At 71.3% G+C, this 115,343-nt stretch carries 97 protein-coding genes and 5 pseudogenes (1 of these 102 running past the window's edge); 48 read left to right on the top strand and 54 right to left on the bottom strand.

The window, feature by feature from the left end:
* From ABD371_RS27400 to ABD371_RS27420, 5 genes and pseudogenes are all read right to left on the bottom strand, one after another.
* A partial coding sequence (locus ABD371_RS27400; RefSeq protein WP_344482413.1) for a DNA polymerase Y family protein occupies window positions 1-736 on the bottom strand: 736 nt, incomplete at its 3' end.
* Window positions 733-4,191: a DNA polymerase III subunit alpha gene (locus ABD371_RS27405; protein WP_344482416.1), complete on the bottom strand. Its 3,459-nt coding sequence runs from the start codon at window positions 4,189-4,191 to the stop codon at window positions 733-735. The genes ABD371_RS27400 and ABD371_RS27405, both read right to left, overlap by 4 nt.
* Before the next feature lie 643 nt (window positions 4,192-4,834).
* A complete protein-coding gene (locus tag ABD371_RS27410; protein ID WP_344482419.1) occupies window positions 4,835-5,269 on the bottom strand; it encodes a spore germination protein GerW family protein in 435 nt (144 codons plus the stop codon).
* A gap of 101 nt (window positions 5,270-5,370) precedes the next feature.
* Window positions 5,371-7,254, bottom strand: a complete 1,884-nt coding sequence (locus ABD371_RS27415) for a serine hydrolase domain-containing protein (protein ID WP_344482422.1) — start codon at window positions 7,252-7,254, stop codon at window positions 5,371-5,373.
* A gap of 49 nt (window positions 7,255-7,303) precedes the next feature.
* Window positions 7,304-7,687, bottom strand: a pseudogene (locus tag ABD371_RS27420) (hypothetical protein); the annotation flags it as partial.
* Between the two features lie 384 nt (window positions 7,688-8,071).
* Between ABD371_RS27420 and ABD371_RS27425 the strand changes: the two are divergent.
* Window positions 8,072-8,581 (top strand): HAD domain-containing protein, encoded by a 510-nt coding sequence (locus ABD371_RS27425; protein WP_344482425.1) that lies wholly within the window; start codon window positions 8,072-8,074, stop codon window positions 8,579-8,581.
* Window positions 8,582-8,768: 187 nt separating this feature from the next.
* On the opposite strand, the gene ABD371_RS27430 is transcribed toward ABD371_RS27425, so the two are convergent.
* Window positions 8,769-9,230, bottom strand: coding sequence for a GNAT family N-acetyltransferase (locus ABD371_RS27430; RefSeq protein WP_344482428.1), 462 nt, complete (start codon window positions 9,228-9,230; stop codon window positions 8,769-8,771).
* Between the two features lie 62 nt (window positions 9,231-9,292).
* A complete protein-coding gene (locus ABD371_RS27435; RefSeq protein WP_344482431.1) occupies window positions 9,293-10,471 on the bottom strand; it encodes an agmatine deiminase family protein in 1,179 nt (392 codons plus the stop codon).
* A gap of 292 nt (window positions 10,472-10,763) precedes the next feature.
* On the opposite strand from ABD371_RS27435, the gene ABD371_RS27440 reads away from it, so the two are divergent.
* The 4 genes and pseudogenes from ABD371_RS27440 (at window position 10,764) to ABD371_RS27455 (ending at window position 15,092) form a co-directional block, all read left to right on the top strand.
* Complete coding sequence (locus ABD371_RS27440; protein WP_344482434.1) at window positions 10,764-11,354, top strand: TetR/AcrR family transcriptional regulator; 591 nt, start codon at window positions 10,764-10,766, stop codon at window positions 11,352-11,354.
* 335 nt (window positions 11,355-11,689) lie between these two features.
* Entirely contained in the window at window positions 11,690-13,102 is a 1,413-nt protein-coding gene (locus ABD371_RS27445) for a family 2B encapsulin nanocompartment shell protein (RefSeq protein ID WP_344482437.1), read from the top strand.
* Window positions 13,103-13,145: 43 nt separating this feature from the next.
* Window positions 13,146-14,207: pseudogene (locus tag ABD371_RS27450) on the top strand (family 2 encapsulin nanocompartment cargo protein terpene cyclase); the annotation flags it as partial.
* A gap of 15 nt (window positions 14,208-14,222) precedes the next feature.
* Complete coding sequence (locus tag ABD371_RS27455; RefSeq protein ID WP_344482440.1) at window positions 14,223-15,092, top strand: geranyl diphosphate 2-C-methyltransferase; 870 nt, start codon at window positions 14,223-14,225, stop codon at window positions 15,090-15,092.
* A gap of 117 nt (window positions 15,093-15,209) precedes the next feature.
* Here the strand turns inward: ABD371_RS27455 and ABD371_RS27460 are convergent, their stop codons facing one another.
* From ABD371_RS27460 to ABD371_RS27515, 12 genes are all read right to left on the bottom strand, one after another.
* Window positions 15,210-16,154 carry an aldo/keto reductase gene (locus ABD371_RS27460; RefSeq protein WP_344482443.1) on the bottom strand — a complete coding sequence of 315 codons (945 nt, stop codon included), beginning with the start codon at window positions 16,152-16,154 and terminating at the stop codon, window positions 15,210-15,212.
* 93 nt (window positions 16,155-16,247) lie between these two features.
* Window positions 16,248-17,711 carry an aldehyde dehydrogenase gene (locus ABD371_RS27465; RefSeq protein ID WP_344482446.1) on the bottom strand — a complete coding sequence of 488 codons (1,464 nt, stop codon included), beginning with the start codon at window positions 17,709-17,711 and terminating at the stop codon, window positions 16,248-16,250.
* Window positions 17,711-18,574, bottom strand: a complete 864-nt coding sequence (locus ABD371_RS27470) for an alpha/beta fold hydrolase (RefSeq protein WP_344482449.1) — start codon at window positions 18,572-18,574, stop codon at window positions 17,711-17,713. The genes ABD371_RS27465 and ABD371_RS27470 overlap by 1 nt, the downstream gene beginning before the upstream one ends.
* Before the next feature lie 165 nt (window positions 18,575-18,739).
* Window positions 18,740-20,398, bottom strand: coding sequence for a sigma-54-dependent Fis family transcriptional regulator (locus tag ABD371_RS27475; protein ID WP_344482452.1), 1,659 nt, complete (start codon window positions 20,396-20,398; stop codon window positions 18,740-18,742).
* 73 nt (window positions 20,399-20,471) lie between these two features.
* Window positions 20,472-21,272 (bottom strand): alpha/beta fold hydrolase, encoded by an 801-nt coding sequence (locus tag ABD371_RS27480; RefSeq protein WP_344482455.1) that lies wholly within the window; start codon window positions 21,270-21,272, stop codon window positions 20,472-20,474.
* A gap of 81 nt (window positions 21,273-21,353) precedes the next feature.
* Window positions 21,354-22,562: a thiolase family protein gene (locus ABD371_RS27485; RefSeq protein ID WP_344482457.1), complete on the bottom strand. Its 1,209-nt coding sequence runs from the start codon at window positions 22,560-22,562 to the stop codon at window positions 21,354-21,356.
* Window positions 22,559-23,212 (bottom strand): CoA transferase subunit B, encoded by a 654-nt coding sequence (locus ABD371_RS27490; RefSeq protein WP_344482460.1) that lies wholly within the window; start codon window positions 23,210-23,212, stop codon window positions 22,559-22,561. The genes ABD371_RS27485 and ABD371_RS27490 overlap by 4 nt, the downstream gene beginning before the upstream one ends.
* Complete coding sequence (locus ABD371_RS27495; RefSeq protein WP_344482463.1) at window positions 23,212-23,967, bottom strand: CoA transferase subunit A; 756 nt, start codon at window positions 23,965-23,967, stop codon at window positions 23,212-23,214. The genes ABD371_RS27490 and ABD371_RS27495 overlap by 1 nt, the downstream gene beginning before the upstream one ends.
* A gap of 5 nt (window positions 23,968-23,972) precedes the next feature.
* Window positions 23,973-24,257, bottom strand: coding sequence for a muconolactone Delta-isomerase (catC, locus tag ABD371_RS27500; protein WP_344482466.1), 285 nt, complete (start codon window positions 24,255-24,257; stop codon window positions 23,973-23,975).
* 38 nt (window positions 24,258-24,295) lie between these two features.
* Window positions 24,296-25,138: a catechol 1,2-dioxygenase gene (gene catA, locus ABD371_RS27505; protein WP_344482469.1), complete on the bottom strand. Its 843-nt coding sequence runs from the start codon at window positions 25,136-25,138 to the stop codon at window positions 24,296-24,298.
* A gap of 75 nt (window positions 25,139-25,213) precedes the next feature.
* On the bottom strand, window positions 25,214-26,317 hold the full coding sequence (locus ABD371_RS27510) for a mandelate racemase/muconate lactonizing enzyme family protein (RefSeq protein WP_344482472.1): 1,104 nt from the start codon (window positions 26,315-26,317) through the stop codon (window positions 25,214-25,216).
* Window positions 26,298-27,233: a LysR substrate-binding domain-containing protein gene (locus tag ABD371_RS27515; RefSeq protein ID WP_344482475.1), complete on the bottom strand. Its 936-nt coding sequence runs from the start codon at window positions 27,231-27,233 to the stop codon at window positions 26,298-26,300. Before ABD371_RS27515 ends, ABD371_RS27510 begins: the two co-directional genes overlap by 20 nt.
* Window positions 27,234-27,458: 225 nt before the next feature.
* On the opposite strand from ABD371_RS27515, the gene benA reads away from it, so the two are divergent.
* From benA to ABD371_RS27540, 5 genes are all read left to right on the top strand, one after another.
* The gene (gene benA / locus ABD371_RS27520) at window positions 27,459-28,799 is read left to right on the top strand and encodes a benzoate 1,2-dioxygenase large subunit (protein WP_344482478.1); all 1,341 of its coding nucleotides are present in this window, start codon (window positions 27,459-27,461) and stop codon (window positions 28,797-28,799) included.
* Between the two features lie 108 nt (window positions 28,800-28,907).
* The gene (gene benB / locus ABD371_RS27525) at window positions 28,908-29,438 is read left to right on the top strand and encodes a benzoate 1,2-dioxygenase small subunit (protein WP_344482481.1); all 531 of its coding nucleotides are present in this window, start codon (window positions 28,908-28,910) and stop codon (window positions 29,436-29,438) included.
* A gap of 22 nt (window positions 29,439-29,460) precedes the next feature.
* Complete coding sequence (gene benC, locus ABD371_RS27530) at window positions 29,461-30,516, top strand: benzoate 1,2-dioxygenase electron transfer component BenC (protein WP_344482484.1); 1,056 nt, start codon at window positions 29,461-29,463, stop codon at window positions 30,514-30,516.
* A complete protein-coding gene (locus tag ABD371_RS27535) occupies window positions 30,513-31,322 on the top strand; it encodes a 1,6-dihydroxycyclohexa-2,4-diene-1-carboxylate dehydrogenase (RefSeq protein ID WP_344482487.1) in 810 nt (269 codons plus the stop codon). Before benC ends, ABD371_RS27535 begins: the two co-directional genes overlap by 4 nt.
* 61 nt (window positions 31,323-31,383) lie before the next feature.
* Entirely contained in the window at window positions 31,384-34,152 is a 2,769-nt protein-coding gene (locus ABD371_RS27540) for a helix-turn-helix transcriptional regulator (protein WP_344482490.1), read from the top strand.
* A gap of 51 nt (window positions 34,153-34,203) precedes the next feature.
* Here the strand turns inward: ABD371_RS27540 and ABD371_RS27545 are convergent, their stop codons facing one another.
* Both ABD371_RS27545 and ABD371_RS27550 read right to left on the bottom strand, forming a co-directional pair.
* Window positions 34,204-34,464: a hypothetical protein gene (locus ABD371_RS27545; protein ID WP_344482493.1), complete on the bottom strand. Its 261-nt coding sequence runs from the start codon at window positions 34,462-34,464 to the stop codon at window positions 34,204-34,206.
* Between the two features lie 182 nt (window positions 34,465-34,646).
* The gene (locus tag ABD371_RS27550) at window positions 34,647-35,081 is read right to left on the bottom strand and encodes a hypothetical protein (RefSeq protein ID WP_344482496.1); all 435 of its coding nucleotides are present in this window, start codon (window positions 35,079-35,081) and stop codon (window positions 34,647-34,649) included.
* A 306-nt stretch (window positions 35,082-35,387) separates the two neighbouring features.
* Between ABD371_RS27550 and ABD371_RS27555 the strand changes: the two genes are divergently transcribed.
* The 4 genes from ABD371_RS27555 (at window position 35,388) to ABD371_RS27570 (ending at window position 39,160) form a co-directional block, all read left to right on the top strand.
* On the top strand, window positions 35,388-36,374 hold the full coding sequence (locus ABD371_RS27555) for a siderophore ABC transporter substrate-binding protein (protein WP_344482499.1): 987 nt from the start codon (window positions 35,388-35,390) through the stop codon (window positions 36,372-36,374).
* Between the two features lie 71 nt (window positions 36,375-36,445).
* Window positions 36,446-37,408, top strand: a complete 963-nt coding sequence (locus ABD371_RS27560; RefSeq protein WP_344482502.1) for an ABC transporter permease — start codon at window positions 36,446-36,448, stop codon at window positions 37,406-37,408.
* Window positions 37,401-38,405 (top strand): iron chelate uptake ABC transporter family permease subunit, encoded by a 1,005-nt coding sequence (locus ABD371_RS27565; RefSeq protein WP_344482505.1) that lies wholly within the window; start codon window positions 37,401-37,403, stop codon window positions 38,403-38,405. Before ABD371_RS27560 ends, ABD371_RS27565 begins: the two co-directional genes overlap by 8 nt.
* Window positions 38,402-39,160, top strand: a complete 759-nt coding sequence (locus ABD371_RS27570) for an iron ABC transporter ATP-binding protein (protein ID WP_344482508.1) — start codon at window positions 38,402-38,404, stop codon at window positions 39,158-39,160. The genes ABD371_RS27565 and ABD371_RS27570 overlap by 4 nt, the downstream gene beginning before the upstream one ends.
* Here the strand turns inward: ABD371_RS27570 and ABD371_RS27575 are convergent.
* Window positions 39,151-39,375 (bottom strand): annotated as a pseudogene (locus ABD371_RS27575) (hypothetical protein); the annotation flags it as partial. The gene ABD371_RS27570 and the pseudogene ABD371_RS27575 sit on opposite strands and share 10 nt — an antisense overlap.
* A gap of 230 nt (window positions 39,376-39,605) precedes the next feature.
* Window positions 39,606-40,463 (bottom strand): alpha/beta fold hydrolase, encoded by an 858-nt coding sequence (locus tag ABD371_RS27580; protein ID WP_344482514.1) that lies wholly within the window; start codon window positions 40,461-40,463, stop codon window positions 39,606-39,608.
* Between the two features lie 216 nt (window positions 40,464-40,679).
* On the opposite strand from ABD371_RS27580, the gene ABD371_RS27585 reads away from it, so the two are divergent.
* A complete protein-coding gene (locus ABD371_RS27585) occupies window positions 40,680-41,903 on the top strand; it encodes a cytochrome P450 (RefSeq protein WP_344482517.1) in 1,224 nt (407 codons plus the stop codon).
* A gap of 2 nt (window positions 41,904-41,905) precedes the next feature.
* Here ABD371_RS27585 and ABD371_RS27590 read toward each other — a convergent pair whose 3' ends face one another.
* From ABD371_RS27590 to ABD371_RS27605, 4 genes are all read right to left on the bottom strand, one after another.
* The gene (locus ABD371_RS27590; protein ID WP_344482520.1) at window positions 41,906-42,574 is read right to left on the bottom strand and encodes a lysophospholipid acyltransferase family protein; all 669 of its coding nucleotides are present in this window, start codon (window positions 42,572-42,574) and stop codon (window positions 41,906-41,908) included.
* 133 nt (window positions 42,575-42,707) lie between these two features.
* On the bottom strand, window positions 42,708-43,241 hold the full coding sequence (locus ABD371_RS27595; RefSeq protein WP_344482524.1) for an SMI1/KNR4 family protein: 534 nt from the start codon (window positions 43,239-43,241) through the stop codon (window positions 42,708-42,710).
* 20 nt (window positions 43,242-43,261) lie between these two features.
* Window positions 43,262-43,717: a ribosomal maturation YjgA family protein gene (locus tag ABD371_RS27600; protein WP_381734908.1), complete on the bottom strand. Its 456-nt coding sequence runs from the start codon at window positions 43,715-43,717 to the stop codon at window positions 43,262-43,264.
* A 33-nt stretch (window positions 43,718-43,750) separates the two neighbouring features.
* Window positions 43,751-44,497 (bottom strand): phosphotransferase family protein, encoded by a 747-nt coding sequence (locus ABD371_RS27605; protein WP_344482527.1) that lies wholly within the window; start codon window positions 44,495-44,497, stop codon window positions 43,751-43,753.
* 192 nt (window positions 44,498-44,689) lie between these two features.
* Here ABD371_RS27605 and yidD point away from each other — a divergent pair, with 192 nt between their 5' ends.
* On the top strand, window positions 44,690-45,133 hold the full coding sequence (gene yidD / locus ABD371_RS27610; protein ID WP_344482530.1) for a membrane protein insertion efficiency factor YidD: 444 nt from the start codon (window positions 44,690-44,692) through the stop codon (window positions 45,131-45,133).
* A gap of 101 nt (window positions 45,134-45,234) precedes the next feature.
* On the opposite strand, the gene ABD371_RS27615 is transcribed toward yidD, so the two are convergent.
* On the bottom strand, window positions 45,235-46,179 hold the full coding sequence (locus ABD371_RS27615) for an alpha/beta fold hydrolase (RefSeq protein WP_344482533.1): 945 nt from the start codon (window positions 46,177-46,179) through the stop codon (window positions 45,235-45,237).
* Between the two features lie 139 nt (window positions 46,180-46,318).
* Between ABD371_RS27615 and ABD371_RS27620 the strand changes: the two genes are divergently transcribed.
* Window positions 46,319-47,266: a helix-turn-helix transcriptional regulator gene (locus tag ABD371_RS27620; protein ID WP_344482535.1), complete on the top strand. Its 948-nt coding sequence runs from the start codon at window positions 46,319-46,321 to the stop codon at window positions 47,264-47,266.
* Window positions 47,267-47,341: 75 nt separating this feature from the next.
* Here ABD371_RS27620 and ABD371_RS35885 read toward each other — a convergent pair.
* Both ABD371_RS35885 and ABD371_RS27625 read right to left on the bottom strand, forming a co-directional pair.
* Window positions 47,342-47,792, bottom strand: a pseudogene (locus ABD371_RS35885) (phosphotransferase); the annotation flags it as partial.
* Window positions 47,793-47,967: 175 nt separating this feature from the next.
* Complete coding sequence (locus ABD371_RS27625) at window positions 47,968-49,431, bottom strand: aminotransferase-like domain-containing protein (protein WP_344482537.1); 1,464 nt, start codon at window positions 49,429-49,431, stop codon at window positions 47,968-47,970.
* Here ABD371_RS27625 and ABD371_RS27630 point away from each other — a divergent pair.
* The 3 genes from ABD371_RS27630 to ABD371_RS27640 all read left to right on the top strand — a co-directional run bounded on the left by ABD371_RS27630 (window position 49,430) and on the right by ABD371_RS27640 (window position 52,932).
* On the top strand, window positions 49,430-50,698 hold the full coding sequence (locus tag ABD371_RS27630) for an aminotransferase class V-fold PLP-dependent enzyme (protein WP_344482540.1): 1,269 nt from the start codon (window positions 49,430-49,432) through the stop codon (window positions 50,696-50,698). The genes ABD371_RS27625 and ABD371_RS27630 overlap by 2 nt on opposite strands.
* Entirely contained in the window at window positions 50,695-52,029 is a 1,335-nt protein-coding gene (locus ABD371_RS27635; RefSeq protein WP_344482543.1) for an MFS transporter, read from the top strand. The genes ABD371_RS27630 and ABD371_RS27635 overlap by 4 nt, the downstream gene beginning before the upstream one ends.
* 453 nt (window positions 52,030-52,482) lie before the next feature.
* The gene (locus tag ABD371_RS27640) at window positions 52,483-52,932 is read left to right on the top strand and encodes a hypothetical protein (RefSeq protein WP_344482546.1); all 450 of its coding nucleotides are present in this window, start codon (window positions 52,483-52,485) and stop codon (window positions 52,930-52,932) included.
* Between the two features lie 276 nt (window positions 52,933-53,208).
* On the opposite strand, the gene ABD371_RS27645 is transcribed toward ABD371_RS27640, so the two are convergent.
* The 7 genes from ABD371_RS27645 to ispH form a co-directional block, all read right to left on the bottom strand.
* Window positions 53,209-54,096 carry an SAM-dependent methyltransferase gene (locus tag ABD371_RS27645; RefSeq protein WP_344482549.1) on the bottom strand — a complete coding sequence of 296 codons (888 nt, stop codon included), beginning with the start codon at window positions 54,094-54,096 and terminating at the stop codon, window positions 53,209-53,211.
* Window positions 54,097-54,139: 43 nt separating this feature from the next.
* The gene (locus ABD371_RS27650) at window positions 54,140-55,177 is read right to left on the bottom strand and encodes a polyprenyl synthetase family protein (protein ID WP_344482551.1); all 1,038 of its coding nucleotides are present in this window, start codon (window positions 55,175-55,177) and stop codon (window positions 54,140-54,142) included.
* A gap of 7 nt (window positions 55,178-55,184) precedes the next feature.
* Window positions 55,185-56,219 carry a Rieske 2Fe-2S domain-containing protein gene (locus ABD371_RS27655; protein ID WP_344482554.1) on the bottom strand — a complete coding sequence of 345 codons (1,035 nt, stop codon included), beginning with the start codon at window positions 56,217-56,219 and terminating at the stop codon, window positions 55,185-55,187.
* Between the two features lie 75 nt (window positions 56,220-56,294).
* A complete protein-coding gene (locus ABD371_RS27660) occupies window positions 56,295-57,407 on the bottom strand; it encodes a polyprenyl synthetase family protein (protein ID WP_344482557.1) in 1,113 nt (370 codons plus the stop codon).
* Window positions 57,404-58,531: a flavodoxin-dependent (E)-4-hydroxy-3-methylbut-2-enyl-diphosphate synthase gene (gene ispG, locus ABD371_RS27665; protein ID WP_344482560.1), complete on the bottom strand. Its 1,128-nt coding sequence runs from the start codon at window positions 58,529-58,531 to the stop codon at window positions 57,404-57,406. Before ispG ends, ABD371_RS27660 begins: the two co-directional genes overlap by 4 nt.
* Window positions 58,528-60,405: a 1-deoxy-D-xylulose-5-phosphate synthase gene (locus ABD371_RS27670; RefSeq protein ID WP_344482563.1), complete on the bottom strand. Its 1,878-nt coding sequence runs from the start codon at window positions 60,403-60,405 to the stop codon at window positions 58,528-58,530. Before ABD371_RS27670 ends, ispG begins: the two co-directional genes overlap by 4 nt.
* Entirely contained in the window at window positions 60,402-61,736 is a 1,335-nt protein-coding gene (gene ispH, locus ABD371_RS27675) for a 4-hydroxy-3-methylbut-2-enyl diphosphate reductase (RefSeq protein WP_344482566.1), read from the bottom strand. Before ispH ends, ABD371_RS27670 begins: the two co-directional genes overlap by 4 nt.
* A gap of 450 nt (window positions 61,737-62,186) precedes the next feature.
* On the opposite strand from ispH, the gene uppS reads away from it, so the two are divergent.
* The 4 genes and pseudogenes from uppS to ABD371_RS27695 all read left to right on the top strand — a co-directional run.
* Window positions 62,187-62,945, top strand: coding sequence for a polyprenyl diphosphate synthase (gene uppS / locus ABD371_RS27680; RefSeq protein WP_344482571.1), 759 nt, complete (start codon window positions 62,187-62,189; stop codon window positions 62,943-62,945).
* Between the two features lie 85 nt (window positions 62,946-63,030).
* Entirely contained in the window at window positions 63,031-64,071 is a 1,041-nt protein-coding gene (locus ABD371_RS27685; RefSeq protein ID WP_344482574.1) for a terpene synthase family protein, read from the top strand.
* A 286-nt stretch (window positions 64,072-64,357) separates the two neighbouring features.
* On the top strand, window positions 64,358-65,863 hold the full coding sequence (locus ABD371_RS27690; RefSeq protein ID WP_344482577.1) for an NsdA family TPR-like regulatory protein: 1,506 nt from the start codon (window positions 64,358-64,360) through the stop codon (window positions 65,861-65,863).
* A 242-nt stretch (window positions 65,864-66,105) separates the two neighbouring features.
* A pseudogene (locus ABD371_RS27695) lies at window positions 66,106-67,185 on the top strand (NsdA family TPR-like regulatory protein); the annotation flags it as partial.
* 62 nt (window positions 67,186-67,247) lie between these two features.
* On the opposite strand, the gene ABD371_RS27700 reads toward ABD371_RS27695, so the two are convergent.
* The gene (locus ABD371_RS27700; protein ID WP_344482583.1) at window positions 67,248-69,155 is read right to left on the bottom strand and encodes a KedN5 family methylcobalamin-dependent radical SAM C-methyltransferase; all 1,908 of its coding nucleotides are present in this window, start codon (window positions 69,153-69,155) and stop codon (window positions 67,248-67,250) included.
* Between the two features lie 321 nt (window positions 69,156-69,476).
* Entirely contained in the window at window positions 69,477-69,608 is a 132-nt protein-coding gene (locus tag ABD371_RS27705; protein WP_344482586.1) for a hypothetical protein, read from the bottom strand.
* 76 nt (window positions 69,609-69,684) lie between these two features.
* On the opposite strand from ABD371_RS27705, the gene ABD371_RS27710 reads away from it, so the two are divergent.
* Window positions 69,685-70,107 (top strand): DUF6027 family protein, encoded by a 423-nt coding sequence (locus tag ABD371_RS27710; protein WP_344482590.1) that lies wholly within the window; start codon window positions 69,685-69,687, stop codon window positions 70,105-70,107.
* A 7-nt stretch (window positions 70,108-70,114) separates the two neighbouring features.
* On the opposite strand, the gene ABD371_RS27715 is transcribed toward ABD371_RS27710, so the two are convergent.
* Genes ABD371_RS27715 through ABD371_RS27745 form a run of 7 tightly spaced genes read right to left on the bottom strand, consistent with a single transcriptional unit; the run spans window position 70,115 to window position 78,098 of the window.
* A complete protein-coding gene (locus tag ABD371_RS27715; RefSeq protein ID WP_344482593.1) occupies window positions 70,115-70,993 on the bottom strand; it encodes a dimethylarginine dimethylaminohydrolase family protein in 879 nt (292 codons plus the stop codon).
* A gap of 49 nt (window positions 70,994-71,042) precedes the next feature.
* Window positions 71,043-72,296, bottom strand: coding sequence for a sulfotransferase (locus tag ABD371_RS27720; RefSeq protein WP_344482596.1), 1,254 nt, complete (start codon window positions 72,294-72,296; stop codon window positions 71,043-71,045).
* Window positions 72,289-74,220 (bottom strand): methyltransferase domain-containing protein, encoded by a 1,932-nt coding sequence (locus ABD371_RS27725; protein ID WP_344482599.1) that lies wholly within the window; start codon window positions 74,218-74,220, stop codon window positions 72,289-72,291. Before ABD371_RS27725 ends, ABD371_RS27720 begins: the two co-directional genes overlap by 8 nt.
* Window positions 74,217-74,669 carry a rubrerythrin family protein gene (locus ABD371_RS27730; protein ID WP_344482602.1) on the bottom strand — a complete coding sequence of 151 codons (453 nt, stop codon included), beginning with the start codon at window positions 74,667-74,669 and terminating at the stop codon, window positions 74,217-74,219. Before ABD371_RS27730 ends, ABD371_RS27725 begins: the two co-directional genes overlap by 4 nt.
* Before the next feature lies 1 nt (window position 74,670).
* Window positions 74,671-75,414, bottom strand: coding sequence for a class I SAM-dependent methyltransferase (locus tag ABD371_RS27735; RefSeq protein ID WP_344482605.1), 744 nt, complete (start codon window positions 75,412-75,414; stop codon window positions 74,671-74,673).
* Window positions 75,411-76,430 (bottom strand): sulfotransferase family protein, encoded by a 1,020-nt coding sequence (locus ABD371_RS27740; RefSeq protein WP_344482608.1) that lies wholly within the window; start codon window positions 76,428-76,430, stop codon window positions 75,411-75,413. Before ABD371_RS27740 ends, ABD371_RS27735 begins: the two co-directional genes overlap by 4 nt.
* A 3-nt stretch (window positions 76,431-76,433) precedes the next feature.
* Window positions 76,434-78,098 carry a B12-binding domain-containing radical SAM protein gene (locus ABD371_RS27745; RefSeq protein ID WP_344482611.1) on the bottom strand — a complete coding sequence of 555 codons (1,665 nt, stop codon included), beginning with the start codon at window positions 78,096-78,098 and terminating at the stop codon, window positions 76,434-76,436.
* A gap of 174 nt (window positions 78,099-78,272) precedes the next feature.
* Between ABD371_RS27745 and ABD371_RS27750 the strand changes: the two genes are divergently transcribed.
* Together ABD371_RS27750 and ABD371_RS27755 are read left to right on the top strand one after the other, a co-directional pair.
* Complete coding sequence (locus ABD371_RS27750; RefSeq protein ID WP_344482614.1) at window positions 78,273-79,427, top strand: sulfatase; 1,155 nt, start codon at window positions 78,273-78,275, stop codon at window positions 79,425-79,427.
* An 8-nt stretch (window positions 79,428-79,435) separates the two neighbouring features.
* Window positions 79,436-80,779 (top strand): MFS transporter, encoded by a 1,344-nt coding sequence (locus tag ABD371_RS27755; protein ID WP_344482758.1) that lies wholly within the window; start codon window positions 79,436-79,438, stop codon window positions 80,777-80,779.
* Here ABD371_RS27755 and ABD371_RS27760 read toward each other — a convergent pair.
* Entirely contained in the window at window positions 80,687-81,619 is a 933-nt protein-coding gene (locus tag ABD371_RS27760) for a ParB/RepB/Spo0J family partition protein (RefSeq protein WP_344482617.1), read from the bottom strand. The genes ABD371_RS27755 and ABD371_RS27760 overlap by 93 nt on opposite strands.
* A 398-nt stretch (window positions 81,620-82,017) precedes the next feature.
* On the opposite strand from ABD371_RS27760, the gene ABD371_RS27765 reads away from it, so the two are divergent.
* The 6 genes from ABD371_RS27765 to ABD371_RS27790 are packed head-to-tail and all read left to right on the top strand — an operon-like array spanning window position 82,018 to window position 94,984.
* The gene (locus ABD371_RS27765; protein WP_344482760.1) at window positions 82,018-83,706 is read left to right on the top strand and encodes a non-ribosomal peptide synthetase; all 1,689 of its coding nucleotides are present in this window, start codon (window positions 82,018-82,020) and stop codon (window positions 83,704-83,706) included.
* Window positions 83,703-84,971 carry an FAD-dependent oxidoreductase gene (locus ABD371_RS27770; RefSeq protein ID WP_344482620.1) on the top strand — a complete coding sequence of 423 codons (1,269 nt, stop codon included), beginning with the start codon at window positions 83,703-83,705 and terminating at the stop codon, window positions 84,969-84,971. The genes ABD371_RS27765 and ABD371_RS27770 overlap by 4 nt, the downstream gene beginning before the upstream one ends.
* On the top strand, window positions 84,965-85,537 hold the full coding sequence (locus ABD371_RS27775) for a DUF6875 domain-containing protein (RefSeq protein ID WP_344482623.1): 573 nt from the start codon (window positions 84,965-84,967) through the stop codon (window positions 85,535-85,537). The genes ABD371_RS27770 and ABD371_RS27775 overlap by 7 nt, the downstream gene beginning before the upstream one ends.
* On the top strand, window positions 85,534-92,871 hold the full coding sequence (locus ABD371_RS27780) for a non-ribosomal peptide synthetase (RefSeq protein WP_344482626.1): 7,338 nt from the start codon (window positions 85,534-85,536) through the stop codon (window positions 92,869-92,871). Before ABD371_RS27775 ends, ABD371_RS27780 begins: the two co-directional genes overlap by 4 nt.
* A 2-nt stretch (window positions 92,872-92,873) precedes the next feature.
* Window positions 92,874-93,851, top strand: coding sequence for a methyltransferase (locus ABD371_RS27785; RefSeq protein WP_344482629.1), 978 nt, complete (start codon window positions 92,874-92,876; stop codon window positions 93,849-93,851).
* Window positions 93,848-94,984, top strand: a complete 1,137-nt coding sequence (locus ABD371_RS27790) for a cytochrome P450 family protein (protein WP_344482632.1) — start codon at window positions 93,848-93,850, stop codon at window positions 94,982-94,984. The genes ABD371_RS27785 and ABD371_RS27790 overlap by 4 nt, the downstream gene beginning before the upstream one ends.
* On the opposite strand, the gene ABD371_RS27795 is transcribed toward ABD371_RS27790, so the two are convergent.
* Both ABD371_RS27795 and ABD371_RS27800 read right to left on the bottom strand, forming a co-directional pair.
* Window positions 94,956-95,297: a GNAT family N-acetyltransferase gene (locus ABD371_RS27795; protein WP_344482635.1), complete on the bottom strand. Its 342-nt coding sequence runs from the start codon at window positions 95,295-95,297 to the stop codon at window positions 94,956-94,958. The two genes, ABD371_RS27790 and ABD371_RS27795, sit on opposite strands and share 29 nt — an antisense overlap.
* Before the next feature lie 32 nt (window positions 95,298-95,329).
* Complete coding sequence (locus ABD371_RS27800) at window positions 95,330-96,265, bottom strand: pirin family protein (RefSeq protein WP_344482638.1); 936 nt, start codon at window positions 96,263-96,265, stop codon at window positions 95,330-95,332.
* 96 nt (window positions 96,266-96,361) lie between these two features.
* On the opposite strand from ABD371_RS27800, the gene ABD371_RS27805 reads away from it, so the two are divergent.
* A complete protein-coding gene (locus ABD371_RS27805) occupies window positions 96,362-96,862 on the top strand; it encodes a carboxymuconolactone decarboxylase family protein (RefSeq protein WP_344482641.1) in 501 nt (166 codons plus the stop codon).
* Window positions 96,863-96,929: 67 nt separating this feature from the next.
* On the opposite strand, the gene ABD371_RS27810 is transcribed toward ABD371_RS27805, so the two are convergent.
* The 4 genes from ABD371_RS27810 to ABD371_RS27825 all read right to left on the bottom strand — a co-directional run bounded on the left by ABD371_RS27810 (window position 96,930) and on the right by ABD371_RS27825 (window position 101,239).
* Window positions 96,930-98,090, bottom strand: coding sequence for an MFS transporter (locus tag ABD371_RS27810; RefSeq protein WP_344482644.1), 1,161 nt, complete (start codon window positions 98,088-98,090; stop codon window positions 96,930-96,932).
* Window positions 98,087-99,637, bottom strand: coding sequence for a tripartite tricarboxylate transporter permease (locus ABD371_RS27815; protein ID WP_344482647.1), 1,551 nt, complete (start codon window positions 99,635-99,637; stop codon window positions 98,087-98,089). Before ABD371_RS27815 ends, ABD371_RS27810 begins: the two co-directional genes overlap by 4 nt.
* On the bottom strand, window positions 99,637-100,092 hold the full coding sequence (locus tag ABD371_RS27820) for a tripartite tricarboxylate transporter TctB family protein (protein WP_344482650.1): 456 nt from the start codon (window positions 100,090-100,092) through the stop codon (window positions 99,637-99,639). The genes ABD371_RS27815 and ABD371_RS27820 overlap by 1 nt, the downstream gene beginning before the upstream one ends.
* Before the next feature lie 148 nt (window positions 100,093-100,240).
* Window positions 100,241-101,239: a Bug family tripartite tricarboxylate transporter substrate binding protein gene (locus tag ABD371_RS27825; protein ID WP_344482653.1), complete on the bottom strand. Its 999-nt coding sequence runs from the start codon at window positions 101,237-101,239 to the stop codon at window positions 100,241-100,243.
* A gap of 135 nt (window positions 101,240-101,374) precedes the next feature.
* Between ABD371_RS27825 and ABD371_RS27830 the strand changes: the two genes are divergently transcribed.
* From ABD371_RS27830 to prpB, 3 genes are read left to right on the top strand one after another with little or no spacing between them, the layout of a single operon-like run.
* A complete protein-coding gene (locus tag ABD371_RS27830; protein WP_344482656.1) occupies window positions 101,375-102,094 on the top strand; it encodes a GntR family transcriptional regulator in 720 nt (239 codons plus the stop codon).
* Window positions 102,091-103,608 (top strand): MmgE/PrpD family protein, encoded by a 1,518-nt coding sequence (locus tag ABD371_RS27835; RefSeq protein ID WP_344482659.1) that lies wholly within the window; start codon window positions 102,091-102,093, stop codon window positions 103,606-103,608. Before ABD371_RS27830 ends, ABD371_RS27835 begins: the two co-directional genes overlap by 4 nt.
* Before the next feature lie 10 nt (window positions 103,609-103,618).
* The gene (gene prpB, locus ABD371_RS27840) at window positions 103,619-104,521 is read left to right on the top strand and encodes a methylisocitrate lyase (RefSeq protein ID WP_344482662.1); all 903 of its coding nucleotides are present in this window, start codon (window positions 103,619-103,621) and stop codon (window positions 104,519-104,521) included.
* 77 nt (window positions 104,522-104,598) lie between these two features.
* Here the strand turns inward: prpB and ABD371_RS35890 are convergent, their stop codons facing one another.
* Window positions 104,599-104,748, bottom strand: coding sequence for an FAD-dependent oxidoreductase (locus tag ABD371_RS35890; RefSeq protein WP_381734894.1), 150 nt, complete (start codon window positions 104,746-104,748; stop codon window positions 104,599-104,601).
* A gap of 253 nt (window positions 104,749-105,001) precedes the next feature.
* Here ABD371_RS35890 and ABD371_RS27845 point away from each other — a divergent pair, with 253 nt between their 5' ends.
* From ABD371_RS27845 to ABD371_RS27895, 11 genes are all read left to right on the top strand, one after another.
* The gene (locus tag ABD371_RS27845; protein ID WP_381734892.1) at window positions 105,002-105,859 is read left to right on the top strand and encodes a class I SAM-dependent methyltransferase; all 858 of its coding nucleotides are present in this window, start codon (window positions 105,002-105,004) and stop codon (window positions 105,857-105,859) included.
* A gap of 130 nt (window positions 105,860-105,989) precedes the next feature.
* The gene (locus tag ABD371_RS27850) at window positions 105,990-106,835 is read left to right on the top strand and encodes an SAM-dependent methyltransferase (protein ID WP_344482668.1); all 846 of its coding nucleotides are present in this window, start codon (window positions 105,990-105,992) and stop codon (window positions 106,833-106,835) included.
* A gap of 199 nt (window positions 106,836-107,034) precedes the next feature.
* The gene (locus ABD371_RS27855; protein ID WP_344482671.1) at window positions 107,035-107,520 is read left to right on the top strand and encodes an NUDIX hydrolase; all 486 of its coding nucleotides are present in this window, start codon (window positions 107,035-107,037) and stop codon (window positions 107,518-107,520) included.
* Between the two features lie 95 nt (window positions 107,521-107,615).
* Window positions 107,616-108,638: a Gfo/Idh/MocA family protein gene (locus ABD371_RS27860; RefSeq protein ID WP_344482674.1), complete on the top strand. Its 1,023-nt coding sequence runs from the start codon at window positions 107,616-107,618 to the stop codon at window positions 108,636-108,638.
* 126 nt (window positions 108,639-108,764) lie between these two features.
* The gene (locus tag ABD371_RS27865; protein ID WP_344482677.1) at window positions 108,765-110,063 is read left to right on the top strand and encodes a DegT/DnrJ/EryC1/StrS aminotransferase family protein; all 1,299 of its coding nucleotides are present in this window, start codon (window positions 108,765-108,767) and stop codon (window positions 110,061-110,063) included.
* 30 nt (window positions 110,064-110,093) lie between these two features.
* Window positions 110,094-110,783 (top strand): methyltransferase, encoded by a 690-nt coding sequence (locus tag ABD371_RS27870; protein ID WP_344482680.1) that lies wholly within the window; start codon window positions 110,094-110,096, stop codon window positions 110,781-110,783.
* An 11-nt stretch (window positions 110,784-110,794) separates the two neighbouring features.
* A complete protein-coding gene (gene hisN, locus ABD371_RS27875; protein WP_344482683.1) occupies window positions 110,795-111,631 on the top strand; it encodes a histidinol-phosphatase in 837 nt (278 codons plus the stop codon).
* Between the two features lie 14 nt (window positions 111,632-111,645).
* Window positions 111,646-113,223 (top strand): carbamoyltransferase C-terminal domain-containing protein, encoded by a 1,578-nt coding sequence (locus ABD371_RS27880; RefSeq protein WP_344482686.1) that lies wholly within the window; start codon window positions 111,646-111,648, stop codon window positions 113,221-113,223.
* 232 nt (window positions 113,224-113,455) lie between these two features.
* A complete protein-coding gene (locus ABD371_RS27885) occupies window positions 113,456-113,869 on the top strand; it encodes a hypothetical protein (protein WP_344482689.1) in 414 nt (137 codons plus the stop codon).
* Between the two features lie 68 nt (window positions 113,870-113,937).
* Window positions 113,938-114,549, top strand: a complete 612-nt coding sequence (locus ABD371_RS27890; protein WP_344482692.1) for a hypothetical protein — start codon at window positions 113,938-113,940, stop codon at window positions 114,547-114,549.
* 173 nt (window positions 114,550-114,722) lie between these two features.
* Window positions 114,723-115,343, top strand: partial view of an endonuclease/exonuclease/phosphatase family protein gene (locus ABD371_RS27895; RefSeq protein WP_344482695.1) — the beginning only. 915 nt of this gene lie beyond the right edge of the window; 621 of the gene's 1,536 nt are visible here — the first part of the coding sequence; it begins with the start codon at window positions 114,723-114,725; its stop codon lies beyond the right edge, outside the window.

Consider the following 115,343-nt stretch of genomic DNA (forward strand, 5'->3'; position numbering starts at 1 on the left):
TGCGGGTCCTGGTGGTGGTGGTCCGGTCGGCGTAGCGGACGGTGAGGGTGAGGCCGTCGGCGGCCTGGCCGGCGTCGCGCAGCCGGCCGCCGAGGTCTGCGGCGAGTTCGAGGAGGGCGCGGCGGTGTTCGCCGGGGGTGAGGGTGTCGCGGTCGAAGCGGTGTTCGGCGCTGAGGGACTGGGCGGTCGGTTCGCTCTGTACGGGGCGTGGGTCCTGGCCGTGGGCGCGGGTGTGGAGGGCGCGGCCGGTTGTGGTGCCGAGGAGGCGGGTGAGGGTGGGCAGGGGAGTGTCGGCGAGGTCGCCGATGGTGTGGAGGCCGTGGCGGGTGAGGGCGCGGGCGGTTTTCGGTCCGACTCCGTGGAGGGCGGCGGTGGGGCGGGGCCGGAGCCAGGCGGTGACGGTGTGGGGTTCGACGACGGTCAGGGTGCCGGGCGGGGTGACGGCGGCGGCCATGCTCGCGATCATGCGGTTGGGTCCGGCACCGCAGGTGGTGGACACGCCGTGGAGGGCGGCGGCGCGGAGTTGCAGGATGGCGGCGAGACCTGCCGTGTCGCGGTTCCAGTAGCGGCCGGCGCCGGTGAGGTCGAGGTGCGCGGCGTCGGGCGGGATGGCCTGGACGCGGGGGGTGATGTCTGCGCAGAGGTCGAGAAGTCGCTGGTACAGGCCGGGGTCGGATCCGCTGGGGAGGTGGAAGTGGCAGTGCAGAATCACCCGGGTTCGGGGCCTCGTGGTCATCCGGCGCTCCCCGGGCTGGTGTGGCCGAGGGCTTTCAGGTCCGGGGTGCGGGTATCGCCTGGTGCTTTGGCGGGGGTGCTGGGCGCGGGGTGTGCGGGGGTCGGGGCGGGACGGGTGCGGCCGAGCATGGCGAGCGCTGCCTGGGGGCCGTGGTCGCGGCGGGTCGCGGCGAGTTCCTCCAGGTCCCAGACCGCGTGACCGACGACCGTACGGCGGGGGCCGCGTGCCTCGACGGTGCCGCGGACCAGCAGGAGCCCGGAGTGGAAGACGGTGTGGGCGATTGATGCGTGGCTGCTGTCGAAGAAGGCGAGGTCGATCAGGCCGGTGCCGTCGTCCAGCGTGACGAAGATGATCCTGCGGCCGGAGGCGGTCGGGGGTGTCTGGGTGGAGGCCCGGATGCCGGCGACGAGCACCGGCTGCCCGGGACGCAGGGCACGCAGGTGGGCGGCGTCGATCGCGCCGAGTTCACGGAGCAGCCGGTGATGATGGTCCATCAGATGGGCGGTGACGTCGATCTTGAGAACGTCCAGCTCGGCTGCGAGGCGTTCGCGGCTGGTCATCTCCGGCAGACCGGACGGTCCGGTGGCCATCGGGCCGGCGTCGAGGGGGAGTTGGCCGTCCGTGGGCCGGGCGCGGGTGTGGCGGTGGAGCTCGGCGGCCTGAAGGAGCAGATCGCGGCGGTTCGATTCCCCGCGGAGGGTGTCGAGGGCGCCGGTCTCGATGAGGTGCTCGGCGGTCGGCAGGGCCGGGCGGGCGCGTTGCCACAGGTCCTGGAGGGAGGCGTAGGGCTGGCCGGTGGCGATCCGGGCGACCTCGTCCGTGGAGATTCCCTTCACCGCGGCGAGGGAGATCCGTACGCCCCAGGCGGAGCAGCCGCGAAACTGTGCCTCCTCGACGGTGTACATCGGCTGCGATCGGTTGACGTCGATGTTCAGCACGGGCACACCGTGGCGTCGGGCGTCGGCGACGATGACCCGGCGCGGCCACATTCCCGGGTCGTGCTCCAGCAGCCCCGCGTACAGGGCGGCCGGGAAGTGAGCTTTCAAAAAGGCTGATTGCAGGGCAGGAACGGCAAAAGCTGTTGCGTGGGCGCGGCAGAAGCCGTACGCCCCGAACTCGCGGACGGTCTCCCAGACCTCGTCGAGGACAGGCCGGGCGTAGCCGCGGGCACCGGCCCGCTGCCGGAACCATGTCTCGATCCCCGGCAGCCGGTCCGGGTCGGCCAGCGCCCGGCGGGCCACCTCCGCGAAGGCGCGGTCGCAGCCGGTCAGGATCGCGAAGATGTCGATGATCTGCTCGTGCCAGATTGTCACCCCGTAGGTGTCGGCCAGCACCGGCTCCAGATCGGGATGGGCGTAGCGGGCGGGTTCGGTGCCGTGGCGGGCGGCGATGAACCGCGCGGGCATGCCTCCGGCGACCGGCCCGGGCCGGAACAGGCTGATGTCGGCGATGACGTCCTGGACCGTGCGCGGCTGGAGCCGGCCGACGAGATCCTGCTGGCCGGGGGACTCCAGCTGGAACATTCCCACCGTGTCGCTCTTCCTGATCAGGGCGAAGGCGTCAGGGTCGTCGAGGGGGACGTGATCGGGGTTGTCGAGATCGATGAGGCGGCCGGTGGTACGGCGGATCTCGGCGACGGCGTGGGCCATCGCCGACTGCATCCTCACCCCGAGGATGTCGAGCTTGACCAGCCCCAGGTCTTCGACGTCGTGTTTGTCGGCCTGGACCATCGGATAACCGCCGGGCGTCGGCTGCACGGGGATCCGGTCCAGCAGCGTCGCGTCGGAGAGGATCACCCCGCACGGATGCATGGCGTAGCCGCGCGGCAGACCGTCGAGACCCTCGGCGAGCTCCCACAACGGCCCGAACCGGGCCGCCTCCGCCGCGAGCGGGTGCAGCTCCGGGAGTTCGGCGAGCGCGCCGCGGATGTCCCGCGCCCGGATGTGCGGAAACGACTTCGCGATCCGGTCGATCTCGGCCGGGGCGATGCCGAGGGCGAGGCCGGTGTCCCTCAGGGAATGGCGCGCCCGGTATGTCTCGGGCATGCCGGTGACCGCGACCCTCTCCGGTCCGAACCGTTCGATGATCCGGTCGTAGACCTCCAGTCGCCGGGCGGACTCGACATCGAGGTCGATGTCCGGCAGCGAGCGCCGCCGCTCCGAGAGAAACCGCTCGAACAGCAGGCCATGCTGGAGCGGGTTCGCGGCGGCGACGAAGAGGACGTGGTTGACCATGCTCCCGGCACCCGAACCACGAGCCGTGACCCGGATGCCCATCGCGCGGATGTCGGTGACGACCTGGGCGACGGCCAGGAAATAGGGTGCGTGGCCGAGACGGCCGATGACACCGAGCTCGTACTCGAGCCGTTCGGCGGCCTGCCGGTCGCCGTCCAGGCTTCGCGCGGCCATGCCGGCCGCGCACCGCTGCCGCAGCATCGTCATGGCCCCGCCCCGGCCGGACTCCGCGCCGACCACGGCGGGCTCCGGAAAGTGAGGCGTGCCGAGCCCGAGGACGGCCACCGGATCGACCGTGCACAGCTGCCCCGTCCGTGCCGTCTCGGCGAGGAGCGCGCCCGCGCGGCCGGGGCCCGCGCCGGCGGCTTCGGCGATCCGCTCGGCGGCGGCGGCCATCGCGGCCGGGCCCTTCAGCCAGCGTTCGCCGCAGTCCAGGCTCCGGCGGTCGACCGGACGCAGCAGCCGTGCCGCGTCCAGGACGTCGGCGAGCCGGTGCTGTCCGGGATCGGCGTAGCGGACGGCATTGGTGAGCACCGCGGGAATGCCGAGCCGGTCGGCCAGGCCGATGGTGCGGGCGGCCAGGCGCAGAGATCCCGGCCCGGTCCCCGCGAGTCCGTACCAGAGGACCTCCAGCCGCAGACGGTCGCCGACGAGCTCGCGCCACGGGGCGAGAAGCCGCTCCGCGACATCGGGACGGCCCGCGGACAGCGCCCGGACCGGCTCCGACACCGGCCCGAGCAGGACCACCAGCCCCCGGCCCGTGTACCGGCGCAGCACCGGCCAGGAGACGACCGGCGGCCCGCCCCCGGCGTCCGTGTGCGCGGCGGACACCAGACGGCACAGCCGCGCCCATCCGTCCGTGTCCTCGGCGAGCAACGTGATCCGCAGCCCGGGCTCGACGACGTGGGAACCGCCACGTACCGGGGTTCTCGCGCGGGCCGGGTCCGGTACGGCGGAAACGACCGGGGCGACGGCGACGTCCGCCCCGAGAAGCGGCCGTACCCCTGCCGCCATGGCGGCCCGGGCGAAACGGACCGTACCGGCCACGGTGTCCCGGTCGGTGAGCGCCAGCGTGCCGATGCCCCGCTCGGCGGCTCGCTTGACCAGGTCAGAGGGATGTGAGGTGCCATAGCGAGCCGAGAACCCGGACGCGATATGCAGGTGCACGCCACCGGCCACCAGCCCACCTCCATCCCTCACCCACCCCTTTCCAGCCACCATGGCCAGATTTTCACTGTATCGAACAAAAATCGAACACGTCGACCGTGGATCCGCGCGACGCAGTGGCGGAGCGGCTGCCGCCGAGAGATCGCAGGCTGGTCCACGCGGTCAAGGGCAAGGCATCACCCTCGACAACGCCCAGGGTCGGCAGGACCAGGAGGAGACGGTCCTCGCCGGACTGCGGGACTGTCTGAAGGCGCCGGCCGAGGAAGGGATCCGCCCGGAGCCGGACCCGCTGGGCAGGTGAGAAGGACCAGTCGGTCCGTGTTTCGTAGTGTGGCGCTGAGGTGGTGCCGGCCACGGGCGGCTGGAGGGTCCTGGTTTCAGTCCGGCCGCCCGTGCCGCTTTAGGGGCCACCGTTCTCCGACGCAAGAGTCGTACGAGCACCTCCTCGTACGCCGCACCCGGCGCGGGACCTCCCCGAGCGGACCGACGCCGAAGCCGCCCTGGTCCCGCAGACCGGGGTCCCCCCCTCGCCCCGCGCACCGCCGCCTCGCGGATCCGCCCGTCGTGGTGGCAGAGGGCGAGCGCGAGCCGGCCCTCCGGACCGTCGGGGACCAGCGCGCTCTTCAGCGGCGCGCCTTCCGCGAGCTGTCCGGTGCCGCCGGGCAGACCGCTCCTGCGCCCGGCCGCTTCGGCCCGCTCACCCCGGGCGGCGGCCGGTGAGACGGCGCACGAGCCCCGGTACGGCGGCACCGGCCAGGAGGGCGGCGACCGGTACGACGACCTTCAGCCAGGGGCTCCGGATCGGACGGTAGGTGGCGGTGCCGTTCTTGATCTCGATGAATCCGCAGGGCCGGGCCCTGACTCCGCCGCCCCCGCCGCCGCCCTCACCGGTTTTGGCCGCTCCGGCGGTGTGCCCGGAACCGCCGCCGTAACCGAAGCCGTAGCCGATCTCGGCGACGGGGATGACGGTGACGCCCCCGGTGGTGACGGGCTCGCCGTAGACGATGGTGACCGAGGCCCGGCCGCTGATCTCGTCGGCCAGCCGCTCCAGTTGGCCGGCGGAGGCGTGGCCGGCCGTCGTTTTCGCCGGCAGGTCGGGTCGGGGCGTGTCGGTGTCGTCCGGGGCGGTCATCGGGGTTCCTCCTGAGGTCGGGTGTCAGGCGGGTGACACGGCCGTGCCCGCCATCCTGCCGACCTCCGGCGGCGCGGGCAACGGCCGACGGCGATCGAGGGTCAGCCCTTCGGTCCGTCGCCGCCGCCGCACAGGGCGTGGTCCAGATGGCGGAGGAGCGCGGTGTCGATGGGGTGGGGCTTAATCCACCCCTCCTCGTCGAGGGTCTGGTAGCCCAGCCGGTTGATGCCGACGGACGCCTGGCGTTCGCCGTCGGCACTGGCGTACGCCAGGGTGTACGCACCGGTGGTCCCGCCGTCGTGCCCCCAGAAAGCGCCGCAGCTGAGTCTTCTGGTCTGGACGCCGAGGCCGCTGCTCGGCAGATGCGGCGGCACATCCCCGATGGGGACGGCCGTCAGCATCTCGCCGAGTTCGGCGGGGGCCAGCAGCTCGCCGCCGAAGAGGGCGGCGTGAAAGCGCGTCAGGTCGTCCGTCGTGGAGATCAGCGCACCGGCGGTCCAGGCCCAGGACATGTCGTAGACGGAGTAGTCGCGGGGCGGGTCGATCAGGCCGAACAGCGAGTCGTACATCCGGGAGTGCGGCCCCTCGACGAACGGGGTGCGGGGGAAGTAGGTGTTCTCCAGACCGGCGCGGCGGATGACACGGTCGGTGATGTGCCGCTCCGCGTCGTTCCCCGTCACCCGCTCCAGCAGCAGACCGGCGAGGATGTAGTTGGTGTTCGAATAGCGGTAGCGCTCGCCGGGGGCCCCGGTCGCGGGGGCCGCCAGACCCCGTCCGGCCAGTTCCCCGGGGCGGAACTCGCGGAACCGGTTCTCGTCGAGAGCGGTCGGGGAGTCGCCGGGGAACACGATCCGGTAGTAGTCCGCGATGCCGCTGGTGTGATTGAGCAGCATGCGGACGGTGACCGCCGGATCGAGGCCGTCGGCCACCAGGCCGGGGAGGAAGTCCGCGACGGCCGCGTCGAGGCCGATACGGCCGTCGCCGACGAGCTGGAGGACGGCGACGGCGGTGAAGGTCTTGGTGACGCTGCCGACGCGATGGTGCATACCGGGGTGGACCGGCCGGCCGGTCCGGACGTCGGCGACACCGGCCGCGCCCTTCCAGAGAGCCGCGCGGTCGCGGACGGCGGAGTAGACACCGAACGCACCCGCCTCGTGGACGGCCCGGAGCGTCCCGTCCAGTTCGCCCCTCACCGACGGCGGCGGCAGCGGCGGGGCGGCGGCCCCGGCCGGCAGTCCGGAGACCAGCAGCGCGACGGTCGCGACGGCGGGAAGAATCGACATGCCGCCAGCTGTACCGTGAGCGCCCGACGACTGCCCGCCGATACGCCGGGACGGCCCCCCGGCCGCGTCCCGGTTCACTCGACCGACCGAGGCGGAACCCGGCCCGTAGCGGTCCGTGTGCCGGTACCACTCGTTGTCGCCGGCCATCCCGTCGCACAGGGCCCTGACACAGCCGGCGTGCTCGCCGTCCGGCTCCGGCTCCGGCCCCTGTTCCGCGATGCGCGTGAACTCCTCCACCCGCTGTTCGAAGAGCGCGTACGCCACATCGACCGCCTGCTGAAGACTCCCGCCGAGGAAACGCCGGAGGGCGAGCACCGCGTTGCCGACCCCGCGCTCCTCGTCGATCTCCTTGCGGTACGAGTAGATGCCGTTGCGCAGCCCCACCGTGTCGGCGAAGGCGCTCTCCAGCCGGGCCGGCGGCCGTCCGTACCGGCGCCGGTGCGGCGGAACTCCAGACAGTGAACGGGATCGGGGACCCGCTGCTCGAAACGATGGCGTCCAGCTCGTCCCGCTCGTCCAGGTTCGCCAGAGCCGGAGCCGGAGCCGGCTCGCCCCGCAGCGGCATGAAGAGCGGCACCCGGGCGGTGAAGGCACGCGCGCCCGCCAGATCGCGCGGGAGCTTGTAGGCCGGATTGACCCGGGCCCGCCAGGCTCGGGCAGCGCGGGCGCGTACTGCGCGGCCGGCCGGGTCACCCCTGACACACATTCGGATGAACCCGTGCGCCCCTTCCCCGGGCGAGGGCCAAAGCCCGGGGGCGGGCAGCCTGCGAGGCTCGATGCGCTCCTCCACGGTCCCGTCCCCGTCGCGTCTCACCGAATAGGCCGCTCGGCCCGGCACTTCCGCCACCGCCTCCACCAGCTCCGTTCCCCGGTAGACCAGACCGACTCCGTCATCCGTGCAGTGAGCCGTCGGCAGAGTGCCTTCCGCCACCAGCCGGTGAATCAGCGGACGCCGGCCCCGGTCCGAGTCGTAGTGCACACCGTTGCCGTACGGCAGAAACCCGAGCCCGTTCGTGACGGGGCGCAGCTCCGGTCCGAACGAGTCGATGGCGGTACCGACGTACATGACACGCGGGCGTCGGCCATGGACCCCGGAGAGGTCGACCGCGTGATGCACCAGAGCGTCGAACGCCACCCTGGTCGGGCAGGTGCTTCGGGGCACCGTCGTGCTCGTTCCCAGCCCGGGGAGGATCGGCGTGTTCGTGGACGTCGGGCTTGCGGTGCACGGCTTCGTCGACGCGATGCTCCTTCCCCGGTGGTGGAGTCCTGGCCGGTGGAGGGCACTGTCACCCCGTTCGAGGTCTGGTGGACGGACCGACCCCGGCAGATACGGCTGAAGCCTGTGGACCCGGACTTCCTGGGTGGGGACTGGGCCGCGTACCTGGCACAGTGGCGACCGGGCCGGCCTGCGGAAATCGGACAGCCGACCGGTCCGGCCGGGTGAGCTTCGAGGGAACGGACCGGTACGGCCGGTCGTTCGGGTGGTCGGAATCGGATCATCTGTCCAAGTGGGAGTCCTGTGTCGAAGCCGTTGCTCTTTCTCGATGTGGACGGAGTCCTCAACCCGGCCGACCCGCACCCCCGGGCGGACTTCGACGCCCACACCCTGCTCGGGTTCCGTGTCCTGCTGTCCCCCCGGCACGGTGACTGGCTGCATGAGCTGGCGCAGGTGTACGAGCTCTGCTGGGCCACGACCTGGGAAGAGGACGCCAACACCCACATCGCTCCGGCGCTCGGGCTTCCGCCGCTGCCGGTGGTCCGTTTCGCCGGGTACAGGCCGCAGCCCGGGGATCCCCGGGTGCCGCTGATGGAGCTGTTCTCCGGCGCGAAGTGGGCTCCGCTGCTGCGTCACGCCGACGGACGGCCGTTCGCCTGGCTCGACGACGTCATGCCGTTCCGGCTCGTCCGCAACTCTCTTGTCCGCCGTGACCGGCTGCTGCTGCGCGTCGACGGACGCCAGGGGCTGGAACGCCACCATGTCGACCGGCTTCTGGCCAAGCCGCCGCGCCCGGGCCTGCTGCGGCGCTGAGCGGCATCAGCACGGCCCGGCAGGAGCGGGAGGGCTCGGCATGCCGGCGGCGGACTCCGAACCGTCGTGCTCGACGCGGATCTCGACCGCTGGTGCGCCGGCCGGCCCGCCGGGGTCTGCTTCACCGCGCCCTCACCGCGATCACCGGCTCGACACCCTCCGTACCGCCGGACCGGCGGAACTCCGGTCAGGTCCGAGCCTGAAGCGGACGCTCGAAGCACCAGGAGCTCTCCACGCCGGCGTAGGCGCCGAAGTTGGGGATCCGCTCATAACCGGAACGTGTGTAGAAGCGGACGGCATCGGGCTGGGCATCGCCGGTCTCCAGCCGAAGCCCGACCCACCCCCGCTCGGCGGCCCAGCTCTCCAGTCCGCGCAGAATCCGCAGGGCGACGCCCGAGCCGCGCCGGGCCGGGACGACGTACATGCGCTTGACCTCGCCGATCCCGTCACCCAGATGGCGAAGCCCTCCGCACCCCACGGCGGTGCCGTCGTCCTCGTACGCCACGAAGAACGCGACCATGTCGGCCGCCGAAGGAGCCACCCCGGGCTCGCTGTCCGTGGTGCCGTATCTCTCCGCGATCTCGGCCCGCTGGCTGGCGCGCAGCGCGACGGCGTCCGGGTGGGCCCATTCGACCTGTTCCATCCTCATGTCGCGGGATTCTGTCGAATGTATGTTTCGGATGGGTGAACCGGTGTGCGGGACGGGCGGGCTCAGGCGGCGGGCTTGCCGGGCTGGTCGTGGGTCGCGCAGTGGATGCCGCCGCCGCCCGAGGCGATCGTGTCGATCTCGACCCACACGATGTCCCGGTCCGGGAAGTGCTCCTGGAGGATGGAGCGGGCGCGCTTGTCGGCCTTGCGGTCGCCGAACCGGGGCATGAAGACGGCGTCGTTGGCGATGTAGAAGTTGGCGTAGGTCGCCAGGAAGTCGTCCCCCTCGCCGGTGATTCTCCGCAGGTCGGGCTGCGGGAGGTCGATGACCTCGAAGCGCCGGCCCCGGGCGTCGGTCGCCTTCGACAGGACGGACTTCGCCTGGTCGGCGGAGCGCGACCAGGAGTCCGGCGGGGTGCCGGGGTACGCGCGGTCCAGCAGGACCACGCCGGGCTCGGTGAAGCGCACCAGGCTGTCCACATGGGCGTCGGTGATGTCCTCCCCGCGCACGCCCGCCAGCCAGATCACCTTCTCGACGCCCAGGGTCCGCTTCAGCTCCGCCTCGATGGTGTCCCGGCTCTTCCCCGGGTTGCGGTTGACGTTGACGATCGAGCTCTCGGTGATCAGCAGGGTGCCCTCCCCGTCCGGTTCGAAGGAGCCGCCCTCGGACACCAGCGGGGCCTTCTCCCGGGGGATCCGGTACTGCTCCAGCACCTTCCGGCCGACCAGGGCGTCGTTCTTGTGCTCCTGCTTGTCGCCCCAGCCGTTGAAATTGAAGTCGACGCCGATCACCTCGCCGGCCTCCTCGACGAACACCGGGACGGTGTCGCGCGCCCAGAGGTCGTCGACGGCCAGCGGGACGACCTCGACCTGGGAGCCGCAGGCCCGCTGGGCCGCGCTCACCTGGGAGGGCCGGGCCATCATGACGACCGCCTCGTACTCGCCGACGGCCCGCGCCACCCGCGCGATGTCCTCGCGCACATAGGGCAGGTCCTCCTCCCAGACCGAGGACAGGGCCGGCCAGGACATGAAGGTACGGGTGTGGCTCTCCCACTCGGCCCCGAGACGGCGGGCCGGGCCCGCCGAGGCCTGCCGGGGGGAGCCGACGGCGGTACTGGACCGCGCGGCGGCGCCGGACGAGGACGAGCCGCAGCCCGCGGCACCGAAGACCGCCGCGCCGAGCCCGGCGAGCCCGGCGAGCGCGCGGAGGGTGGTCCGGCGGGTGGGAGGGGGATTCGACACGGGGACTCCGATCGTGGAACTGGCGGAACGAGCGCATCCGCCCAAAACGAGCGCATCCGCCCGGAACGGGCGCGGGAGCCCGGCGGGAGCCGGCGGCCCGAGCGCCTGGGACAAGGGTGCGCGCTCACCCCCGCGAATGGGCGGTACGGAGGGCGGAGCGGCGCGGCCATGTGTCGCCACTCTGACACTGACTGAAAATTCAGTCAAACCGCGAGGAGGCCTGCCGACGGCCCGTACGCCCGGTGACGGGCCGCATGCGTCTGCTCCGATACGCCCCGGTAAGGTGCCGGTCATGGCGTCTCGCAGCACTCAGATCCTCGAAGCGGCCGCCCGGGTGATCGCCCGGCGCGGGGTCCGAGGGCTGCGCGTGGAGGAACTCGCCGCGGAGGCCGGCGTCTCCACCGCCCTGATCTACTACCACTTCAAGGACCGCACCGGCGTCCTGCGCCAGACCCTCGAGTTCATCAGCGACCGGGCCGAGCGCTACACCGCCGACCGCGACCCGGACGCCCCGCCGCTCACTCCCCGGGAGGAGCTGGAGGAGTCCCTCCTGCTGGAACTCCAGGACACCACGGAAGTGCGGGAGAACAGCTCGGCCTGGGGCGAGCTGCGCGCGAGCGCCGTCTTCGACGAAGTGCTGCGCGAAGATCTCGCCAGGTCCACCCTGGTGTGGGTGCAGGAGGTCGCCGCCCTGCTGGGCCAGGTCCGGCCGACGGCACCGGCCCCCTCGCTCGCGGCCGCCGCCGAACGCCTCACCGCCCTGCTGGAGGGGCTCAGCATGCGCTGGCTCAGCGGAGCCGTGGAGATCTCTCACGCGCGGGAGCTGATGCGCGGCGCCGTCGACGCCGAACTCGCCGGGCTCGCCGCACCTCGGAAGAACTGACCGGCCGACCGGACCGGATCGGCGGGCACGTCCGGCCCCGCCGTCGCCGTGGCCCCTGCCGCGCCGACGGCGGTGGGCCGAAGCATCCGCAAGAGCGGCTGAGAGCCCTATACCACCAGGTCAACAGGTAAATCCCGAGAAGTGGATCAAGTTCACCGCATCGGGGGATGATCGATGCGTTCCCATGGCTGAACGGGTGTGCCAGAGCCTACGGTTCTCCGGTACCCGCAGGGGACCCAAGGGATCTCCCAGGTGCCTCCTCCTCCCCCCTTTCCTCACCCCGGTCCGACGCGCGCCCGCGCCGAATGCCGCCCTTTTGAAGGAGAGCTCTGCCCATGACCGTGGACACCGGCCACACCAGCCCGGAGCCGCAGCACTCGCGGAGCAGCCTCAGCACAGCTGCCGCCCGCAACCTCGCCACCACGACCAAGTCCGCCCCTCAGATGCAGGAGATCACCTCCCGGTGGCTGCTCAGAATGCTGCCGTGGGTGGAGGTGTCCGGCGGCACCTACCGGGTCAACCGCCGGCTGAGCTTCACGGTCGGCGACGGCCGGATCGAGTTCGTCCAGGAGGGCGCCGAGGTCCGGGTGATCCCCGGGGAACTCGGTGAACTGTCGCTGCTGCGCGGCTTCGACGATCCCGAGGTGCTGACGGCCCTCGCCGGCCGGTGCGTCCAGCACGACTTCCGCGCGGGCGAGACGCTGGTGGAGCGCGGCACCCCCGCCGACCGGATCCATCTGATCGCACACGGCCGGATCAGCCAGATCTCCGCCGGCCAGTACGACAACGAGACCGTGACCGCCGTACTCGCCGACGGCGACCGGTTCGGCCAGAGCGCGCTGCTGGACCCCGACGCGACCTGGGACTACACGGCCGTCGCACAGACCGCCGGCACCCTGCTCACCCTCTCGCGGGCCGACTTCGCCGCCGTGGCGGCCGGTGCGCCCGGCCTCCAGGCGCATGTACGGGAGTTCGGCGCGCTCCCGGCGCAGCGTCAGAACCGGCTGGGCGAGGCCGAGATCGCCCTGTCGGCGGGCCACACCGGCGAGGCCGAGCTGCCCGGCGCCTTCGTCGACTACGAGCTGAAGCCCAGGGAGTACGAACTCTCCCTCGCGCAGACGGTGCTGCGGGTCCACACCCGCGTCGCCGACCTCTACAACAAGCCGATGAACCAGACCGAGCAGCAGCTGCGGCTCACCATCGAGGCGCTGCGCGAGCGCCAGGAGTACGAGCTGGTCAACAACCGCGAGTTCGGCCTGCTGCACAACGCCGCCTTCAACCAGCGGATCCAGACCCACTCGGGCCCGCCCACCCCGGACGACCTCGACGAGCTGCTCACCCGCCGCCGGGGCTCCAAGTTCTTCTTCGCCCACCCCAGGACCATCGCGGCGATCGGCCGCGAGTTCAACTCCCGCGGTCTCTACCCGGACCACGTCGACGTCGGCGGGCAGCAGGTACCCGCCTGGCGCGGTGTCCCGATCCTGCCATGCAACAAGATCCCGATCACCAAGGAGAACACCAGCTCCATCCTGGTGATGCGGACCGGTGAGGACAACCAGGGAGTGATCGGCCTCAACCAGACCGGCCTTCCGGACGAGTACGAGCCGGGCGTGTCGGTGCGCTTCATGGGCATCGACGAGACGGCGATCATCTCCTACCTGGTCACCACGTACTACTCCGCGGCCGTGCTGGTCCCCGACGCGCTCGGCGTGCTGGAGAACGTGCAGATCGCCCGTACCAGCGGCTGACCGGACTCACCCAAGGAGCAGTGGTGCGGTCATGAGTACCGAAGCCATCCAACGGATTCTGCGCGGCCCGAGCGGCCTGGGCACGGCAAGCCTGCACCTGGCCCGACGCGAGGAGCCGCCGCGGACCGGCAGCCCGGTCCCGGGCCTCTACCACCACCCGGTGGCGGAGCCCGACCCCGAGCGGGCGGCCGAGGTCGGTCGCAGGGCGAAGGCCTGGGCGATCGACGAGATCCAGCTGTATCCCCCCGAGTGGGAGGAGCAGTTCGACGGGTTCGGTGTGGGCCGCTACATGACCATCTGCCACCCCGACGCCCCCACCGTCGACCATGTCATGATCGCCGCCCGGCTGATGGTCGCCGAGAACGCGGTCGACGACTACTACTGCGAGGACCACGGCGGCTCGCCCATCGGCCTCGGCGGGCGGCTGCTGCTGGCCCACACGGCCATCGACCCGCTGCACACCGTACGGGAGTACGCGCGGCCGTGGACCGAGTCGCTCCAGTCGGACGCTCCCCGGCGGGCCTACAGCTCGGCCATGGACCACTTCCTCCAGGCGGCCACGGCCTCCCAGCGGGACCGGTTCCGGCACGACATCGCCCGGCTGCATCTGGGATATCTCGCCGAGGCGGCCTGGGACCAGACGGAGCACACCCCCGAGGTGTGGGAGTACCTGGCGATGCGTCAGCACAACAATTTCCGCCCCTGCCCCACGATCACCGACACCGTCGGAGGGTACGAACTCCCCGCCGACCTCCATGCCCAGCCGGCCATGCAGCGGGTCATCGCGCTCGCCTCCAACGCCACCACCATCGTCAACGACCTGTACTCGTACACGAAGGAGCTCGCCGGTCCCGACCGGCATCTCAACCTGCCCGTGGTGATCGCCGAACGGGAGGACCGCACCGAACGCGAGGCGTATCTCAAGGCGGTCGAGATCCACAACGACCTCATGCACTCCTTCGAGGCCGAGGCCGCCGCCCTGGTCGCGGCCTCTCCCCACCCGGCCGTGGCGCGCTTTCTGCGCGGGGTGGCCGTCTGGGTCGACGGCAATCACCACTGGCACCAGAACAACACCTACCGCTACAGCCTGCCAGACTTCTGGTAGGGGAAGGAATCACCCGTGTCCGTGCAAGACATCACCACCGTCCCCGTCCCAGCCCCCGCCACGCCCTACCAGGGCGACATAGCCCGCTACTGGGACCATGAGGCCAGGCCCGTCAATCTGCGTCTCGGCGATGTCGACGGCCTCTACCACCACCACTACGGCATCGGCGACGTCGACCACGCCGCCCTGGGCGCCCCCGACGCCGCCGACCGGGAGAAGAGGCTGGTCGCCGAATTGCACCGGCTGGAGTCCGCGCAGGCCGAACTCCTTCTCGACCACCTCGGCCCCAGACACTCCGAGGACCTGCTCGTCGACGCGGGCTGTGGCCGCGGCGGCTCCATGGTGATGGCTCATCAGCGCTTCGGCAGCGATGTCGAGGGCGTCACCCTCTCGGTCAAGCAGGCCGAATTCGCCAACCGCCGGGCCCGTGAACTCGGCATCGAGAAGTCCGTCCAGGCACATGTCCGCAACATGCTCGACATGCCCTTCACGACCGGGCGGGCGGCGGCCTCCTGGAACAACGAGTCGAGCATGTACGTCGATCTGCACGACCTCTTCGCCGAGCACTCCCGCATCCTCGCCCCCGGCGGCCGGTACGTCACGATCACGGGCTGCTGGAACCCTGTCTACGGCCAGCCCTCGAAGTGGGTCTCGCAGATCAACGCGCACTTCGAGTGCAACATCCACTCCCGCCGTGAGTATCTGCGGGCCATGTCGGACAACCGTCTCGTCCCGCAGGCCGTCATCGACCTCACCGCGGCGACCCTGCCCTACTGGGAGCTGCGGGCCACCTCGTCCCTGGTCACGGGGATCGAGGAAGCCTTCCTCAACTCCTACAAGGACGGCTCCTTCCAGTACCTGCTGATCGCGGCCGACCGCATCTGACCGAGCCGCGTACGGCTCTGCGGCGATTGCCCGGTGACCCCGTGCGGGGGGGCACCGGGCAATCGACCGTCACGCCACGGTTCACGGTCGCGGCGGAACGCGCACGATCCTCGCTGCTCAGCCGGAGGCCTCGGTGAGCAGGTCGAGGTGGGCCTCGGTCAGCTCCAGGTCGGCGATGGCGAGGAGCGCGGGGAGCTGTTCGGGGGTGCGGGCGCTGGCGAGCGGGGCGGTGACCGTGGGGCGGGAGGCGAGCCAGCCCAGGGCGACCGTCGCGATCTCGGCGTTCAGGTCCGCGGCCACCGTGTCGAGGGCGGCGAGAACCCGTCGGCCGCGCTCGGTCTCCAGATGAGCCGCGGCCGTGCCGGAGCGGCCGCTGTCGACGGTGGTCCCGGGCCGGTACTTGCCGGTGAGGAACCCCGAGGCGAGCCCGAAGTAGGGGACGGCGGCGATGCCGGCGCGGGCGGCGGTGTCCTGGAGGGCGCCCTCGTAGGTGTCCCGGGAGACCAGGTTGTAGTGGGGCTGGAGGACGGAGTAGCGGGCCAGTCCCTCACGTTCGGAGAAGTCGATGGACTCCTGGAGGCGCTCGGGGGTGAGGTTGGACGCGCCGACGGCCCGGACCTTGCCCGCGCGCACCAGTTCGTCGAGGGCGGTGACGATCTCCTCGACGGGGACGGACGGGTCGTCGAAGTGGGTGTAGTACAGGTCGATGCAGTCGGTGTTCAGCCGCTTCAGGGAGGCCTCGGCCGCCGCCTTGACGGTGGCCGCGGACAGCCCCTTGTACTCGGGGTGGGCGCCGACCTTGGTGGCGACGACGATCTCGGAGCGGTTGCCGCGCGCGGTGAGCCACTCGCCGATCAGGGTCTCCGACTCGCCGCCCCGATTGCCCTCCGCCCAGACGGAGTAGGAGTCGGCCGTGTCGATGAAGTTGCCGCCCCCGGCGGTGTAGGCGTCGAGGACGGCGAAGGTGTCGGACCGGTCGGTGGTCCAGCCGAAGACATTGCCCCCGAGGGCGAGCGGGGAGACTTCGAGACCGGAGGAGGCGAGGGAGCGCAGCGATGTCATGCGGTTATTCAACACCGTTCCGCGCACCCGCTCTTGGGAAACGCGGTGACGACACAAGGCCGCAACGCCCCGCCCGCCCCCCGCCCCGGCCGGTCAGCGGTAGACGGTCTGCGGCTGCTGGTACGCCATCAGCCCCTCCGGTCCCAGCTCCCGGCCGAGGCCGCTCGACTTGATGCCGCCGAAGGGGGCCGCCGGGTCCGGGACGTAGCGGTTCACGCCGATGGATCCGGTGGCTATGCGGCGTGCCACCGCCGCGCCGCGCTCGGGGTCGGAGGTCCATACGGTGCCGCCGAGGCCGAATGCGGAGTCGTTGGCGATGCGGACCGCTTCGTCGACGCCGTCGTAGGGGATCAGCGCCAGCACCGGGCCGAAGATCTCCTCCTGGGCGACGGCGGAGCCGTTGTCGACGTCGGCGAAGACGGTCGGCTCGACGAACCAGCCGCGGTCCTGGTGCTTCGGGCGGCGTCCGCCGGTGGTGAGTCTGGCGTCCGAGGCGATTCCCTGGGCGATGTAGGACTCGACGCGGTCGCGCTGCCGTGCGGTGGCCAGCGGGCCGATCCGGGTGGCGGGGTCGAGGGCGGGCCCCACGGGCAGCGACTCGGCGAGTGCGGTGAAGGCGTCGACGACCTCGGCGTAGCGATGGCGGGGAGCCAGTACCCGGGTGCCGAGGAAGCACGTCTGGCCGTTGTTGAGGAGGGTGCTGCTGAACAGGCCCTCGCCGATGGAGGCCAGATCCAGCTCGATGTCGTCCAGCACGATCGCGGCCGACTTGCCGCCGAGTTCGAGCGTCACCGGGCGCAGCAGCCGTCCGCAGGCCTCGGCGATGGACCGGCCGGCGGGGGTGGAGCCGGTGAAGGCGACCTTGTCGACCCCGGGGTGGGAGACGAGGTACGCGCCCACCTCGCGGCCGGCCGGGACGATGTTGATCACTCCGGCGGGTACGCCCGCCGCCTCCGCCGCCTCGGCGAGCAGATAGGAGTCCAGAACGGTCTCCGGCGAGGGCTTCACGACCAGGGCGCAGCCGGCCGCCATCGCAGGCGCGATCTTGAACATGGAGAGGGCCTGGGGGAAGTTCCACGGCACGATGGCCGCCACCACCCCGACCGGCAGTCTGCGGACCTCGACCGAGCCGCCGAGCAGCCCGGGGCGTACCTCCTCGAAGGCCGAGGTACGGGCGAGCCCCGCGTAGTAGCGCAGCACGGCGCTCGGATAACCGGTCTCCAGCTGTGCGGCGACCGCCACCGGCATACCGTTCTGGGAACTCACCCGTTCCACGAATCCATCGGCCCGGGCGTCGATCTCCACGGCGAACCGCTCCATCACCTCGGCACGCCGGGCGGGGTCCCAGCCCGACCATCCGGCGGGGTCCTCGAAGGCCCGTCGAGCGGCCAGTACCGCTCTGTCGATATCGGCCTCGGCACCCTCCGGGACCCCGCCGAGCGGCTGTTCCGTGCTGGGGTCGATCGGGACGATCACCCGGTCGGTGCTGGGAGCGACCCATGCTCCGCCGATGTAGAAGGTGTCATAGGCGGTACGGGTCTCCTGGCGGAGTTCCATCAGACGGCTCCCTGATCGTTCTGTGCGGGGTGGGGGTCGGTGCCCGGGCCGGGGACCGGGTCGGCCGCCGTCGCTCCGCGGACGGCGGCGACGAACGCGTCCGGTGCGTCGATGTGCACCAGATGACTCGCCCCGGGAATCACCTCGGAGCGGATCGTGGGCACCGCGCGCACCAGCCGCCGGTGCACCTTGTGGAAGAAGGGATTGCTCTCCGCGCCGAGCAGAAAGGTGACGGGGACGCGGATGTCCCGGATCCGGCTCAGCGGCAGATGCTCGAACATCACTCCGTACGGATGCGGATCGAGCTCCGCCAGGACATTGCGGGCATGGGACAGCAGCCGCTCCCGCTCCCGGCGCGGAGCCGTGTCGAAGGAGGGCCCGGCGGCCCAGCGGAAGAAGGCTCCGGCCGCCTCCTCGCGGCGTCCGCGCAGCCGTGCCAGGGTGACGCGGGCGAGCGCGCGGAGCATCGGGGGCGTCGCCAGCCGGGTGCCGTGGAACGGAGGCTCCACCACGATCAGCCGGCGGACCAGTTCGGGGTGGCCGGCGGTCAGCCCGAGGGCGATGTTGCCGCCCGCGCTCCAGCCGACGACCGTCGCCGGTCCTTTGGCCACCCGCTTCAGCAGGGCCGCCGCGTCGGCCACATGACGCCGGTGGTCGCGGACCGGCGGATGCGCGGACGCGCCGTAACCACGCCGGTCGTAGACGATCACCCGGTGTCCGGCGGCCACCAGGCCGTCCACGACCCCGTCCCAGGTGGCGGCCTGCGCGCCGCTGCCGTGGATCAGCAGGAGAGGTGCGCCGTGCCCCCGCGCCTCGTACGCGAGGTCGACTCCGTCGGTACGCAGGAGAAGTGGATCGCGCACATCAGCCGCCCGGCCGGGGCGTCGGGAAGCCCGGGGCGCTGCCCGGGGAGGTTCTCAGCACGGCGGTATGACGCACGGTACGGCTCCTTTGCCGAAGGGTCTCCTCGGAGGCTAGAGCCGGTCGCCGACCGCGAACTGTTCAATTTCTGGACACCGCTCAGGGGGTCAGGAGGTGATGTGCAGGGCCCGCATCCGGTTGTAGAGCGTGGTCCGGCTGATGCCGAGGCGTCGCGCGGTGCGGAGCTTATTGCCGCCGCAGGCCCGCAGCGCCGCCGCGATGGTGTCGTGCTCGGCCCGTTCCAGCGGAGTCATCCGGCGCAGCCGGGGGCTGACCCGGTATCCCTCGGGGAGATCGCCGGGTGTCACGTCCCCCGCGGAACGCCGTTCGAGCACGGCCCGGACCACGGCCCGCAGCTCGCGGAGATTGCCCGGCCAGGGATGGCCCGCCAGCACGGCCAGCGCGGCCGGGGTGAAACGCGGCCCGGGGTCGGCCCCCAGCTCGTCGAGCACGGCCCGCACCAGCCCCGGCAGCTCCTCCGTACGGTCCCGCAGGGGCGTCAGATCGATCCGCCCGGCGCACGCGGCGGCGAGCGCCGCGCCCGGGCCGTCGAGATCGCCGGCCGGGGCGCCGGTCAGGACGATCCGGGGCGAGTCCGGCCCCGCCGGCCGTTCGAGGAGGTGCCGCAGCCGGACGGCGCACGCCTCGGGCAGCAGCTGCACCTCCTCGAGCAGCAGCGGGCCGGGGCCCCCGGCCGCCCTGTCGAGGTCGCGGAGCCACGCGGCCTCGCCCCGCACGGCCGCCTCCGACGAGTCCAGGACGACCGCCGGTCCGTCCTCCGCCCCGGCCAGCGCCCGGGCCCTCGTCGTCCGGCCGGTCCCCGGAGCCCCGCCGATGTACACCGGGGTACCGGACCGCGAACGCGCGCCCGGACGTGCGGGGGCGGGGGCGGGCGCGGACCGCGTCTCGGCGGGGACGGTGAATTCGAAGAGGACCCCGCCGGTTCCGGGGCCGAGGGACCGCGGCCGTACCTCCACCGACCTTCCCGACACCAGCTCCACCCGCCGGGCCGGAACCGTGCCGTCCCGCGCGGGAAGCCCCGCCGCCAGCTCCCGGAGCAGGAGGTGATCCAGCGGATCGAGGAGTTCCACGGCCGCCGGATTCGCCAGCACCACCCCTTCGCCGAGCACCAGCAGCGGCAGGGTCCGGCCGGCCGCCGCGACCTGGAAGGCGGCCAGCAGGCGCTGCTCGGCGGCGCGCGTCGTGCGCAGCAGCCGTTCCTCGACGTCGTGCGCCGCCCGGGCGAGGAACGGACCGAGCAGGGGGGAGCCGTCCCCGGTGAGGCAGGTGATGTCGAGGACGCCCTCCAGCCTGCGGGTCACCGGATGGATGATCGGATGCCCGTAGCAGCTGAAGCGCTTGAACGGCTCCAGATAGTGCTCGTCGCCGTGCACCGCGAGACCGCGCCGCACCTCGTACACCGTGGCGATCGAGTTCGTCCCGGTCGTCTCCTCCAGGAACACCCCGCCCGCCACCACCCCCAGCTCTTCGAGCCGGTTGCGGAGCCCCCGGGGGCCGACCGTCGGGGCGACGATGCGCGAGGCCCGGTCGGCGAGCACGACGCAGAACGAGGCGTCGCCGAGCTGGTCCGCCAGCTCCGTGAGAACCGGCCCGGCGGCGGTGGCGAGCCGGCCGCGCCGGTCGACGGCGTCGGGGTCCACCCGTATCTCGGGGGCGGCGGGGGTGAGCCCGCTCAGCTCGGACCGCCGCCAGGACAGGGCGATCTCCGGACGCGGTGGGGTGTCAGTGGTGTCGCTGGGATGCACGGCGGCCTCCGGCGGGGGTGGTGCTGGCTGAGCCCGTACGTACGCGCTGACGGCGGGCGCTCCCCGCACTCAATCAGCAGCCCGGCACGGAGCGGGAGGCAGGGTGTCGGTTCCGTCCCAGATGGGCGCTGAGCAGGGCTTCCACCGCCGGGTGGTCCTCCGCGCCGAGATGGCCGGTGGGGACCGTCGCCAGCGTGGCCCCGGCGATGCCGGCCGCGAGTTCCCGGGCGTGGGACAGCGGGGTGGCGATGTCCAGCGTGCCACCGACGACCAGGGTGGGAGCGGTGATACGCGCCAGATCCCGCCGCAGGTCACAGTGGGCGAGGGCGTCGCAGCAGGCCGCGTAGGAAGAAGGGTCGGCAGTGGCGAGGTCCCTGAGCAGGGCGCGGCCGTAGGCCGTCGCGGCGATCGCCGGGTCGGCGAACCAGCGGCCCGCGCTGGTCGCCAGCAGCGGCCGGGTGCCCTGCTCCCGGACGAGCGCGGCCCGCTCCCGCCAGGGCCCGGCCGGGCCGAACCGGGCCGAGGTGCAGACCAGGGCGAGGGAGCCGACGCGGTGCGGGTGGCGGGCCGCCAGATGGGTTCCGACGGCCCCTCCCAGCGAGATGCCCGCGTAGTGGAAGCGGCGGTGGCCGAGCCTGTCGGCGAGCGCGAGGACCCGCGCGGCGAGATCGGCCACCGAGGTGGTGCCGGGAGCGGCGGGGGAGCCGCCGTGTCCCGGCAGATCGAACCGCGCCACCCGGAAGGTCCGGGCCAGCGCGGGCAGCAGCGGTTCCCAGACGGTCGTCGAGGTCCCCAGGGAGGGGCCGAGGACCAGCAGCGGCGCGTCGGGCGGGCCGGTGAGGTCGTGATGCGGCACGGGGGCGGGGACGGACATGGGCCGCCTTTCTCAGAGAGGGGAGGAGAGGACGAGGGGCGGGAGCGGCGGCAGGGCACGGGGACCGGCGCGCCGCGGCCGTCAGCGCTCCAGGACGAGAGCCAGCCCCTGCCCCACGCCGATGCAGAGCGCCGCCACCCCGACCCCGGACCCCGCCGCCGCCAGCTGATGCGCCACTGCGCCCGCGAGCCGCGCCCCGGACGCCCCCAGCGGGTGACCGATGGCGATGGCCCCTCCCCGCGGATTGAGGACCGCCGGATCCAGCTCCGGCCACTCGGCGACACAGCCCAGCGCCTGCGCCGCGAACGCCTCGTTCAGCTCCAGCGTGGTCAGCTCCGCGAACGTCCGCCCGGCCCTGGCCAGCGCCGTGCGCACGGCCTCCACCGGCCCCAGCCCGAACCAGTGCGGCTCGATGCCGGTGACCGCGCCGGCCCGCACCCGCGCCAGCGGCTCCCGGCCGACGGCGCGCAGCCCGGCCTCGTCGGTCAGCAGCAGCGCCGCCGCGCCGTCGTTCAGGGGCGAGGCGTTCCCCGGGGTGACCGTGCCGCCGTCCGGACGGAAGGACGGCTTCAGCCGGGCCATCGCCTCCGGGGACGCGTCTTCCCGTACGCACGCGTCGCGGGCGAAGAGCGCGTACTCCCCCCGGCGCGACTCGATCTCGACCGGCACGACCTCGGCGTCGTACAGCCCTTCGCGCCAGGCCCGGGCGGCCTTGCGGTGGCTGTCGAGGGCGAAGGCGTCCTGCCGCTCCCGGGTGATGCCGTGCTTCCCGGCGATGAGTTCGGCGCTCTCGCCCAGCGGAACCGTCCACTGGGGATCCATCCGCGGGTTGACCATGCGCCAGCCGAGAGTGGTCGAGTACAGCTCCTGGTGCCCGACCGGAAAGGCACGGTCCGGTTTGGGGAGGACCCAGGGGGCGCGGCTCATGGACTCCACCCCGCCGGCGACCGCGATGGAGGCGTCGCCGACGGCGATGGCCCGCGCCGCCTGGACGACCGCCTCCAGACCGGAGGCGCAGAGCCGGTTGACGGTGACGCCGGGCACGGTGACGGGGAGCCCGGCCAGCAGGGCGGCCATCCGGGCGGCATCGCGGTTCTCCTCGCCCGCGCCGTTGGCGTTGCCCAGGAAGACATCGCCGATGCGCGCCGGGTCCAGCTCCGGCGTACGGTCCAGCAGGGCGCGGACGGCCCGCGCCGCCAGATCGTCGGGGCGCACCCCGGCCAGCGCACCGCCGTACTTGCCGACCGGGGTGCGCACCGCGTCGACGATGTAGACCGAGCGCCCGTTCACCGGGCACCTCCCGCCGCCGCCGCGATCCGCACCGGGGCGGCGGTCCTGGCGCGGAGCTCGTCCGCGGTGACGCCGGGGGCCAGTTCGACCAGGACCAGGCCGTCGCCGCCGACGTCCAGCACACCGAGGTCGGTGACGATCCGGTTCACGCACGCACGTCCGGTGAGCGGCAGGGAGCACTCCTCCACGATCTTGGGGCTGCCGTCCCGCGCGGTGTGGGTCATCGTCACCACGACCCTGCGGGCCCCGTGCACCAGATCCATCGCCCCGCCGATACCGGTGATCAGCTTCCCGGGGACCGCCCAGTTGGCCAGGTCGCCCCGGGCGGAGACCTGCATCGCGCCGAGGACGGCGGTGTCGATGTGGCCGCCCCGGATCATCCCGAAGGAGAGCGCCGAGTCGAAGAACGAGGCCCCGGGAAGGACGGTGACGGTCTCCTTGCCCGCGTTGATCAGGTCCGGGTCGATCTCCTCCCGGTACGGGTAGGGGCCGGTGCCGAGGATGCCGTTCTCCGACTCCAGGACGACCCGGACCCCCTCGGGCAGCTGTCCGGGAATCAGGGTCGGCAGCCCGATGCCCAGATTGACGTACTCCCCGTCGCGCAGTTCCCGCGCCGCGCGGGCGGCGATCTCATCCCGTGTCCAGGGCATCAGACTCGTACCGTCCTCTGTTCGATCTTCTTGTCGGCGGCCTGTCCGGGCGTGAGCGCCACCACGCGCTGGACGAAGACCCCGGGCAGATGCACGGAGTCCGGGTCCAGTACGCCGGGTTCGACCAGCTCCTCGACCTCGGCGACGGTGATCCGGCCCGCCATCGCGGCCAGGGGGTTGAAGTTGCGGGCGGACTTGTTGAAGACCAGATTGCCGTGGCGGTCGCCGCGGGCCGCGCGCACCAGGGCGAAGTCGGTGCGGATCCCGTGCTCCAGGACATGGCCGACGCCGTCGAACTCCCGGATCTCCTTCGGCGGCGAGGCCAGGGCCACCCCGCCGTCGCCGTCGTACCGCCAGGGCAGTCCGCCGTCCGCCACCTGGGTGCCGACCCCGGCGGGAGTGTAGAAGGCGGGAATGCCGCACCCGCCCGCGCGCAGCCGCTCCGCCAGGGTGCCCTGGGGGATCAGCTCGACCTCCAGCTCACCGGCGAGATACTGGCGGGCGAACTCCTTGTTGGCCCCGATGTAGGAGCCGGTGACCCGGGAGATCCGCCCGGCGGAGAGCAGTACCGCCAGACCCGAGTCCATGGCCCCGCAGTTGTTGGAGACCACGCTGAGCCGGCCGGCCCCCTGCTCCAGAACGGCCGCGATCAGGGTGTTCGGCACACCGCTCAGCCCGAAGCCGCCGACGGCGAGCGAGGCCCCGTCGCGGAGGTCCGCCACGGCGTCCGCCGCCGACTCCCGTACCTTGTCCACGGCGCTCACCGGGCCGTCAGGGCCGAGGGATGGGCCGCCAGGGGAGTGACGGAGACGGTCATGTAGGGGAAGAGCGGCAGATTCCACAGGATGTGGTGGAGTTCGTCGTTGCCGGGGACGTCGAAGACGCTGAGATTGGCGTACTGCCCGGCGCACCGCCAGATGTGCCGCCAGACGCCGGTCTCCTGGAGTTCTTGGCAGTAGCTCTTCTCACGGGCGATCAGATCCTCGCGGACGCCGGGATCCAGGTCGGGGGGGATCGCGACGTCCATCGTCACTGCGAACAGCATGGTGGCTTCCTTCGCCGATGAATCGGGGGCAGGGCGGGTCAGGCGGGATCGAGGACGAAGTCGTACGTGACCTCACGGCCGGTGCCGTTCGCCGCAGAGACGGGGGAGAGGATCAGCTCGGGCTTCACGGCGGAGGCGATGTCGTCCTCGACATGGCTGGTGCCCCGGAAGTACAGCTGGGTGGTGATCGGCTGATGGCCCGGGGCGGAGACCTTCAGATGCAGATGGGCCGGTCGCCACGCGTGCCAGCCGGCCGCCGCGATCAGCCTGCCGCAGGAGCCGTCGGTGGGGATCTGGTACGGGGCCGGCTCCACGGTGCGCACGGCGAAGCCGCCCCGCTCGTCGGTGGCGACCGTGCCGCGCAGATTCCACTCGGGGAGCCCGGGGGCGAACTGCGAGTAGAAGCCCTCCGCGTCCGCGTGCCACATCTCGACCCTGGCACCGGTCAGCGGGGTGCCGTCCACGGCGGTCACCCGGCCCCGGAAGAGCAGTGGGACGCCCGGCTCGCCCTCCCGCATGGGCAAGGTGGCCTCCCCGGTGAAGAGCGGCGAACCGGGGACGTAGTACGGGCCCTCGATGGTGCCCTTGCTGCCCAGCCGGTGCTCGCTCGCCACCTCCTCGACGACATGCTCCAGCCACACATCGAGGAAGAGCGGCCACTCGCCGTCCAGCCCGACCTGGATCATCCAGGACTTGAGCGCGTCGTACTCCGCGTAACCGACCCGATGACGGCGTATGACGTCGTGCACGGCGGCCAGCACCTCGGTCACCAGCGTGTCGACGCGCTCGGTTCCCGCGTCGCCGCTCCCGGTCCGCTGCCTGCTGCGGAACCGCTCGGTGGCGGCGGCCCCGGACGCGGCCGCGGTGGCGGTCTCGGTCATCTGCTTCTCCTCTGTTGTTCGGTGTTCGGTGTTCGGTGGTGTGCGTGGCCGTGGTGGCCGTGGTGGTCGTGTCGCTCAGCGGTCCTGGCGGTAGCGGGCGAGCTTCTCGGGATCGACGCGGACCCCGAGGCCCGGACCCTCGGGCACCCGCAGGGTGCCGTTCTCGATCCGCAGCGGCTCGGCGAGCAGATCGTCGGTCATGTCGAGGAAGTTGGAGAGTTCACCGGCCCGCCGGGCGGAGGAGCGGTGCGCCGCGCCGAAGGCGACCGAGCAGGCCGTGCCCAGCTGGCCGTCGATCTGATTCCCCATCACGACCTCGACGCCCAGCCCCTCGCACTGGTGCAGCACCCGCTGGGAGGCGGTGAAGCCGGTACGGGCCGTCTTGACGCTGATCGCGGTGGCGGACCCGCCGAGCAGCTCCCGGGTCACCTCGGCGGCCCGGGTTGCGCTCTCGTCGGCGATGAAGGGGATGGGACTCCGGGCGACCAGCCAGCGCCGCCCCAGCACATCGTCGGCCGGGCAGAGCTCTTCGGCGAACGTCAGCCCCAGATCGTCCATCTCCCGCAGCGCGCGCGCCGATTCGGCCGCGCTCCAGCCCCGGTTGCCGTCGATGTACAGCTCCGCCCCGGGACCGAGCGCCTGCCGCAGCGCCCGGCAGGCCTCGACGTCATCGGTGTAGGGCAGCCGCCCGACCTTGACCTTGAACGTGGTGATGCCGTACGTGTCACGGATCCGCTCGGCCTCGGCGACCATCCGCGCGGCGGGCGCGAACCCCACCATGTGGCTGACCCGCATCCGGTCCGTGTATCCGCCGAGCAGCGCGGAGACCGGCCGCCCGGCCGCCCGGCCCAGGATGTCCCACAGGGCCATGTCCACGGCCGCCTTGGCGGTGGGATTGCCGACGGTCCGGTCCAGCCGCTCGTGGACCCTCTCCCGCTCCAGCGGCGACAGGCCCAGCAGCTGCGGAGCGAAGACGCGGTCGATCACCGCGACGATCGACTCCTGGGTCTCCCCGTAGGTGTAGGGCCTCGGCGGTGCCTCTGCGGTCCCGGTCAGACCCTCGTCGGTATGGACCCGTACGAGAACGTGCTCGGCGGTGCGCACTTCTCCGCTGGCGAACTTCAGCGGTTTTCGATAAGGGATGGCGAAAGGGATCGATTCAATTCCGGTGATTTTCATGGAATTCCGCGCTCCCGGTCGATTCGGATGAGATGAACATGCCGTCCTTTTCCACTGTCTCCAGCAGCCTCTTCAGCAGGGGAGATTCGTCGTCCTCCCGCCAGGCCATCACCAGACCGACCGAGGGCGCGTCCTCCAGCTCCTTGTGCACCACGCCCTCGCGGGGGGCCGAGCGGATCGAATCCGGCAGTACGGCGATGCCGAGGCCCGCCGCCACCAGGGCGAGCGCGGTGGAGGTCTCGGAGACCTCATGGGCGCGGCGCGGGGTGAATCCGGCCGCCAGGCAGGCGCGTACGACCGCGTCGTGGACGACCGAGCCCATGGCGGGCCCGTACATGATGAAGCTCTCGTGCCGCAGCCGCTCGATACGCACCCGCGGCGCGTCGGCCAGCCAGTGCTCCGCCGGCACCGCGAGGATCAGCGGTTCGTCGGCGAGGGCCCGATGGGCGAGCCCCGCCTCCCGGACCGGCGGCCGGAGCACCCCCACATCGAGACGCCCTCCTATCAGCCCCGACTCCTGGGCGGGGGTGAGCATCTCGGTGTGCACCTCCAGCCCCACCCCGGGCAGTTCGCGTTTGACCAGCCGTGCCAGGGCCGGCAGCCGGCGGTACGAGGCGGATCCCGTCAGCCCCACCCGGATCACCCCCTCCACCCCCGCCGCGAAACGCCCCGCCCGCGCCACCGCCTCGTCCACGGAGTCGAGGATGCGCCGCACATCGGTGTGGAACACCTCGCCCGCACCGGTCAGGGAGACCTGCCGGGTGGTGCGGGCGAACAGCTCCACCCCGAGTTCCGTCTCCAGCCGGCGTATCGCCTGGGAGAGCGGGGGCTGCGCCATGTGCAGCTGTTCCGCGGCCCGGCCGAAATGGCGGGTGGCGGCGACCGCGGCGAAATACCGGAGGTGTCTGAGTTCCATCGGAATCTCCCTCGATTGCGCCTCATCGTAGGGAGCCGATCCCATACGCAACAAATACTTGATCGCAGCGTATTGATATGCGGGAGATATCAATACCCCCCTGGGTCAACCCTGGGAAAACCCCTGGGGCCCGGAACTTCACCCCGATGACATGGTGCTGAAAAGCAGCCGTAACGAGCGGCTGCGACTGCGACAGGCAGCCGCAACGAGTCGGAGGCAAGAGCCGTGGCCGATACAGCGAGCAGTGCGCGGACCATCCTCGAAGACGCTCTGGTGGAAGACGAGCGGACGGGCGTCTACCGCGTCCGCCGGAGCGTCTTCACCGACGAGGAACTCTTTGAAATGGAGATGAAGCACATATTCGAGGGCAACTGGATCTATCTCGCCCACGAGAGCCAGATCCCCTCCGCCGGGGACTACTTCACCACCCACATCGGCCGGCAGCCCATCGTCATCTCCCGCGACAGACAGGGTGAGCTGCACGCCCTCATCAACGCGTGCAGCCACCGCGGGGCGATGCTCTGCCGCCGGAAGACCGACAACCGCACCACCTTCACCTGCCCGTTCCACGGCTGGACCTTCAACAACACCGGCAAGCTCCTCAAGGTCAAGGACCCGCGCGGCGCGGGCTATCCCGAGCAGTTCAACACCGACGGCTCGCACGACCTCACCAAGGTCGCCCGGTTCGAGAGCTACCGGGGCTTTCTCTTCGGCAGCCTGAACCCGGAGGTGCTGCCCCTGACCGAACACCTGGGTGACGCCGCCGTCCTCATCGACATGATCGTCGACCAGTCCCCGGAGGGACTGGAGGTGCTGCGCGGCTCGTCCACGTACACCTACGACGGCAACTGGAAGCTCCAGACGGAGAACGGCGCGGACGGCTACCACGTCTCGGCCACCCACTGGAACTACGCCGCGACCCAGGCGCGCCGCACCTCGGGCGAGTCGGCCAATGACACCAGGACCATGGACGCCGGCGGCTGGTCCAAGCAGCGCGGCGGCTTCTACTCCTTCGAGCACGGGCATCTGCTGCTGTGGACCACCTGGCTCGACCCCGCCAACCGGCCGCTGAGCGACCGGCGCGAGGAACTGGTCGCCACGTTCGGGGAGGCGAAGGCCGACTGGATGATCGGTGTCTCCCGCAATCTCTGCCTCTACCCGAATGTCTATCTGATGGACCAGTTCAGCTCCCAGATCAGGCACTTCCGTCCCCTCTCGGTCGACCGTACCGAGGTCACCATCTACTGCATCGCCCCCAAGGGGGAGAGCCCCGAGGCCAGGGCGCGGCGGATCCGGCAGTACGAGGACTTCTTCAACGCCACCGGCATGGCCACCCCGGACGATCTGGAGGAGTTCCGCTCCTGCCAGAAGACCTATCTGGCCGGAGCCTCCCCCTGGAACGACCTCAGCCGGGGCGCCGTGCACCGGATCGACGGGCCCGACGAGGACGCCAGGGCGATGGGCATCAACCCGATCGCCAGCGGAGTGCGCACCGAGGACGAGGGCCTCTACCCGATCCAGCACGGCTACTGGCAGCGGACCCTTCAGCGCGCGCTCGACGCCTGACGAGCCGGACGCCCGACGAGCGGACGTACCACGAGCCGGACGCCCGACGAGCGAACGCCCGACGAGCCGAACGCCCGAGTTCGGACAGCACCCCGAGGGAGCCACCCGATGACCACCGACGCGATCACCGCGCCCCCCGCCGCCGGCCACACCGTCACCCCCGAGACGGTCCGCCGGTTCCTCTACCGCGAGGCCCGCCACCTCGACGACCGCGAGTTCGAGAAGTGGCTGGAGTGCTACCACCCGGACGCCGAGTTCTGGATGCCCGCCTGGGCCGACGACGACGAGCCGACCCGGGACCCGCAGAGCGAGATCTCGCTGATCTACTACGCGAACCGGGGCGGTCTGGAGGACCGGGTCTTCCGCATCCGCACCGACCGCTCCAGCGCGACCAGCCTTCCGGAGCCGCGCACCAGCCACAACATCACCAATGTCGAGATCACCGCGGCGGACGGCGGCCTGGTGGAGGTCCGCTTCAACTGGTTCACGCTCTACTACCGCTACCAGAGCGTCGACACCTACTTCGGCACCTCGTTCTACCGCATCGACTTCACCGCCGCCGACCCGCTGATCACCAGCAAGAAGGTCGTGCTCAAGAACGACTACATCCACCACGTGGTCGACGTCTACCACGTCTGACCGGCCCGAAATGAGCGCACCCATGGCATTCCAGGTCGCCCTGAACTTCGAGGACGGCATCACCCGGTTCATCGACTGCCGGGCGGACGAGACCGTCGCCGACGCCTCGTACCGGGCACGCATCAACATCCCGCTCGACTGCCGCGACGGAGCGTGCGGCACCTGCAAGTCGCTCTGCGAATCAGGGACGTACGACGGCGGCGACTACATCGACGAGGCCCTCACCGAGGACGAGGCGGCCCTCGGCCACTGCCTGCCCTGTCAGATGACCCCGCGGAGCGATCTCGTACTGAGCATCCCCGCGACCTCCGCCTCGGCCCGGACCGCCGCGGCGGTCCACCGCGCCACCCTCACCGCCGTCGAGCGGCACTCCGCCACCACCGTCGGCTTCACCCTGGAGGTGGACGACCGCGAGGCGCTGGACTTCCTGCCCGGCCAGTACGTCAATGTCACCGTTCCGGGCACCGACCGGCACCGCTCGTACTCCTTCAGCTCCGGGCCCGGACAGCGCCGGACCGCGTTCCTCGTCCGCATCACCGAGGGCGGCCTGATGTCGGGCTATCTCACCGAACGGGCGAAGGCCGGGGACCGTATCGACTTCACCGGCCCGATGGGCGGCTTCTACCTCCGCGACCTGGTCCGGCCCGCGCTCCTCCTCGCGGGCGGCACCGGGCTGGCCCCCCTGCTCTCCATGCTGGAACAGCTCGCGCACAAGCCGCCCGCCCACCCCGTCCACCTCGTCTACGGGGTCACATCGGATCAGGACCTGGTCCATCTGGACACGCTCGCCCACTACGCCGCCACCGTCCCCGGATTCACCTTCGACCACACGGTCGCCGACCCGGCCAGCACCGCGCGGAACAAGGGGTACGTCACCGGACTGATCGACTCCGAGACCCTGCACCGGGGGGACGCCGACGTCTATCTCTGCGGGCCGCCTGCCATGGTCGAGGCGGTACGGGGCCACATCGCCGCGCTCGGCGTCACCCCGGCGGGCTTCCACTACGAGAAGTTCACGGCGACGGCGACGGCGACGGCGACGGCGGCAGCGACGGCGGGGGCGGGGGCGCTTCGATGAGGCCGCCGCGGGCGGCGGACCGCCCGGCTCCCCCCTCGGCGCACCCGGGGCGGTTCGCCGGGAAGAAGGCCGTGGTCACCGGCGCGGCACAGGGCATCGGCCTCGCCGTCGCCCGCCGTCTCGTCGCGGAGTCCGCCGATGTCGTCCTGGTCGACCGGGCCGAGACCGTCCGGGAGGCCGCCGAGGAGCTGGGCGGCCACGCCGTCATCGCCGATCTGGAGCGGTACGAGGGGGCCGAGGCAGCCATCGGCGAAGCCCATCGCCACCACGGCCGGATCGACTGCCTCGTCAACAATGTGGGCGGCACCATCTGGGCCAAGCCCTACGAGCACTACACCCCCGACCAGATCCGGGCCGAGATCGATCGCTCGCTCTTCCCCACCCTCTGGAGCTGCCGGGCGGTCCTTCCCCATCTCATCGCCCAGTGCTCGGGCACCATCGTCAATGTCTCCTCCGTCGCGACCCGGGGCATCAACCGGGTCCCCTACGCGGCGGCCAAGGGCGGGGTCAACGCCATCACCGCGGCGCTGGCGCTGGAGGCCGCCCCGTACGGAATCCGGGTCGTGGCCACCGCGCCCGGCGGCACGGACGCCCCGGCCCGGCGGGTCGCCCGGGGGCCCGCGGCCGAGGACGATCAGGAACGGGAGTGGTACCGGCAGATCGTGGCGCAGACCGTCGAATCGTCGCCGATGAAACGGTACGGCTCGCTGGCGGAGCAGGCCGCGGCCATCGTCTTCCTCGCCTCCGACGAGGCGTCCTACATCACCGGCACGGTCCTGCCCGTCGCGGGAGGCGACCTCGGCTGACCCGGCCGGACTCGACCCGACCCACTCCCATTCCCGGCGGGCGGTGCTACCGTGCCGGAGCATGGACACCCCTCCTGACCAGCGGCGAAGCCTGATCGGACGGGCGGGTGAGCGCATGGCCCTCAGCCGCGCGCTCAGTGCCGCTCACACCGGCCGTCCCTCGACAGTGCTGGTGGAAGGGCCCGCGGGCAGCGGGAAGACCACCCTCGTCGACCATGTCCTCACCGACCGCGCACCCCTGCGCGTCCTGCGCGCGACCGGGGTGCCCTGGGAGTCCGGACGCGCGCTCGGCGTGGCCGGCCAGCTGCTGCGGACCACCCCGCCGGACGACCCCGGCGACCGCACGATCCTCGGCACCGCCCGGCGGCTCCACCGGCTCTGGGCGGCCCCGCCGCACGGTGAACCGCTGGTGGTGGTCGTCGACGACGCCCACTGGGCCGACGCCGAGAGCCTGCGGGCGATCGAGTCCGCCGTACGCACCGTGACGACGGAACGGCTTCTGGTGATCCTGCTGGCCAGGGACGACACGACGGGACCGGGACCACGGCAGAACCCGCCGGTGGAGACCCTGGAGCACCTCGACGGCCGAGAGGACGAAACGATACGGCTCGGCCCGCTCGACCCCGAGGACATCAGGGAACTCGCCCGCCACCGCGACGGAGTCGACCTCTCCCTCCCCGCCGCCCGGCATCTGTGCCGGCACACCCGCGGCAACCCCCGGCACATCACCCGGCTGCTCCAGGAGCTGCCCCGCGACATCTGGCAGGACTGGCAGCCCGTGCTGCCCGCGCCCTCCCGCTATACGTCGGTGATCCGGGACTCCCTCGCGCGCTGCGGCGAAGCCGCCCGCGCCCTGGTCGAGGCCTGCTCGGTCATCGACGGCGACGCGCCCCTCGACGAGGCCGCCCGCCTCGCCGGTCTCCCCGACCCGCTGCCGGCGGCGGACGAGGCGGCCGAGGCGGGGCTGCTGATCGCGACCGTCGAACCCGGTCGCGCCCTGCTGGCCTTCCCCCACCCGCTGACCCGTGCCGCCGTCCTCACCACCCTCGGCCTGACCCGCCGCCGGCTGCTCCACCTCCGCGCAGCCGAGGCCGCCGACGACCCGGGACGGCGGCTGGCGCACCGGGCGGCGGCGGCCACCGCGGACGCCGGGCTCGCCGACGAGCTGGACCGGTACGCCGCCGAGCGCGCCGGCGCGGGGGAGTGGGCCACCGCCGCCGCCACCCTGGTCAGAGCGGGCCGGCTCAGCCCGGTCAGGGCCGTCCGCCAGGACCGGCTGCTGCGCGCCGTCGACGCGATGATCGGGGCCGGGGACATCCCCCAGGCCGTGGCGTTCGCCGCGGAGCTGGAGAGCTTCCCCACCGCCGCCCCGCGCGACGTCGTCCTCGGCTATCTGGCCATCATGCGGGGCCGCTCGGCCGAGGCGGAGACCTTCCTCACCCGCGCCTGGGCCCGCTGCGACGCCGCGAGCCGGCCCGACCTCACCGCGAAGATCTGCCAGCGCCGGGTGCTGCACGCACTCGGACGCTGGGACGCCCCGGGGCTGGTCACCTGGGCCCGCCGCGCCCTGGAGCTCGCCGATCCCGCCGACCCCGCCGCGATCGAGTCCGAGGCCGTGCTGGGGCTGGGCCTCGCCGCCATGGGCCGGGCCGAGGAGGCCGTGTCCGTGTACGAGTCGGCCGCGGCCAAGGTCTCCGGCGGAGCCCAGTCCCAGCGGTTCCAGCTCGGCCGAGGCTGGGTGGATCTCGCCCTGGACGCCCCCGAGGCCGCCCGCCGGGCGTTCGAGGAGGCCGTTCCCACCGGGTACCGGCTGGGCTCCACCCGGATCTCCCTCTGGGCCCAGGGCTGGCTGGCCCGCACCCAGTTCGCGCTGGGGGCCTGGCCGGAGGCGCTGGAAACGGTGGAGCGGGCCGCCGCGCGTCTCGCCGAGGTCGGAATCGAACTCGTCCGCCCCCTGGTGCACTGGACCGGGGCCCAGCTCCACGCGCTCCGGGGCGACTGGGAGAGCGCCGAGGACCATCTCGCCCGGGCCGCCGCCGGCGGACACCACTACGAGGTCATGATGGTCCCGGCCGCCCTGGCGCGGGCCCAGGTCGCCGAAGCGCGCGGCGACTACGCCCGGGCCGTCGACGCCCTCGCGCCCGTCGTCCGGCTGCCGTCCCGGGCGGGCGTCGACGAACCCGGCTTCTGGCCCTGGCCGGACGTCTACGCCAACGCCCTGGTGATGACCCATCGCGTCGAGGAGGCCGACGCCTTCCTCGCTCCCCACGAAGATCTCGCCGCCCGGCGCGGCCACCGCTCCACCCAGGCCAGACTCGGCCTGGTCCGAGGCCGGATCACCGCCGCCCACGGCGACATCGACGCCGCCCGGCACACCTTCGAGACCGCCCTCGCCCGGCTGGACCGGCTGCCGCTGCCGTACGACCTGGCCCGGGTGAACTTCGCGTACGGACAGACCCTGCGCCGCGCCGGGAAGCGCCGGGACGCCGACACCGTCCTGCGGAACGCCCGCGACGCCTACAGCGCGCTGGGGGCCCACACCTATGTCGAGCGGTGCGACCGGGAACTCAACGCGGGCGGTCTGAACGGCAGCCGGGCCGCCGCCGGGGCGGACCGGCTCACCGCGCAGGAGCGGGCGGTCGCCGGGCTGGTGGCGGCCGGGGCCAGCAATCAGCGGACGGCCTCGGAACTGTTCATCTCGGTGAAGACCGTGCAGTACCACCTGACGAGGATCTACGCCAAGCTCGGCATCCGCTCCCGGGGCGAACTGGCCGCGAGCTTCCAGGGGACCGCGCCCGGGACCGCGCCCGGGGCCGGGGCCGAGCGGTGACGGCGGCCCGGCGGGGAGCGCGCCGCCCGCCCCCGGCCGGGCCGCGTTCTCTCACCCTTGGCCGGTGGGGGAGGAGAGGACGGGCGCTCGACCGTCCCGGGCGTCCCGCCCGTGCGCGAGATGGCCGCCCCACCCGCCCGGCCACGGCTCCAGGGCCGGCCCGGCCGTCGACCCCGCGGTGCTGCCGGGCGGGCGGCCCGTCGACTCGACGTGACCGGCCTGGACGGTGGCGGTCAACGCGGCCCCGGACAGCACCGCGACGACGGCGAGCCCCGTCAGGCGATTCATCCCCCGGCCCTCTGCGCCCTTCATGGGCGACTCCCCTCCACGGTCCCCACGGTTCCGGTCCCCACCGGACCACTCTCCACCCGGGCCGCTCCCTCGCCTACGAGCGGGGCGGGAGTTGCCGAAGGATTGAGCGGTCCTTGGCCGGGAGTTGGGCTTCCGCTTGCCGGGCCGACGGGCGGAGAGGGTGTCGCCGCCCGTCGCCGGTGTCACCGCCTGCCGCGCCGTACCCAGTGCGCGCGGCGCTGATACCGGGCGACGGGCGGCGGCCCTCCTTCCCCGCGCGGACGGCCGGGGGCGGCGGCGCTCGGGGCGACGGCTTCCCCGGCAGGCGCGCCGGCGGGGCCGTCCGCCGGTGGCCGGAGCCCTTCGGCGGAGTAGACCGTCGTCGCGATGGCGTCCACCAGCTGCTGTTCCGTGAAGCTCTCGGAGCCGGGGACATGGGGGACGAAGCCGATGAGAACACCGTCGCTGACGATCTCCGCGTCGAGCCCTGCCGCTCCGTCGACGTCCCAGAGCGCCTCGATCCCCTCGTCGAGAACCACACGGACACCGAATTCGTAGACCCCCGCCTCCACGAGGTGGGCCATCACCTCGCGCGCGCGGAGCGCTGACACGATACGGCCGGCGCGTTCCGAATCCATGGCGGCGGACCTCCTTCGCGTACGGGTGCGGGTGGCGGCCGGGCCTGTCTCCGACGCCCGGTCCGGGGAGAGCTTCCAGGGTGGGAAGGGCCTCCCGCAAGCCGCCCCGCCGTGCCGGAGAGCGGGTGACGGACACCGTGACCGACGGCGCGCCGAAACCGCGCGTGCCAGGGCCGAAGCCGACCGAAGGAGACCCTCATGAAGGGTCGATTTGGAGTTAGGTTAGGCTAAGTTCAGTCGCAAGTTCTTCGCGGCCTCTTCACCATGCGGTGGAGGGCCGCCTGTCGGTCCTGGGAGTCATCCGCCGTGCGTTCCGCCCGTTTGCGTAAGTCCATCGTCGTCACCAGTGCCGCCCTGTGCGCGGGCATGGTGCTGAGCGCCTGCGGCGAGTCCGGCAAGGAGTCGGAATCGGGAAAGAGCCAGGGTGAGGTCACTGTCACGACCGCCAAGGGCAAGCTCGAAGTGCCCCTGAAGCCCGCCAGGGTCGCCGCGCTGGACAACACCTCGTTCGCGACGCTCAAGGCCTTCGGCATCAAGCCGGTCGCGGTCCCGAAGGGGCTGCTGCCCCCGCAGGGCTTCGAGGACTGGAAGAACGACTCGTCCATCAAGGACATCGGTACCCACCGTGAGCCCAAGTTCGAGGCGCTCAACGCGAGTGAGCCTGACCTCATCATCGGCGGCTACCGCTTCACCGACCACCACGACAAGCTGGCCAAGATCGCCAAGACGGTCGACGTCGCCCCGTCCGACGAGGCCAAGGGCGGTTACGTCAACGCGCTGAAGACGCAGACCCAGGAGCTCGGGAAGATCTTCGGCCAGGAGGCCAAGGCCAAGGAGATCGTCGCCGCCCTGGACAAGGCCGAGAAGTCGGCCACCGACGCCACCAAGGGCGAGAGCGTGTTCCTCGCGGTCGCCAGCGCCGGCAAGGTCGACAACGGCGCCAGCCGGATCGGCCGTCTCGCCGAGCCGCTGAACCTGAAGAACGTGCTCAGCTCGGAGGGCGAGGAGAGCACCTCGGTCCACGACAACTCCGGGCTCGCCCCCGAGACGATCGCCAAGCTCAACCCCGACTGGGTGATCATGCTGGACCGGGACGCGGCCGTGGGCGCCGAGTCCGGCGAGGCCATCGCGGCGAAGAAGGTCGTGGACGGCATGGAGGCGTGGGACAAGACCACCTTCCGCCAGAAGGACCAGGTCATCTACCTGGCGGGTGACTTCTACCTGACCGAGGGCATCCAGGCCTACACGGACGCCTTCGACTCGGTGGCGACCGCGTTCAACGCGGCCGGCTGAACACTCCCACGCTGATGCGGCCCTCCGGCTCGGCCGGGGGGCCGCACACCTTCACCCGCCCCGGAAGCCATATGCGCCGACTCCCGCTCCTGCTGGCCGCACTCTGTGTGCTGGCCCTGGTCACCGCCTCGCTGTTCATCGGCGGATACGACATCGACCTGCGCGCCCTGGTCACGGACCCCGAGGCCCGGCGCATGTTCCTCATCTCCCGGGTGCCGCGCACGCTCGCCCTGGTCCTCGCCGCCGCCGCGATGGCCGTCTCCGGCGTGATCATGCAGATGCTCGTACAGAATCGTTTCGTCGAGCCGACCACCACGGGTACCAGTGAGTGGGCGGCCCTGGGCGTGCTGCTGCTCACCCTCCTCATGCCGGCCGCGTCGCCCATGGTGAAGATGGGCGCGGCCAGCGCCTTCGCCTTCGTCGGCGCGCTCCTCTTCCTCTTCGTCCTCGGCCGGATCGCGCTCAAGTCACAGGTCATCGTGCCGATCGTGGGCATCATGCTGGGTGCGCTGGTGAGCGCGGTGACGCTGTACATCGCCTCGTCCACGAATCTGCTCCAGATGCTCGCCACCTGGCGCTCGGGCGGCTTCAGCTCGGTGGTGCGCGGAAACTACGAGCCGCTGTGGGTGGTGGGAGCCATCGTCGTCGGTCTGTATCTGGCGGCCGACCGCTTCACCATCGCCGGGCTCGGCCGCGACACCGCCACCAGCCTGGGGCTGCCCTACCGGCGCATCATGTTCACCGGGCTCGTCATGGTCGCCCTGGCCACGGGCGTGACCACCGTCGTCGTCGGATTCATCCCCTTCCTGGGACTGATCGTGCCGAACCTCGTCTCGATGGCACGCGGCGACGACATCCGCAGGAATCTGCCCTGGGTCGTGCTCAGCAGCGTGGCCCTGATGATTGCCTGCGACCTCGTCGGACGGCTCCTCGTCTTCCCGCTGGAGATTCCGGCGACGGTGGTCCTCGGGGCCGTCGGAGCGGTCGTGTTCGTCGCGATGATCCTGCGTCAGCGAGGTAAGGCCCATGTCTGAGAACCAGCCTCCGGCCGCCGCGACGGCGACCGCTCCCACCCGCACGGGACTCCCCGTCGCCGCGCGGCTCGCCCTCGCGGGCGGGCTCGCCGCCGCCTCCGTGCTCTCCTTCCTCTTCCTCTTCATCGAGGGGTCCTTCGAGTTCGCCTTCGAGCGACGGCTGACCATGCTGGGCACCATGGCCGTGGTCGCCTTCGCCCAGGCGGTCGGCACGGTGGTCTTCCAGACCATCACCCACAACCGGATCCTCACCCCGTCGATCATGGGGTTCGACTCCGTCTACATCCTGATGCAGACCCTCCTGGTGGCCGTCTTCGGCGGCGGTGTGCTCGCCGTGACCGACGGGATGCCGAAGCTCATCACCCAGACGCTGCTGATGGTCGGCTTCACGATGCTGCTGTTCGGCTGGCTGTTCTCCGGCCGCAAGGGCAGCATCCATGTGCTCCTCCTGGTCGGAGTGGTCCTGGGGCTCGCCTTCCGCAGCCTCTCCGACTTCCTCCAGCGGCTGCTCTCACCCTCCGAGTACGACGTCCTGTCGGCCCGGCTGTTCGGACGGCTCAGCAGCGCCGAGCCGGGATATCTGCCCCTGGCGGGCGCGGTGTGCCTGATCGTCGGCGTCGTCGTCTGGCAGCGCCGCTACCGGCTCGACACCCTGCTCCTGGGCCGTGACGCCGCCACGAACCTCGGCGTCGCCCACAAGCGCGAGCTGACGGTGATGCTCCTGCTGATCTCCCTGCTGATCGCGATGTCGACCGCGCTCGCGGGCCCCATGACCTTCTTCGGGTTCGTCACCGCGATGCTCGCCTACCAGATGTCGGGCACCCACCGGCACATCGTCGTACTGCCGATGGCGTTCCTCATCGGGCTGATCACCCTGGCGGGCGGGCAGTTCGTCATGGAGCACGTCTTCTACGCCTCCGGCATGCTCACCGTCGTCATCGAGTTTCTCGGCGGGGCGATCTTCCTCGCGCATCTCCTCCGGAAGGGCACCCTGTGATCGAGTTCACCGACATCCGCAAGGCGTACGGCGAGGACGTCGTGCTCGGCCCGGTGTCCGGGCGGATCCCGGCGGGCGGGGTCACCTCGCTCGTCGGCCCCAACGGCGCCGGGAAGTCCACCCTGCTGACCATCATCGGCCGGCTCGCCGAGCCCACCTCGGGCACCGTCACCGTCGACGGCCTCGACGTGCACCGGGCCAAGTCGCAGGACGTGGCGCGGACGCTGTCCATACTCCGCCAGGAGAACCACTTCACCGCCCGGGTGACCGTGCGGGAACTGGTCTCCTTCGGGCGCTTCCCGCACAGCCGGGGCCGGCTGACCAAGCAGGACATCGCCCACATCGACGACGCCCTCGACTTCCTCCACCTCGGCGACCTCCAGCACCGCTATCTCGACCAGCTCTCCGGCGGCCAGCGGCAGCGTGCCTACGTGGCGATGGTGCTCGCCCAGGACACCCGGTACGTCCTGCTCGACGAGCCCCTCAACAACCTCGACATGAAGCACTCCGTACGGATGATGAGCCAGCTGCGCCGGGCCGCCGACGAACTGGGCAAGACCGTCGTCCTGATCGTCCACGACATCAACTTCGCCGCCACCTACTCCGACCGGATCATCGCCCTCCGGGACGGCCGGATCGCGGCCTCCGACACCGTCGACGCGATGATGCGGGCCGAGGTGCTCAGCGAGGTGTTCGACACCCCCGTCCAGATCCACGAAGTCGACGGGAAGCGGACCGCCGTCTACTACCGGTGAGCCGGCTCCCTTCCCGATCCGTCTCCCGGTCCGCCTCTCGATCCGTCTCCTGATCCGTCGCGGCGGGAGCGGATGACGAGGACCGCGAGAGCGGCCGTCGTCCCACCGAGCACCATCACCGCCGAGGGGGCCGCGCGGTCGACGACCACCCCGCCGGCCGGCGCGCCCACCGCGATGGTGGCCTGGAACGACGCGGTGAAGAGCACCGAGGCCGCCGCGACGGACAGGACATTCGCCAGGGCCGGCAGCAGGACGAACCCCGCCAGTACCGGTCGGCGGTCCGCCCGCCCCACACCCGCCGTCAGCAGCGGCGCGGAGAGCGCCGCGAGGATCCCGGGCAGGACCAGCCGCGGAGGGCGGCTTCCGGCGGCTTTCCGACGTCAACGTACGAGGGTCCCGGCGGCCGAATACCCCGTATACCCCGCGTACCCCGCGCACCGCCGGTTCACCCGGAGTGCCGCGCCGGCTCCGCCCCGGTTTGCTTCAGGAAGTCGACGATCGCTTCGGCGAGCCGCTCGGGCTGGTCCTCCGGGACGAGGGTCGCCGAGTCGGCGATCTCGATCAACCGGCCCTGTGGGTACAGCTCGGCCAGCCGCCGGCCGTGCTCACGCGGCATCAGTCTGTCCTCGGCCGCCCAGACGACCAGTACCGGGCGGTCGAACTCACGCAGCCCCTCGCTCCAGGCCAGCAGGGTCTCCCGCCCCGGCGCCGAGGTGGCGAACTTCGCGAAGTCCCTGCGGATCGCCCTGCTCCGGGTGGCGGGGGCGAACCAGTCGGCCATGATCTCGTCCGGAACCCCGCGCAGGCTCATCCCGCCGTACCCCTTGCGGTTGTTCCGGAACGAGGGGATACGCATCAGCCGCGTCAGAAGCCAGACGCCACCGGGAACCCCGCACACCACCGCCGCCGCCTTGGCGGGCCCGGGAGGGAAATTGTCGAACGCCTCGCAGGCCACCAGCACCAGGCGCGCGACCCGCCGGTTCTCTTCCTCCAGCACCAGGAACTGGCCACCGCCCCAGTCATTGAGGATGACGGTCACCTCGTCGAGGCCGAGCCGTTCGATGAACTCGCCCAAGAGCCGCGCGACACCACGGTGGGACAGATCGGCGTCCGGGGCCATCGGCCGGCGGTGTCCGCCGAGGGGCAGTGTGGGCAGGACACAGCGGTACCCCTTCAGCAGCGGCACCACTTTGCGCCACTGCTTCTCATTCATCGGCAGACCGTGACAGAACACCAGTACCGGCCCGTCACCACCGGTGTCCTGATAGTCGATCGACCCGGAGGACAGCGAGATCTGCGGCATCACACCCCCATGCGACGGATCGCTCCAATGTAATCCAGCGCGTGCCGACGGACCATCCGAACCCGGTGATACCCGGTGCGGCACCCGGCCGGACACGGTGGGCGCACGGGCCGGCCCCGGCGCGCCTTCTCTGGCACGGCGGGCCAGGACCGGTGCACCATGGCCGGACGTAATCGATGATCCCGACCCCCGACCCCGACCCCACGGAGGCGTCGCGTGCAGAGCGCAGACCATGCTGTACTCGATGAGCTGTACCGCGATCCCTACCCCCTCTACGCCAGGGCGCGCCGCACACCGGGCCTGCTGTACGTCCCCGCCCTCGACGCCTGGCTGGTCGCACGGGACGCGGACGTACGGGAAGTCCTCCGCCGCGACCAGGACTTCTCCTCCCAGCGCGCCCTGCTGCCCGACGCGATGCCCGCGCCCTCCGTCCTCGGCGTCCTGGCCGGGGGACTCGGCGGCCGGCCCACCGTGCTCACCACCGACGGCGCCGCCCACCGGCGTCACCGCGCCCCGCTCAACAGCGGACTCTCCCCCGCCGAGGTCGCCGGGCTCATACCGTACGCGGCCGAACGCGCCGAGGCCCTCGTCGACGGATTCGCGGCCGACGGGCGCGCGGAGTTCATGGACGCCTACGCCCGACACCTCCCGGCCCAGGTCGTCGGGCGGCTCGTCGGCCTCGACCCCCACGACGTCCCCGCCGTGGTGCACGGCGGATACCGCGCCGAGGAACTGCTGTTCAGACCGCTGGCGGAGGAGGAACAGCTCGCCGCCGCCGAGGACGTCGTCGCCCTGCAACAGCTGCTCGACGGCTATGTCCGCGCCCGGCGCGAGAACCCGCGCGACGACCTCTGCACGAGGATGGTCACCGCCCTCGCGCCCGGCGACGATCCTCTGACCCTGGAACAGCGCCACGAACTGGTGGCGGGCCTCCAGAACTTCCTGCTCGCCGGACACCTGACCACCACGGCCCTCATCGGCACCACCCTGCTCCACCTCCTCACCGACCGGCGGCAGTGGGAACTGCTCCTCGCCGACCCCGGGCTGATCCCGGCCGCGGTGGAGGAGGCCGCCCGGTACGACACCGCCGTACAGGCCTTCCGGCGTACGGCCACCCGGCCGGTCACCCTGGGCGGAACCGCGCTGCCCGCCGGAGCGACGGTCCTGGTGGCCTACGGATCCGCCAACCGGGACGGACTCCGCCACGACCGCCCCGACGTCTTCGACATCACCCGCCCGCTCGCCCGGCGACACCTCGCCTTCGGCCACGGCGTCCACGGCTGCCCCGGCTCCCGGCTCGCCCGCGAACAGCTCCGGCTGACGCTCGGTCTCCTCGTCCGCAGACTGCCGGGCCTGCGGATCGACGGCGAGCGGCCGCCGCCCGCGATGCGCCCGAGCTTCATCCACCGCTCGCCCGAGGCGCTGCACCTGGTCTGGTGAGTTCAGACCCGCGCGGCGAGCGCGGCGGGCTCACCCAAGTGGCCGGCCGCCGTCCGCCACGCGGAGGTCACCGCCGTCCGGGCCCGCGCCGTGCGCACCTCGCTGTCGCCGGTCAGCAGCAGCGGCGCACCCACGTGAACATGCAGATCAGGACGGCGCAGCGGCGCGGTGGCCAGCCCCGCGAGCTGCTTGGCGATGCTTCCCGAGGTGACACGGCGGGCCCCGGCCTGGCCCACCGGGACGACGGGGGCACCGGTGCGCCCGGCGAGACGCGCGAGGCCGCTGCGGAAGAGGCCGGGCGCGGCCTCGGCGGCGTCCTCGCGGCGCGGCAGGCCGCCCTCGGCGTAGATGAGGACCAGCCGGCCCTGTTCAAGGGCCGTCGCCGCTCTGTCCAGCGCGGCCGCGGCCCGCCGGTCCCCGCGGAACACCGGTATGTGCCCCTCGCGGGCGAGCGCGCCGCCGAGGAAGGGCACCCGCCACAGCCCGGCGGCCGCCATGACGACCGGCTCGGCACCGAGGCGGCGCAGAGCGGCGAGCACGACGGCCGGGTCCGCGAGCGAGGTGTGGTTCGCGGCGATGATGCTGCCCGGCGTGAGCGCGGTGCCGGCGTCGGTGGTCACCGACAGACGGCCGACGGCGGGCACCAGGATCTCGGCGATGCGGCTGAGCATGAAGGGCTCCCGGTCTCGACGGTGAATGATCCCCATCGTCGGCCGCCGGTGCCGCCCGCGGCGTGAGTCGCCGTACTCATCTTCCCCGTCCCGCCGTACCCAGCGCCGGGGTACGGCGGGACGGGCGGTCGTGTCACTCGTAACGGCAGAGCCCCATGATCATCGCCTCGAAATCGGGGAACTCCCTCGCGGCCCGCTCCATCCCGGCAGCCGCCGGCGCGCGACGGTCCGGCGCGAATCGCTGCGCGACCGCCGTCAGTTCGGGGTGGGCGCGCGGCACCGGGTCCGGCTCGCGCCAAGCAGCCGCTTCCCCCGGACCGAAACCGTCGGCCAACAGCCACAGGAAGGCACCCAGGTCACACGCGATGACAGAGAGCTCTCCCTCGGAGCCGAGGAAGACAACAGGCTGCTCGACCAGCGTCCGTCCCGGCCGGGCCAGCCAGAACGCGGCGTACCCGCCGGTGCCGTCCTCGCCGAATACGCGGAACTCGTCGCCGCTCGAACCGCTGTTGCCGGTCCACGCCTGAAACCAGTCCGTTGTCTCCTCGGCGGGCAGGAAGGCCGTGAAGGGTTCAAAGTCGACGCCGTCCGCCCCGACGCAGTCGAGCCTGATCGCCATGGCGGCGGCGAGCGGAGCGGGAAACTGGCGGTCCTCGTTCGGTATCACGCCAACAGGCTAGCCACTCTTCACGACGTGGCGGAAAGCGACGATCCCTTTCCCCGGGACACCGTCCGCCGGCGCCGCACCGACGTGTGAACGACCCACCCCGCCGCCGCGCCGACCGCGTACCAGAACAGGTCGGGGGCGTTGAAGGTGGAACCGAGCACGAGACGGGCCACGGTGCTCTGCCGCGCCAGTTCCGCCGGCAGCGGGCTGAGCTGGAGGAACTCGATCGCCCAACTGGTGGCCAGCGCGATCGCGGCGGCCCTCGACGGCCTCGTCCGCGGCGCGATCACGACGACGAGCGTGAGCAGCAGAACCGTGTACAGCGCGTCCCCACCGTACTTGGCGACATCCCCGCCCGCCACGGCCCGCAGCCCCAGCCCCGCCCCCGCGGTCACCGCCGCCGCCACGGCCGCCACGAGACGGATCCGTACGGGGCTCGCGGCGGCGCGGTCACGGGTTCCGGGTACGAGGAGCACGGGACCATCCTGCCGTACCCCTCACCCACGGCCTCACCTGCGGGATTTCAGCACGTCGATCTCACAGCCCGGCGCGGACGGGTCGAAGCCGTGCTCGATCAGCCAGCGGACTGCCAGCAGGCTTCGCAACGACCACCACGCGTGAATCACCTCGAGGTCGACGTCGGTGCCATAGCCGGCGATGACGTCGTCGAGGTGCTCCTCGTGTCCGAGCGTGAAGGTCGCGAGGTCGTACAGGGCGTCACCCCGGCCCGCCTCGGACCAGTCGATGATGCCGGTGACCTCGCCACCGTCGACGAACACATGCGCGATCTGCAGATCGCCGTGCGTGAACGCCGGAGTCCACGGCCGGAGCGCGGCCTCGGCCACCTGACGATTACGCGTGACCAGGTCGGCGGGCAGGAGGCCGTTCGCCACAAGCAACCCGCACTCGTCGTCGAGCTCCGCCGCCAGCGCCCCACCGCTCCGCCCGGCCCGGCCCGGCCAGGGCGGCAACGGCGCTTGATGCAGCTTCCGCATGGCCGCGCCCGCCGCGGCCCACTCCTCCGGCGACCCGGTCGACGGCCCGCCGAGGCGTCCGAGCGTCGCCCCCGGGAGCGCGGCGATCGCGAGCACGGGCGGCCTGCGCCACAGGACTTCCGGGGTCGGGACCGGCGCGAGGGCCATCGCCTCGACCTCGACGTCGACGCGCGCCTGATCGGCGTCCACCTTCAGGAACACATCGCCGACGCGCAGGGTCGCGCGCTCGGAATGGGCGACGACGACTTTGACCTCATCCATGGGCGACCAGTATTCCGAGGACGGCAGCTTACGTCGCCGGGTTTATCGCGTGCGGTCGCGCGGCTGGCCGCGCTGGACGGCTGAGCCCCGACAGACGTACGGGGTGCGACCGGCGGTCCGTATCCCGTACGCCCCTGACGCGCCACCTCATCCGGATCTTCGTATGATCGTTTCAATATGACGGGGGGCCGCATGGCACTGAACAAGAAGCGCGACCGCGGGAAGAACGCGAACGGCGAGGAGGAGGAGGGCTGCTGCGCGGGCACCCTCGACACCCTTATGCACCCGTGCTGCTGCGGCGGCGGGATATCGGGACAGATCGCCGCGCTCCTCTTCGTCCTCCGCCCCTCGCTCACGGCCGTCGGCCACACCACCGACCCCGCCGCGCCTCCTCCTCCGGGCCGGGCGGCCGCCGCGATGTACCGCTCCGTCCGGCGCTACCGCGTCACCGTCAGCCCGACCCGCCCCGCATGCTGCCCCTACACCCCGAGCTGCTCCACCTACGCGGTGAAGGCCCTCCACCGCCACGGCGCCCTTCGCGGCGGCCGGCTGATCCTGGCACGCCTTCTGCGCTGTCGCCCCGGCGCGGCCCGCCGTCGGGGCTTCCGCGACCCGGTGCCTCCGGCCCGTCGCTGACGGCACATCGACGAGAAGCTCCATCGGGCGGCGGGGTATGCCCAGGCAGGCCGCCCGACGGCTCGAAGAGGTTCAGACGGCACGAACCGGATCACGAGACACTAGTCGGCATCCTGCTGTGCCAGCCATTCCGTAATCACCTGGTTTGTTTCTTCCGGCTTCTCCTGTTGGATCCAATGACCGCAATCCAGGCTGACCACTTCCACATGGGGCACGAACTCCGCGAGTTTCTCGGACCTCTGGACCGCGTCCCGGTCGCCGTAGATCATGAGCGTGGGCTGCTGGATGATCGGGTCCGCGTCCGCCAGCAAGTGCCAGTTGCGGTCAAGGTTCCTGTACCAGTTCACACTGCCCGTGAACCCTGTCGATTCGAAGGCGGTGACGAAAACGGCCAGTTCGCTGTCGCTCATGACGGGATCGCCCAGTGGCGTTTCCGCTCTGGCGAGATCGATCAGCGCCATACCCGGCCGAGGCTCTCTGGGGGGCTCGTTCTTCCGGTACATATTGCGAAGGAACCGGGAGGTGTTCTCTTCGAACACGGAGTCCGCGACGCCTGGACGCCGATTGAAGTGGACGAAGTAGAAGTCGCTGCCGAGCACATCCTCCATGGACTCGACCCAGGGCTTCTCTCCGCGCTCCTGGTAGGGCAGGCTCAGGTTGATCACTTTGTTCACACGCTTCGGATGCAGCAGGGTCAGCCCCCAGACGACCATCGCACCCCAGTCATGGCCGACAAAGGCGGCATCCTCGTATCCGTAGTGATCGAGCAGCGCGACGAGATCACCTGACAGGTGTTCAATGTCGTAGTCCGTCACTTCGGCCGGACGGGATGAGTTCCCATAACCCCGCTGGTTGGGGACGATGACGTGGTAGCCCGCTGCGGCAAGGGCAGGCACCTGATGACGCCAGGAGAAGGCGTGCTCCGGCCAGCCGTGACAGAGGACAATGGGTTTCCCCGCATTCTGTCGGCCTGCTTCGAAGACCTCAAGCTCCACGCCGTTCACTGAAATGATGGTGGGATCCGGGAAATCGGCTGGATCGAACATGGTATTCCCTCTCTTCCTTTCGGGGGATCAGGCGGTGAAGGCCCCGAAGGAGGCATCGGTGCACCCCTGGGGCATGCCGCCATCTTGCCGACTGAAACCGGTCACTCCATGACCGGTTTCATGTGAGAGTTTTATCGGTATGCGAACCGACAGGCTGGTGGCCGTCCTTCTCCTGCTGCAACGGCGTGAGCGGGTGACGGCGGCAGAGGTCGCCAAAGAGCTGGAGGTCTCCGAGCGCACCGCCCGTCGTGACCTCGACGCCCTGGCCATGGCAGGGGTGCCCGTGTACTCCGTGCAGGGCCGAGGCGGTGGCTGGCGTCTCGTGGGTGGTGCCCGCACCGATCTGTCCGGGTTGACCGCGAGTGAGGCCCGCGCTCTGTTCCTGGTCGCAGGCCCTGCCTCGGCCGCCACGCCGGCCGTGAAAGCAGCCCTGCGCAAGCTCGTTCATGCCCTGCCGGAGCCCTTCCGGACGCAGGCCGAGGCGGCGGCGTCGTCGTTGGTCGTGGACCCGCAGCGGTGGGGGACGAGCCGGGTCGAGCACCGACCGCCCCGCTTCCTCGACGAACTCCAGGACGCGGTGATCCGCGGCGTGCAGGTGCGGCTCGGCTACGTCGACCGCGAAGGTGCCGAGACCGAGAGAACTGTCCATCCGCTGGGCATCGTCGCCAAAGGTCCGTCGTGGTACCTCGTCTCCCACACCGGGGCCGGTCGGCGGATCTTCCGGATCGACCGTGTGTCGTCCGTCGGCCCGACCGGCGATCCGGTGCACCGGCCCGGGGACTTCGACCTTGCGGAGAGCTGGCGCGAGATCGCCGACGAGATCGACCGCAAGCGAACACCCCTTGAGATCCAGGCGGTATGCGTACCCCACGGGATGGGCCTGCTCCGGATGGCGCTCGGCGATCGGCTCGAGGTGGGAGGTTCCGCGACCGACGGCCGTGTCGAGGTCGTGATCCGCGGACACGACGAGTACATGCTCGCCGGCGAGCTGGCCGGGCTGATCGAATGGCTCGAGGTGACCGGCCCTCCGGGGGTGCGGGACCGCCTGGCCTCGATCGGCAAGGCGCTCGTCGAGCGATACGGCTGAGCCGTCCCGCGGTGTCGAAGGTGTCGAAGTGCGTACGGACCCTGAAGGCGCGCTCGCGGTTTTCTGCGGACTGTCCAATCGCCCGGTGACCGTGTCGAGCGTCGGCCAAGGAGGGCCCGCGCGCAGCGAGCGGAGGAATTCCTCTTCGGATCGCCTCCGGTTCGGAAGCTGGTCGTCACGCTCCCAACGCCAGGCCGGGACCATCGCCGGAACGAGCTGCCGGCACTTGTCCAGCAGCCCTCGGTCAACGTGCGGACAGTGCTCGCCGACCGCCTCGGGGCATGGTCGGGATCGAACTCGACAGGTCCGGGGCAGCATGTCTCAAGGCCGATGAAGAGCGGGCCGTTCTCCGTGCCGAGCACATTGCCCGGATGCGGCTCGCCGTGGAGCAGCTGCTCCACGGCACCGCGGTCCTCGACCGGTCGGCGACGACGCCTTCCGCCTGCGCGACGCGATCCGTGAACCGTGGGCTCGGCACGTCAACCTCGCGCATGCCGGTGTGCAGCTGCTCCAGTGCCTTGGCGTGGCAGACAGTGCCCCGTGTCAACGTTTCTGATCATGTAGGGGTTTTTCGCTGACGCCTGCGCCTGACCGGCAGGGCCACCAGCGAGGCCAGACAGGCGACCATGGCGGTGACGCAGGCGGCGGGCATCCGCCGCTCCGGCCCGGGCTGAACCGCTTCTCCGCTTTCGCTGGAAGCGCTATTGGGTTCTCTCGTGAAGGAAAGCGGCACTTTCGATCTTTGAGATGCCACCCTCCCCGGGCGGGACCTCGCCCCGTACCAGGGCACCCAGCCTCCGTGCCGCCTCGGTCAGTTCGGCGCGGTCGCCCGTGGCGGCGAAGCCGAGACGGAGATGGGGGGCGGGCGGCTCGGTGGCGAAGTAGCGGGTGCCCGGGCTGACGGCGACACCGTGCCGGCGGGCGGCGGCGGTGAAGGCGAGGTCGTCGGTGCCGGCAGGCAGGCGGTACCAGAGGTGCAGGCCGCCTGCGGGCGGGCGGGCGGGGCTCCACTCCGGGATCTGGTGGGCGATCGCGGTGGCCAGCAGGGAGCAGCGTCCGCGCAGTTCTTCGGCGAGGGTACGGATGTGCCGTTCCCAGGACGGGGAGCTGAGCAGTTCCAGGGCGGCCTCCTGGAGGGGGCGTGTGATGAAGAAGTCGTCGACCTGGCGGACCGCCCGCAGCCGTTCCATCACCGGGCCCCGGGCGATCAGGGCGCCGATCCGCAGGCTCGGGGCGGCCGGCTTGGTGAGGGAGGTGATGTGGACGACGGTGCCGTCGCCGTCGTCGGTCAGCAGGGGCCTCGGCACCGTACCGCCGTGTCCGAGATGGCGGGCGAAGTCGTCCTCGACGACGAAGGCGCCCGTCGCCCGCGCCACGTCGAGGACTTGGCGGCGGCGGTCCGGTGCCAGTACGGCACCGGTCGGATTCTGGAAGGTGGGCTGGCAGTATAACAGCCGTGCCCCGGTCATCGCGAAAGCGTCGGCGAGCAGATCGGGCCGGACGCCGTCCTCGTCGACCGGTACGGGCACCGGGCGGAGCCCGGCGGCGCGGGCGGCGGCGATGGCGCCCGGATAGCCGGGCGAGTCCACCAGCACCGGGGCTCCGGGCCCGGCGATCGCGCGGAACGCGATGGACAGGGCGCTCTGCCCGCCTGCGGTGATCAGGACGTCCTCGGGTGTCACCCCGCCGCCCGCGATGCGGGCGAACACGGCGCGCAGTGCCGCCAGGCCGCTCGCGGGAGCGCGGTCCCAGGCGTCCGGGCGGCGGGCGGCGCGGGCCAGCGCGGCACTCAGCGCCCGGCCGGGCTGGAGCGACCGGTGCACATAGCCGCCGTCCATCGTGATCGTCCCCGCCGGTGCCGGCGGGACATCGGCGATCAGCCGGGTGTCGACGGCGCGGTCGGTCAGCGCGACCGTCTGCCAGGCGGTGTCGGCGACCTCGGTACGGGGCCGGGCGCGCGGTGCGGCATAGGTGCCGCTGCCCGGCCGGGTCACCACCGCGCCCTCCGCGGCGAGCAGGGCGATGGCGCGCGCGACGGTGGCGGGGCCGACCCGGTAACGCTGGATCAGCTCCCGGCTGCTGGGCAGCCGGTCGCCCGGAGCGAGGCCGGTGAGCAGTTCACGGATCCTGGTCGCCAGCTCTTGGGAAGTGCTACTGTCAGACATGAAAGATCATGGTAGCGCTATTAACTCCCCTGCGGAACCGCTTCCCGGGACACCCCACTGGGACATCGAGGCCCTGCGGGCCGACACGCCCGGCTGCCGGAACGTCATCCACTTCAACAACGCGGGCTGCGGGCTGATGGCCACCCCCGTACTGGACGCGGTGCTCGACCATCTGCGCCTGGAGGCGCGGATCGGCGGCTACGAGGCCTCGGCCGCCCGGGCCGCCGACATCGGCGAATTCCACACCGAGGTCGCCGCGTTGATCAACGCCGCCCCCCGCAACATCGCCTTCGCGGGCAGCGCCACACACGCCTATGCCAACGCCCTCTCCGCGATCCCGTTCGAGCCCGGCGACACCATCCTGACCACCCGCGACGACTTCGTCTCCAACCAGATCGCCTTCCTCTCCCTGCGCAAGAGGTTCGGCGTGACCGTCGCGCACGCCCCGGACACCCCGGAGGGCGGGGTGGACGTGGAGGCGATGGCCGCGCTGATGAGATCCCTCCGCCCCCGGCTGGTGTCGGCCACTCACATTCCCACCAACTCCGGACTGGTCTCGCCCATCGCCGAGATCGGCCGCCACTGCCGCGAACTGGACCTGCTCTATCTCGTCGACGCCTGCCAGTCGGTCGGTCAGTACCCGATCGACGTGGCGGAGATCGGCTGCGACCTGCTCACCGCCACCTGCCGGAAATTCCTGCGCGGCCCCCGGGCCTCCGGATTCCTCTACGCCTCCGACTCCTTCCTGCGCGCGGGGTACGAGCCGCTCTTCATCGACATGCACGGGGCCCGCTGGACAGCGCCGGACCGCTACGAGGCCGTGGACTCCGCCGCCCGGTTCGAGGAGTGGGAGTTCCCCTACGCCACCGTGCTCGGCAGCGCCGCCGCGGTCCGCTATGCCCGCGGTATCGGCATGGAGGCCGTCGCGCACCGCACCCCCGCGCTGGCGGCCCGGCTCCGCGAGGCGCTCGCACCGATCCCCGGGGTGCGTGTCCTCGACCGGGGGCCGCGGCTGGCCGCCCTGGTGACCTTCGCCGTCGAGGGCTGGGAACCACAGCCGTTCAAGGCCGCCATGGACGCCCGCTCCATCAACTCCGCCCTGAGCTTCCGCGAGTTCGCGCAGTTCGACTTCACCACCAAGAACGTCGACTGGTGCCTGCGGCTGTCCCCCCACTACTACAACACCGAGTGGGAAGTGGACGAGGTCGCCGCCGCTGTCGCCGACATCATGAGCCACTCCCGGGACACACGGCGGGGGCCGCGTTGACGGCCGTCGCGTCGTCCCGCCCGCCAGAGGCTTCCGAGGGCGGAAGCCTCTGGCGCAACGGCGACTTCCTCAAGCTCTGGCTCGGCGAGACCCTCTCGCTGCTGGGCGCGCATGTCACCCATCTCGCCCTGCCGCTCACCGCGATCAGCGCCTTCGACGCCACCGACGAGCAGGTCGGTGTGCTGCGCTTCCTCCAACTCGTGCCCTATCTCGGACTCGCCCTGCTCTTCGGGGTCTGGGTGGACCGGGCCCGGCGTCGGCGGCTGATGCTCGGTGCCAACACGGTCCGCATGGTCCTCCTCGCGCTGGTGCCGGTTCTCCACTGGCTGGACGCGCTCGACATGGTGACGCTGATGGCGATCGCCTGCGCCGTCGGCACCGCGTCCGTGCTCTTCGACGTCAGCTGGATGTCGTATGTGCCCAGCCTGGTGCGTGACCCCAAGCAGTACGTGGAGGCCGGCGCGAAACTCGGCGCAGGGTCGTCGGCGGCCGATGTGGCCGGCCCCGGGCTCGCCGGACTGCTGGTCGCGGCGCTGACCGCACCCGTGGCGCTGATCGTGGACGCCTTCTCCTACCTGGTGTCGATCGTCTCCCTGCTGCTCATCCGGACCCGCGAGCCACGACCCGGGCCGCGGGCCGAGCGCTCCTCCGAGCAGTCCTCCGAGCGGCCCGCGGACCGGCGGCATCTGCCGACCGAACTGCGGGACGGTCTGCGCTGGGTCTTCGGCGACCCCGTTCTTCGGTCCCTCGCGCTGATCGGCTTCTGCTGCAACTTCTCGATGATCTCCGTCTGGACCATGTTCCTGCTGTACGGGACGAACGACGTCGGGCTCAGCCCGGCGACCATCGGCGGTATCTTCGCGGCGGCCTCCCTCGGCGGCCTGGCCGGGGCCACGATCTCCCGCAGGGTCATCCGGCGCTTCCCGCTCGGGCGCGTCTACCTCGTGTCCCAGTCGGCGCTGCTGCTCGGCCCCGTCCTGATCGCCGTGGCCGCCGGACCCCGGCCGGTGATGGTGGCGCTCTTCGTCCTCTCGTTCCTCATCACCTACCTCGGACTCGGCGTCGCGGGCGTCATCATCGTGAGCCTCCGGCAGATCGGCACCCCACAGCGGCTGATGGGGCGGATGACCGCGTCCTTCCGCACCCTGCTCTTCGGCGGCGGCGCTCTCGGCGGCCTCGCCGCGGGCCTCCTCTCCGGCGGGATCGGCGCCGGCAACGCCCTGACGGTCGCGGCGATCGCCTCGGCCCTCGTCGTGGTCGCGCTCTTCCGGTCGCCCGTCACCCGGCTGACCACGATGCCCTCGGCCACCGGGGAGCCGAGCGCGGCCTGACGGCACCCGGAACGCGGCGGCTTCATGGTCATCGGGCCGCTTCCCGGCTCTGTTCGGGGCGAGGGAGGCGACGGTCCCGGTGACCATGCCGACCCGCTCGGGTTCGGTGACCCGGACCGCCGCGGCCATCACCGGTGCTCCGGCGATTCCGCCACCGACTTCCCGGGCCGGCAGCGGTACGAGCAGCGCCCACCACGGTGTGCCGGGTGTGACCAGCAGTGCCGGGGCCATGAAGCCCGCGCCCTGGAGCAGATGGCCGGAGCCGATCACCGGGCCGGGTGAACAGCCGTAACTCCAGCGTCGGAGCGGGCACACGGAGCTGGACGACCGGGAAGGCGGCGAGTGCCAGGGCGGAAGTGAGCAGGGCCGCGGTGTCCTGGCCCGTCCACGGAGTGCCGTCGGGGCGGAGCACGGCTGGAGACGGCCGGTGCGCAAGGGTTCCGATCCGTCATCGTGCGCGCCCTCGCGGCTGAACTCGGGGTCACCGTACGGGCCCTGTACAACTACGTCGAGGACCGCCAGGACGTCGTCGACCTCGCCCTCGGCCTCATGCCCGGCTCCTGGACGGTCCCTCCCCTGGACCCCGCGGCACGGGAGGAATCCGTCACCGGCTACGCGCGGTCACTGCGTGCGCTGTACCGGCGCCGGCCGCGAGCCCTGCCGATCTCCCTGGACGAGGACGCGCCGCCCATCTCCGTGCACCCGAACCGCCTGCTCAACCTCGACCGCTTCCTCCGACTCCTGCACGGCATCGGCATCGGCATCGGCACGGGACTCGGCCCTGCCCCGGACGCCGTCCTGACCAGGAGCGCCCGGCCCCGAGCGCTCCGCCCGCCCCGGGCACTCGCCCCGGTTCGCCGGAAAGGCCGCGCCGCACGGCGCAGGGCCAGACGCGGAGGTTAGGAACGATTCTGCGGGTGAACACATGCCTCGTTCGCCGTCTGTGCGTGCGATGACGGCGGGCGCGAGGCTATGCATCGGTCATGGATGATCCATTTGCCCTGAGTCCCGTGAACCGGCCCAAGGGACCGGGGGCGTCCGGCGAAGAGCGGCGTGCGAGGCCAGGTGTCTGGAGGCGAAGCGTCGGTCGCTGGTGGCCGGTCCTGTGGGCCGCCTGGCCGCCGAGGGGTTCGGTTCGTGACCGCCGGTGAGTCCCCGCCGCTGACCCTGTCCGTCGGGTCAGTGCGGGGGAACGGTGGGTGTGAGGACGCGTTCGGCGGTGATGGTGAGGTAGTTGAGGACGTTGGCGCGGTGGCCGTTGAGGAAGGGCGACTCGACGCCGGTGCGCAGGTCGCAGTGTTCGCGCAGTTCCCAGTACGGGATGGCGTCCTGGGTGAGGTCGGTGACCTCGACGGGTGCGAGGCCATGGGCGGCGAGGGCGCGGAAGTAGGTGCTGCGGTGGTGGATGTGGCACACATAGTGCTCGTCGATGGCCTTGACCTCGGGTGTGTCGAGGGCGACGGCGTCGTTGGCGCACCAGGTGGTCAGGACGTACCGGCCGCCCGGCTCCAGAAGGCGGGCGAACTCCCCGAACGCCTCGAAGAGGTCCACGTACATGGTCGTCTCGTTGGTGACGATGTACTGGAACGAGGCGTCCGGGAAGGGGGTGGCGGCCATGTTGGCGTAGGTGAACCGCACGGATCCCGCCGAGCCGCGGCGCTCGGCGAGCTCTTGGGCGAACTCTATGTGGTGGGTGCAGAAGTTGACGCCGTCGACCTCGCAGCCGAAGGTGTCGTGGATGGCGAAGGACGTGCCGCCCCGTCCGGAGCCGGCGTCCAGCACCCGGGCGCGGGCAGGGACCGGGCCCAGGCGGTCGAGGATGAGTTTGACCTGGTCGTTCTCCATGCGGTGCATCTCCTCCAGGATGAGCCGGCCGCGCTGCTCGGCGGGCGCGTCGAGGATGGAGCGGTCGAAGTCGCCGGTGGCGAAGTGGTGGTGGTAGAGGCCGTCCGCCTCGCCGAGGAGCAGGTTGATCGGGTCGTTCTGCTTCTCCGCCCAGTGCTGGTGCAGGCGGTGCTCGTAGTCGTCGCGCACGACGTTCTGGGGGGCTTCGGTCTGGAGGTCCATGAGTACGTCTCCGATCGGTGTGGGGCGGGCTCTCGCGGTGATGTCAGAAGGTGCGGGTGACGATGAGGCGGAACAGGGAGGCCAGTTCGCTCTTGGCCGGATCCGGTATGCCCACGCGGTCCAGCTCTCGGTGCGCGGTGATGAGTTGGTCCCTGGCGAGCTGTTCGGCGTAGGCGCGGCCCCCGGCCTTCTCGATCAGACGGGCGATGTGCGCCACGTCCCACGGCGGGTCGTCGGCCGTGGCGGCCAGGAGCGCGGCGATCTCGTCTCCGGCCGGAGTGCCGGAGCGGGCCGCCGCCAGGACGGGCAGGGTGACCTTGCGCTGCCGCAGATCGCCGAAGGCGGGTTTGCCGGTGACGGCGGGGTCGCCCCAGCCCCAGATGTCCTCCACGTCGTTGGCGGCCTGCCAGGCGAGAGCCGCGGCGAGGCAGGCGGATCGGAGTCCGCCGACGAGGCGGTCGTCGCCGGACGCGAGGGTCGCTCCGATGGCGGCGGAGGCGGCGAGCAGGGAGCCGGTCTTGCCGGCGCTCATACGGAGATAGTCCTCGACGGTGGTGGGGCGGGAGAGGTCGAGGTCGTCGGCCTCGCCGTCGCAGAGAGCGGCGAAGCACTCCAGGAGGATGGCCAGAGCCCGGTGGCCGGCGTCGGTGCCGATGTCCGCCAGGGTCCGGGCCGCGGCCGCGGTGAGGGCGTCACCGGCGAGGACGGCGAGCCCGGAACCGAAGACCACCCAGGCCGTGGGACGTCCCCGGCGCAGCTTGTCCTCGTCGAGCACGTCGTCGTGCAGCAGCGTGAAGTTGTGCAGCAGCTCGACGGCCACGGCACCGGGCACGGCCGCTGGTTCGCGGTGCTCGCCCCCGGCCGCCTCGGCGGCCAGCAGGGCGGTCGCGGCCCGCACCATCTTGCTCGGTACGGCACCGCGCCGGGGGGAGCCGTACCGGTCGCACCAGCCGAAGTGGTACGCGCACACGCGCGCCAGGGAAGGGTGGAGGCCGTCGGTGGCCGCGCGCAGCGGCGGAGTGGTCAGCTCGCGGGTCCGGGCCAGGATCACATCCGGAGACCGGGTCGTGGGTCGCGTCACGCGTGCCTCATTTCGCTTCTCGGTCTTCGCCGACAGACGGGTAGAACTGCCTGGCCCAGATGCGGAAGGGCCCGATGGGGGAATCGGCCCCGTTGATCCTGGGGTGCGGGAGGAATTCCCGGTGGCTCCAGATGGGGAAGTCGTGAGCGGCGTCGCGATAGTGGTAGCGGCCGAGGACGCGACTCACGGCCGATTCCAGGACGCCGGCCGCGATACGGCTGACACCACGCGACGGGCGGCCCGGTCGTGTGAACGTCGCCGCGGACACGAAGTGGATCCGATTCCTTCGCGGCGCTATGGGCGTGCTGAAGACGCAGCCGGTCACCCGGGCGTGGGCCAGTGGCAGGTCGATCTCGACGAAGGGTCCGGCAACGCCGATGAGGCTGACGCTGAAATCCTGGACGATGGTGCCGAAGGGCGGCATGGGACGCCGAAGCCGGATGTCCATGTGATAGAAGGGCCCGTCCTCCTTGGGCTCCGAGAGCGCCTCCGCGTCGATCCTGTGCACATGGGGGAAGTGCCGGAAGTCGATGGCGTTCTCCGCGACGTCCAGGGAGTGGCCGTCGACCTCCAGGCTCCGGATGTGGATGTGCCGGGTGGAGAGCCGGGTCAGCTTCTCGGGAAGCTGCCATGACGGAGGTGTCCCGTCGTGGGAGTGCCAGGCCCAGACGAGCCCCGCCGCCTGGGTGACCGGCACCAGTTGGAGGCCGGCGCGGGGCGGCAGCCCGTAAGGGGTCCGCGCGCAGGCCCCGTCCGGACCGAACGCGAACCGGTGGAAGGGGCAGACCAGCAACTCCCCGTCCACGGTGCCGCCGAATCCCAGATGGGCCCCCAGGTGCGGGCAGTGGGGGCGTACCGCGCGGAGGGTTCCCCGCTCGGTCCGGTACACCACGATCTCCTGCCCCATGAAGGGCTTGGTGAGGACGGTCTTCGGCCTCCATTCGGCCGCGGTCCCCACACAGAACCAGCCGTTCGGGTAGGGCAGGACCGGGTCGGAGTCACTTCTGGGCCGGACCTGGTCACGGGTACGACGGATACGCATGGCGGGTCCCCTCTGCTGTGCTGGGAGGCGGATGGGCAAGAACGCGGGCCGTGCCGGGCCGGGGGGACCGTGGTTTCATGCGGCCCTCCGGGTGGCCCGGCGGGCGAGACGGCGCAGGGCGTCCGCGATCGGGCCCGCGACAGCGGAACCCTCCAGTACGGCCACGGCCTGCTCGTACCGTTCGGTGATCATGTGTTCGACGGTGTGACGGGCACGGGTGGCCTCGATGATGCGGCGTGCCGTCTCGGCCTGGTCCCGGGTGAGGGCGGGGCAGCCGAGGAAGGCACGGAGCCGGTCCCCCTGCTCGGGGGTGGCGCGCTGGAGGGCGAGCGCGATCAGGACGGTGCTCTTGCCCTCTCGCAGGTCGTCCAGGACCGGCTTGCCCGTCCGGCCGGGGCTGCCGAAGAGCCCCAGCAGGTCGTCGCGGAGCTGGAAGGCCTCCCCGAGCGGGATCGCGTACGCCGACAGCGTTTCCATGAGGCCCCCGTCGGCCCCGGCGAGCGCCGCCCCCAGCTGTAAGGGACGTTCGATCGTGTACTTGGCGGTCTTGTAGCGGATGACCGCGAGAGCGGACTCCACATCGGTGTGCTGACAGGTGGCGGCATCGAGGTCGAGGTACTGGCCCAGGATCACCTCCGAGCGCATGGTGTTCAGCAGTGGTACCAGCCGTTCCAGTTGCGCGGGGGAGGGGCGGCCGGCCTGGAGGAGTTCGTCGGACCAGATGAGGGCGAGGTCGCCGATGAGGACGGCGGCGCCCTCACCGAACCGGTCGGCGGCGGCCTGCCGTCTCGGGCGGTTCGCGGGAGACCGGTGCGCGCCGAGCGCCGCCTGGGCCCGGTGGACGGTGGGGCGTCCGCGGCGGGTGGCGGAGCGGTCGATGACATCGTCGTGGATGAGGGCGAAGGCGTGGAAGAGCTCCAGGGACGCCGCCAGATGACGTGCCGTGTCCGGCTCCCCGTTCGCGCCCGCGGCGTACCAGCCGACCAGCGCCAGGACGGGACGGATGCGTTTGCCCCCGGCGGCCAGGAACTCCTGGAGCGGGGCCGCCAGATTCGGCAGACGGCCACCCGGTGTCGCCGATTCCGCCTTGCGGGTGAGGAAGCCGTACAGAGTCTGCTCGACGTCTTCCTTGAGACATTCCAGATCCGGAAGGGTCCTCGATACCGGGGCCGGGAGCGGGCGGCTCATGACGGGCCCGCCTCCTCGTCGGCGATGAGGGGGTCGAGGGCGAGCGCTTCTTCCAGGAGCGCTTCGACGATGCGGGACTCGGGGACGGTGCGGATGACCTGGCCCTTGCGGAAGATCTGGCCCTTGCCGTTGCCGCAGGAGACTCCGAGGTCGGCTTCGCGGGCTTCGCCGGGGCCGTTGACGACGCAGCCCATCACGGCGACCCGGATGGGGTGCGGGAAGCCGTCGAAGGCGGCCTCGACCTGGGCGGCCAGTCGGTGGATGTCGACCTGGAGGCGTCCGCAGCCGGGGCAGGAGACGATCTCCAGTTTGCGGGGGCGCAGTCCGAGGGAGGACAGGATGTGGCAGCCCGCCTTGACCTGTTCGACCGGGGGCGCGGAGAGGGAGACGCGGATGGTGTCCCCGATGCCTTCGCCCAGCAGGATGCCGAAGGCGACGGCGGTTTTGATGGCGCCCTGGAAGGCGGGTCCGGCTTCGGTGACGCCGAGGTGGAGGGGGTAGTCGCAGGCGGCGGCGAGGAGCCGGTTCGCGGCGATCATCGTGGCCGGGTCGTGGTGTTTGACCGCGATCTTGATGTCGCGGAAGCCGTGTTCCTCGAAGAGGGAGCATTCCCACAGGGCGGATTCCACGAGGGCTTCGGGGGTCGCGCGGCCGTGTTTGGCCAGGAGCCGGGGGTCGAGGGAGCCGGCGTTGACGCCGATCCGGATCGGTACCCCGGCCGCTGCGGCGGCCTTGGCGATCTCGCCGACCCTGTCGTCGAACTTGCGGATGTTGCCGGGGTTGACCCGTACGGCGGCGCAGCCGGCGTCGATGGCGGCGAAGACGTAGCGGGGCTGGAAGTGGATGTCGGCGATGACCGGCAGTGTGGAGCGGGCGACGATGCGGGGGAGGGCGTCGGCGTCGTCCTGGGAGGGGACCGCGACGCGGACGATGTCGCATCCGGCGGCGGTGACCTCGGCGATCTGCTGGAGGGTGGCGTCGACATCGGCGGTGAGGGTGGTGGTCATGGTCTGGACGGAGACCGGTGCGCCGCCGCCCACCAGGACATCGCCGACGTGGAGTTGGCGGGTTGGGCGGCGCACCGGAGTGCGGGGGAGTGCGGGCAGGCCGAGGTGGACGCTCATGGTGTCCTCCCCGTCGAAGGGCTGCCGGCGGCGTAGGCGCCGGCGGGGGGAGCGACTGAGGTCAGCCTCTTGAGGTGGGTCCTGATGGAGCGGGCGATGCCGGGACCGTCCAGGCCTGCCTGGCCGAGGAGGCTGGTGCGGGTGTCGTGGGGGATGAACGCGGGCGGCAGGCCCAGCACGGTGACCGGGGTCCGCACCTGGGCGTCCTGGAGGGCCTGGGTGACGGCGGCTCCGATGCCGCCGGTGCGGACGCCGTCCTCGACGGTGGCGACCAGGCGGTGACGGGCCGCCAGAGCGGCCAGCGCCGGGTTGACCGGATGCACCCAGCCCGGATCGGCGACGGTGACCCCGATGCCGTCGTCCTCCAGAAGGGCCGCCGCCTCCAGACACGCGTGGGCCATCGGCCCGACCGCGACGACGATGACGTCCAGCGGGCGGTGCGGGCTGCGGCGCAGGATGTCGATCCCGTCGATACGCGCCACCGCCTCCGTGTCGGAGCCCGGTGCCCCTTTGGGCAGACGCAGGACGGTGGGCCCCTGGCCGGCGACGGCCTCGCGCAGCAGCATGCCGAGCCGCTTCGTGTCGCGGGGGGCGGCGATGCGCAGGCCGGGCACCATGGTGAGCAGGGACAGGTCCCACATGCCGTGGTGGGAGGGGCCGTCGGGTCCGGTGATCCCGGCCCGGTCCAGTACGAAGGTGACCGGCAGCCGGTGCAGGGCCACGTCCATCAGAACCTGGTCGAAGGCTCGGTTCAGAAAGGTGGCGTAGATGGCCACGACCGGGTGGTAGCCGCCGGTCGCCAGCCCTGCCGCGCAGGTGACGGCGTGCTGTTCGGCGATCCCGACATCGAGCACCCTCCCGGGGAACCTGGTGGCCGTGGAGTGCAGTCCCGTCGGGCGCAGCATCGACGCGGTGAGGGCGATGAGGTCCTGACGCTCCTCGGCCAGGTGCAGCAGCTCCCGGCCGAAGAGGTCGGTCCAGGAGAGGGGGGCGGGGCTCGCGGTCGGGGCGGGCCGGCCTGTCGAGGGGTCGATCGTGCCGACCGCGTGCAGATGGTCGGCGTCGTCCCGCTCGGCCGGTCCGTAGCCCTTGCCCTTGACGGTCATCACATGCACCACGACCGGCCGGTCCAGGGCCCGGGCCGTGTGGAGCACCGCTTCGAGACCGGGAGTGTCATGGCCGTCGACCGGCCCCAGGTAGGCGAACCCGAGATCCGTGAACAGGTTTCGGCGCTCCTCGGGACCGGTGCCGCGCTTCAGGGCATCCAGATGCGTGGCCACCGCGCCGGTGGTGGGGGCGTAGGAGCGCCCGTTGTCGTTCAGGACCACGATCAGCGGGTGCCGGGGGGCGGTGCCTATGTTGTTCAGCGCCTCCCACGCCATGCCGCCGGTCAGGGCACCGTCCCCGATCACCGCCACCACCGCCCGGTCCGGCTCGCCGGACAGCCGGCGGGCGTGGGCCAGGCCGTCCGCGTACGACAGGACCGTGGAGGCGTGGGAGTTCTCGATGACGTCGTGCTCGGACTCGGCACGGGACGGATACCCGGACAGGCCTCCCGCGCGGCGGAGCCCTCCGAACGCCCCGGCCCGCCCGGTGAGGATCTTGTGGACATAGGCCTGGTGGCCTATGTCGAACAGCACGGTGTCGTGGGGCGAGGCGAAGACCCGGTGCAGAGCGACCGTCAGCTCCACCACTCCTAAGTTGGGGCCCAGATGGCCGCCGCTCGCGGCGACCTTCTCGATCACGAACGCGCGGATCTCCCCCACCAGCTCCGGCAGCCGAGCCGCGGGCAGGGCGCGCAGCGCCTTCGGGTCGCTCGCCTCGGCCAGCAGCGGAAACTCACCGGCACCGGTAGGGGTGGGGACTGCGCTCATCGGGGCCTCACAGGGGAAGGGGGAGCGAATCGGACGGTCTCGACGGTGGTGGTCCGTTCGTCGACGGTCACCGGTCCCAGCCCGCCCAGGGCGGCGATGACGTCGTCGACCAGGGGCGACGGAGCGGACGCGCCGGCGGTGAGCCCGATCCGGGCGGCGGTCTCCAGCCACTGCGGGCGGATCCGTGAAACGTCCTCGATCAGATGGGCCGCGGTTCCCGCGCGGCGGCAGAGTTCCACCAGGCGGACCGAGTTGGAGGAGTTCCGCGATCCGATCACCAGCACCAGATCGGACTCGTCCGCGACGGCCCGCAGCGCGAGCTGACGGTTGGTGGTGGCGTAGCAGATGTCCTGCGAGGCAGGGGCGCGCAGATTCGGGAACCGCTCCCTCAGCGCGTCGATCACCTCGGCGGTCTCGTCCACGGCCAGCGTCGTCTGGGTGAGGTAGGCGACATCGGCGTCGGCCGGCAGATCGAGGGCCGCCACGTCGTCCGTGTCCTGGACCAGGACGGTGGCCTGCGGCGCCTCACCGAAGGTGCCCTCGACCTCCTCGTGGCCCGCGTGCCCGATCAGGACGATGGCGGAACCCCGGCCGGCGAACCGCCGTGCCTCGGCGTGCACCTTGGTGACCAGCGGGCAGGTCGCGTCCACCACGCTCAGCCCCCGCCGTTCCGCCTCCGCGCGTACGGCGGGCGACACACCGTGGGCGGAGAACACCACGAGCCCCCCGGCGGGCACCTCGTCCAGCTCCTCCACGAACACCGCACCGCGCCTTTCCAGATCGCGGACGACATGGGTGTTGTGGACGATCTGCTTGCGCACGAACACCGGTACGCCGGAGGCCGCGTGCTCGTCCAGCAGGCGCTCCACCGTCTCGATCGCCCGCTCCACCCCGGCACAGAACGAACGCGGCGCCGCCAGCAGCACCGTGCGCGGACGTGCGAGGCGGGCCCACAGCTCCACGGCGTTCCACGCCTCACCCCACGCACGGCGATCGGACACCACCACGCTGCCCTCGGCCCGGTGGCCGGCGGGCACCAGCGCGCCGCAGGCCGGCAGCGGCAGCGGCTGCCGCACCGCCGACCCCGTCCTCCCCGCGACGGCCATTGCCAGCTGAAAGGTGCCGGGCGCGCCTTCCGGGAGCAGTACCACCGGCCCGGTACGCACTCGCGTGCCCGCCCGCTCCAGCTCGGCCGCCACCAGCGGTGCCGCAGGGCAAGGAGCCCGGGGCCCCGCGGTGGGTGTGACCTCCGTGGCCACCAGCACCTCTCCCGGTGCCAGGGTGGGGCTGGGCGGTAACGCGGGAAAACCGCGGATCTCCGGTCCAATCATGTGGCCGTCTCCTTCGAGCACGCCGACGGGATCAGTTTCGAGTGGAGGGTGGACAACCGGGTCGGGCGGGCCGGGGTGAGGGATCGCCTCCGGCGAGGGGCCGGGGCCCTCTCGCCCCGCACCGGCAAGGACGTCACGGACCGAACCGGCTCCGCCCGAGCACATCCTCATCAAGCACCCGGCCCGGCACCGGTGACAATGGCCGGGCCGTGATCCATGCGTGCACGCGTTGAACGGACGCTCTCAGCCGGTCCCGGCGCGGGCGGCGCGGTGTCCGAGCGTTCAACGCGTGCACGGAACGGCGGGCGCGGATCTCTGGCCGGTGGCCGACAGCAGGGGTCTGATGTGAGTGAACTCCTCCTCCGTTCCCCGGCAGCCGTTGAGTTCCGCCGGTTCCGGTGTCGCGGGAACCCACCCCTGAGCACTCTTCAACACCTCCCCGGAGGGGATATGACGTCCCTCGCCAATACGCCCTCCCACCAGGAAAACGGCCACCGGGCAACAGGCCGGGAGCCCACCCCGCGACACCTGGCGGTGATCCTCGACGGCAACCGGCGCTGGGCGGGCGCCCATGGGCACACTCCCCTGCACGGCCACCGGCGCGGCGGGGAGCGGGTCCTGGACTTCCTCACCTGGTGCCAGGAGATCACCGGCCTCACCACCCTCACCCTGTGGCCGCTGTCCACCGAGAACCTCCACCGACCCGCCACCGAGGTCGACGGAGTGCTCCAGGTCATCGCCGAGACCACCCAGGCCATCGCGGACACCCGCCAATGGCGCATCCATTACCTCGGAACCCCCCACCGGCTGCCGCCGCGGGTCACCCGGGCGCTGGACACCGCGGCGGAACAGACCCGGCGACTCGACCGGCCGGTGCTCAACCTCGCCATCGCCTACGGCGGCCGGGACGAGATCGTCCGCGGCGTCCAGGCCCTGATCGCCGGCCACCAGCAGGCGGGCACACTGGACCACCTCATCCAGCGCTTCAGCCCTGACGACATCAGCCGGAACCTGGACACCGCAGGCCAGCCCGACCCCGATCTGGTCATCCGGACCGCGGGCGAGCAACGCCTCTCCGGCTTCATGCCCTGGCAGACCGTCTACGCCGAGCACTACTTCTGCTCCACACCCTGGCCCGCCTTCAGCAAGGCCGACCTCGACACCGCGCTGACCTGGTACGGCCACCGTGCCCGCACCTACGGCCTCTGAGCCGGCGGGGGCCCGGACACGCGACCGCAGCCGTACCGCGACATCCCGACGGCCGGGTGGCACACCCGGTGAAAGGCAAGGGCACATGACCGCCGCTCCAGCAGCGCTGCACCTTCCGTATCTCCACTATCCCTTTCCGCCGCGGATCCACCCCGAGACCGACCAGGCCGAGAACGACATGATCGACTGGCTGACCGGTCACGGCCTGCTGACGGACCCCGACCGCGAGACGGCCTTCCGGGCCACCCGCTTCGCCGAACTCGTCGGGCGTGAGTACCCGGATGCCGATGCCGACGGGCTGCGTGTGGTGGCGAATTTCTACGGCTGGCTCTTCATCGTCGACGACGCCGTCTGCGACACCGGGGCCCTCGGCCAGAACCTGGCCAAACTGGCCACCTTCCACGTCTGGCTGCGCGAGATCATGGAAGTGGGCAGTGCGACCGCCGGTGATGGTCCCGCACGCGCGGTCACCACCGGCCTGGACGAAGTCGACAGGAACATGTGTCACCGCCTCGCCGACGCCGGACACGACCTCTTCCGGTCCATCGCGGACCGATCCAGCCATACCCAGTACATGCGCTTCGCCGCCGGAATGGACTACTACTTCCTCGGCACGCTGTGGGAAGCCGGTCAGCACGTCCGCGCCACGACACCGTCCCCCGCCGAATACGTCGTCGGGCGGCGCATGACAAGCGGGGACCCGCCCGGCCTCGCCCTCCACGACATCACCGCCGGCTACGAAGTCCCTCCCGACGAGTACCAGCATCCGGCGGTCCGTGAGCTGCGCAGGCATGTGGCCAACATCAACTGCTGGGCCGACGACGTGTTCTCCTACGGCAAGGAACGCGATACCGAGGGGCCCCGATCGCTCAACCTTCCCAACTCCCTGGCACATCACCACGGACTGGACGAGCAGGCCGCACTCGACGAGACCGCCCGCCTGCACAACCAGGAGATGGCGGCGTACCTCTCGGCGGAGGCCAAGGTGGTCACCTGGGCGAGTCCCGAGCTCAGACGCTTCCTCGCGGCCCTGCACGACATGATGCGCGGCTTCTACGACTGGGGGCCGAAGACCCCCCGCTACAACGTCGATCACTACTTCGGCACCCGCTCCTGGACACCGTGACAGCCGCGATGTTCAACGCGTTCACGCGTATGCTGCCGCACGCCTATTGCCAAGCGCTCCGCAACAGGTATCTGATGCCAGAACCCCCATCCACACACAACGCCGCCTCTTCAGGCTCTCGCCGGTTCCGGTGCTGGAGGAACCACCGCTCCGACCCCCTCTTCAGAGGTACGCACGGCCGGCCGTCGGCAAGACCGCGGCTCCGTCACGAGAACGGCACCGGACCCGCGTCGCCCCGACGCGGCCCGCCCGTTTCCCGTACGTCCGCGCGGTCACTGGAGAGGTCATGGCACGCAATGCCCCGAACCGACGGCTCAAAGAGATGCTCCTCGAAGCGAACTGGACCGCCGGCGAACTGGCCCACGCCATCAACTCGGAGGGACGGGCACAGAGCCTGGACCTGCGCTACGACCGCACCTCGGTCGCCCACTGGCTGCGCGGGTCCCGTCCGCGCCCGCCCGTTCCCCAACTGGCCGCCGCTGTCCTCACCCGCCGATTACGGCGTCCGGTACTGCCCGAGGACACCGCACTGGCGGAAGACGGCGTCGAGACCGGCGACGGTGCGCGGGCGACAGAGACGGACCGTGGAGACGACCCCCTCACCCGCCTGATCTCACTGCCCCGCGCCGACGTCCTGCCCACCACCCGCTCCGCCCTGACTCGCGCGATCTACACCCCGCCTTCCGTCCAGCCCCTCCTGTGGCCGACCGCGCACACCCGGCCCCCGGTCCCGCCGTTCGGCACCGTCCGGCCGGGCGACCCGGTTGTGCGGGGCATGGAGGAAATGGCCGCGCTCTTCGCCCGGCAGCTGGACCATCACGGCGGCGGCCACGCACGCTCGGCCCTGGCCGCCTACCTCACCGACGACGCCGTAGGCCTTCTGGCCCGGCCCGTGAACGAGGAGCGACGCCGCGACCTTCTCACCCGCATCGCCGAACTCAGCCACCTGCTGGCGAAGATGACCACCGACACCGGCCGTCACGCCTTGGCCCAGAGCTATCTGCTCGCCGCCCTCGGCCTCGCCCACCAGGCGCGTGACCGCCGCACCTACGCCATCACCCTGCGCGCCCTCAGCCTCCAGGCACTGGAGCGCGGACACCCGCACGTCGCCGCGGATCTCGCCGACGCCGCGCTCCGCACCGCACCACGGGACATCTCAGGTGCCACACATGCCTTCCTGCTCACCCAGCGGGCCCTCACCCACGCTCATGGCCGCCGTCAGAACGAAGCCCTGACCGACCTGATGGACGCGGAGCGTCACCATGTGCAGGGCACCGAGAGCCGGGGCCCCTTCGCCACCTACCCCACCGCCGGATTCCACTACCGGCGCGGCGAGATCCTCCTGGCACTCAACGAGCTTTCCCAGGCTCTCAGGGCCTTCGACGGCTCCATGCGCCACCGCCGCTCCCACGGCCACCGGCAGACCGCCCTCACCCAGGCACGGAGGGCTGAGACACTGCTCCGCCTGGGCCACCTCGACGCCGCGTGCAACGCCTGGAACAACTTCCTCCAGCACTACCCCCTGCTGCGTTCCGCACGCGCCGACTCCGCACTGGCCAGCCTCCAGGCGGGCCTGCGCCCCCATGTGCGCCACCCCCACACCGCACATGTGCTGGCCACCGCACAGGCCCTCAGCGACACCAGCGCACGGCCCGCCCCCTCCTCCACCAGGGCCTCCGCCCACGGAGAAGCCCGCCGGCCGGCTCGCGGCCCCGACCGCCTCGCCGAAGACGGACGACTCGTCGTGGCGACCGAGTCGGTCACCGGGACGGCGACCGGGACGGCGATCTGACGCCCGCTCGCGAACGCCGCCGCCCTCCGCTCGAAGAAGCGCCCTGCGCAAAGCCGCCGGTGCGCGGATGTGCGCTGCACGAGCTGCCCCCGTGCGCCCTTGTGGAGGACGTCGCACACAGGTCATCTTGGCCAGAGCCGAGAACGGGGAAGCCGACCTCTCGGCGACCCGGCGCATGGCTCGCACACGCTTGAGGAGGCGGAACGGACCGTCTCCCAGCCCGCCATGCGCGCCCTCCGACCCGCGCACCGGACTGGTCCTGGAAGGCAGAACCCGTGCACCATCTGGCCAAGCTCACCCACAGCCAACCGGCCCTCAACAGAAGCGGAATCCTCGGCGCGGAGGTCTACAGCCTCGCCGCGCTCACCGTCCCGGACTGGGAGAACCTCTCACGAACCGCGGCCCGCCGCGCCGGCGTCCTGCCCGGACGACGCGCGGGCCGGGCGGAAGTGAAGGTACTGAAGGACATGACCGCCTTCTTCGCCACCTCGGCCGGCACCTTCGGCGGCGGGCACGCCCGCACCGTTCTCACCGCCTGCCTCGCCGACTGCGCCACCCCCTTGCTCCTCGCCGATGCCGGCGACCACGTACACCGGCAACTCCTCACGCATACCGCCCAGCTCGCCGTTCTCCTGGGCAACATGTGCGCGGACGACGACGCCGTCCACCTGGCCCAGCACCACCACCGCACAGCCGTTCACCTGGCCGCCGAGGCCGAAGACCCCCACACCTACGCCATCGCCGTCCGGGCGCTCGCCGCCCACGCGCTGGAACTCGGACACCACCGGCCCGCGCTCACCCTGGCCGAACAGGCCGCGGCCACCGCCACCCGCCACGGCTCGCCGCCGGCCCAGGCCTTCACCCAGACCCAACTGGCGCTGGCACACGCACGAGTCCAGGATCGCCCTCGCGCCCTTCTCGCACTGCGCACGGCGGAAAGTCTCCACAGTCACGCGGACCAGGACCCCGACAACCCGTTCGACAGCTACCCGACCGCGGCCCTCCACTACCAGCGGGCCCGGACGCTGACCGCTCTCCGGGACCACCACGCGGCCGACCGCGCCTTCCGGGCCTCCCTGCGCGCCCGCGCCCCCCAGGCACGACGGGCCCGGGCACTGACCACGGCGCTCCTGGCCGAATCACAACTCCTCCAGGGAAGCCTCGAAGAGTCCATCTCCACCTGGAGACGCTTCCTGACCGACTACCCGGGGCTGCGCTCCGCCCGCGCCACCGCCTCCCTCGCCACCATGCGCCGGGCGCTGCGCCCCTACGGAGCCCATCCCGAGGTGGCGCTCTTGGAGGAGGAAGCGGCGTCCCTGTGACATCCCGCCCCCGCCCCCGACCCGACCCGCCCCGCACGGGCGCGAACCGGATGCGTGCCGTATCAGTGTGCGGACGCGTTGCCGTACGAAGTGTTCGTCCGTTGTGAGGTCAGTTCCCGGACCTCCAGGCAGCGACCGGCGTAATAGGTCGCGAGTTCGTGGTTGTCGAGGTACTCGTCGAACCCGACGCGATACGCGAGCGTCAGCTCGACCGGCGAGGGTTCATCGTCGAACGGCCGGTTCGCGCGGATGGCGTCGAGAATGTGCGGCATCGCGTACTGGAACCGCAGGCCGCCGCGGACATAGTGCGGCAGGCCGTCGATGCCGCGCACCTCGGCGTCCTCGGCACCCGCTCCGGAGTAGACCGGGCGGGTCGCGTTGTCGTAGCGGAAGATCTCGTTCAGCAGGGGCCTGTGCCGCTCGGGAACCTTCGGCAGGATCGCCTCGTCCCACCACCGCTGGAAGATCGGCGCGAACCGCGGGTCGGCGTAGAGCTTGTGCAGCGACTCGACGACCAGACCGGAGTCGGTGAACTCGCGGCCGTGGCCCAGCAGCTCGGCGACGGCGGGATCGGCCGAGTCCTGGAACCAGTCCGACAGGATCAGCAGTACGGCGCTCTGGGTGAGCCCGGCGAACTCCCGCAGCGGCACCCAGATGTGCCGGAAGTACATGTTCTCGCTCATCATCCGGGCCCAGAACATGAACCGCTGCATCGTCGTGTTCTCCGCGACCGTGACGGTGCGGTTGGCGAGAACATACTCGAAGTCGTCGTTGTCGCCGCGCACGGTGACGAAGCCGTGCTCCTCGCGGTTCTCCGAGTAGTTCGTGTTGGGCAGCAGCAACAGCGGATAGACGGCGATACGGGAAACATGCTCGGACAGCCGGTCGTAGCCCGTCAGGAAGGAGTCGACCGTCTCACCCGGCGCGCCCCAGATCAGCTCGGCGTAGGCGTCGAGCCCCTCGGCCGCGAGCCATGCCGCCAGATCCTTCCACTCGTTGAGCCGCATATTGCTTCTGCCCATGTCCCGCAATGCCGTGTCGTCCAGTGTCTGGAGCGCCACGGTGAACGAGCTCTTGAACCCCTCGGCCTTCATCCGGCGGATGATGTTGTGGAACGTTTTGGACTTGTTCTTTGCCCACGACGTCTCCAACGACTGCGGGAACCCGTACTTCTCGCGCGTCCTGACGAGGTCCTCGACGAACTCCGCGTCCGGCTGCCGCATGCCGAAGTTCGAGTCGCAGAGCACCACCGTCGGAATCTGGTGATAGCCGAAGATGTCGAGTTCCGCGCGCAGCCGCTCACGGGAGAAGTCGCGCATCCTCTGGCCGACCGCGCCGCCCCAGTAACAGAAAGAGCACTTGTACGGGCAGCCGCGGTTGGTCTCCATCAGCGCGACGTCGTAGCGGAACCGGCCGTTGTGGTCGAGCATCGGGATGGCCCCGGTGAGAAAGGGCGACGGAATGGTGTCCAGGTCGTCGATGCGCGGTGCCTCGGCAGTGGTGTGGATCGTGCCTTCCTCGTCGCGGTAGGAGATTCCCGGCACCTGCGCGAGGTCGTGCGGCGACTTCTCCTCGAGGACGGCGAGCAGCAGGTCGCGGAAAGTGAACTCGCCCTCGCCGTTGGCGACGACGTCCACCTCGGGAAAGCGCCGGAAGACGCGTTCCGCCTGGTGGGCGACGTGCGTTCCACCGAAGACGACCCAGCCGTCCGGGCGCACCGACTTGTAGGTCTCGGCGAGCGCGCCGAACTGGTTGAAGTTCCAGCCGAAGACCGAGAACGCCAGCACGTCCGGCACGACCCCGGAGAAGATCGTGCGTGCCATCGAGCCGAGCGATTCTCCACCGCGGAAGTTCTGTATTCCCACGTCGAACTCGGTTCCCACCACGGGATCGGCCTGTGCTGCGGCTGTCAGATAACCGGCGGCGAGCGGCATCGATTCCTTGGGCATGTCCCAGGCGCCCTGTTGCACGATCAGCGCGCGCCCGCGCTTCTCCTGTGCACGCGGTCGTGGTCGTGGTAAAGGAAGTATGGACTGACTCACTGTTCTGCCCCCATGCCGCCAGGCCGCCAGGTTCCCGCGGGCGATTGCCCGCCGTGCACCGTGCGAAATGTGGTTGTCCGACTGGCTCCGACTGGCTCCGGCATTCAACCGCGGAACTCAGCGCGGTGCTTCGCCCATACCGCCTCCCGGTCGCCGCACCCTACAACGCGCCGCCGGAGGGTGAGAACTCCCGTCCTCCTTCGCGGGGACGCCCCGGCCCGCCCGTGGGGGAGGGCCGGGGCGGTTCGATCAGATGCGGTAGCCGAGGCTGCGCAGCTGCTGACGGATCGCCTCGTCGTCGGCCGTGGCGGTGCCGCTGGTCGCGGCGACCGAGTCGGTCGGAATGAGAGCGACTTGCTCCTCACGAAGGTTCTCGTTCACTGGATTCTCCTTTCCTCAATTCGGTGTTCATCCTTGCCCGGTCGGACAAGCTCGGTGCCGCCCTTATGGTGGCGGTATGGATGGCGACATGGACGACCTGGCCTACGACGCGACCGGTACGCCGGCGGTTCGGCTGCGCCGGTGGGAGCGGTGCTGGCCACCGGACGACCCGCATGCCAACTTCAAGGCCGAGGTGGTGGACTACGGGCTCCTCGATCCGCTGGAGACCGTGCGCGGCATGTCCCGGAACCTGGACATCCCGGTCGGCGCGATCGTCCGGTACGTGCTGGCGAAGTGGGCCACCGGCGGCAGCGGCGGCCTGCTCGAACTCGGGCCGGTGATGGTGCCGCGCCTGTGGGAGCCGATCGCGGCCGCGGAGGAGGCCGATTCCGACGAGCAGCGGCTCGCTGCGTACCACCAGCTCCGGCAGATGATCTCTTGGCTGAAGGTGCCGCTGGACGACCCCACGGTGTACCCGCCCCAGCGATCGGCCGAGTGACCGGCTCTCAGTGCTCACGGCGCACCACCCCGGTCACACAGCCGATCCCGCCGGCCGCCCGCAGATACTCGCCGATGTCGATCTCGTCGACGGCCACACCCGCCCGTTCCAGCGTCCGCCGGATTCCCGGGCAGCCGGCGGGCATCAGCACCCGCCCCGGCGCGAGCACCAGCAGGTTCATTCCGCGTCGAACCAGCAGTTCCTCGTCCGGCGGCAGGGCGATCACCCGATAGCCGTACTCGGCGAGCAGCGCCGTCAACTCCGGCGGGCTCGCCGCCCGGTGGACGAGGGCGGTGGACGGGTCGAGGAACATCACCGTCCCCAGCAGGTGCTGTACGCCCGGTGCCAGCGGCACCGTCACCACCCGCGCCCCCAGTCCCGCGACCGCCGAGGCGATCTCGGCCGCGCCGGCCGCGTTCGTGCGGAACCCGGTGCCGACGATCACCGTCGAGGGGTCGATCCACAGTGCGTCGGCACCCTCGAACACGGCGGTGCCGGACACCGTGCGCAGGATCGGGAAACCGGCCCCGGCCAGCGCGAGCGCGGCGTGCCGTTCCTCGCCGGCCCGCTGCGTCGACGCCATCCGCGCGAGCACCGCCCCGGCCGGGGTCATCCAGAACAGGTCCCGCGCGAACACCGCGTTCGGCGTCGTCGCGGGGGACGTCAGATACACCTCGACCCCGTGGTCCCGCAGTCGGTCCGCCAGCGCGTCGTACTGCGCCCGCATCGCCGGGAGATCCACCGGCCCGAGCATGAGCGAGGCCCCCGGCCGTCGCACCGCGGCGATGCTGTCCGGCGGGCGGATCAGCAGCACCGACCGCAGCGCGGCCGTCTCCGACCGGTATCCGCACGGCGTCCACACCTCCCCGGCCGCGACTTCGTCCACATGCGACGCCACCCGGGGGACCCACCCCGGACCGCCGTGGGTGCTCGGCTCAGATCCAGTGGTCGTCACGGGCATAGCCGAGCCTCTCCGCCATCGCGAGCACGTCCGCGTCCAGCACGGACCGGATTTCCTCCTCCCGCACCCGCCACCTGCCGGGGCGTGGTGCGGCGGTGGCCACCGTGGCGGCGATGCCGTCGGTCGTGGCCCGCTTCAGCGGACCGTCGAACGGGATCCCCAGCCAGTTCGCGATCCGCTCGACGGCGTCCGCGCGGGCGGGCGGACCGCTGATCAGGTCCTCGAATCGCACCGTGTGATCCGCCCCGTGCGCGAGCACCGCACAGTGGCTCGACAGCCACTGGTGGGCGCAGACCCGGGGCAGGGCGGCGGCGGTGTACGCGGGCCAGCAGGGTGGCAGGTCGAATTTCCACCAGTGCCGGTCGGCCGGCCGTACATCGGCGTACCCGGCGATGCGCAGCGGCTCGTTCAGCCGGTACGCGTGGAAGCCGTGGTGCAGCCACCCGTCGACCAGGCCGTTGATCGACGCGGCCGGGTTCCTGGTCAGGTGCAGCACCCGCAGGCGTGCGTTGGGGAACACGGCCCGCAGGAAGCCGAGCCGGTAGGCGTTGCCCGGCGTCTTGATCACCAGTGGTTTCGTGGCGAGATCGTGTTCGCTCGCGGGCCGCCACGGGCGGGGGAGGACGAAGGGCGGCTCCTCGAGCAGCACCTCACCGGGCGGCCCGGCCGGCCGTGGCCCCGGTGACTGCCCGGGAAGGTCGTAGTACCACGGGTTCACGCCGGCCAAGCCGATCAGCGCCCGCGCGAACCGGGTGGGATCACGGTCCAGTAACGCCTCGGCGGTCCGCACCAGGTCGACGGGGTCGAGGTCCAGCCCCGGCCACTGCACGACCAGCCGCCATGCCGCGTCCACCGCCAGGTTCTCCACGCCGGTGCCGGGAGAGCCCGCGTCCAGTGCCAGTTCCGCCTCGAACAGTGCCCGGGCTCCCGGCTGAAGCCCGTGCCAGTGCGCCGCGTCCAGCGCGTCGGATCCGGTGCCGCTGTGCGGGTGGTCAAGGCCGACCAGCCGCAGCAGCGGATTCAGCTCGGCGCGCAGATGCAGCAGGTGCGGCGAGGACCGCAGCAGCTCGGCGAGCATGCTCGACCCGCCCCGCGAACTCGACGCGACGACGACGAGATCGCGCACCTTCGCGCGGAAGTGCGGCACCGGCGTGCCCCGCAGTGGCCGCAGCACCTCCAGCCCGCGCACGACCTCGGCGACCGGGCGGTCCACGGTGCGGCTAGGCATGGTCGGGCTTCCGCACCGAGTACACACACCAGCGCCACCGGTCGCGCACCGAGCCGTCCGGCAACACCTCGAACGGGTGTACGTCGCGTATCTCGCGCGGCGCGTCGTAGTAGAGGCGGTAGATCTCCTGCCGGTTCGCCGGCGTCGTCTCGTGGGTGTCGATCCACCGGTCGATCGACTCCCACAGGAAGTACTCCTCCATCCGCACGTCGGTGAACCCGCCGCCGGTGAGCAGCGCCCGGAAGTCCTCCTCGCGGAACATCTGGTACAGCAGCGGCTGTTTCTTCTTGAACACACGGAACATCCAGAACGCGTCCACATCGGCGTACGGCACGATCTGGCCGACGATGAACTGCCCGCCCGGCCGCAGCACACGGAAGATCTCCGACACCGGCCGCTCCGGCTGGGGCAGCAGATGCAGGACCTCCCGGGTGACCACGAGGTCGAAACTGGCGTCGGGGAACGGCAGGTCGTAGACGGTGCCCTGATGCACGACGTCCAGCCGGGTGGCGGCGAGCGCGGCCATCTCCGGGGTGAGGTCCAGCCCGACCATCTCGCCGACCCGGCCGCGGAACGCGCCGCCGACGACACCGCTGCCGCAGCACACGTCCAGCATCCGCGCGTCCGGCTCCACCTCGCACAGCTCCGCGTGCTTGCCGAGCAGGTCCTCGTCGGTGAGCCAGGCGGCCGAGTCGTGCCAGTCCTTCGAACGGATCCCGAACTGACGCTGGTAGACCTCGTAGTCGACCTCGACGGCCCGGGTCCGGGAGCGGGCCGTCCGCCCGGCCAGCCGGGCGGCGAGCCGGGCCCGGCTCGCGTCGACGGCCCGTTCGGCGATGCGGCGGGCCAGCTCAGGGTCGGCCGCCAGCGCCCGCCGCACCTGCTCGGTCACGACGTCGAACACGCGGACGCCCGCGTCCTCGTTGCGCAGGGTGCGTTTGGTCTGGCCGTCGAACCGCGCGTCCGGGATCCGGATCGCGATCACCGCGGTCAGCCCCTCCAGGATGTCGACCACGGTCATCTTCTCCGCGGCCGGGCCGAGATGCTCGGCCACCACCCCGGCCAGCGCGCCGCGCAGGGCGTCCACGTGCGACCCGCCCAGGTCGGTGCGGATGGTGTTGACGTAGCTGAAGATCTGCTCGGCGTACCCCTCGGTCCACTGGACGGCGGCGTCGATCACACACCCGTCCCCGGCCCAGGTGACGGCGGTCGGCTCGGCGTGCACCTTCTCGGCGTCGCGGGCGCGGTACGCGAGCAGTCCCCGCACCCCGCTCGTCTCGCACAGCGACTCGTGCCGGCCGGTGCGGTGGTCGGTGAGATCGACCCGCAGGCCCGGGTGCAGATAGGCGATGTCGAGCAGCCGGGCGTGCACCAGGTCCGCGTCGAGCACGCACGAGGAGAAGATCTCCGGGTCCGGGCGGAACCACACCCGGGTGCCGCGGCGGTCACTGTCGCCGACCCGCTTGAGCGGGGTCTCGACCGAGCCTTGGGCGAACGACTCGCTGTGGTGCGCGCCGTCGCGCCACACATCCAGCCGTAACCACTCCGACAACGCGTTCACGCAGGCCAGGCCGACGCCGTGCAGCCCGGCCGAGGTCGCGTACGAGGAGTGGTCGAACTTGCCCCCCGAGTGCAGCGTGGTGAGCACCAGCTCACACGCCGGGATCCCGGCCTCCGGGTGCGGATCGGTGGGGATGCCCCGGCCGTCGTCGGTGACCGAGCAGGAGCCGTCGTCGTGCAGTTCCACCGAGATCGCGCCGCAGTGTCCGGCGGCGGCCTCGTCCACGGCGTTGTCGATCAGTTCGAGCACCAGGTGGTGGGCGCCGTCCGAGCCGGTCGACCCGACGTACATCGACGGGTTGCGGCGTACCGCCTCCAGCCCGGAGTAGACGGTGATCGCCTCAGCGGTGTAATCGGTGGTCATGGCGCTCCGTTCCCGGCGAACCGCGGCTCGGCCAGCCCGGAGAGGGCCTGCTCCAGCCGGTCCACGTGCGTCTTCTTCAAGGTGCACAGCGTCTCCAGCCAGCTCGCCAGATCGGCCACGCCGTCCGTGTGCGCCCGCGCCGCCAGGCCGGGGTAGCGTTCGGCGGCCTCCCCGAGGTCGCCGCTGATCGCCGCGGCGAGGTTGCGGCGGGTGTCGCCGAGCGCGCGGCCGGCGCCCGGATCGTCGCCGCCCAGCAGGTCGCGCAGCACATCCAGGTGCCCGTGGGCGGCGCAGGCCACACTCTCGGCGAGCTCGCCGAACACCCGGGCCGCCTCGGTGTGGCCCTCGATCTCGGCGACCTGCGCGAAGTAGGTGTACCGCGCCGCGGTGGCCGCCTCGGCGAGGAACGCGGCCTGCACGCCGTCGGCGAGGGAGTGGTCCGGTTCCATGTCAGACCCTCGTTCCCGAGGCGACGACGAACAGCATGTGGTCGGTGATCCGGCCGTCGGCCTCGGCCACCGAGTGCCGTGCGCGGAACGCGGGCGACGCCCTTCCGTAGCGGTCCCGGATGGCCTCCCGCGCGTCCTCGCCGATCGCGCCGTTGTCCGACCACACGTCCACGTCCTCCACCGACACGTACCGCTGCGACCGCACCGGGTCGCACCCCGCGCCGGCGAGCAGGGCCTCGACGTCGCCGGGCCGGAAGAAGTGCCGCCGGGCCGGGTTGCGCAGCCGCAGGATCTCGAAGTACTCGTCGCGGTCGTCGTCCCCGTAGGCGCACAGATGGGTCAGTACGATCCGCCCGCCCGGCCGGGTGACCCGCACCATCTCCCGCACCGCCTCCGGCAGCGTCATGAACTGGATCCCCTGACGGCACACCACGATGTCGAACGTGCCGTCGGCGAACGGCAGCTTCTCCGCCGGGGCGATCACCAGTTCGTCGAGCATGTCGCGGGCCTGCTCGGCCATCTCCGGTGTGATGTCCACGCCGACCAGCCGCCGCACCCGCCCGGCGAACAGCCTCGACACCAGTCCGGTGCCGCAGGCCACGTCCAGGACCGCGTCGTCCGGCCGGGGCGCGGCCGTGGACAGCATCAGCTCGCCGAGCGCGTTGTCGGTGCACCACGAACTGGACCGGTCGTAGGTGCTCGCGCGGTCCGCGAAGTGCGTGCGGACGCTTCCCGTCTCGTTCATCTGCTCTCTCCTGCCGGATTCAGGGTGCGGCCCGGCGTCGCGCGGCGGCGCAGCCGGCGGACGGTGGCGTCGCGCCGCCAGCGCCGGAAGTGATTGCGGTCGGTGCACAGGGATCGCGCCTCCACCGCCAGCCGGACCGCGAGCCCGCGCAGCGCGACGCCGAGCGGCCCGGGAGCCGGTTCGTCCAGCGAGGCCTTGTCGAACGGGTAGTGAAGGCTCTCCATCGCCCGCGCGGTCACGCTCTCCACCTGCCGCCGCTCCCGGTCGGACAGCCCCCGCCGATGCGCGCCGATCCGGGCCGTGGTGATCGGGTCGCCCGCCGTGCGCCAGGAGGCCGACAGCGACGCGGTCACCCGGGCGTTGCGACCGAGGTGGTGCGCCAGCATCGCGGGCTCGACCGTCTCACCGATGAAGTCGCAGATCGCCCGGATCTCCCGGTCGGGCGCGGACACCAGGTCCTCGTACCGCACCAGATGCACCACTGTCGGCCCCCACCGCTCCAGGGCCGCGCGGGCGAGCCGCTGTTCGGCCGCCCACCGCAGCGCCATCCGGTACGGGTGGCAGTGGCCGAACACGGCCCGCTTCGCCGACGCGGCCACATCGCGGGGATCGCGCACCAGCCACAGGAACCGCGCGTCCGGGAGTTCGGCGAGCACCTCGTCGACGTGCTCGACCATGAAGGTGCTCTTGCACCCCCACCGGGCCGCGCCCTCCGCGACGCGGTACTGGTCGTAGATCGCCGACACCACCCCGAACAGCGACGGGCCGGGGGCCTCGGTCACCGCGGCCCGGTCGATCACATGCGGCCACGGGTGGATGTGGTGGCGCAGCAACCGCAGCGCGTCGCCCGCCATCGCGTCGACGTCTCCGTGGTACGGGATGCCGGACAGGTACCGCATGAAGTGCGGCGGGTGCGGGACCGCGATCCGCGAGTGCGCGTCGAGCACCAGCCGCAGCAGGTTCGACCCGGAGCGCTCTGTCCCGATGATCAGGATCGGGCCGTCCTGAGTGGACACCGGTCAGGCCTCGACCGCGAGCTTCTTCGCGCCGCAGTCCATCAGGGTGCTCCCGACCTTGGCCACCTCGGCGTCGGCCACCTTGTCCAGTGTGTACCGTTCGGAACCGGGAACCAGGGGCGCGGCGGCGGAACTCCACTTCGCGCGCCAGCCGGTCCCGGAGTACGACGTCGACCGCTCGGTACCGTCGGCCGGCTGCGGGTGGAAGTACTGGAAGTGCTCCGGCCAGTGTTTGAAGTCCATCACCGGGCCGGGCTGATAGGCGTCGTACACCCGCTTGTACGCGTCCCGGCAGACCTGCTCGGGCAGCCCGCTCACGTTCAGGAACTCGTCCTCGTGCAGCGCCTGTTCGACCGACAGCCAGTTCAGATGGTCGATCTCGGTGCGGATCATCTTGTTCTGCACCGCGTCCCGGTACACCGTGGTGCCGGGCATGGCCGACAGGTACTTCACCCGGGTCACATGGTTGTACTGCTCGGCGAACTGCACCATGTGCGAGAGGGACTCCTCGGTCTCGTTCGGCAGACCGACGATGAGCAGCGAGCCGAACCGCACGCCGCCGTCGAACGTGGTGCGCATCGCGCGGACCGTCAGGTTCTCGCTGCTGCCCTTGCGGGCCTCGCGCAGGACCTCGGAGCCCAGCGACTCGACGCCGTACAGGATGATGTCCGCACCCGCGTCCCGCATCGCGTTGATGCGCGGTACGTCCATGTCGGCGCAGCGGGTCAGACAGGTCCACCGCAGATCGTGCTGGGAGATCACGTCGCACATCTCGATGGTCTGGCCGCGGTGCGAGCTGAAGGTGAGGTCGACGAAGAAGCAGAAGTCCACGCCGTACTGGGTTTTCAGCCAGTCGAGGTCGCGGTCCATTTTCTCCGGCGACTTCGCCCGCACCTGCGGGGTGGTGCGATAGCAGAACGAGCAGTCCATCTTGCAGCCGCGGCTGTAGGAGGAGATCACCTGCGGCTGCATGCCGAGCGGCGACCGCGACTGGGGCCACAGGTCGAGCCGCATTCTGGGCAGCGCGTCGAGGTCCATCATCTGGCCGCGCGGTGGAGTGCGGCGCGCGTTTCCCTTTTCGTCCCGGTAGCAGATGCCCTTGATGGTCGGGAGATCCTGCTTCCACGAGCCGCGGGCGTAACTCTCCATCAGTTCCAGGATGGTGATTTCACCCTCGCTGATCACCGCGATGTCGCAGTCGGTGTCCGACATGAATATCGCCGGAACGGAAGTGACCAGCGAGCCGCCGCAGATGATCGGTATGTCCGGGTGCGCATCGCGGACCATCGCCATCAGCTCGCGGCAGAACGGGAAGTTGTCCTCGAACGTGCAGATACCGAGCACGTCGGTGCCTTCGTTGATCTGCTTGTACGCCGCCTGCAGCGGGTTCGGGGTGTAGCGGACGTCGACGATGCGCACCGGGTACCCGGCGTTGTGCAGCACGGTCGAGATGTATGTCGCGCCCTCGTAGGGTGAGGTGAGGAAGAACTCCCAGCCGCGCGGCATGGTGAACGGCGAGGGCCCGACGATGAGGGTGAACCTCGGCAGCGAGGGATCGACCGGCACCGGTTCGGAGTCCTGGTTGCGCATTTGATCGATGTAGCGCTGATCGACGGTGCCGTTCGCATCGGCATACAGCTCAAGGGCCAGGGATAACTTGCGCGCCATGTGAATTCTCCCTTGCGTCACGGTCGTGGACGCTCCGCCAGGTAACTGTATTGGCGGGATGTGCTGTTCGGCACTGGTGTTCATGCCCCGCTGTTGGTCGTTGTCGTACGCGGGGAGCCCGTTGCTAGCCTTCGGTGCCGCTGGCGTCGACAGAGGAATACAGAGGGAATCCCGGTGACCACACAGCCGAACATCCTGTTCATCTCCCTGGACACCGTGCGCGCCGACGTCGCCTATTCGGGGAAGTACCCGGGCGTGGAGCGGCTGCGTGCGAGCGGGGTCAGCTTCACGCAGGCGATCTCGTCGTGCCCCCTGACGCCGGTCAGCCACGCCACGGTGTTCACCGGGCTCCAGCCACCCCGCCACGGCGTCAGACACCTGTTCCGCGAAGCGCTCGACAAGCGGGTGCCGACACTGGCGGAGCGCCTCTCGGCGGCCGGGTACACGACCGGCGCGGTGGTGTCCTGCCCCGGCCTGAACCAGTGGTACGGAATCGACCGCGGGTTCGACTTCTACGACGACGAGATCCCGCTGCTGCCGGACGGCCGGGACCCGCTGTCGGTCGGCGACGTGAAGCTGCGCGGGCTGGCGCTCAAGCGCGCGCCGGTGGTGGTCGAACGCGCCACCCGCTGGCTTCAGTCGCTCGACGGCGACGGCCCGTTCTTCCTCTTCGCGCACTTCTTCGACGCGCACTGGCCGTACGAGCCGCCGGAGGACGTCGGCGTCGAGGTGGCGAACCCGTACGAGGGCGAGATCGCCTACACCGACCACTACGTCCAGCTCCTGCTGCGCCGCATCGCCGAGATGGGCCACGACATCGAATCGATGCTGGTGGTGTGCTTCTCCGATCACGGCGAGGACCTGGCCGGGTGGTACCCCAACGACCACGCCGGCGACCTCGGCCACCCGTACGAGGAGGGCCACGGCTGTCTGCTGTTCGACGCGACCCAGCATGTGCCGCTGATCATCAGCGGTCCCGGGGTGCCGGCGGGGATGAGCGTGGACAGCCAGGTGCGGCTGGTCGACATCATGCCGACGGTGCTCGACCAGCTCGGGCTGGACCCGCTGTCCTCGGACGGCGCCTCGCTGACCGAGTTCTTCGCGGGCGGCACCGGGGCGTCCCGCGAGGCGTACTCGGAGACCTACTTCCCGCAGGAGCGGGCCGCCGCCTCGGACGACTACCCGGATCTGAAGGCGCTGCACGCGGTGCGGGCGGACGGCCGGAAGGTGATCTGGGAGGCGGACGGGCGGCAGGTGTGGGCCTACGACCTCGCCGCCGATCCCCACGAGCTCGGAGGGCGGCTTCTCGTGTCCGATGAGGACGCGTGACGCAGGCAGTGGCCTCGTCGCCCCGTTCGGTCCGCCGGGTGCTGATCGCGAGCACGATCGGCACCGCCATCGAGTGGTACGACTTCTATCTGTACGCGACGGCGTCCGCGCTGGTGTTCGGCCCGCTGTTCTTCCCCGGATCGTCGACGGCCGGCGGTGTGCTCGCGTCGTTCGCCACCTACGCCGCCGGGTTCGTCGCGCGCCCGCTGGGCGGCCTGCTCTTCGGCCACTTCGGCGACCGGGTGGGCCGCAAGGCGATGATGGTGTGGACGTTGCTCATCATGGGCGTCGCCACGTTCGGCATCGGCCTGCTGCCCACCTATGAAACGGCCGGAGTCCTCGCGCCGGTCCTGTTGGTGACGTTGCGCGTCGCGCAGGGCATCGGCATCGGCGGCGAATGGGGCAGCGCGGTGCTGCTCAGCACCGAACACGGACCGCCCGGACGCCGGGGCTTTCTCAGCAGCTGGCCCGCGATGGGCTTCGCGGTGGCGCTGTTCGGCAGCAATCTGACCTTCGTGCTGATCTCCAAGCTGCCCGAGGAGGACTTTCTGACCTGGGGGTGGCGGCTGCCGTTCCTGGCGTCGAGCGTCCTGGTCGGCATCGGCATCTGGGTGCGGCTGGGGATCGAGGAGACACCGGAGTTCGTGCGCGGCCGGGCAGAGAACCGCGCCGCCCGAGTGCCGGTGCTCATGGTGCTGCGGCGGTGGCCGCGCCGCGTGGTGATCGGCATTCTCGCCTCGCTCGGCACCGGGTCGGTGATCGCGATGTTCACCGTGTTCCTGGTGGCGCACGCGGCGAAGGCCGGGCCGGAGGTGCGGTCGACCGTGCTGACCGGGCTGATGATCGCGGCCCTGGGAGAGTGCGTGACACTGCCGGTGTTCGGGGCGCTGTCCGATCGGTTCGGCCGCCGGCGGGTCATGATCTTCGGCTACACGGTCGCGGTGGTGGCGATGGTCCCGGCGGGCGCCTGGCTGTCCTCGGGTGATCCGACGCTGGTCGCCCTGGTGTTCATCCTCGCGCTGACCGTCGCGCACGGCGCGATCTACGGTGCCCTGGCGGCGTTCCTGGTGGATCTGTTCCCGACCATGGTGCGGTTCTCCGCGATCGCCGTGACCTACCAGGTGGGCGTCACGATCTCCAGCTTCCTGCCGCTGATCGCGGTCGCGGTCACCGGTGGCTCCTCGGCGCTGTTTCCGGTGATCGCGCTGTTCGCGGTGGTCCAGCTGGCGGCGGCGATCGCCGTGGCGTGCGCGCCGGACTCACGCGCTGACGCGGTCCTGGCCGCGGACCTGGCAGGCGAGCGCCGACCAGTCGGCCGCGCAGTCCGTGGCGAGGTCGGCGACCACCGGTGACCAGCGCTGGGGGACGGCGGCGGCGAGGCGGTCCCACTGCGCGGCGTCGAGGGTGTTGGCGTCGAGCAGCCGCAGGAGCGCGCGGCCGATCTCGGAGAGCCGCAACGACGGATCGGTGCGCAGCGAGAGCAGGAACCGGTCCCGTTCGGCGCGAGGCGTGCGGTTGGCGCCGCTGTCGCCGCCGGTGCCGCTGCCCGGTGCGTTGTTTTCCGCGCGGTGTCCGGCGGAAAGGCGATGCCGCGACGGAATAGGATCCTCGCCGCGGCGCATTCTTTCCCGGACATCCCGGGCGGTGCCGACCGATATTCCGGCGATTCGGGCGATCTCCCGCAGCGAAAGATCTGGGTTGTTCAAAATCGCCCGACTCGCAATCGTGCGTCCGTGGGAGGCGTCGAGCGGCCGTACTTTCCCGTCGCGGCCGAGGCGGGCGTGCAACTGAGTAATTTCCCCGGTTGCACACTGTCGGATCGCGGCCACCGTCTTGTTGGACAACCCGGCTGTCGATGCGATCAGACGGTCCGACAAGTGCGGATGCGACGAGAGGATCCGCGCGGCGGCGGCGGTGCGGTCGGCCAGCGTCAGCGGCAGGCCCTGGGCCACGTTGGCGCTCACGGCCAGCATGAACGCGTCCTCCTCGGTGCCGTCGACGAACCGAACGCCGATGGTGGCGTCCCCCCGCAGCTTGGCCGCGCGCAGGCGGTGCACCCCGTCGATCACCTGCATGGTCGGCCGGTGCACGAGGATCGGCGGGAGGTCGTCCGAGCACTGCGCGAGCGCGCTGACGTGGTCGGGACTGGAGCCGGCGACCCGCAGAAGACGCGTTTCGGTCAGCTGGTCCACCGGCACGAACGTCGGTGGCGTGTCCATTGATCGCGTACACGGAGATGTCTCGCGCATCCGAACTCCTCCAGATGGGCCAACCTATTTCGGGCACGACGTGGCCGTGCTCGGCAGCGCTAAATGATCAGGTATCGGGAAGCGGCTATAAGATACTGGCCAGGTTGTTGTGCCGAACAGAGTGGCGACACAAAACCTCCATGAGCAAGTTCTCATAATTTCCATTGAGGTCGGTGCATCGGGCGAGCGCCGGGGCAAGAACCTCGTCCACCTCGTTGACACCAATCCGCGTCATGGGACAGAGTTCCCCTCGTTCCCCTAATGGATTTCCGTGGGTCACGGAGTGTGAAAACGCAGTGGACGCGCGATTGAATAAGGTGAATCCCTTACCGCCCGAGACGATGGTGGGGATGTTCCGGCGCCAGGTCGCCCGGGACCCGGAGTCGATCGCGGTGGTCGCCGCCGACGGCACGCTCTCCTACGGCGGGCTCGACGCCCGCGCCTCCGCGGTGGCGGGCGGACTGCGGGACCGCGGGGTCGGGCCGGACGACATCGTCGCCGTCGCGATCCCGCGCGGCACGGACATGGTGGTGGCCGTCGTCGCCGTACTCGCCGCGGGAGCCGCGTATCTGCCGGTCGACCCCGCCCAGCCGCCGGACCGGGTGGCCGCCCTGCTCGCCGACGCCCGTCCCGCGCTGGTGCTGACGCCGGGGGAACTGCGGGCGCTGGAGGCCGCGGCGGTGTCCGCCGCCCCGGCGGCGGATCCCGATCCGGCGTGCGCCGCCTACGTCATCTACACCTCCGGCTCGACCGGAAAACCCAAGGGCGTGGTCGTTCCCCATGCGGGGATCGCTCACCTCGTCGCGGCGCAGCGGGAACGCTTCGACGCCCGACCGGGTGCCCGGGTGCTCCAGTACGCCTCGGTCGGCTTCGACGTGGCCGTCGCCGATCTGTGCATGGCGCTGCTCACTGGGGCCACGCTCGTTCTCGCGCCGCCCGAGGGCCTTCCGCCCGGTGAACCGTTCGCCCGGTTCGTCGCCGAGCACGGCGTCACCCATGTGTGCATGCCGCCGAGCGCGCTCGCCGCCCAGCCGGACATGGCGCTGCCTTCGGTCGTCTGCCTGATCGTCGCGGGGGAGGCGCCGGCCCCGGACCTCGTCGCCCGATGGTCCGCCGGCCGCCGGATGATCAATGCCTACGGCCCGACCGAGACCACCGCGTGCGCCACCATGAGCGCGCCGCTCACCGGCGGCCCGGTGGTGCCGATCGGGGCGGCGATCCCCGGCACCGAACTGCGGGTGCTGGACGAGAAGTGCGCCCCGGCCGCCGAGGGCGAGCTGTACATCGGAGGTGCCGGGGTCGCGCGCGGCTATCTGGGCCGCCCCGGGCCGACCGCGCAGCGGTTCGTCGCCGACCCGTGGGGTCCGCCCGGGTCCCGCATGTTCCGCACCGGCGACCTGGTCCGTGTGCTGCCGGACGGTGATCTGCTGTTCCTCGGCCGGGCCGACGATCAGGTGAAGATCCGCGGCCACCGGGTCGAACCGGCGGAGGTGGAGGCCGCGCTCGGCGCTCACCCGGCGGTGGCGCGGGCGGCGGTCGTGGCCCACTCCGGACCGCTCGGCGCGTACCTGGTGGGCTATGTGGTGCCGCGCGGGGCGAGCGTGCCGGACCTGCGCGCGCACCTCGCCGGGCGGCTGCCGGCCCACCTCGTCCCGGACATGATCGAGGTGGTCGGGCACTTCCCGTTGACCCCCAGCGGAAAACTGGACCGGGCCGCGTTCGCCGAGCCCGCGCCGCGGGCGTCGGGCGCGCTCGCCGACGACCTCGCCCTGTTGTTCGCCGAGGTGCTGTCGGTGGACTCGGTCGAACCGGACGACGACTTCTTCGCCCTCGGCGGCACCTCGCTCATGGCCACCGCGCTGGTCAGCCGGATCCGGGTCGAACTGGCCGTCGACGCGTCCGTGGCCACCGTGTTCGACGCCTCCACACCCGCCGATCTCGCCAAAGTCCTGTCCGCGGCGGACCCGATTGCCCCGGTGGCCCCGGCTGACCCGATGGCCTCGGTGGACTCCGCCGGGGGCCGGACATGAACGTCGTCATCGTCGGGGCGGGCATGGCCGGAACCATGCTGGCGATCCGGCTGGCCCGCCGCGGCCACCGGGTGGACGTGGTGGAGCGGCGCGGCGACCCGCGCGGCACGGACGGCCCGGACGCCGCGTCGATCAGCGTCGGGCTGTCCGAACGCGGGCGGGCGGCGTTGCGCGACATCGGCCTCCTCGAAAAGGCCCTGGCCAAAGCGGTTCCCATGCGCGGGCGGATCGTCCACCACGGCGGCCGGGTCGCCTACCAGCCCTACGGCGCGGACGACACCGAGGTACTGCACTCGGTCCGCCGCCACGACCTCAACATCGCCCTGCTCGACGCCGCCGAATCGGTTCCCCGGGTGCGGCTGTGGTTCGGGCACCGCGTCACCGGCCTGGCCGGAACCGAGGTGCGGACCCCGGCCCGGACGTTCCCGGCGGATCTCGTCGTGGGCGCGGACGGCGCGTACTCGACCGTGCGCACGCACCTGCACCGCCGGGTGCACGCCGAGTTCCACCAGACGCATCTGGACTGGGGCTACCGGGAGTTCACCATCCCGGCCGTCGACCGGCCGGAGGCGTTGCACGTGTGGCCGAGCGGCCGGGGACTGGTGGTGGCGCACCCCAACCCGGACGGAACACTGACCGGCACCGTGTTCCTGCCGTTCGACGGCGACACCGGGTTCTCGGGGCTGCGCGACCCGGCGCGGGCCGGGGCTTTCCTGGCCGAGGAGTTCGGCGACCTGACCGATCTGGTGCCGGACCTGGTCACGCAGTTCCTCGCACACGAGCCGGGCAGCCTGGTGTCGGTGCGCACCGCGCCGTGGCAGCACGACCGTGTCGTCCTCGTCGGCGACGCCGCGCACGCCGTGTTCCCGTTCTACGGCCAGGGGATGAACGCCGCGTTCGAGGACTGCGCGGTGCTCGACGCGTGTCTCGCCGAGCACGCCCTGGACGAAGCGCTCGCCGCGTTCGAGGCCCGCCGCCGCCCGCACACCGATGTGCTCGCCGAGTTGTCCGCGCGCAACTTCGTGGAGCTGCGCGACCGGGTGCGGTCGCCGGTGTTCCTGGCCCGCAAGCGGATCGACTTCGCGCTCGGCCGCCTGCTGCCGGGGTGGCGGACGCTGTACGCGATGATCAGCCACAGCAGCCTCCCGTACGGCGACGCGCTCGCCCGGGCCCGCCGCCAGGACCGCCTCCTCGGCGGACTCGCCGGGCTCGGCGGAGTCGCGCTGCTCGCTGCGGCGCGGCGGAAGCGGAGCGGTAGATGCTGAGCCATCCGGCGGGTGACGTCGCGCTGTTTGAACCGGATCACCCGGACCTGCCCGCCGCCGCCGAGGTGGTGCTGGCGTGGGCGCGGTCCTATCTGTGCCGGCCGCACCCCGATCTGGGGCGGGGCGGCGACGTCTGCCCGTACACGGCGCTCTCGCTGGAACGGGGCGGGCTCTTCCTCGCCGTACACCCCGGGCGGCCGGATCTGCGGGCGGTGATGACCGCTTACCGCGACTGGTTCCCCGACCTGCCGCCGCGTGAGGGGCCGCAGGCCCGATACCGGACGGTCCTGGTGGTGCTGCCGGACGTCCCGCCCGGGGAGATCGACCGCACACAGCGGGAGCTGAAGCCCGGATTCGTGGAACGCGGCCTGATGATAGGTGAGTTCCACCCGGGACCGCCGTCCGCGCCCGGCCTGTGGAACGCGGACTTCCGGCCGATGCGCAGCCCGCTGCCCCTGCTGGCGGTGCGGCACATGGTGGCCGCCGACACGCCGTTCCTGCGGGACGACCCGGAGTATCTGGCGGCCTACCGGAGCCGGTTCGGAGATCGGGGAGCGCACCGATGACGGCCCCGCTCCCGCCCGGGGCCCGGCGCCTGTGGTTCCTGGAGGCCTTCGCCGACGGCGCACCCCTGCACAACAACCCCGCGGTGTTCCGGTTGGCCGGCCCCGTGTCGGTGGACGCGCTCCGGCGCGCGGCGGATCTGGTGGTGGCCCGGCACCCGGTGCTGCGAACCACCTTCGACGAGGTCGACGGCGAGCCGGTCGGACGGGTGGGGCCGGTGGGCACCGCGGATGTCGTGGTGCGGACAGTGCCGGACACGGACGCGGACGCGGGCGCGGAGGCGTTCGCGGCGCGGGCCGCACGGGAGCCGTTCGACCTGCGCACCGGGCCGTTGTTCCGGATCCGGCTCGGCCGGATCACGCCGACCGACCACGTACTGGTGATCAACACGCATCACGCGGTCGTCGACGGTACGTCACTGTCGGTGCTGTGCGAGGAGATCAGCGCCCTGTACGCCGACCCGGCCCGGCCGCTGCCGGACCCCGGAGCACCGCCGGACGCCGTCGACCACGACCCGTCCCGCCGGGTGGCCGACCTGGACGGTGCGCCGGACCTCCTCACCCTGCCCACCGACCGGCCCCGCCCGAGGATGCGGGCCTTCCGGGGGGAGTTGCGCCGCCACGCCGTCCCCCAGGGGCTCACCGCGCGGGTCGACGCGCTCGCCCGCGCCACGCGCGCCACCCGGTTCGTCGTGCTCCAGGCCGCGTACGCCGCCACGCTGGGCACGACGGCGGGGCAGGACGACGTGGTGGTCGCCACCCTGTGGTCCGGGCGGCCGGGGCCGGAGTTCGCCAGAGTCGTCGGAATGTTCGTGAACCCGGTGCCGCTGCGGGTGGGGATCGGCGGCGACCCGACCTTCCGCGAGCTGGTGGCCAGGGCCCGCCGCGCGGTCGCGGCGGGACTGGGCGGCGCGGCGGTCCCGTTCGACCGGATCGTCGAGGCGGCCGGCGCGTCCCGCGACCCGAGCCACGCGCCGCTGTGCCAGGCGCACCTCGTGATGCAGGACCCGCCCGAGGTGGTGCTCCCCGGCGTACGGGCCGACCGGATGCCACCGGACACGGGCACGGCCGACGTCGACCTCACCCTGATGGTGGAGTCCGGCGGCGCGGAGATGGCGGTGGTCACCGAACACGACACGGACCTCTTCGACGGTGCGACGGTCGACGGTTTCGCCGGGCGGCTGCTGGCCCTGCTGGACCGTGCGTGCGCCGACCCCGACCGCCGGTTGTCGGCCTTGACGGCGGGGTCTTCGGCGGTGGCCGCCTCGGTGGCCGGGCCGGCCGGCCCGGCCGGTGCTCCGCCGCCGTCGACCGTGCTGGAGATGATCCGGTTCGACGCGGACGGCCTCGCGGTGGGGGAGTTGTCCTACGCCGAGCTGGAGCGCCGCTCGGCCGCGCTGGCCTCGGTGCTGCGGGCGAGGGGCGCCGGGCCGGAGGCGTGGGTCGCGGTGGACCTGCCGCGCGGCACGGACCTGGTGGTGGCCGTCCTCGGGATCTGGCGGGCGGGCGCGGTGTACGTGCCGGTGGAACCGCTGTGGCCCGAGCCGAGGCGGCGGGCCGTCACCGAGGCCGCCCGCGTCGTGCTGACCGGGATCCCGGACCTGCCCGAGGAGTTCGAGCGCGTCGATCCCGGAATCGCCCCCGATTCGCTGGCGTATGTGCTCCACACGTCCGGGTCGACCGGCCGCCCGAAGGCGGTGGGCGTGCCGCACCGCGCGGTGGCCGGGATGCTGGCCCGGTCGACGGCGTTGGTGGGGCTGGGCGCGGGGGACGTGGTGGCGGCCATGATCTCCCCGGCGTTCGACATCTCGGTGTGGGAACTGGTGGGGCCGCTGACGGTGGGGGCCCGGGTGGCGGCCGTACCACCGGAGATCGTTGTGGACGGCCCCGCGCTGGCCCGGCGTCTGACGGCCGAGGCGGTCACGGTCGTCCAGGTCACCCCGTCGGTGTGGGCGGTGCTGGTGGCGGCCGGGGGCGTGCCGGAGTGCGTGCGGGTCCGGGTGTCGATCGGGGAGGTGCTGACGCCGGAGCTGGCCGGGGCGCTGGCCGGGCCGCTGGGCCGGGCCGAGCTGTGGAACACGTACGGCCCGACCGAGACGACGATCTGGTCGACCGCCGAGCGGGTGCGCCGAGGCGGCCGGTTCGGCATCGGCGACCCGCTCGACGGCGTGGCCGTGCGTCTGCTGAACGCGGGCCTGCGACCGGTTGACGACGACGTGGTCGGCGAGGTGTACCTGGGCGGCTTCCCGCTGGCGCGCGGCTATCTCGGCGCGCCCGGCCGGACGGCGACGAGGTTCGTCGCCGACCCGTTCTCGCCGGTCCCCGGTGCGCGCATGTACGCGACCGGCGACCTGGCGCGGCGTCGGCCGGGCGGTGTCCTGGAGTTCGTCGGGCGGGTGGACGCGCAGCTCAAGGTGCGTGGTCACCGGGTGGAACCGGCCGAGGTGGAGGCGGCGCTGCGGGCGGACCCGGAGGTCGCCGACGCCCGCGTGGCCGGTGACGGCGACCGGCTGGTGGCCTATGTGATCCCGGCCGCCGGGGAGCCCCGCTGGCCGGGGGTGCGGGAGCGGCTGAGCCGTGTCCTTCCCGCCTACCTGGTGCCGTCGGCGATGGTGTCCGTGGACGCGTTCCCGTTGACCAGCTCCGGAAAGCTGAACGTACGCGCTCTGCCCCCGCCGGCGGAGGACGCCGTCGCCGCTGCTCCCCGCCCGGGTCTGGAGACCACGATCGCGGAGATCTTCGCGCGCCTGCTGGCCCGCCCGGTCAACCGCGACGACGATTTCTTCCTGTCCGGCGGCCATTCCCTGGCGGCGGTGAAGGCCGTCGCCAGGATCGGGGCGTCGGTCGGCGTGGAGGTGACGATCAGAACCCTGTTCGCCCATCCCACCGTCGCCGCCCTGGCCGCCGCGATCGACACGGGCCGGAGCGGTCCCGGCACTCAGGAGATCCCGGAGAACCCGGAGATCCCGGGGCCGGTGACACCGGGACGGCTGTCCGGCCCGCAGCACGGACTGTGGATCATCCACCAGGCGGGCCGGGACGACGGTGCCTACGTCGTGCACGCCGCGTTCCGGCTGGAGGGCGCGCTCGACGAGGCGGAGCTGCGCGCCAGATTCGCCCGCACCCTGGCCGCCCATCCCGTCCTGCGATCGGCGGTCGTCGTCCATGACGACACCCCGAGGCTGAGCGCGGTGCCCTACACGGACGAGTTGCCGGCGAGGGCCTGGCGCACCACCGACCTGAGCGCTCACGCGGACCCGTGGCCGGAGGCCGAACGCCTGGCCGCCCAGGACGCCGACCGCCCCTTCGACCTGACCCTGCGTCCGCTGGTGCGAGCCCATCTGATCAGAACCGCCCCCACGACCCGTCTCCTGGCGATCACCGCTCACCACATCATCTGCGACGACACATCGATATCGATCCTGCTGACGTCCCTGACCACCGCGGATCCGAGTTCCCCGCCCCTGCCCCTGTCCGGTGCCACGGACGTCCAGGGGCCGGGGGCAGGGGCGGGGACCGGCGCACCGGGACCGCCGGTCCCCGCGCCGGCGGCCGTGGGTCCACGGCGGCGAACCATCGAATTCTGGTCCGAAACACTCCGCGAGGCCCCGTCCGCCTCCGGACCCTCGCCGGACCACCCGTACGGCACGGCCCGGGCCCCCGCGCCGGGCGGGTCGCCGCGCCCGGAATCCCGCCCGGAATCCCGCCCGGGCCCGGCTCACCCCCGCCGCACGGGCGCAGCCCCCGGTGCCACCCACCGGTTCACCGTCCCGGCCGGACTCGCCCGCCGCTTCGCCTCCTGGTGCCGGGGCGAGCGGGCCACCACCTTCGCCGGTCTCCTCGCCGTCTTCGCCATCGTCTCCTCCACCCGGGACGGCGGTGACGACCTCGTCGTCGGCGCTCCGGTCAGCACCCGCCCGGCCGGGTGGGACGACGTGATCGGCATGTTCGTCACGACCCTCCCGCTCCGGCTCCGCACGAACCGCCGAGCCACCCCCCGCGACCTGCTCGCCGACGCCACCCGGGTGGTGGCCGACGCGATGGACCACGCGGACATCTCCCTGGCCGACATCCTGGCCGCGGTCCCCACCCCGCGCGAGGACCACCCGCTGTTCCGGACGATGCTGGTCCTCAACCGCGAGACGGCCCCCGTCACCTTCACCGGCCTGACCGCCACCCCGCTGCCGATCGACCGGGCCACCAGCCGTTTCGACCTCACCCTCCACCTCAGGGAACGCGAGGGCGACTGGCCCGCCCTCATCGACTACCGCACCGACCGGTACGAGGCGGACACGATCACCAGGATCGCCGACCAGGTGCTGGCGGTCATGGCGGCCGTGGCCCGCGACCCCGGTCTTCCGCTCTCCCGCCTGGACCTGTTGTCCCCGGCCGACAGCGCCGTCCACACCGCCCTCGGCACCCGGCCCGGGCCCGCCTTCCCCGACGGACCGGACACGCCGTCCACCGGCCCGGCCGTCCGCACCCGGCCGGCCGCCACGACCGTGGTGGACCTGATCGCGGCCCGCACCGCCCGGACCCCCGACGCCACCGCCGTCCTCGACCTCGCCGCCGCTCCCCTCACCTACCGCGACCTGGACCGCAGATCCTCAGCCGTCGCCCGCCACCTGCGCGAGACCGGCGTCCGGAGCGAGGACCCGGTGGCGATCGCCATCCCCTCCGGGGCCGACGCGATCATCGCGATCCTCGGTGTGCTCAAGGCAGGCGGATGCTTCGTCCCCATCGACCCCGCCCAGCCGGCCTCCCGCCGGCACGCCCTGATCGCCGCCAGTGGCGCGAGGACCGTCCTGACCCGCGAGACCCTCCCCGCCACCGGCCACCACGAACCCACGCCCATCCACCCGTCCCAGCTCGCCTACGTCGTCCACACCTCCGGCTCCACCGGCGAACCCAAGGGCGTCGAAGTACAGCACGACACCCTCCTCAACCTCACCACCGCGTTCATCGCCGAACACGGCCTCACCGCCGCGCACCGCCTCCTCATGGTCCCGCCCCCGCACTTCGACGCCGCGTTCGGCGACATCTTCCCGGTCCTCGCGGCCGGGGCCACCCTGGTCATCCACCCCGACCCGGGCGGCCTCACCGGACCGGACCTCCTCAAACTCTGCGTCGAGCACCGACTGTCCGCGGTGGACACGGCGGCTCCCCTCTGGCAGCGCTGGGTGGCCGATCTCGGCGGGGAACGCCTCCCGCTGGAGATCATGATGGTCGGAGGCGACATCGTCCCGGCGGCGGCCGTCCGCGCGTGGGCGAAGCACGGCATCCCCCTCCACAACCACTACGGCCCGACGGAAGCCACCGTCTGCGCGACCAGCCACCGCACCGTCGACGGCAGCGAGCACCCCACCCGGCTGCCGATCGGCCGCCCGCTGCCCAACGTCCGCGTCCACCTCCTGGACCGGGCACTGCGCCGGGTGCCCGTCGGCGTGGTCGGCGAGATCTACATCGGAGGGACGGCACCCGCCCGGGGGTACCGGGGCAAGCCGGCCGAGACCGCGGCGGCGTTCTTCGCCGACCCGTACGGCGACCCCGGGACCCGCATGTACCGGACCGGCGACCTCGCGAGGCTGAACCCGCACGGCACGCTCGAATTCGTCGGCCGGGCCGACGACCAGATCAAGATCCGCGGCAACCGGGTGGAGCCGGGGGAGGTGGCGGCCGTGCTCGCCGCGCACCCGGCCGTCGCGGAGGCCGTGGTGGTGGCCAGGGGCGACCGCCTCATCGGCTACGCCGGCGTCCCGGCCGGGGCCACCCCCACCCGGAACGCACCCGATCCGCGGGTCGCCGCCCCGGACGTCACCGGCCTGCGCGCCTTCTGCGCCGACCGCCTGCCCGCGCATCTCGTGCCGGACACCGTGGTCGTCCTCGACGCCCTCCCCACCACCAGCAACGGCAAGGTCGACACCGCCGCCCTCCCCGAACCCCCCATCAAGCCCACCGACCTCACAGTCCCGGCGGACCCGCCCCGGACCGCCACCGAGCGAGCCGTCGCCGCCATCTGGGCCACCGTTCTCGACCGGTCCGACGTGGACCGCACCGCGGATTTCTTCGCCATCGGCGGGCACTCGCTCATCGCCGCCCACGTCCTCGCCGCCGTCCGCGACCGCCTCGGCGTCACGGTGCCGATGCGCACACTGTTCACCTCCCCCACCGTGGCGGCGTTCGCGGCAGCCGTCGACAACGGTGCCCCGGCAGCGGACCTGCCCACGGTCGACCGGTTGCGCGCCGACGCCGTCCCCCCGCCCGGAATCCGTCCCCGCACCGTCCACCGGCCCGGCGTCCCCCCGGCCGGCACGCCGCGCCGGATCCTGCTCACCGGCGCCACCGGCTTCCTCGGCCGCCACCTCCTCGACCGGCTCCTGGCCCGGACCGACGCCCGGATCCACTGCCTCGTCCGCCAGGGCTCGATCGACCGGCTGCCGGTCACCGACCGCGTGATCCCGGTCCCCGGCGACCTGTCCGCACCCGGCCTCGGTCTGTCCACGGAGGATCACAACACCCTCAGAGCCGTGGACGCGATCTACCACAACGCCGCCGTCCCGCACTTCGCCGCGCCCTACGAAACCCTCAAACCCGCCCACGTCGACGCCACCGCCACGATCCTGCGCCTGGCCGGCGACAGCGGCGCCCCGCTGCACCTGATCTCCACCCTCGGCGTCTTCCTCGGTGACGCCCACGACGGCCGCGTCGTCACCGAGGCCGACACTCCCACCGACCCGAGCGGCCTCACCAGCGGCTACGACCTCAGCAAATGGGTGGCCGACGCCATGGCCGCCGCCGCCCGGGGCCACGGCCTGTCCGTCTCGATCCACCGCATCGCGGCCATCGTCGGCGACACCGCCACCGGTGCCGCCGACCCGCGCTCCGCGTTCAGCCGCTGGCTCACCGGATGCGTCGCCGCGGGCATCGTCCCGGACACCGCCGAGGTGCTGGACATGGTGCCCGTCGACACGGTGGCCGCGGCGATCGTCGCGCTCTCACAGACCCCGGACCAGCTCTCCCGGAACCACCACTACCACGGCGACGGCGGCCTCACCCGTGCCGCCCTCGCCGCCGCCCTCACCTCGGCCGGTCACCCGACCGAGGTGGCGCCGTACCGCCGATGGCGGGAGCGGATGCTCGCCGACCCGGCCGGGCCCTTCGCCCCGCTCGCCTTCTCCCTGCCCGAACGCCCCCGCCCGCACCCGCGGTTCGACTGCTCCCGCACCTGGGCCGCCGCGGCCGAGGCGGGGGTGGAGTTCCCCCCGGCCAACGAGCGAATGCTGCGCAGGCACCTGGACCACCTCACCGGTGCCGGCGCGCTTTCCGGAAATGGATGATCATGCCATTGCCCGAAGAATCCCTTGGTGTCCCGGCTCCGGTACTGGACCGGCTCGGCGCGGCCGGGTACCGGGCCATGATCGCCGGTGTCCGGCTCGGGGTGTTCACCGCGCTGGAACCCGGCCCGCTGCCCGTCGAGGAGCTGGCCACCACGATCGGCGGCGACCCCGCCGGGGTGCGCAGCCTGGTGAACATCCTGGTGACCTTCGGCTATCTGCGGCACGACGAGGACGGGGTCACGACCGCCGTGACGCCCGGCCCGGTGGACGCCGAACTGTTCTGGCACGAGGTCCTGTTCGAGCACTGGGCCGACATCGAGGACACCATCCGTACCGGCACACCCCGCCGCGGCTTCTACACCTGGCTGAGCGAGCGCCCCGCCAGCGGGGCCCGCCTGCGCCGGATGCTCGCCGGGGCCGCCGTGGACCTCGCCGACGACATCGCCGCCGCGCTGCCTCCCGCGGCGACCGTCCTGGACATCGGGGGCGGCCACGGCGACCACGCCCTCGAACTGTGCCGCCGTCGCCCGGACGTGCGGGTCACCGTCTTCGACCTGCCCGAGACGATCAGGGCCCTCCGCGAAGACGCCCCGCCGGACCGGGTGACGGCGCGGGCGGGCGACTACCTCACCGACGACCTGGGTTCCGGGCACGACCTGGTGCTGCTGTTCAACGTCCTGCACGGCCACCGCCCCGAGGAATGCCGCGAGCTGTTCCGGCGGGCGGCGAAATCGCTGTCCCCCACCGGCAGCATCGCCATCCTTGACCACGACCGGGAACCGCCGGCCGGGCTGGGCCCCGCCGCGACCGGATACCTCAGCATGTTCGACCTGACCCTGTGGCAGGGCCACGGCGGCGGCGTGCACCGCTACACCGACCTCGCGGCATGGCTCGGCGAGGCCGGGCTCACCGAGACACGCGTTGTGCCGCTCGCCGCGTCCCCGCTGGAGAAACTGCTGATCGCCGGCCGGCCGTCGTGACCGCCGATCCGTACCCGGGCTACGCCTGGTTGCGCGAGCACGACCCGGTCTGCCCCGTCGACGACCCGCACGTCCCGGGCCGGACATGGCTGGTGACCCGGTACGACGACGTCCGCGCCTGCCTGGCGGACCGCCGCCTGGGCAGCGGCGCCCCGGTCAACCCCGACCCGCACCCGCCCGGTCTGTCCCAGCTGGACGACCCCGAACACGCCGGGCTCCGCCGGCTCGTCGCCGCGGCGTTCACCCCCGCCGCGGTGTCCCGCCTGCGCGATCGCACCGCCCGGACCTGCGCGCACGCCGTCGGGTCGTTCGCCGGGCGGGGGCGCGCGGACCTCGTCGCCGAGTACACCCGGGAGATCCCGGTCGCCGTCGTCCACGACCTGCTCGGCGTCCCGGAAGCCGAGCGCGCGCCCGCCGCCGACGTGCTGGACATGTGGTACCGAGCGAAGTTCCAGCAGCCGCGCGACGAGGCGAAGCTGGCCGAGATGCTGGCTTACGTCCGGAGGCTGGTGGCCTACAAACGGTCGCACCCGGGGGACGACCTGCCGACGCGGCTGATCGAGTCGGGCGCGCTGACCGGGGACGAGCTGGAAGTGATGATCATGACGCTGATCGGCGCCGGTCACATCACCACGATCCAGTTCCTCGGCACCACCGTCCTGCGCCTGCTCGACCACCCCGGCCGGCGAGCCGCCCTGCTCGCCGGCGACATCGACTGGTCCCAGGCGATCAACGAGCTGCTGCGCCTGGACTCCCCGGACCATGTGGCCGAGTACCGGTACGCGGGCGAGGACATGACGATCGCGGACGCCCGCGTGGCAGCGGGCGACGTGGTGCTGCTGTCACTGGCGGCGGCGAACCGCGACCCCGACCGGTTCCCCGACCCCGACACCCTCGACCTCACCCGTGACGCCCGCCCGCACCTGGCGCTCGGCCACGGCGCGCACACCTGCCTGGGCAGCCATCTGCTGAAGCTCCAGACGGAGATCGCGATCACCACACTCTTCGGCCGCCTGCCGGACCTGACCCTGGACATCCCGAGCGGCGAGGTCGACTGGGGCTACGCCCCGACGTTCCGCGGCCCCCTGGCCCTCCCGGTCACCTTCACCCCCTCTGTGAGTCGAGCCAGGTGAGGACCTCGGGGGTGACGGGGTCGGTGATGTCCGCGAACTCCCGGTGCTTGGTGAGGAACTTGGCCACGTAGGGGCAGACGGGCACGATGCGCATCCCGGAGGCGCGGACGTCGGTCAGGGCCTGCTCGACGAGGATCGCGGCGAGTCCCCGGCCGGCGTGGGCGTCGTCGATCTCGGTGTGGAAGAAGACCCGCCGGTCTTCGCGGTCCCGGTAGGCGGTCAGGCCGGCACGGTCGTCGCCGACGAGGATCTCGTAGCGGTGGCGCGCGTCGACGCGGCGGACGACGGGGGCGGCGGCGATCTGCTCGCTCATGGCGAAAGCTCCTTTGGTCCGGTGGTCCGGGGTCAGCGCGGGGAGGGGTTCTTGCGCGGGGTGATGACGGCGTTGGGCAGAGCGGGGGCGGGCAGCCGCTCGCCCGGGTAGCCGTCGACGGTGCCGAAGCGGTCGGAGGCGCGCTCCCATTCCTCCCGTGCCTCGACGATGTCCTGGTGGCTGCGGCCGATGAAGTTCCACCACATCACGATCCGCTCCTCGAAGGGCGGTCCGCCCAGCAGGATCGTCCGGGCCGGGCGGTCGGAGCCGTTGGTGAGGGTCAGGGTGGTGCGGCCGGGGGAGGCGTAGCCGAGTTCCGCGGGGCGCAGAGGGGCTCCGTCGAGGCGGACGTCGCCCTCGTCGACGAGGAGTCCGTGTTCGAAGCCGGGGTCGACGTCGAAGGTGACGGTGGCACCGGCGTCGATCAGGACCTCCGCGCCGAGGAGCGGGGTGAAGGTGCGCACGGGGGAGGTGTCACCGGCGAGAGTGCCCAGGAAGACCCGCAGTTCCGCGCCGTCGACGCGGATCGTCCCGGGTGCGTGGTGCTGGAACTCGCGCGGCGCGTGGCGGTGTTCGTCCGGGAGGGCCACCCAGAGCTGGACGCCGTGGAGCACGGTGGTGCCGGGGGTGGAGACCTCGGTGTGGCTGATGCCGTGGCCCCCGGTCATGAGATTGATCTCGCCGGGGCGTACGCAGGCGTGTGTGCCCAGGCTGTCGCGGTGCTCGATCTCCCCGCTGAACAGCCAGCTGACGGTCTGGAGCCCGGTGTGCGGGTGGGGCGCGACGTCCATGCCCCCGGATTCGGCGACCCGGTCGGGGCCGTAGTGGTCGGCGAAGCACCAGGCCCCGATGAACGTCCGGGCCCGCTGCGGCAGGGTGCGCCGTACGGTCATCGCCCGCGGTCCGCCCAGCGGGACGTCCCGCGCGGTGAGGACCTCGACCCCGGCCTCGATCTCCGTGTGATCCATCTCCCGGCCCGCTCTCCCCTGAGTAGTTGCGAATTCAACTATTGTGGTTGATCATAGTCCCGAAGGCAACCCGGGACAACAGGCGAAGGAGCACAGGTGACCGAGACGGCACAGACCGGGGAGGACCGCCGGGCCAACGGCCGGATCTACCTCGACAAGCAGAGCCCCGCCGCGTACCAGGCGCTGGTCAAGACCGCCGAAGCCGTCCGCGCGACAGCCGCCGACGCCGGCCTGGACCGGATCCTGGTCGAGCTGGTCAACCTCCGCGTGTCCCAGCTCAACGGCTGCGCCTTCTGCCTCGACGTCCACACCCGGACCGCCCTCCGCCTCGGGGAGAGCCCCCGTCGCCTCGGCGTACTCGCCGCCTGGCGCGACACCGGCCTCTTCACCGCCCGCGAGCGAGCGTCCCTCGCCCTGGCCGAGGCCACCACCCACCCCGCCGACGCACTCGCCCAGGAGCGGGCGTACGCGGAGGCGCGGGAGGTGCTGAACGACGACGAGATGTCCGCCGTCGTCTGGGCGGCGATCACGATCAACGCCTTCAACCGGGTCTCGATCCTGAGCAAGCACCCGGTACGGGAGACTCCCGCCCGCTGACGCCTTACGGGGTGCCCCGGCCCGGACGCCGGGGCACCCCGTACCCCCCGGGGCGCGGCCGGCCGGGTCAGGGATCGTCGGCGATGAGGATCCGTGCCGTGGCCGCCGTGCCGAGGAGCCCGATTCCCGTGATCACGAAGATGCCGCCCGTCCCGATGCCGGCCGTGAAGGCGCTGAGCGCGGCGGGGACCAGGGACTGGCCGACGCGGTTGCCGCTGAGGCGCAGGGCGAGCCAGGTCGAGGTGGTGCCGGGAGGGGCGGCGGTGGTCACGATCGTCATCGACAGCGGCTGACCGATGCCGAGGGCGAAGCCGGCGACGGCGAGGAGGGCCCCCGAGACCACGACCGGCGCGGGGGCGGCGAGGGCGCCCACGGCCGCGCCGGCGACGATGGTGGAGAGGTGGGCGAGCCGGGTCCGGCCGACCCGGGCGGTCAGCCGTGCGAGGCCCAGCCGTGAGGCCATCGTCGCGGCGGCGCGCACGGCGAGCAGGACGCCGATGGTCGCCGACGGGATCTCGCGTTCCACCCCGAGGGCGGGCAGATAGACCTGGATCAGGTCGATCGCCGCGAGCACGAGCATGCTGAGCAGCATCGCCCCCGTCATGGTGCGCCGGGTCGGCCGGGGGACGCGGAGGGCGGATCGCAGGGACTGATCGGTGCCGGGGCCCCGGTCCGCCTTCCCGGCGTACGACAGCAGAGGGGTCACGGCGAGCAGCACCACGCAGGTGCCGGTGTAGATGGCGAAGAGGAGCCGGGTGTCCGGGAGCACCGCGCTCCCTCCGACGGCCGCGAGCGCCAGCGGGGCCGCCGCCTGGCCCAGGGAGGCGGCGAAGGTGTACGTGCCGAAGGCGGAGTCCAGCCTCTCCCGCCCCAGCTGGGCCACCAGCGTCTGCTGGCCCACGACGGCCAGGAGATGCCCGAGGCCGACGACGGCGTTCCATATCAGCAGGCTCGTCAGCCCCTTGGACCACAGCTGGATCCCCAGGCCCGCCCCGGCCATCAGCACACCGCCGATGACCAGGCTGGGCCCGACGTGGCCGCGGTCGTTCCAGCGCCCTATGGCCACGGCCACGACGAGCGGCAGGAGAGCGAAACTCGCCGCGATGAGCCCCACCATGCTCGGGTCGACGCCCAGCTCGATGGCGCGGTAGGCCGATGTCGGCCGGATGATGTAGGCGGCCAGCTGGAGAAGGAAGGAGTGACAGAGGAGGGCGGCGGGGGCTCTCAACGGTGCGAGGACTCCCGGACGTCGGGAACCTCGTCGTCGTGGGCGGCTGCGGGGAGGGTGGCGTTCCGTGCCGACCTGCGCAGAAGGAACCCGCCGAGCAGTACGGCGGCCAGCGTGAGGTACACGACGATGGTGAACGGCGTCGACACGAGTGTGGTGACGTCGCCGCCGGCGATGTCGAGTGCCCGGCGGAGCTGGACCTCCGAGAGGGGGCCGAGGATCGCTCCCACGATCATCGGGGAGACGGGGAAGCCGAACCGGCGCATCAGATAGCCGGCGGCGCCGAAGAAGAGCAGCACTCCCACATCGAAGGCGCTGCCGTTCACGGCGTAGGTGCCGAGGAGCGCGAAGACCATGATGCCGGCGAAGAGATAGGGCTTGGGGATCTTGAGGATCTTCACCCAGAGGCCGATGAGCGGCAGGTTCAGGCCGAGCAGGATCACGTTGGCGATGAGGAGGCTGGCTATCAGGCCCCAGACGAGCGCCGACTGGGTGTCCAGCAGCTGCGGGCCGGGCTGGATGCCGTACTGCTGGAAGGCGACGAGGATGACGGCCGCGGTGGCGGAGGTCGGGATGCCGAGGGTCAGCAGGGGGACGAGGGTGCCGGCGGCGTTGGCGTTGTTCGCCGCCTCCGGTCCGGCCACTCCTTCGATCGCACCGTGTCCGAACTCCTTCCGGCGCTTGGACAGCTTGCGCTCAAGGGTGTACGAGAGGAAGGTCGGTATCTCGGAACCTCCCGCGGGGATGACTCCGAGCGGGAAGCCGATGGACGTGCCGCGCAGCCACGGCCGCCAGGCGCGCCCCCAGTCCTCGCGGGACATCCACCGCTTGCCCTTCTTCACCGGCATGATGTCGAAGCGGCTCGTTGTCTGGTGTGCCGCCACATAGAGCACCTCGCCCATCGCGAAGAGCGCGACGATGAGCACGACCGTGTCGATGCCGTCGAGCAGGGACACCTGGCCGAAGGTCAGGCGCTGCTGACCGCTCTGGAAGTCCAGTCCGACGAGTCCGACGGTCAGGCCGAGCGCCATCGAGACGAGTCCGCGGACGGGCGAGCTGCCGACGAGCGCGCTGACGGTGAGGAACGCGACCACCATGAGCGCGAAGTAGTCCTGGGCACCCAGCTTGATGGCCACCTCGACCATCCACGGCGCGAAGAACGCCAGCAGGAGCGTGGCGATGGTGCCCGCGATGAACGAGCCGATGGCGGCGGTCGCCAGGGCGGCGGCACCGCGGCCCTTGCGCGCCATCTTGTTGCCGTCGATCGCGGTGATGACCGAACCGGACTCGCCGGGGGTCTTCAGCAGGATCGCCGTGGTCGATCCGCCGTACATGGCGCCGTAGTAGATGCCGGCGAACATGATGAACGCGGCGGCCGGCTCCAGCCCGTAGGTCATCGGCAGGAGCAGGGCGATGGTCAGCGCGGGGCCGATGCCCGGCAGAACGCCGATCAGCGTTCCGACGATGGTGCCGATCAGAGCGAAGAGCAGGTTCTCGGGGGTGACGGCGACCGAGAGTCCGTGGAGAAGTCCTTCCCAGCCCGACATCAGAGGACCCCTTCCAGAACACCGGCGGCCAGGGAGATGCCCAGGGCGTGGGTGAAGACGAGATACACCACGACGGAGAGGACGATCGCGATGACGGCAGATTTGAGATGGCTCCGGGCCCCGAGGGCCCACGCGGTGAGCCAGAACGCCAGCGCGGAGACGATGACGTATCCGAGGGTGTCGACGCCGGCGATGAAGATCAGCACGGCGCCCGTGCAGACGGCGAGGGGGACCCACCTGGTGCTGCGGACGTCGACATCGCCCTCGGCCGCGTCGGCCTCACCGCGCTTGCCTCGCGCCACTTGAATGCCGAGTGCCACGGAGAGCGCTATGAGCAGCACTCCGACCACTTTGGGCATGAAGCCCGCTCCGACGCCCGAGGCGGATGTCGAGGTCGCCTGTCCGAGGCCGTCGAGCAGCGTGACGACTCCGATGGCGAGGATTCCGGCTGTCACGCCCCATTCGCCGAGCGACACACCTCGTTGGTCGCGGGGCGGGGCCGGGGCGTGTTCCGGCGTTGTAGGGGAGGTGCTCATGGGAGGCCTTTCTCATGCCGGGGTGGTGGGCGCCCGTGCGAGGCGGGCGCCCACAGCTGTTCTCAGTTCACTTCTTGGACAGGCCGAGCTCGTCGAGAACTCCCTGGACCCGGGTGTTCTCCACCTTGAGCCATGCCGTGAACTCGTCACCGGTGAGGAAGTTGTCGTTCCAGGCGTTCTTCTGCAGGGTGTCCTTCCAGCCCTGCGAGCCGTGCATCTTCTTGAGCGCCTCGACGTACTGGGTCTTGAGCGCGTCGTTCACACCGCTCGGGGCCATCATCGAGCGCCAGTTCTGGAACTCCAGGGACGTGTCGACGTCGGCGGCGGTCTGGGCGAACTCGACCCCTTCGACGGGCTTGGCCGAAGACACGAGGAGGCCGTTCATCGAGCCGTCCTTGACCTGGGCGGAGAACTCGCTGAGACCCGAGACGCCCGCCTGGACCTTGCCGCCGAGGATCGCCGTCGTCGCCTCGCCGCCACCGCTGTAGGGGACGTAGTTGACGTCGGAGGGCTTCACTCCGTACTGCCTGGCGAGCAGTCCGATGAAGATGTGGTCGGCGCTTCCGGCGGAACCGCCGGCTATCGAGACCGACTTGGGGTTCTTCTTGATCGCCGCGAAGAGGTCGCCGACCGTCTTGTAGGGCGAGTCCTTGGGCGTGACGATGACCTCGTACTCGCCCATGAGACGGGCGAGAGGAGTGAGGTCGTCGAGGGTGACGTCGGTCCCGTTGCTGATGACGCCGCTCATCATGGCCAGGCCGGAGGCGACCCAGAGGTTCTCCTTGCCCTTCTGAGGCGCGACCTGCGCGAGGGCGACGGTGCCGGAGGCGCCGGGGACGTTCTTGACCTCCGCGGCCTTCGCCAGGTTGGCGGACCTCAACGAGTCCTGGACCGCGCGGGCCGCCTGGTCCCAGCCGCTGCCGGGAGCCGCGGGCGCGATGATCTCCAGACGGTCGAGCGCCTTCGCCTTGGCCCCTGCGCCCGAGGATGTGTCGCTGCCACTGCCGCATGCGCTGAGGGCAAGGACAGCGACCGCCGCCGCGGCGGTGATGCGGGTGATCTTCATGGAGACTTCCTTGTCTCTCCGACGGGGTGTCTGGAGAACCGGAATGTATACAGACGGCGGGGCGCCCACAAGGGTCAACGCACATTTCGCGGCTCACTCGTGACCAACGATCCAGCTCGTGTATACACTGCGCCCATGCTGACCACTCCCCCCACTGCTGCGGGACGTGCCTACGCGCAATTGCGGTCGGAGATCCTCGACGGCGTTCTGCCGGCGGGCGCCCCCCTCCTGGAGGTGGAGCAGTCCGACCGTCTGGGAGTCTCCCGCACACCGGTGCGCGAAGCCCTGAGCCGACTTGTCGCGGAAGGCCTCGCCGAGCCCTCGGGGAAGCGAGGCGTCGTGGTCACCCAGGTCGACGACCGCGATGTGCGCAGCCTCTTCGAGCTGCGTTCCTGCCTCGAGGCCCAGGCCGCCCAACTCGCCGCCGCGCGGGGCGAACCCGCCGTCTTCGCGGCGTTCGAGGACAACTTCACACGGTGGCACGACCTCTTACGCGGCCCCGCGGTCTCCGAAGAGCAGGTGAGCGACTACTTCGCGCTCATCCGGCGCTTCGACCAGGCCGTCAACAAGGCGACGGACAACTCCTTCCTCGTCGACGCGATGGAGAACCTGCGGGGCCATGTCGCCCGTGTGCGCCGCATGGCCGGCCACTCCCAGAGCAGGCTCGAAGCGTCCGCCTCGGAGCACGCGCTCATCGCGCGGGCCATTTCCCGCCGCGACGCCGCGCTCGCCCTCCACGCCACACACATCCACCTGCACAACAGCGTCGAACACTTCCGCCACTCCTGGCGTCCCGCCGAGAGCGACGCGCCCGAAGGGCAACACCCCACCACAGCAACGGAGACGCCCCGATGAAGAACCACCCCGTCCGGTCCCACCGCAGCGAGGAGAACCTTCCCCGCGAGGAGCAGCTGGCCTGGAAGATGGCACAGGTGGCCACGGACCCGGTCGAGGTCACCGACTCCGCCGCCGAGATGATCGTCAACCGCTTCATCGACAACGCCGCCGTCGCCGCCGCCTCCGTCGGCCGCGCCGCCCCGTCGTCGGCGCGCGCACAGGCGCTGTCGCACACGCCGAGCCGCGGCGGCGCGGGCTCGACGCTCTTCGGACTGGGACAGGACACCCGGACCAGCCCCGAGTGGGCCGCCTACGCCAACGGGGTCGCCGTCCGTGAACTCGACTACCACGACACCTTCCTCGCCGCCGACTACTCGCACCCCGGCGACAACATCCCGTCGGTCCTCGCCGTCGCCCAGCACACGGGCAAGGACGGGCACGCGCTCATACGCGGTATCGCGACGGGCTACGAGCTCCAGATCGACCTGGTGCGCGCCATCAGCCTGCACAAGCACAAGATCGACCACATCGCCCACCTCGGCCCGTCGGCCGCGGCGGGCATCGGAACCCTGCTCGGCCTGTCCACCGAGGTGATCCACCAGGCCATCGGCCAGGCACTGCACACCACGACCACGACCCGCCAGTCCCGCAAGGGCGAGATCTCGTCGTGGAAGGCGTACGCGCCCGGGTTCGCCGGCAAGCTCGCGGTCGAGGCCGTGGACCGGGCGATGCGCGGAGAGACCAGCCCGGCCCCGATCTACGAGGGCGAGGACGGCGTCATCGCCTGGCTGCTCGACGGCCCGGAAGGCCGGTACGAGGTGCCGCTCCCCACCCCCGGTGAGCCCAAGGAGGCGATCCTCCTCAGCTACACCAAGGAGCACTCCGCGGAGTACCAGGCCCAGGCCTGGATCGACCTCGCACGCAAGCTCCTGCGCGAACACCCCGACACGGCGGACCCGGCCAAGGTCGCGAGCATCGTGGTCCACACCTCCCACCACACCCACCACGTCATCGGCTCGGGCGCGAACGACCCCCAGAAGTACGACCCCGACGCCTCGCGCGAGACCCTCGACCACTCGCTTCCCTACATCCTCGCCGTCGCACTCCAGGACGGGCGCTGGCACCACGTCGACTCCTACGCCCCCGAGCGCGCGTCGCGGCCCGACACCGTCGCGCTGTGGCAGAAGATCACCACCGTCGAGGACCCGGTGTGGACGGACCGCTACCACGCGGGCGGCGACCGCCAGTCGTACGGCGGCCGTATCGTCGTGACCCTCCTCGACGGCCGGACCGTCGAGGACGAGATCGCCGTCGCCGACGCGCACCCCGCCGGCGCCCGCCCCTTCACCCGCGAGAACTACGTCGAGAAGTTCCGCACCCTCGCGACCCCCGTACTGGGCGAGACCGAGGTACGGCGGTTCCTCGACCTGGCGCTGCGGCTCCCGGAACTCACGGCGAACGAGGTCCGCGACCTCACCTTCGTCGCCCGCGCGGGACAGCTGCCGCCCGCCGCCCGCCCCGGAATCTTCTGAGGAGCCGCAGATGCTGTACACCACACGGACCGACACGGACAAACGCCGGGACTTCCGCCGGCGTCTGGACTCCGGCGAACTGCTGCGCATGCCCGGTGCCTTCAACCCGCTCTCGGCACGGCTCATCGAACGCCGCGGCTTCGACGGCGTCTACGTCTCGGGAGCGGTCCTCAGCGCCGACCTCGGCCTCCCCGACATCGGACTGACGACACTCACCGAAGTCGCCGGCCGCACCCGCCAGATCACCCGCGTCACCGACCTGCCCACACTCGCCGACGCCGACACGGGATTCGGCGAGCCGATGAACGTCGCACGCACCGTCCAGGAACTCGAGGACGCCGGCCTCGCCGGGCTCCACATCGAAGACCAGGTGAACCCCAAACGCTGCGGCCACCTCGACGGCAAACAGGTCGTCGACGCCGAAACGGCGGTACGGCGGATCCGCGCGGCCGTCGACGCCCGGCGCGACCCCGACTTCCTCATCGTGGCCCGCACCGACATCCGTGCGTCCGAAGGACTCCGGGCGACGATCGACCGGGCCCGGCGACTGGTGGACGCCGGAGCGGACGCCATCTTCCCGGAGGCACTGCGCACCCTGGACGAATTCGCCCGCGTGCGCGCCGCGATCGACGTGCCGCTCCTCGCGAACATGACCGAGTTCGGCAAGAGCGACCTCTTCACCCCCGACCAGCTCAGCGACGCCGGCGTCAACATCGTGATCTGGCCCGTGTCCCTGCTGCGCATGGCCATGGGAGCCGCGGACCGCGGCCTGAGCACACTGCTCGACCAGGGCTCCCTGACGGACCGGCTCGACGAGATGCAGCACCGCCGCGACCTGTACGACCTCCTGGACTACGAGAGCTACAGCGGCTTCGACTCCTCCGTCTTCAACTTCCGCCTGGAGGACGACTGATCGATCGCCCGGCCTCGCCGCCGCCCTCCCAGGTGACCTGGCCGAGTCGGCGCAGCAGCCCGCGCGCCGCCCCCAGGTCACGCACCAGGGGGGCGGAGTGCCCTCGGATTGGATCGCCGTCCGAGCAGGGTGACGTGGTAACCGGACTGCCACAGCCGGAAAGCGGAAGCTGTTCCCGCGATCCCGGAGCCGATGACGATGACGTTCTTCGTATTTACCCGCTCCATTGTCCGGGCGTCTCCCGATCAGATGAATATATGCGAGACATTGTCAGGTGAACCCCATCTCGCCAGCGGGTACGGGCCGTTGACACCGACCGGCCTCGCTGGTGCAATCGATGGTGAGCGACCAGGAGAAGTGGCGGCTTTCAACGGGGCCACTCCGCACGGGCGTACCGACTGCTTACCCTGCCGCGCCGGTGCACGGAATCAGTCGTCAAGCACCGGACGTGTGTTCCTTTCCGCCGGAAGGAAGTGCCGGATGCAGGAGAGACCCCTGCCCGAAAGCGAATACTCTGATTACGGGGAGGAGGTATTCGCTTTTGAATGCCCTTCGCGGTTGCATCGGCTCAAGGCTCTGGCGGCCGTGTGCGATCCCGCGACAAGGGCCGACCTTTCGCGATGGGGGTTGCGGCCGAGGGCCCGGTGCCTGGAGATCGGGGCGGGTGCCGGGACGGTCGCGCTCTGGCTCGCCGAGCGGTCCTCGGGGGGCGAGGTCACGGCCACTGATACCGACATCCGGTTCATGGCGGGACTCCAGCACCCGGCTCTGCGCGTCCTCCGGCACGATGTGCGCACCGAGGATTTCCCCGCCGGGACCTTCGATCTCATCGTCGCCCGCAGCGTCCTGTGCCATGTGGGCGAGCGGGACGCGGTGCTGGCCAGGATGGTGTCCTGGCTGCGGCCGGGCGGACGGATCTATGTCGAGGACCCCTCCTTCTTTCCCGCCGCCTCCTCGGCCGACCCGGTCGTACGACGTCTGGGCGGCGCGGTCGTCGCCACCCTGGCCAGGGCGATCGGCAGCGATGTGGAGGCATGGGCGCGATCGTTTCCGGCCCCGCTCCTCGGGCGAGGCCTCGTACGGGTCGGAGTGCGCGTCCACTGCTCCACGCTGACCTCGGGCAATGCGGCGGGGGCCGCGTGGCGGCACTCGGTCGCCGATCTCGTGCCGGTGATGGACCGGCTGGGGATTCTGCCGGAGGCCGATGCCGTGGCCGCCCTCGCCCACCTGGAGCGTCCCGAGTTCGTCGATGTGGCGCACGCGATGATCGGCATGTGGGGCGTTCTGCCCGCGGACCCGGGAACGGAACGGGGACACCTTGTCGATCAGACCGGTTGAGGGATCGGCGTCGTGGGACGCTCCGGCCCGGCGCGCCCCCCCCGCACGGGAACGGCGTCCATCAGTGGCGTGTGGCGCGGGATCACACCGGATCCGCGTTCCACGCACCCCTCGTGCTCGGGAGACGACGATGACCGACGACCCGCCACCCGTCCACCACACCGCCCCGTCGGCACTGGACGCGGGCCGGCTCTCCGGCGCGCGGCCCGAGACCGCGGACGGTGCGGCCGTCGACGGGAACATCCACGTCGGGTACTGGGACAGCCCCGCGGACGACCGCTCGCTCGACCGCGCCACCGACCGGCTCACCGACCTCGTGGCGGAGCGGCTGGCGGCCGTACCCGGCAGACGTCTGCTGGACGTCGGCTGCGGAACAGGACGGCCCGCGCTGCGCATCGCCCGGGCCACCGGTGCCCGTGTGTCGGGAATCTCGGTCAGCGAAGAGGACGTCGAACTCGCCAGAACCCGGGCGGATGCCACGGAGCTGGCCGACCGGGTGGACTTCCGGTACGCGGACGCCTGTGAGCTGCCCTTCGAAACCGCGTCCTTCGACGGTGCCTGGGCGATCGAGTCCATGATGCACATCAGTGATCGGACCGCCGCCCTCACCGAGATCGCCCGGACCCTGCGACCCGGTAGCCCGCTGGTCATCACCGATGTGCTGCTCCGGTCGCCGGTGACCGGGGACGCCGCGGATCTGGTCCGCCGGACGTGCCGCGCGTTCAAGTCCCCCTCGCTGCCCGAACCGGCGGAGCTCCGCGCCGCCCTCGACCGCGCCGGTCTGGAGGTGGTGGAGTTCAACGACATCGGAGAGCATGTCCGGCGCACCTACCAGGCGTTCGCCGATGCCTTCGACGGTGTCGCGCCTTCTGCCGACGACCCCCATCACGAATTCTTCAGCTTCACCCGCTCCCTTCCCCGATTCGGCGCGCTCCCGCAGATCGGCTACGCCTTCCTGATCGCGCGCCGCCCGTGAACGAAGGGCCGCCCGGAGATCGGGAGCCTTGTATGAACACATGTTCCTCATAGGGTGGAGGTGGTATAAGGCGGAAATCCAGGTACGATAAAAATCGAGAGCCGGCAGCAATGCGGACCGCTTTAACATTTTACCCGATGTATGGCACATGTGAATTTTATGTGCAGGTGAAATGGGGGAATGATGACCCGCTTACCCGTTGGCGGCTGACATGGCCGGGACGGCCGAACCCCGACTGATGGTCGGCGCGCTGATCCGAGACCCGTACGACCGGATCTTCGTCCAGCGCCGCTCGGCCGGCCGACGCCTCTTCCCCGAGTGCTGGGACGTCGTCGGCGGAGCCGTGGAGAGGGGGGAGACCCTCCTGGGCGCGCTCCACAGGGAGATAGCGGAGGAGACCGGATGGCGACTGCGCCGCGTTCTCGCCCGGGTGGCGCACGAGGAGTGGACGGCGAACGGACTGCGGCACATCGAGTCGGACTATGTCGTCGAGGTGGACGGGGACCTCTCGTCGCCCGAACTCGAACAGGGCAAACACACCGAGTTCGCCTGGGTGGCGGCCGAGGGAATCTCGCTGCTCGACGAGAACGCGGAGCGCAGTGGAAGCGCCTTCATCAAGGACATCGTGACCGCGGCACACGTCTGGCTCGCCGATTCTTCAGGGAAGAGCCGAAGCGTGCTCTGAACCGCCTGCGGCCAAGATTTTGATGGGGATCTCCACGAGCTTTCCCGGCTGCCCGAGCAATCCTCGAACAATATTCGGTGAGGGGGGTATTCCGTATGCCCGGCGACAGACTGGAGAATGTGCGCCCGCGATCGCGAGTACTGGTGGTCGGATTTGCCGGACACCAAGGAAAAGAGTATCTGCCGATCATACGGGAGAGCGCGGATGTCGTCGGCGGGGTCGACCCCGCCCCGGCGGCCTCATCGCTCGCCGAGGAGTGGGGATTCCCGTATTACGGTCACCTCGGTGAGGCACTCGAAAGAGTCGACTTCGACGCCGCGCTGGTCACCGTGCCGCACAGTGAGCACTTCCCGGTCTGCGCGAAACTCCTGGCGCACGGCAGGCACGTCATCAAGGAGAAGCCGTTCGCCGTCACCGAACAGGAAGCCCGGCAACTGATACACCTGGCACAACGGGCCGACCGCAGCGTCTTCACCTTGCTGCAACGCAACTTCGACCCCGTGTTCCGGTTCGCCCGGGAAAACCTCGCGCGGATCGGGGAGCCCTACTGGTTCTCCTACGACTACCACTTCAACCTGGCTCATCCGACCACGGGTTGGCGCGCCTCCCGGGCGCAGGCCATGGGCGGTGTGCTCCTCGACATGGGCTACCACCTCATCGATGTGCTCAGCGGAATGTTCCCCGGGCCCGAGCCGCCCCGGGTGAACTCCGCCTTCGTGCACCACTACCAGGAGATGCGGGATCGCCGACTGGAGGATCTCGTCAGCCTCATGTGCAGCTATCCCTCAACGGGACTGATGGGATCGCTGCGCATCTCACGCCACAACTACGAGAAGGTCGAACACCTCTGCGTGCTCGGCACGGAGGGCGCGCTGAACGTCGCCCCGGGGATCGCCGTACTGCACTCCGTCGGAGGGCTGCCCCTGGAGCGCCGCACCCGGGAAGGCCCCAAGACCGACACCGTCCGTTCCATGATCGCCCACCATCTGGCGCACCTGGACGACCGCGACTACCGCCAGGGCCACCTTCAGCGTCAACTCACCGTCGTACGCACGATCGACAGGATCTACCGGGACCGATTACGCGCGCGGAGCGAACTCGCCCGCCGGTGCGCCTGACGCCGCCGCCCTCCCGTACGGCGATGGCCGCGCGCTCGCCCAAGCCGTTGGCCGTGCTCGCCGTGCGCGCGCCGACCGGGCCCGACGCGCCGATCCCGAACCCACCCGCGAAAGCAGGAAGGGCACATGACCAGCGCCGAACAACTCGCCCTCCTCGGAGGCGCACCCGCCATCGAGCAGCCGCTGCCGCACGAGATCTGGCCGCCTCCCGCCGACGAGGCGGAGCTGTCCGAACTCGCCGGGCAGCGGAACACCGACATCTCCATCAAGGGCAACAGCGGCCCCATCGGCCGGCTCGAGGCCGACTTCCTCGCGTTTCTGGACGGCGGAGCCCGCTTCGCGGTCACCTTCAACTCCGGCACCAGCGCCCTCCTCGCCGCCTACTTCGCACTCGGCGTACGCGAAGGTGTGGACGTCGTGGGACCGGCACTCACCTACCACGCGGCACTGAGCCCCGTCTTCGCCCTCCGCGGCGACGTGGTCCTGGCCGACATCGACCCCGACACCCGCGGTCTGGACCCCACAGCACTTCAAGCCGCGCTCACCGAGCGCACCAAGGTCATCACGGTCGTCCACCAGTGGGGCCACCCCTGCGACATGGACGCGATCCTGCGGATCGCCGAGCGCCACGGACTGCGCGTACTGGAGGACTGCTCCCACGCCCACGGCAGCCGCTACAAGGGCAGGCCCGTCGGCACCTTCGGCGACGCCGCGGTCTTCTCCCTCCAGGCCAACAAGGCCGTCTACGCGGGGGAGGGCGGCATCCTCGTCACGAGCGACTCCCAGGTGCACGACCGCGCCACCCTCCTCGGGCACTACCGGGACCGCTCCCGGGACACCGTCCTCGACGAGGACCTGCGCGCGCACTGGGTCACCGGCTTCGGGCTCAAGCTGCGCATGTCGCCGTTCAACGCCATCGTCGCCCGGCACGCGCTCGCGGCGTTCCCGGCGCGCAAGGAGGCCCGGCACCGCTGCCTGCGCCACTTCGGCGAGCGACTCGGCGACGTGACCTATCTGGAGCCGGTGCACACCGCCGACCACGTCGACATGGGGGCCTGGTACGGCTACAAACCGCTCTACCGGCCCCAGGCGCTGGGCGGGGTCCCTCGCTCGGTGCTCATCGAGGCGCTGCGCGCCGAGGGCATGGAAGTGGGCGCCCCCTCCGGCCCCCGGCTGTCGACCCTGCCGCTCTACGCCCGCCCGGACAACCCCCTCTTCCCCGGAACGCCCAAGAAGGGCGTCACACCGGAGACCGGCTCGCACGCCGAACACGCCGAACACGTCGAGCAGCACGCGCTGTCCCTGCCCACCTTCACCAACTGGCCCGAGGACACGAAGCTCATCGACCAGTACGCCGAAGCCTTCCGCAAGATCGGTCGTCACCGCGAAGCGCTCGTGCGGTACGCGGCCGACCCGTCCCGATGACCGACACCACCGAAGAGGTAGGGAGAGACCATGACTTTCAAGGAGTCCCCCGAGGCGGTGGCCCAGGTCCTGCGGCACGCCCTCGCGGGTGACGACCTGCCGGACTCCTTCACCCTGCTGGGACGGGAATGGACCCTGCACCGAGGCGTCTTCCCCGGCACCCTGAGCGCCGCCACCGAGGTGATGGCCTCGATCGTGCCCTATCCCCGGGGCGGCTCCTTCCTGGAGATCGGCTGCGGCACGGGCGTCATCTCCGTGACCGCCGCGCTGGCCGGCTGTGCCTCCGTCACCGCCCTGGACATCAATGAGAAGGCCGTGGCCAACACGGCCGCCAACGCCGAGCGGCACGGAGTGAGCGACCGGGTACGCGTCCTCCACAGCGACATGTACACGGCGCTGGAGTCCACGGAGCGCTTCGACACCATCTTCTGGAACGTGCCCTGGACCTATGTGGAGGACGACTTCTCACTCTCCACCGATCTGCACTCCGCCGTCTTCGACCCCGGCTACCGGGGCCAGGCCCGGTACATCGCCGGCGCTCATGAGCATCTGGCCGACGGCGGCAGACTGCTGTTGGGCACAGCCGACCTGGGGGACCGCGAACGGCTCGACGCCTTCGCCGAGGAAGCCGGGATGCGGGTCGAACTGCTGCGCCGCGTACGCCGGATCGAGGAAGTACGGGTCATGGAGTACCACATGCTCGAACTACGCACGAAGTGATCCGGCGCTCCATGTCGCACCACGCCGATCTCGAACTGGCCCTGCGGCTCAGCGATCTTTCCGACGACATCACCGGCCGTCGCTTCCAAGCCCGCGACCTGCGGATCCAGGAGAAGCCTGACCGCACGCCCGTGACCGACGCGGACAACGCCGTCGAGAAGGCCGTACGCGAGGCACTGAGCGCCGCCCGCCCCGACGACTCCTTCGCCGGGGAGGAGACCGGCGGCACCGTCACGGCCGGGCGAACCTGGATGGTCGACCCCATCGACGGCACCAAGAACTTCCTGCGCGGGATACCGGTCTGGGCGACCCTGATCGCCCTGCTGGAGGACGGCCGTCCCACCGTCGGTGTGATCAGCGCCCCCGCCCTCCACAGCCGCTGGTGGGCGGCGGCCGAGCAGGGGGCCTGGCTCCGGCGCGGGCCGGCCGGCAGCACCCCCCTGCCGCTGCGGGTCTCCGGCGCCACCCGCCTCGCCGACGCCTATCTGTCCACCACCAGCACCCGTACCTGGGACGTCTTCCACTCACGTGAGGCATATCTGCGGCTGGCGGAAGCGTGCTGGGAGGACCGCGCCTTCGGGGACTTCCTCCAGCACTGCATGGTCGCCGAAGGAACCCTCGACATCGCGGCCGAACCGGTCGTGAACCCCTGGGACATCACCGCCGTACAGATCCTCGTGGAGGAAGCCGGCGGTGTCTGCACCGACCTCCTGGGCGTCTCGCCCCAGAGCGGCACCGGCGCGCTGTCCGCCAACCCGCGGCTGCATCAACTCGCCCTGAAAGCCCTCTCGGAGCCGCCCCCGGCCCTCGCCCCGCCACTGCCCGAACGGCAGTTGGGAAAACCATAGAGAAACGGACCATCATGCTGATTCTTTCCCTCAAGGAAGGCCATGACGGGGCGATAGCAGCCGTCGAGGACGGCAGGCTGCTCTTCTCCCTGGAGGCGGAGAAGGACTCGTTCCTCCGCTACAGCAACCTCACCGCCGAGGCGTTCGCCGTAGCCGCGGACCGACTGGACAAACAGCCGGACGTCATCGCCATGAGCGGCTGGATCAAGGGGACCCAGGCCACCGACCAGCCCTCGCGTGCCGGGTACTTCGGAGTGGGCGAGTCCGCGATTTCGGACGAAGCCGGCCGGTTCTTCGGGAAAAATGTGCGCGCCTTCTCCTCCACACATGAGCGCTCCCACCTCATGACGTCCTACGGGATGTCGGCTCTCCGCCGTGACCAGCCCTTCTACAGCCTGGTGTGGGAGGGGAACATCGGCTCGTTCTACCGCATGGACGAGAGCGGGAAGGTGACCCACCTCAAGGAGGTCCTCAACCACCCGGGCAACAAGTACTCGTACGGCTTCGCGCTCGCGGACCCCAAGTTCAGTCCGCACCAGGAATTCGTCCGTTTCCAGGACGCGGGCAAGCAGATGGCCCTGGCCGGATTCGCCGAGAATCGACCGGCGACCCAGGCGGAACGGGAAGTCATCGACTTCATTCTCGGCCAGAAGGAGGTCATCACCGGCAATCTGAAAAACCGGATGATCGATTCCCCCTTCCACAACATCGGTGTGGAATCGGACGCGTACAAAAGCCTCGCCGCCCAGCTGTCGAACGCCATCTTCGACCGGTTCCACGCATACGCCAGGCAGTATTTGACAGAGGGCCTCCCCCTGCTCATCTCCGGAGGCTGCGGCCTCAATTGCGAGTGGAATCGCCGCTGGCGCGAATGCGGGCTCTTCCCCGCGGTCTTCGTCCCGCCGTGCCCCAACGACAGCGGCTCCGCCATCGGGACCGCCATCGACGCCCAGCACTTCTACACCGGCTCGGCCGACCTGGACTGGGACGTCTACGCGGGCGGCGAATTCGTCGAGGACATCGAGTTCGACCCGCGACGCTACAGAATCCGCCCACTGAGCTACGGCGAGGTCGCCCGCCACCTCCGCGACGGCGACATCATCGGCTGGGCACAGGGCCGCTGGGAAATCGGCCCCCGCGCGCTCGGCAACCGGTCGATCCTGGCCGCCCCCTTCACCGAGGAGACAACCGTCAGGCTCAACAAGATCAAGCAACGCGAGAGCTACCGCCCCATCGCCCCCATCTGTCTGGAGCGGGACGCGGGCCGCTGGTTCGGCGGAGGAGTCCCCGATCCCTACATGCTGTACTTCAGCCAGGTCGAGTCCGGCGAACTGCGGGCGGTGACCCACGTCGACGGAACGGCTCGCACCCAGACCGTCGACCCGACGGTGAACCCGGAAATGGCCGACCTCCTGACCTCATTCGGCGAATTGACCGGTTTCAGCGTCCTCTGCAACACCTCGCTCAACCATTCGGGGCGCGGATTCATCAACCGCACCAGCGACCTGATCGCATACGGCGAACTCCACGGACTGGACGGATACGTCGTGAATGGCACCTTCATCACTCCACGAAACAGCGCCACCCGCTGACACCCGCCGGAGCTGGGGCGAGGAACCCCTCACTCCGCCCAGGGGGAGCCCTTGACGACCTCGACGAAGTCGTCGCGCACGAAACCCGGCGCGAAGTGCGCCAGTACGTCCGCCTCGACCGCGCGCAACTGCTCCTCCTCGACGGACCCCGGCCGGCTTCACCCATATCCTCGCCCTGCCCCCGGCGGCCGGCGGCATCCGCCGGTCCCTGCTGATCAAGGGGGCGGACGGAGTGATCCTCAACTGGTCCACCGGGGTGGAGAAGCAGGGGGCTCTGACCACGCTCACCCCAGGGCCGGCGAAGCTGACCGGGTACATCGCTGTGCCCCGGGAGGTGTTCTCGTGCCAGTACGAGTGGCAGGACGCCTCCACCCGGCTGGAACTCCGCGTCGACCTGGAGGGACCCAACCCCTCCCGGCTGATCAGCGGTGACATCTTCACCCTCACCGGCGGTCAGAACCCCGTCTACCAGAACTCCTTCCGCTGCACCCCCACCACCGTGCAGGTCAGCCCCGGATCCGTCGTCGCGAGCGCACCGACCGTGGAGTTCCACAAGCCCGCGCCCGCCACCGCCTTCTCTCCTCATCGACCGGAACCCCTTCGGCGGCAAGCCGCCGTACGCCATCTGGGACCTCAACCGGGATGAATGGACCCAGACCCTCAGCGGCGACGGCAACCGGGTCTCCCCGTAACTTCCGCGCCATCGACGACGAAGTGGACTCCATCGCCGGAACGGCGGCCTTCGACTCGTACGACACCAGCAGGGCCGCCACCCAGCCCGGCTACCGCAACCGGGTGCTCACGGTGCCCGCCGCCTTCGCCGAAGCCCGGCTCGAAGTCCGTCCCGCCGGGGTGCGCAACGTCTTCAACAACGCCGGCTCCGGCTGGGACCTGCGCTGGTCCACGGCCGAACTCCACGCCGCGATGGTCGCCAACTTAAGCCAGTACCGCGACGTGCCGCAGCGGAAGGTCCAGGGATACAGCGATCTGTCCTGGATGAACTACCCCGACAACTACCAGGGACCGAAAGGCGACAACGGCCAGAACGCCGTCTGGGGCGGCTTCCCCTTCGCCTTCAGCGACAGCGAACTGCGCCACGGCTTCCGCCCGCCCGACATCATCGACAGCGTCCAGCAGCTGACGGCCGCCGTCGACGCCTCCCTCGGCGACGAAGGACTCGACAACATCACCCTCAACGCCGCCATGCGCCGCCTCGCCCTCGTCCACGTCAAGGACGGCAACACCCAAGCCGCCAACCAGGTCCTCGACACCCTCGTCACCACCTTCGAACACAAGAACGTCCCCGCGCCCGCCCAGCGGAGCTGACCCCGCACACGGGCGAGCAGCGATCCCGGCCCCGGGGCGTACGGGCACACCCGTACGCCCCACCGGTCCGTTCGCGCGGGAGTTGTTCACCAGATGCGCAGCGCGTCTTTCTTGCGTTCGAGTCGATGCTTTAGAGTGCCGCGATTCAGCATTTCCGATCCGAAGTGGGGAAAATGAAATTGCTTTTGCGCCACATGGTGGTGCTGTGTTCCGCACTCTTCGCGGTGATAGCCATGTCGGTCGGCTCGGCGCAGGCAGCTCCACGACCGGTTCCTGTCACAGCCGGTGACAAGTACGCCATCAAGTCCGTGGGCGTCGGCCTGTATGTGTCGGCCGAAGTCAACAACAGTGGTGCCACGGAAGGCATGTTGCGCGCCCGCAAGTCGGGCTCGAAGGAGGACTTGGGCAGCTGGGAAAGGTTCACGCTGCACACCGACGACAAGGGGGAGACCATCACCCTGCGATCGGAGGCGAACGGGAACTACGTCACGACCGAGCGGGGGTACACGGGCAGTCACCGGAATCTCCTCCGTGCCCGGGGTACGACCGTTGGGGGTTGGGAGAAGCTCCAGCTGGTGAAACAGCCCGATGGGCACTACGCCCTGAGGGCGCAGAAGGCCGGCATCGACGGCACGGACGTGTACGTGACCGCCGAGAAGCAGGACGCCGGGAACGATGCCGGGCTGCTGCGGGCACGGGCGTCGGCAGTGGGGTCCTGGGAGAAGTTCGAGCTCGAATTTCTGGGTGAAAGCAACCAAGGCAGTGAGGGCTCCCGGCCCCAGCCCGCGGCCCCC

Source organism: Streptomyces amakusaensis (assembly GCF_039532665.1).
In the GTDB taxonomy this organism is placed as follows: Bacteria; Actinomycetota; Actinomycetes; order Streptomycetales; family Streptomycetaceae; genus Streptomyces; species Streptomyces amakusaensis.

Coding starts and splice junctions, on each gene's coding strand:
- ABD371_RS27405 (WP_344482416.1), bottom strand. CDS start 4,191: ATGGTGGCTGGAAAGGGGTGGGTGAGGGATGGAGGTGGGCTGGTGGCC.
- ABD371_RS27410 (WP_344482419.1), bottom strand. CDS start 5,269: ATGACCGCCCCGGACGACACCGACACGCCCCGACCCGACCTGCCGGCG.
- ABD371_RS27430 (WP_344482428.1), bottom strand. CDS start 9,230: ATGAGGATGGAACAGGTCGAATGGGCCCACCCGGACGCCGTCGCGCTG.
- ABD371_RS27440 (WP_344482434.1), top strand. CDS start 10,764: ATGGCGTCTCGCAGCACTCAGATCCTCGAAGCGGCCGCCCGGGTGATC.
- ABD371_RS27445 (WP_344482437.1), top strand. CDS start 11,690: ATGACCGTGGACACCGGCCACACCAGCCCGGAGCCGCAGCACTCGCGG.
- ABD371_RS27460 (WP_344482443.1), bottom strand. CDS start 16,154: ATGACATCGCTGCGCTCCCTCGCCTCCTCCGGTCTCGAAGTCTCCCCG.
- ABD371_RS27465 (WP_344482446.1), bottom strand. CDS start 17,711: ATGGAACTCCGCCAGGAGACCCGTACCGCCTATGACACCTTCTACATC.
- ABD371_RS27480 (WP_344482455.1), bottom strand. CDS start 21,272: ATGTCCGTCCCCGCCCCCGTGCCGCATCACGACCTCACCGGCCCGCCC.
- ABD371_RS27490 (WP_344482460.1), bottom strand. CDS start 23,212: ATGCCCTGGACACGGGATGAGATCGCCGCCCGCGCGGCGCGGGAACTG.
- catC (WP_344482466.1), bottom strand. CDS start 24,257: ATGCTGTTCGCAGTGACGATGGACGTCGCGATCCCCCCCGACCTGGAT.
- catA (WP_344482469.1), bottom strand. CDS start 25,138: ATGACCGAGACCGCCACCGCGGCCGCGTCCGGGGCCGCCGCCACCGAG.
- ABD371_RS27510 (WP_344482472.1), bottom strand. CDS start 26,317: ATGAAAATCACCGGAATTGAATCGATCCCTTTCGCCATCCCTTATCGA.
- ABD371_RS27515 (WP_344482475.1), bottom strand. CDS start 27,233: ATGGAACTCAGACACCTCCGGTATTTCGCCGCGGTCGCCGCCACCCGC.
- benB (WP_344482481.1), top strand. CDS start 28,908: ATGACCACCGACGCGATCACCGCGCCCCCCGCCGCCGGCCACACCGTC.
- benC (WP_344482484.1), top strand. CDS start 29,461: ATGGCATTCCAGGTCGCCCTGAACTTCGAGGACGGCATCACCCGGTTC.
- ABD371_RS27535 (WP_344482487.1), top strand. CDS start 30,513: ATGAGGCCGCCGCGGGCGGCGGACCGCCCGGCTCCCCCCTCGGCGCAC.
- ABD371_RS27540 (WP_344482490.1), top strand. CDS start 31,384: ATGGACACCCCTCCTGACCAGCGGCGAAGCCTGATCGGACGGGCGGGT.
- ABD371_RS27545 (WP_344482493.1), bottom strand. CDS start 34,464: ATGAAGGGCGCAGAGGGCCGGGGGATGAATCGCCTGACGGGGCTCGCC.
- ABD371_RS27550 (WP_344482496.1), bottom strand. CDS start 35,081: ATGGATTCGGAACGCGCCGGCCGTATCGTGTCAGCGCTCCGCGCGCGC.
- ABD371_RS27560 (WP_344482502.1), top strand. CDS start 36,446: ATGCGCCGACTCCCGCTCCTGCTGGCCGCACTCTGTGTGCTGGCCCTG.
- ABD371_RS27565 (WP_344482505.1), top strand. CDS start 37,401: ATGTCTGAGAACCAGCCTCCGGCCGCCGCGACGGCGACCGCTCCCACC.
- ABD371_RS27580 (WP_344482514.1), bottom strand. CDS start 40,463: ATGCCGCAGATCTCGCTGTCCTCCGGGTCGATCGACTATCAGGACACC.
- ABD371_RS27590 (WP_344482520.1), bottom strand. CDS start 42,574: ATGCTCAGCCGCATCGCCGAGATCCTGGTGCCCGCCGTCGGCCGTCTG.
- ABD371_RS27605 (WP_344482527.1), bottom strand. CDS start 44,497: ATGGATGAGGTCAAAGTCGTCGTCGCCCATTCCGAGCGCGCGACCCTG.
- yidD (WP_344482530.1), top strand. CDS start 44,690: ATGGCACTGAACAAGAAGCGCGACCGCGGGAAGAACGCGAACGGCGAG.
- ABD371_RS27615 (WP_344482533.1), bottom strand. CDS start 46,179: ATGTTCGATCCAGCCGATTTCCCGGATCCCACCATCATTTCAGTGAAC.
- ABD371_RS27620 (WP_344482535.1), top strand. CDS start 46,319: ATGCGAACCGACAGGCTGGTGGCCGTCCTTCTCCTGCTGCAACGGCGT.
- ABD371_RS27630 (WP_344482540.1), top strand. CDS start 49,430: ATGAAAGATCATGGTAGCGCTATTAACTCCCCTGCGGAACCGCTTCCC.
- ABD371_RS27625 (WP_344482537.1), bottom strand. CDS start 49,431: ATGTCTGACAGTAGCACTTCCCAAGAGCTGGCGACCAGGATCCGTGAA.
- ABD371_RS27645 (WP_344482549.1), bottom strand. CDS start 54,096: ATGGACCTCCAGACCGAAGCCCCCCAGAACGTCGTGCGCGACGACTAC.
- ABD371_RS27655 (WP_344482554.1), bottom strand. CDS start 56,219: ATGCGTATCCGTCGTACCCGTGACCAGGTCCGGCCCAGAAGTGACTCC.
- ABD371_RS27660 (WP_344482557.1), bottom strand. CDS start 57,407: ATGAGCCGCCCGCTCCCGGCCCCGGTATCGAGGACCCTTCCGGATCTG.
- ispG (WP_344482560.1), bottom strand. CDS start 58,531: ATGAGCGTCCACCTCGGCCTGCCCGCACTCCCCCGCACTCCGGTGCGC.
- ABD371_RS27670 (WP_344482563.1), bottom strand. CDS start 60,405: ATGAGCGCAGTCCCCACCCCTACCGGTGCCGGTGAGTTTCCGCTGCTG.
- ispH (WP_344482566.1), bottom strand. CDS start 61,736: ATGATTGGACCGGAGATCCGCGGTTTTCCCGCGTTACCGCCCAGCCCC.
- uppS (WP_344482571.1), top strand. CDS start 62,187: ATGACGTCCCTCGCCAATACGCCCTCCCACCAGGAAAACGGCCACCGG.
- ABD371_RS27685 (WP_344482574.1), top strand. CDS start 63,031: ATGACCGCCGCTCCAGCAGCGCTGCACCTTCCGTATCTCCACTATCCC.
- ABD371_RS27690 (WP_344482577.1), top strand. CDS start 64,358: ATGGCACGCAATGCCCCGAACCGACGGCTCAAAGAGATGCTCCTCGAA.
- ABD371_RS27710 (WP_344482590.1), top strand. CDS start 69,685: ATGGATGGCGACATGGACGACCTGGCCTACGACGCGACCGGTACGCCG.
- ABD371_RS27720 (WP_344482596.1), bottom strand. CDS start 72,296: ATGCCTAGCCGCACCGTGGACCGCCCGGTCGCCGAGGTCGTGCGCGGG.
- ABD371_RS27725 (WP_344482599.1), bottom strand. CDS start 74,220: ATGACCACCGATTACACCGCTGAGGCGATCACCGTCTACTCCGGGCTG.
- ABD371_RS27730 (WP_344482602.1), bottom strand. CDS start 74,669: ATGGAACCGGACCACTCCCTCGCCGACGGCGTGCAGGCCGCGTTCCTC.
- ABD371_RS27735 (WP_344482605.1), bottom strand. CDS start 75,414: ATGAACGAGACGGGAAGCGTCCGCACGCACTTCGCGGACCGCGCGAGC.
- ABD371_RS27745 (WP_344482611.1), bottom strand. CDS start 78,098: ATGGCGCGCAAGTTATCCCTGGCCCTTGAGCTGTATGCCGATGCGAAC.
- ABD371_RS27765 (WP_344482760.1), top strand. CDS start 82,018: ATGGTGGGGATGTTCCGGCGCCAGGTCGCCCGGGACCCGGAGTCGATC.
- ABD371_RS27770 (WP_344482620.1), top strand. CDS start 83,703: ATGAACGTCGTCATCGTCGGGGCGGGCATGGCCGGAACCATGCTGGCG.
- ABD371_RS27775 (WP_344482623.1), top strand. CDS start 84,965: ATGCTGAGCCATCCGGCGGGTGACGTCGCGCTGTTTGAACCGGATCAC.
- ABD371_RS27780 (WP_344482626.1), top strand. CDS start 85,534: ATGACGGCCCCGCTCCCGCCCGGGGCCCGGCGCCTGTGGTTCCTGGAG.
- ABD371_RS27785 (WP_344482629.1), top strand. CDS start 92,874: ATGCCATTGCCCGAAGAATCCCTTGGTGTCCCGGCTCCGGTACTGGAC.
- ABD371_RS27795 (WP_344482635.1), bottom strand. CDS start 95,297: ATGAGCGAGCAGATCGCCGCCGCCCCCGTCGTCCGCCGCGTCGACGCG.
- ABD371_RS27800 (WP_344482638.1), bottom strand. CDS start 96,265: ATGGATCACACGGAGATCGAGGCCGGGGTCGAGGTCCTCACCGCGCGG.
- ABD371_RS27815 (WP_344482647.1), bottom strand. CDS start 99,637: ATGTCGGGCTGGGAAGGACTTCTCCACGGACTCTCGGTCGCCGTCACC.
- ABD371_RS27825 (WP_344482653.1), bottom strand. CDS start 101,239: ATGAAGATCACCCGCATCACCGCCGCGGCGGCGGTCGCTGTCCTTGCC.
- ABD371_RS27830 (WP_344482656.1), top strand. CDS start 101,375: ATGCTGACCACTCCCCCCACTGCTGCGGGACGTGCCTACGCGCAATTG.
- ABD371_RS27835 (WP_344482659.1), top strand. CDS start 102,091: ATGAAGAACCACCCCGTCCGGTCCCACCGCAGCGAGGAGAACCTTCCC.
- prpB (WP_344482662.1), top strand. CDS start 103,619: ATGCTGTACACCACACGGACCGACACGGACAAACGCCGGGACTTCCGC.
- ABD371_RS35890 (WP_381734894.1), bottom strand. CDS start 104,748: ATGGAGCGGGTAAATACGAAGAACGTCATCGTCATCGGCTCCGGGATC.
- ABD371_RS27845 (WP_381734892.1), top strand. CDS start 105,002: ATGCAGGAGAGACCCCTGCCCGAAAGCGAATACTCTGATTACGGGGAG.
- ABD371_RS27850 (WP_344482668.1), top strand. CDS start 105,990: ATGACCGACGACCCGCCACCCGTCCACCACACCGCCCCGTCGGCACTG.
- ABD371_RS27860 (WP_344482674.1), top strand. CDS start 107,616: ATGCCCGGCGACAGACTGGAGAATGTGCGCCCGCGATCGCGAGTACTG.
- ABD371_RS27865 (WP_344482677.1), top strand. CDS start 108,765: ATGACCAGCGCCGAACAACTCGCCCTCCTCGGAGGCGCACCCGCCATC.
- ABD371_RS27870 (WP_344482680.1), top strand. CDS start 110,094: ATGACTTTCAAGGAGTCCCCCGAGGCGGTGGCCCAGGTCCTGCGGCAC.
- hisN (WP_344482683.1), top strand. CDS start 110,795: ATGTCGCACCACGCCGATCTCGAACTGGCCCTGCGGCTCAGCGATCTT.
- ABD371_RS27880 (WP_344482686.1), top strand. CDS start 111,646: ATGCTGATTCTTTCCCTCAAGGAAGGCCATGACGGGGCGATAGCAGCC.